This is a genomic window from Teichococcus wenyumeiae (assembly GCF_003696345.1).
Classification (GTDB): domain Bacteria; phylum Pseudomonadota; class Alphaproteobacteria; order Acetobacterales; family Acetobacteraceae; genus Pseudoroseomonas; species Pseudoroseomonas wenyumeiae.
Window position 1 is genome coordinate 109956 of record NZ_RFLX01000002.1, and the last position, 112714, is coordinate 222669.

Genomic DNA, 112714 nt, shown 5'->3' on the forward strand with positions numbered 1-112714 from the left:
GTGGCTGGTGCATGGCGGCGGGCATGCCTGGTCCGGCGGCAGCAGCGCCGGGTCCTATACCGATCCGCTCGGCCCCGATGCCTCGGCCGAGATGCTGCGCTTCTTTCTGGAACACCCCCGGGCCGGCAGCAGCGCGGCGTGACGCGCCGCCTGCCCTTGCCGGTGGGAGCAATGCGGCCCGCGCGCGGCACCGCACAGTCATGTGGCGATTGCCGCGCCCGCCCTGTTCAACCTAAGATGGCGCCGTATCCGACGCGTTCCGGTTTGCGCGATCAGGATGATGCGGCTGGACGCATTGCCGATGATCCACATGAATTTCGAAGGTTTGAAGCGCAGGGTGCGGGAAGGCATCTTGTGCAAGGGTGGCGGCGGGTGATCTTCGCCGCCCCAACCTTTACACGCCGCGAGAACCGCATTCAGCGCCCTTGAACCAAAGGGGCCGAAGGAAAAGAGCCAAGGTGTCCCTGACCACCAGTACCTATGAACTGCTGATCCGGAGCGTGGTCGACTACGCCATCTTCATGCTCGACCGGAGCGGGCATGTGATGAGCTGGAACTCCGGCGCGGAGCATATCAAGGGCTACACGGCCGATGAGATCATCGGTGAGCATTTCTCCCGCTTCTATGTGGAGGAAGACCGCGCCGCCGGCCTGCCCGCGAAGGCCCTGAAGACGGCCACCGAAACCGGGCGCTTTTCCGCCGAGGCCTGGCGGATGCGCAAGGATGGCACCCGCTTCTGGGCGATGGTGGTGATCGACGCCATCTACCAGGACGGCCAGCTCATCGGCTTCGCCAAGATCACGCGCGACATGACCGAGCAGCGCAAGGCGCAGCTGGTGGCCATGGAAAGCGAAAGGCGCTTCCGCCTTCTGGTGGAAGGCGTAACGGATTACGCGATCTACATGCTGGACACCAATGGGCGGGTCAGCAACTGGAACGCGGGCGCCGAACGCATCAAGGGCTATACGCTGGCGGATATCGTCGGCCAGCATTTCTCCCGCTTCTATACGCCCGAGGACATCGAGAGCGGCCTGCCCTGGAGGGCGCTGGAGACGGCACGCAGCCAGGGCCGCTACGAGGCCGAGGGCTGGCGCTGCCGCAAGGACGGCACGCGCTTCTGGGCCAGCGTGGTGATCGACGCGATCTATGACGAAGGCACGCTGGTGGGCTTCGCCAAGATCACCCGCGACCTGACCGAGCGGCGCGAGGCGCAGCAGCAGCTCGAGCAGTCGCGCGAGCTGTTGTTCCAGGCGCAGAAGATGGAGGCCGTCGGCCAGCTCACCGGCGGGCTGGCGCATGACTTCAACAACCTGCTGACCGGCATCAGCGGCAGCCTGGAACTGCTGAAGGCGCGTGTGTCCCAAGGGCGGCTCGACGATCTCGACCGCTACATCAATTCGGCCCAGGGCGCGGCCAACCGCGCGGCGGCCCTGACGCACCGGCTGCTGGCCTTCGCGCGGCGCCAGACGCTGGACCCCAAGCCCACCAGGCCCAACAAGCTGGCAGCCGACATGGTGGACATGGTCCAGCGCACTGTCGGCCCGGGCATCCAGTTGGAGACGGTGCTGGCGCCGGGCCTCTGGCTGACGCTCTGCGACCCCAATCAGCTGGAGAACGCCATCCTGAACCTGTGCATCAATGCACGGGACGCGATGCCGGATGGCGGGCGGCTGACCATCGAGACATCCAATATCCGGCTTGAAGGCGCCGCCGCGCGGCAGCATGACCTGGAGCCCGGCGAGTATGTGGCGGTTGCCGTCGCCGATACCGGCACCGGCATGCCGCCCGATGTGGCCGAGCGCGCCTTCGACCCCTTCTTCACCACCAAGCCCACCGGCCAGGGCACCGGGCTGGGCCTGTCCATGATCTATGGCTTCGCCAAGCAGTCCGGCGGGCAGGTACGCATCCGGTCCGAGGTCGGGCGCGGCACCGCCGTCACCATCTTCCTGCCCCGCCACCTGGGCGAGGCCGATGAGGCCACCCCGCCGCCCCGCAGGGTCAGCCTCCCGCGCGCCGAGGCGGAGCAGACGGTGCTGGTGGTGGATGACGAGCTCACCGTGCGGATGCTGGTGGCCGAGGTGCTGGAGGAACTCGGCTATGTCGCCATCGAGGCCGCCGATGGTGCATCGGGGCTGAAGGTGCTGCAGTCGGACGTGCCCGTCGACCTGCTGATCACCGATATTGGCCTGCCCGGCCATGTGAATGGCCGCCAGATGGCCGATGTGGCCCGGCAGACCCGCCCGGCCCTGAAAGTGCTCTTCATCACCGGCTATGCCGAGAGCGCGGTGCTGGGCAATGGCATGCTCGAGCCGAACACGCATGTGCTGACCAAGCCTTTTTCGATGGAAGCCCTGGCCAACCGCATCAAGGCCATCATCACCTCAGCCTGAGACCAGGGCGGGCAGCCGCCTTCCCTGGCCTGGGCCGATGTCCTCCGGCGCCTGTTGTGCCGCGTAGAGGAGGCATTAATCCCCGCGACCTAAGCTGCGGCTTTCCAGCTTCTTGGGTCCACCATGTTCCAATTCCTTTTGCACCTCAGCATCCGCAACAAGATCCTGGCAGCCTTCTCGCTGGTGATGCTCTGCGCCATCGGCCTCGGCAGCTTCGCCGTGCTCCGCCTGGGCGATGTGAATGCCGCCGCGGCGGATGTCGCCACCAATTGGCTGCCTTCCAGCACCGTGCTCGGCGACCTCGCGATGGAATTCGAGAAGCTGCGCGCGCGGGAGTCGCAGATGCTGCTGCGGCAGGGCGACAAGGTCGCCGACTCGGTCAGGCTGGTGGAGGAGAGCACCCGGCTGGTCGAGGCGGCGCTGGCCGAATACCGGCCGATGATCTTGCCTGGTCAGGAAAGCCGGCTCGCCGCCGCCGTGGATAGCGCCTGGCGCCAGTACCAGGATGTTTCTCGCCAGATGGTGGCGGCCGTGCGGGCTGGTGAGCAAGCGCGGGCGACCGAGATGCTCTTCGGCCCCGCCAGCGCGGCGCTGGGCGGATTGCGCGATGCCATCGAGGCGGCGCGGAACTTCCAGATGACGGGCGGCAAGGCCGCCGGCCTGCATGGGCAGGAGCTGGGCGCCTCCGCGCAACTCTGGATCGTGGCGGCGATGCTGCTGGCGGCGCTGCTCAGCATCGCCACGGGCATGGCGGTGGTGCGCGGCGTCGCGGCGCCGGTCCTGGCGATGACGGCGGCGATGCGCCGGCTGGCGGAGCGAGACCTGGCGGCGCCGGTCCCCGGCACCGACCGGAGCGACGAGATCGGCGGCATGGCGGCGGCGGTGCAGGTCTTCAAGGACAGCATGATCGCCGCCGACCGCCTGAGCGCCGAGCAGGAAGCCAGCCGCACCGGGCGCGAGCAGCGTGCCGCGCAGGTGGACAAGCTGGTACGCGACTTCGAAAGCCGCGTGGGCAATATGGTGGGCATCCTGTCCTCCGCCTCGACGGAGCTGGAAGCCACGGCCCGCAGCATGTCCGCCACCGCGCAGCAAACCAATGCCCAGGCCGGCGAGGTGACCAATGCCGCATCGCTCGCCGGCGGCGGCGTGCAGACCGTGGCGGCGGCGGCGGAGGAACTGAGCGCCTCCATCGGCGAGATCAACCGGCAGGTGACGCAGGCTTCCGGCGTGGCCGGCATGGCGGTGGAACGGGCGCGCCAGACGGATGTGACGGTGCGCGCCCTGGCCGAGGGCGCCAGCAAGATCGGCGAGGTGGTGGGCCTGATCACCTCCATCGCCGGCCAGACCAACCTGCTGGCGCTGAATGCCACCATCGAGGCGGCGCGGGCGGGCGAGGCCGGCAAGGGCTTCGCCGTGGTGGCCAGCGAGGTGAAGAGCCTGGCGCAGCAGACCAGCAAGGCGACGGAGGAGATCAGCGCCCAGATCGGCCAGATCCAGGCCGCGACGCAGGAGGCGGTGAACGCCATCCAGGGCATCACCGCCGCCATCGACGACATGAGCACCATCACCACCACCATCGCGGCGGCGGTGGAGGAGCAGAGCGCCGCAACGGGCGAGATCGCCCGCACGGTGCAGCGCACGGCGGAGGCGACGGATGCGGTGTCGCGCAACATCGGCGCGGTCAGCCGCAATGCCAATGACACCGGCGCCGCCGCTTCCCAGGTCCTGGCCGCCGCCGGGGAACTGTCGCGCCAGTCCGAACAGCTGACCGGCGAGGTGACCAGCTTCGTCGGCCAGGTGCGCGCCGCCTGAGGGGTGGCGGGCGGTGCGAAGGCCCAGGATAACGGCCCCCGCACCCGGTCATCCCCAGGTTCCCCCGTAATCCCCGCTTTTCCGCCCTGGCGGCGGGGCCCGGCGACGGACACAGTCGGCGCAGACATCATGGGGGGCTTGGAGATGGACAACCGCCAGACTGGCATCCGCGTGACGCTGCAGGGTGCCGACGACGTCGCCGTGGAAGCGGCGGCCGAGGAACTGAAGCAGCGCCTGGGCTCCCGCTTCGCGGTTCTCACCCGCCGGCGGCGGCGTGACGGATCGGAACTGGTCCTGACCGCCACCCTGATGGCGAGCACGACCGCCAGCGTCGATGCCGCCGCGACGGACCTGATCGACCTGATCTACGCGCATCAGGCCCGCGAAGGCCGTGAGCCGCCGCGCCGGGACGCGGCCTGACCACCAGCCCCGGCCACCAGGGTGGCGCGAAGGGCGCCCCGCTGGCGGCGTCAAGCCATGACCGGCACAGGCCACCAGGCATCCGCCTGATGGTGGAAGTCTGGCCGGCTGCTTGTCAGGAAAACCGGGTGGTTGGGGCGCCAGGATTCGAACCTGGGAATGGCGGTACCAAAAACCGCTGCCTTACCGCTTGGCTACGCCCCACCGGCCAGCGCTGAATAGGCGGGCCAAGGGGGATTCGTAAAGCCCCCTCCCCACCGCCACCATGCTTCCGGCAGCATCGCCGCCGCGCTTTTTGCACTTTCGGCATCCGGAAACAGCGCGAAGCAGGTGGCGCCGGAGCCGCTCATCCGTGCCAGCAGGCAGCCGGGCAAAGCCGCCAGCGCCGCCAGCACCTCCGCCACCGGGGGGCAGAGGCCGATGGCGGCAGCTTCCAGGTCGTTGCGGCAGGCGGCGAGGCTGCGGGCCATGGCACCGGCATCGGCCCACCCGTCCGGCAGCGCGGCGGGCGGCGTGAAATCGCCCTGGCGCGCGCGGAACACCGCCGGGGTGGGCAGCGGCAGGCGCGGATTGGCCAGCACGATGCCGCATTCCGGCATGGCCGGCGCGGCGGAAAGGATCTCGCCCACGCCCTGCATCCGCCTCGCGCGGTTCTCCAGGCAGACCGGCACATCCGCTCCCAGGCGGGCGGCCAGCTCCGCCAGGGTTTGCGGCGCGGTGTTCAGCCCCCAGGCGCGGTCCAGCAGCCGCAGCGCCGCCGCCGCATCGGCCGAGCCGCCGCCAATGCCGGAAGCTACCGGCAGGTTCTTCTCCAGCCGCAGCAGCCCGGTGGGGGCGATGCCGGCGGCCTCGGCCAGCAGGCGCGCGGCGCGCAGCACCAGGTTATCCGGCTCGGCGGCCAGGGCGGCGCCCTCCGTGCCTTCCAGCGTCAGGGTCAGCGCCCCGGCCGGCTCCAGCCGCAGCCGGTCGCCGGCGCCGGCGAAGGCCACCAGGGAATCGAGCAGATGGTAGCCGTCCGCCCGCCGCCCGGTGACATGCAGATAGAGGTTCACTTTCGCCGGGGCGGCTTCCCACCCGGCCAGGGAGAGGCTGTTCAAGGCTGGCGGGTCAAGGCTGGGCGGGGTTCGGCTGGCGCTCGCGCAGCTTGGCCTCGATGCGCGGCCCTTCATCCGGCTCGGGGTCGGAGATCAGGGCGCGACGCCACTGGTACACGGCCTCGCTCTGCCGGCCGGTGGCCCAGTAAACGTCGCCCAGGTGGTCGTTGATGGTGGAATTGCGCGACTCCAGCTCCACCGCCTTTTCCAGCCATTTGGTGGCCCCGGGCAGGTCGCCCAGCTTGAACAGCGCCCAGCCCAGGCTGTCGGCGATATTGCCGTCCTCCGGCCGCAGCGCCATGGCGCGCTCCAGCATCTGCCGCGCCTCGGTCAGGTTCTCGCCCCGCTCCACCCAGCTATAGCCGAGGTAGTTCAGGACATAGGGCTGCTCCGGCGCCAGCGTCAGCGCGCGCTTGAAATCGGCCTCGGCGCGCGGCCACTGGTTGGAACGCTCCAGGGAAATGCCGCGGGCATAGAGCAGCGGCCAGCCATTCGGCCCCATTTCCCCGGCGCGGGCGATGGCGGTGTCATAGGCTTCCACCGCCTCGGCATAGCGTTGCCGTGCGCGCAGCAGGTCACCCAGCCTCGCCATGGGTTGCGGCGATTCGGGCCGCGCCTGGGCCAGGCTGGCCAGGGTGGCCATGGCTTCCTCGGGCCGGTCCAGCTGGTCCAGCAGGGTGGCGCGGCGCAGCGTCACCAGGGGCAGCAGCGGGTCGTCCGGCGCCACTTCCCCCAGCACCGCCAGGGCGGCTGCGGCATGTTTCTCGCCGGCCAGGGACTCGGCGGCCACCAGCATGGCGGGGGCGAAATCCGGCCGCAGGCGCAGCGACAGGCGCGCCAGCAGCAGCGCCAGTTCCGGCCCGCCCTGCCCGCGCAGCGCGGCGGCCAGGGCCAGCTCGGCTTCCGCCATGCCTTCCACGGCGGAGGCCACAGCGCGCTCCTGCAGGATGCGGCGGCGGACGGAAGGGGTGCCCAGCATGGCGAGGTCGTCGGTGCCGGTGGAGATGCTTTCCACCAGCTTCATCGCCTCGGCCTCCTTGCCGGCGCGGCCCAGGATGCCAGCGGCGATCTGCACCAGCCGCAGGTTCACCTCCGGCGTATTGGCCAGCGCCACGCGGATCAGCCGGTCGGCTTCCTTCGGCTTGTTGCCGAGGTCGGCGATCATGGCCGCGTGCAGCGCCGCGATGCCGCTGAGGCGAGAGCCCTCGACCGTCGGCTTCAGCGTCGCCAGGGCGGCATCGGTATTGCCGCGCCCGGCCTGGGCCCAGGCCAGCAGCAGCGGCTGCAACACCTGCCCGGCCCCCTGGCGGGCCATGCCGCGCAGCCGCGTCTCGGCGCGTTCCCAGCGGCCGGCCATGGCGTCGGCGCCGGCCAGCAGCAGCGCCGCCACCTCGCTGTCCGGCATTCGCCGCGCCACCCGCACGGCCTCGGGCCGGCCATCCAGCACGGTGGCCAGGAAGGCGCGGTTGATCACCTCGGGCTCGTCCGGCGCCAGGCGCAGCGCCTCCAGCAGCCAGTTGGCGGCGGCGGCCGTGTCGGATTCGTTGCTGGCGAAGCGGCCGGCCAGATAGGCGCCGCTGGCGGTCGGGCGCAGCCCGGCCTCCCCGGTGGCCGGGGCTGAGGCGGGCGCGGGGGCGGCGGAGGCGCCCGGCCAGGGCAGCCCGCCGGCCGCGGTGCCGGACAGCAGGGCCAGAGCCAGCAGCGCGGCGCGGCGGGAAGGGATGAGAGCGAGCATGGCCCGCAGGTTAGAGCCAATTCCCGGCGGCTGGGAACGCCCCACGCACGCGCGCCCGCTGGAATGAAGCCGCGCCTCCCCGCTGGCGCTCATGCGCCGCGCGGGGCCGGAAACACTATGATACGGTGCCGCCGCGTTCATGCTTCAGGATGATGGCGGAGACTCCGCCATGCCGTGCAACGGAGGACCTCATGCGACCGCTTCTGCTGGCCCTGACGCTGCTGACCGGCCTGTCCGCCACCCCGGCCCTGGCGCAGAACCGCTTCTGGCTGGTCAACCAGGCCGGCCTGGCCATCGAGCATGCCTACGTTTCGCCCTCCCGCCTCTCGGACTGGGGCAACGACATCCTGGGCGGCACGCGGGTGGGGCCGGGGGAGCAGGTGCGCGTCTCACCCGCCGCCAAGGACTGCGTCCTCGACATCAAGGTGGAATACGAGGGCGGGCAGGCGGAGGAGAAGATGGAGGTGGATGCCTGCCGGCTGGACCAGGTCATCTTCACCAACCCCAGCGGCCGGGCGGAAGGCCCTGGCGGCACCGCCCGGGGCCTCCATGCCTCCCCTGCCCCTCTGCTGCATGGGCCGGGGATGGCACTGGCCGGTCAGGCCGGCTTCGCCACGAATACCAGCGAGGCCTTCGCAGACCGCCGGGCGCAGGAGCGACGCCATGTCGCCGCCCGCGGCCAGCCGGAGACCGCCTGGCCCTGAGGCGCTACATGCCGCCGATGTAGTTGGGGCCGCCCGCGCCTTCCGGCGTGCACCAGTCGATGTTCTGGTCCGGGTCCTTGATGTCGCAGGTCTTGCAGTGGACGCAGTTCTGCGCGTTGATCACCAGGCGCGGATCGCCTTCCTCCGCCCCCACGGCCTCATAGACCGCCGCCGGGCAGTAGCGGCTCTCGGGCGAGCGGAAGCGGTCCCAGTTCACCGGCTTCCAGAGCGAGGGGTCGCGCAGCTTCAGATGCGCCGGCTGGTCTTCCTCGTGGTTGGTGTTGGAGAGGAAGACGGAGGACAGCCGGTCGAAGGTCAGCACGCCATCCGGCTTGGGGTAGCTGATCTTCTGGCACTGGTCCGCCGGCTTGGTGGCCTTGTGGTCGGTGTGGTGCGCCAGGGTCCAGGGCGCCTTGCCGCGGAACACATAAGTCTCCACCGCCGCGTTCAGCATGCCGCCCCAGAAGCCCCACTTGGCGAAGCCGGGGCGGATGTTGCGCACCTCCTGCAGCTCCGGCCAGACCCAGCTCTCGCGCAGCGCGGCCGGATAGGCATCCAGCACCGCCGGCGCTTCCTCCGGGCCCTGGGCCAGGGCGGCGGCGGCGGCCTCGGCGGCCAGCATGCCGCTCTTCATGGCGGTATGGGTGCCCTTGATCTTGGGCACGTTCAGGAAGCCCGCCGAATCCCCGATCAGCGCACCGCCGGGGAAGACCAGCTTCGGGATGGACTGGAAGCCGCCCTCGTTCAGCGCGCGGGCGCCATAGGCCACGCGCTTGCCGCCCTCCAGGATAGCGCGGAAGGCCGGATGGGTCTTGAGGCGCTGGAACTCATCGAAGGGCGAGAGCCAGGTATTGGGATAATCCAGCCCCACCACGAAGCCGATCGAGACCAGGTTCTCCCCGAACATGTAGAGCCAGGAGCCGCCATAGGTGTCGGATTGCAGCGGCCAGCCGGTGGAATGCAGCACCTTGCCGGGGGTGTGCTTCTCCTTCGGGATTTCCCACAGCTCCTTGATGCCGAGGCCATAGGTCTGCGGCTGCGCGCCCTCGCGCAGGTTGTACTGCGCCATCAGCTTCTTGGTCAGCGAGCCGCGGCAGCCCTCGCCGAACAGCGTGTAGGTGGCGCGCAGCTCCATGCCGGGCTGGAAGTTCGGGCCTTCCTCGCCCTCCCGCGTGATGCCCATGACGCCGGCGACGACGCCGCGCACCCGGCCATCCTCGACGATGGTCTCGGAGGCCGCGAAGCCCGGATAGATCTCGACGCCCAGCGCCTCGGCCTTGGCGCCCAGCCAGCGGCAGACATTGCCGAGGGAGACGATGTAGTTGCCGTGGTTGTGCATATGCGGCGGCGTCGGCAGCTTATGCGCCTTGGTCGCCGTCAGGTACAGGAAGCTGTCCTCGCCCGCCGGGGTGGTAAGCGCCGGCGGGTCTTCCCGCCAGTCCGGCAGCAGCTCGTCCATCGCGCGCGGCTCCAGCACCGCGCCGGACAGCGTGTGGGCGCCCACTTCGGAGCCCTTCTCCACCACGCAGACCGCCATGTCGGGAGATATCTGCTTCAGGCGGATCGCCGCCGCCAGCCCGGCCGGGCCCGCGCCGACGATCAGCACGTCGAATTCCATACTCTCCCGCTCGGTCATTCTCTGTCCCTCTTGAATTGTATTCTCAGTATCCCGCCCGCCCCGGCTTAGCCGGATCAAGGGCCCTGCGGAACCCTTGCGCAAACCCCGCAGGCCGGCCGATATGCCACCCATGACCCCCGCCCCGCCCAGCCCAGCGGAAGCCGAGACCGCCGCCCTGCTGGCGGCGCTGCGCCTGCAACTGGACTGGGGCGCCGACGAGGCCCTGGCGGACCTGCCGCTGGACCGCCTGGCCGCGCCGCCGCCGCCAGCCGCCCTGCCCGCCGCGGCGCCACAGCCCTCCGCCCCCCAGGCGCCCGCCGTCCGCCCGCGCCGCGCCGCCGCCGTGCTGCCCCTGCCCGCCGCCGCCACCGCCGCCAGCCTCGCCGCCGGCGCCCACAGCCTGGAGGCGCTGCGGGAGGCCATGGCGCAGGTGGACACGCCGCTGCGCGAGACGGCGACCAACCTGGTCTTCGCCGATGGCCAGCCTGGCGCGCCCATCATGCTGCTGGGCGAGGCCCCCGGCGCCGACGAGGACCGCCAGGGCAGGCCCTTCGTCGGCGTGTCCGGCCAGTTGCTGGACCGCATGCTGGCAAGCATTGGCCTCGACCGCCATGCACCAGAAATGCAAAACAGCTTTTACATCAGCAATATCTTGCCGTGGCGCCCGCCCGGCAACCGCACCCCCACGGATGCCGAGATCACGCTCTTCCTGCCCTTCGTGCTGCGCCACATCGCCCTGGCGCGGCCGCAGCGGCTGGTGCTGCTGGGGGGTGTCTCCGCCAAGTCGCTGCTAAGGGTGAAGGACGGCATCACCCGCCTGCGCGGCCGCTGGCATGACCTGCCGACCGATGCCGGCACCCTGCCCGCCCTGCCCACCTGGCACCCGGCCTATCTGCTCCGGAATCCGGCGGCCAAGCGCGACTCCTGGGCCGACCTGCTGTTGTTGCGCCGCAGCATCGAATCGGGCTCTCATGGTGCGGCGCGACAAGACTAAACAAAAAGTGACGAAACTTCGGCCCCGAAACTGCTGTTAATCCTGCCCTCCGTCTCGATACATGGATTTATCCCGGTAATCGGAGTTGCCCCGCATGGTAGAAGGCCGGTATCGCCTTCACCGCCATGCAAGCGATCTACCCCATGGCCCTGCGCCGCGCCCGTCATGCCCTTCTGGGCCTCGGTGTCGCAGCGACGTCCACTTTCGGCGTTCAGGCGCCGGCTGTGGCGAAAGGGGCCGGAGAGACCGCCCCCGTCGAACGGGCGATGAGCCTGCCCAGACCTTCCCTCCGTAACGGAGTGGCGGGGCTGCCGCAGGTTCTGGCCCCCTCGGACGCCGCGCGCCTTGCGCGGGTGTTCGAGTCTCAGGCGCGGGGAGATTTTGCCACTGCCACTCGTGAGGCCGAGCGTCTGGATGACCGCCGGCTGATGGGCCATGTCCTGGCCGACCGTTGGCTGCGCCCGGGCGGGCCGGAACCCTCCCTGCCCGAGCTGTCGAGCTGGCTGGCCGAGTATTCCGACCATCCGGAAGCCGTCCAGGTCCATGCGCTGCTGCGCCGCCGCCTGCCGCAGGGCGCGCCGCAGCCGCCGGCCCCGCCGGACAATTCCCTGGCCGCCGACGCCGAGACAGTGCCGGAGGAAAGCGACCCCGGCAGCCGCACCGTGCAGCGCGATGCCCGGCTGGACCGCACCGTTCGCTCGCGCGCCTCGGATGGCGATGTCGATGGCGCCCTGGCGACCATCAGCCGCGGCGCCAGTGGCACCTATGCCGCGCTGCTGCAGGGCGAGGTGGCGCTGGCGCTCTTCCACCAGGCGCGGGACGAGGATGCCTTTCGCCTCGCCGCCGAGGTGGCCAAGCAGAACCCCAACATCGCCCATCCCGCCTTCGTGGCCGGGCTCTCCGCCTGGGGCCTGGGCCGCCCTGACCGTGCCCTGGCGCATTTCGAGGCCGCGGCGCGTGCCGAGATCGGTCCGCCCGCCCTGCGCGCCGCCGCCGCCTTCTGGACGGCGCGCGCGGCGGTCCGCACACGCCGGCCGCAGCTTTATGTCCCCTGGATGCTCCAGGCGGCGCAGGAGCCGCGCACCTTCTATGGCCTGATCGCCCGGCGCGTGCTGGGCCTCGCCCCCGGCTTCGCCTGGGACCGCGAGGTGACCGGCGAGGCCGAGGGCGTCGCCCTGGCCGAGACCGCCGCCGGCTGGCGTGCCCTGGCGCTGCTGCAGATCGGCCAGCGGGACAGGGCGGAAGCCGAGTTGCGCCGCCTCTGGCCCATCGCGCAGAACAATCCCAGCCTGTCCGGCGCCATGCTGGCCGTGGCGCGGGATGCCGGGCTGACCGACCTCACCGCCCAGGTGGCGGCGCTGGCCCAGACCACCGACGGCCGCCCGCGCGACTACGACCGCTTCCCCATGCCGCCGCTGAAGCCCTCCGGCGGCTTCAGCGTGGACCCGGCGCTGGTCTATGCGCTGGCCTTGCAGGAATCGCGCTTCGATGCCCGCGCCGTTTCCCCGGCCGGCGCGCGGGGCCTGATGCAGATCATGCCGGCGACGGCGGCCTATGTGGTCGGCGACTCCAGCCTGCGCGGCAACGGCATCGGCCGGCTGAACGATCCTTCGTTCTCGCTGGATGTGGCGCAGCGTTACCTTCACATGCTGGTGACGCATGATGTGGTGGATGGCGACCTGATCCGCGTGCTGGCCGCCTATAACAATGGCCCCGGCAATCTGGCGCGCTGGGCGCCGGCAGCGGCGCATCGCGACGACCCCTTCCTGTTCATCGAGGCCATCCCGGTGGGCGAGACACGGGCTTACGTGCAGCGCGTCCTGGCTTATTCCTGGATCTATGCCAGCCGGCTGGGCCTTCCCGCCCCCAGCCTCGATGCGCTGGCGCGTGGCGATTTTCCGCGCTTTCACCCGCAGGGCGAAGGCTTCGGCACGCGCATGATGACGGCCGGCAATGGCCGCGCCGATCCACCAGGGCTGCGCCGCACCGCTGCCCGCTGACCAGGCAGGAACCCGCCGGCCATGTCGGCGGGTTCCTGTTATGCCAGGAAGATTTCGTTGCGCGTTAAATTATAAACCCACAGTGCAACATTCTCCTTGGTTGCACCGTAAAATCGATCGTGCATAGTCCGGCGCTCGACCGAGACCCTCAGCGCATTTCCGCGCCCGGGGCCTTGCCACACGAGGTCCGTGAATCATGGCAAGACGCTATGCCAGAATACGCGCTGTCACCCTGGCAGGCGCTCTCACGCTGTTGCTGGGCCTGGTGGTGGGCGGCGCGACTTGCTGGTGGGTTCTCGCCGATGGCGTCACCCAGCGGAACATGGTCAGCCATACCCATGCGGTGATCGAGACGCTGCTGGAAGCCCGGGCCGGCGTGATGGAGTCGGTCGGCGAGCGGAACCAGGTGCTGACCACGGGCAGCGGGGAGAACCCTAATCTTGACGCGGCGCTGGAGCGTACCCGCAACCTGACCACCAACCTGCGCCAGATGGTCGCGGACAGCCCGGTGCAGAGCCGGCGCGCCGCCGCCTTCGAGGATGCGCTGGACCGCCTGGTGATGCAGTTGCAGCACTCGGTGGAGGAGCAGCGCCAGGGCGCGCAGCAGGACCTGACCGAACTGGTGCGTGAAGCCGGGCAGGCGAGGCGCAGGCTGCAACAGATGTGCGACGAGATGATCGCGCATGAGCGCGCCCTGCTCGCCTCCCGCACCCAGGAAGCCAGCACCACGGTGGGGCGGCTGACCTGGCTCTTCGGCGGGCTACTGGCCCTTGCCCTGACTTCCGGCGGGCTCGCGCTGCTGGCGCTCCATCGCTACCTGCGCGGCAGCGTGGAGCGTTACCAGGCGCTGGAACGCTCCCAGCACGCAATCGAGGCCGCCCACGCCGCCCTGACGGAAAGCCAGCGGCGGCTGCGCTCCATCCTGGACCATGCGCGCGACCCGATCCTGCTGGTGGATTCGCGCAACGAGATCGCGATGGCCAATGTCGCCGCCAGCCAGCAGTTCGACCTGCCCGCCGCGGAGATGGTCGGCCGCCCCATCCAGGATTTCGTGCCGGCTTATGGCGCACGCTCCGGCGAGGTGACGGCGCTGCGCCCGGATGGCAGCAGCTTCCCCGCCGAGATCTCGGTGGGCGGCTATGTGGACGCCGAGGGCAACGCCTCGGTCTGCGTGCTGCGCGACGTGACGGAGCGGCGGCGGCTGGAACAGCTGAAAAGCGAATTCGTCTCCACCGTCAGCCATGAACTGCGCACGCCGCTGACCTCCATCCGCGCCTCGCTGGGGCTGGTGGTGGGGGGCGTGGCCGGCGAGCTGTCGGAAGAGGTGCGCGAGCTGCTGGAGATCGCGCACAACAACAGCGAGCGGCTGGTGCTGCTGGTCAACGACATTCTCGACATGGAGAAGATCGAGAGCGGCCGCCTGGAATTCCGGCGGGAGCGGCAGGATGCCCGCCGCCTGCTGGAACAGGCGGTGGAGGCCAACCGGGCCTATGGCTCCCAGTTCGGCGTCGGCTTCGCGCTGCAGGTGGAGGAGGCGGGGGATGCCGCCGTCTACGCCGATGCCGCCCGCATCCAGCAGGTGCTGGCCAATCTGCTCTCCAATGCCGCCAAGTTCTCGCCCCAGGGCAGCACGGTGGAAGTCTCGCTGGCCTCGGATGCCGGCAGCGTCACCTTCTGCGTGCGCGACCACGGCAAGGGCATCCCGCCCGAGTTCCACGACCGCATCTTCCAGCGCTTCGCGCAGGCGGATTCCTCGGATGTGCGGCAGAAGGGCGGCACCGGCCTTGGCCTGTCCATCAGCAAGGCCATCGTGGAGCACCATGCCGGCGCCATCGGCTTCGAGGATGCCGCCGATGGCGGCACCACCTTCTGGTTCACCCTGCCCCGCCTGGCGGAGCGCCTGACGCGCCTGCCGGCGGCCGAGGCCTCTGCCTATGGCCAGGGCCGCCGCCGTGCGCTGGTGGTGGAGGATGATGCCGACGTGGCGCTGCTGCTCAGCCGCATCCTGGGCCAGCATGGCTGGGACAGCGAGGTGGCGCAGAATGCCGCCGAGGCTTTCGAGAGCCTGGACCGCGCCCATTTCGACGCCATGACGCTGGACCTGATGCTGCCGGACGAGGACGGGCTTTCACTCTTCCGCCGCCTGCGCCAGCGGCCGGATGGCCGGGCGCTGCCCGTGATCGTGATCTCCGCCACCGCCGAACGCGGCAAGGTGCAGCTCAATGGCGATGCCGTGGGCGTGGTGGACTGGCTGGACAAGCCGATCGACCAGTTCCGGCTGCGGGAGGCGCTGCGGCAGGCGCTGCACGCCTCCGACCGCCCCGCCCGCATCCTGCATGTGGAGGATGACCAGGACATCCTGCGCGTTGTCTCGGCCGTGATGGGCGACGAGGCGGAGATGATCGCCGCCCGCAGCCTGACGGATGCGCGGACCATCCTGTCGCGCGACCATAATTTCGCGCTGGTGATCGTCGATGTCGGCCTGCCGGATGGCAGCGGCCTGGACCTGCTGGCCGAGATGCGCAACCTGCCGAAGCCGCCGCCGGTGCTGATCTTCTCGGCCAGCGACTACGACCCCGCCACGGCGCGCCATGTCGCGGCCTCCCTGGTCAAGAGCCGCACGGCCAACCACGAGTTGCACGACACCATCCGCCACCTGATCGAGAGCCTGCCGCCCAAGCCGGTGCCGCAGGCGGCATCCCGGGAGAACCAGCCTTGAGCGATATGCCGCTGAGCCGCATCCTCTATGTCGAGGACGATGCCGATGTGCGGAAGGTGGCCACCTTCGCGTTGAAGATGGTGGGCAAGTTCACCGTGGAGCCCTGCGCCTCGGGCGAGGAAGCGCTGGCGAAGGCGGTGGCCTTCGCGCCGCAGCTGCTGCTGCTGGACGTGATGATGCCGGGCATGGACGGCCCCACCACCCTGGCCCGGCTGCGGGAGCTGCCGGAGATCGCCGATGTGCCGGCCGTCTTCATGACCGCCAAGGTGCAGCCGCAGGAGGTCAGCCGCTACCGCGAACTGGGCAGCCTGGACGTGATCTCCAAGCCCTTCGACCCGATGACCCTGGCGGCCTCGGTGCGCGGCATCTGGGAGCGCCGCAATGGCTGACGCCGCCCAGGACGAGATCCGCGACGCGCTGCGCCGCCTGCGCGCCGAGGGTGTGCAGAGGCTGGGCGAGCGGGTGGACGAGGTGGTGGCCGGCTGGGCCAGCCTGGCCGCCCGCCCCGCCTGGGACGAGGATGCGCGGCAGGGCGCCCGCAGCCTGGCCGCCGCCGCGCACCGGCTGGCCGGCGCCGGCGGCACCTTCGACTTTCCCGCCATCTCCGCCGCCGCCGCCCCGCTGGAAGTGATGCTGATGGGCCTGGGCGATGGCGGCGCCGACCGTGCCGAGCAGATCGGCCAGACCACGCAGCTGGTGCAGGCGGTGCACGAGGCCTGGATGGCCGGCCCCACCGCGCGCGGCGCGCCGCAGGCCGAGGCCACCGTGGCGCGGGAGCAGGAAGGGGCCGAGGCCATCTTCCTCTTCGCCCTGCCGCCGGAGATGGCGGCGCTTTCCGCCGTGGTGGGCAACCTGGGCTATCCGCTGGAGCAGGTGGCGGGGCTGGCGGGGCTGGCCGCCGAGCCGCAGCGCCGGCTGACCGCCGCCGTGGTGGATGACAGCCTGCCCGACGCGCTGGAGATCTGCGCCGCGCTGTCCGGCCGCTGCCCGGTGATCCTGCTGGCCGAGCAGGGCAGCTTCCCGGTCCGCCTGGCCGCCGCCCGTGCCGGCGTCGCCGCCGTGGTGGCCAAGCCGCTGGAGGTGAACGAGCTGGCGGACTGGCTGGACCATTTCGCCGGCCAGGGCGGGGATGCGCGCTATTCCATCCTGGTGGTGGACGACGACCCGCTGCTGGCCGAGGCCTATGCCCTGGCACTGCGCCGCGCCGGCATGGTGGTGACGCTGGTCAGCGACCCTTCCCGCGCCATCGATGCCCTTTCCGCCGCCCAGCCGGACCTGATCCTGATGGATGTGCAGATGCCGGGCGTGGATGGCATCGAGCTGGCGCGGGTGATCCGCCAGACCCGGCGGCATCTGTCGGTGCCCATCGTCTTCCTCTCGGCCGAGCAGGATACCGGGCGGCAGATCCTGGCCCGGCGGCTGGGCGGCGACGACTTCATCCCCAAGCCCGTGGACCTCGACCGGCTGGTGACGCTGGTGCGGCTGCGGGCGGAGCGCGCGCGCTCGCTGCGCGCCGTGATGGAAAGCGACAGCCTGACCGGCCTGCTGAACCACGCCCGCTTCAAGGAGCGGCTGGCGCTGGAGCTGGAGCGCGCCCGGCGCGACAAGACCGAGCTCTGCCTCGCCATCATCGACCTCGACCACTTCAAGTCGGTCAACGACAACCATGGCCACCTGGTGGGGGACCGGGTGATCCGCGGCCTGGCGCGCAGCCTGCAGAAGCACCTGCGCCGTACCGATGTGGTGGGCCGCTACGGCGGGGAGGAATTCGCCGCCCTACTGCTGGGCACCCCGCCCGCCGCCGCCGCCTCGCTGATGAGCCGCATCCGCGAGCGTTTCTCCGCCACGCCCTTCGATGGCGCCCAGGGCCCCTTCGGCGTCACCTTCAGCGCCGGCATCGCCAGCAGCACCCGGCACCCAGAGGCGGAGGCCTTGATTTCCGCCGCCGATGCCTGCCTCTATGCCGCCAAGCGCGCGGGACGGAACCGGGTGAACTGGGACGCCTGCCCCTAGGAGCGAGCCCCCCATGCCGATCGACGAGAGCCTGACCTTCCTGCCCGTCAACATCGCCATCCTGACGGTGTCCGACACCCGCGACCTGTCCACCGACAAGTCCGGCCAGCTGCTGGCGGACCGCGTGGCGGCGGCCGGGCACACGGTGCATTCCCGCCGCATCGTGCGGGACGAGGCCGATGCCATCGAGGCCGTGCTGCGCCGCTGGGTGGCGGACCCGGAGGTGGATGTCGGCATCACCACCGGCGGCACCGGCATCACCGGCCGCGACGTGACGCCCGAGGCCTTCTCCCGCGTGCTGGAAAAGGAGATCACCGGCTTCGGGGAGCTGTTCCGCATGCTCAGCTACCAGAAGATCGGCACCAGCACGATCCAGTCCCGCGCCATCGGCGGCGTGGCGGGCGGCACCTACCTGTTCGCCCTGCCCGGCTCCTCCGGCGCGGTGCGGGACGGGTGGGACGATATCCTGCGCTTCCAGCTCGACATCCGCCACAAGCCCTGCAACTTGGTGGAGCTGATGCCGCGCCTGCAGGAGCACCTGAAGGCCGGCGCCTGAGCCGGCCAGGCCGATGTTCCTGATGTGATCTGGAATCAGCGGACAGGCCATTAACCAATCGTTCTGTCGATGTTCTTGACTCCCGCCCCCCGCCGGCGCCAGGATCGGCCCGAACGAACGGGGAACGCGGCATGCCGGAAGGCAGCTTCCACGACGCCTCCGCCCTGTTGCCCGGTGCGCGCAAGGGGCGGGGCGCCATCACCAATCCCGCCATCCGCTTCGACCGCCACAACACCGTGGCCTTCGACGATGGCTGGGACACCCTGGAAGACGAGGCGGCCGACCTGCCGCCGCTCGCCACCACCCTGATCCGCGACAGCAGCCGCACGGCGCTGGCCTGGAACAAGTCGCCCGACATCGGCTTCGACCGCTCCATCAACCCTTACCGGGGCTGCGAGCATGGCTGCGTCTATTGCTTCGCGCGGCCGACGCATGCCTATCTCGGCTTCTCGCCCGGCCTGGATTTCGAAACCAAGCTGCTGTTCAAGCCGCAGATCGCGGAACTGCTGGAAGCGGCGCTGCGCAAGCCGGGCTACACCGCCGCGCCGGTGGCGCTGGGCTCCAATACCGACCCCTACCAGCCGGTGGAGCGGACGCTGAAGCTGACCCGCGCGGTGCTGGAAGTGCTGGAACAGTTCAGCCACCCCGTCACGGTGGTCACGAAATCCGCTGGTGTGCTGCGGGATATCGACATCCTCTCCCGCATGGCGGCGCGCGGGCTGGCGCGGGTCTGCCTCTCCGTCACCACGCTGGATGCCAAGCTGGCGCGGAGCCTGGAGCCGCGCGCCTCCACCCCCGAGCGGCGGCTCGATGCCATCGCGCGGCTGGCGGAGGCCGGCATCCCGGTGGCGGTGCTGGCGGCGCCGATGATCCCGGCGGTGAACGACATGGAGCTGGAGCGCATCCTGGAACGCGCCGCCAGCCAGGGCGCCGACCGTGCCGGCTATGTGCTGCTGCGCCTGCCGTTGGAGCTGGGCGAGATCTTCGAGGCCTGGCTGCACCAGCACATGCCCGAGCGCGCCGCCAAGGTGATCGCCCTGGTACGCCAGACCCGGGGCGGCGAGACCTATGACAGCCGCTTCGGCCAGCGCCAGACCGGCAGCGGCCCATATGCCGAGATGCTCAACCGCCGCTTCCAGGTGGCGGTGAAGCGGCTGGGGCTGGACCGCACCCAGCAAGGCCATACCGGCCCGGAAGGCTTGCGGTCCGACCTCTTCAACGTGCCGGACCGGCCGGGCGAGGCAAAGCAGCTCTCCCTGTTCTGACGGAGCACCAGGAAGCGCGCCGCCACGCCGAAAAGGTTGATATCAAACCATAAAGCGAGGAGGACCGTGCCCATGATCCCTCATGCCGTTGTTTCCCGCGAAGAATGGCACGCCGCCCAGGCGGCGCATCTGCGGCGCGAGAAGGAGCTGACCCGCCTGCGCGACCAGGTGCTGGCCGAGCGCCGCGCCCTGCCCTGGCTGCGGGTGGACAAGCCTTACCGCTTCGAGACGCCGCAGGGGCCCACGGACCTCGCCGGCCTGTTCGGCGGCCGCAGCCAGCTCATCGTCTACCATTTCATGCTGGCGCCGGGCTGGGAGGCCGGCTGCGTCGGCTGTTCCTTCCTGGCGGATCATTTCGACGGCACCGTGGCGCATCTGAACAGCCGGGATGTCAGCTTTGCCGCCGTCTCCCGCGCACCGCTGGCGGAGATCGAGGCCTATCGCGCCCGCATGGGCTGGCGCTTTCCCTGGGTGTCCTCCTTCGGCAGCGACTTCAACCATGACCACCAGGCCACCTTCACGCCGGAGGAGCTGGCCAGCGGCCAGGTCTTCTACAACTTCCGCATGACCCCCTCGGCCGAGGCGCATGACGAGTTGCACGGCCTCAGCGTCTTCGTGCGGGACGAGGCGGGCGCGGTCTTCCGCACCCATTCCTCCTATGCCCGTGGCAACGAGGACATGCTGACCACCTTCATGCTGATGGACCGCACCCCCAGGGGCCGCAACGAGGAAGGCACCATGAGCTGGGTCCGCCGCCACGATGAATACGCGGGCGCGGCTTCGGCCACGCCCTCCTGCTGCGGCTGAACGTCCATCCCGTTGCTCCACCCCCCGCCCCTTTTCGGGGCGGGAGACGAGGATCGGGCTAAAGCGCGCGCCAGCCGATGTCGCGGCGGCAGAAGCCTTCCGGCCAGCGGATGGCATCCACGGCGGCATAGGCGGCGTCGCGCGCCTGTTGCAGGGAGGCGCCGGTGCCGGCCACGCCCAGCACCCGCCCGCCGGTGGAAACCAGCGCGCCATCCTCCCGCCGTGCCGTGCCGGCATGGAAGACCTGGGCGCCAGGGATGCGGGCGGCATCCTCCAGCCCCTCGATCACGGTGTTCTTCACATAGCTGCCGGGATAGCCCCGGGCGGCCATCACCACCACCATCGCGGCCTCATTGGACCAGCGGAGGGAGAAGCGGTTCAGTTCCCCGTCGCAGGCGGCGACCAGGGCGGCCAGCAGGTCCGATTGCAGGCGCAGCATCAGCACCTGGCATTCCGGGTCGCCGAAGCGGACATTGAACTCGATCAGCTTCGGCCCGGCCTCGGTCAGCATCAGGCCGACAAAGAGCACGCCGCGGAAGGGCGTGCCGCGCTTCGCCATTTCCGCCAGCGAAGGACGCACGATACGATCCATCACCTCGGCTTCCAGCGCCGGGGTGAAGGCGGGCGGTGGGGAATAGGCGCCCATGCCGCCGGTATTGGGGCCGGTATCGCCGTCACCGACCCGCTTGTGGTCCTGGGCGGCGGCCATGGGCAGCGCCGTGGTGCCGTCGCAGAGCGCGAAGAAGGAGACCTCCTGCCCCAGCAGGCATTCTTCCAGCAGGATGCGCGCGCCGGCCTCGCCATGGACGCGGCTTTCCATGATATCGGCGATGGCGGCCTCGGCCTCCTCCACCGTCTGCGCCACCACCACGCCCTTACCGGCGGCGAGGCCATCGGCCTTCACCACGATGGGCGCGCCCTTCTGGCGCAGATAGGCGCGGGCGGCCTCGGCATCCTCGAACTGCGCCCATTCGGCGCCGGGCACGCCGGCGGCGGTGGTCACCTCCCGCGTGAAGGTCTTGCTGCCCTCCAGCTTCGCGGCGGCGGCGGAGGGGCCGAAGCAGCGCAGCCCGGCCTCCGCGCAGGCATCGGCCAGGCCCAGCGTCAGCGGCGCCTCCGGCCCCACCACCACCAGGTCCACCGCGTTCCGCTTCGCGAAATCCACCAGCGCCGGCACATCCTCCGCGCCGATGGCCACGCATTCGGCCAGCTCGGCGATGCCGGCATTGCCGGGGGCGCACCAGAGCTTGGTCAGCAGGGGCGAAGCCGAGAGCGCCCAGGCCAGGGCATGTTCGCGGCCGCCGCCGCCCACCAGAAGCACCTTCATCGCAGCAAAACCCCTCTCGGCATCCGGGGGCAGCCGCTAGCATGGCCGGGCGCCTCCGTCAGCCCTGATGACACCGGCTGGCCGGTCCTCGATCTGTGACTGCTGCCGGAACTCGCCAGCCGCCCGCCGTCGCATCATACTGGGAAACGATGGATACCGACGCCGAAGCGCCGCCGCGCAGCAATACCCCCGAGTTCACCGTCTCCGAGATCAGCGGTGCCATCAAGCGTACCCTGGAAGGGGAGTTCGGCCGCGTCCGGGTCAGGGGCGAGATCACCGAGCTGAAGGCCTATCCTTCCGGCCATATCTACATGGCGCTGAAGGACGAGGGCGCGAAGATCCGCGCCATCATTTGGCGCTTCGCCGTGCCGCGCCTCACCCTGAAGCCAGAGAACGGGGTGGAGGTCATCGCCACCGGCAAGGTCTCCGCCTATGGCGAGCGCTCGGACTACCAGCTCATCATCGACCGGCTGGACTATGCCGGAGAGGGCGCGCTGCTGGCCCGCGTCGAGGCCCTGCGCAAGAAGCTGGGCGCCGAGGGGCTGTTCGACGAGGCCCGCAAGCGCCCCCTGCCCCGGCTGCCGCGCGTCATCGGCGTGGTATCCTCCGAGAAGGGCGCGGTGATCCAGGATATCCGCACCACGGTGGCCCGGCGCTTCCCCAGCCATATCCTGCTCTGGCCGGTGCCGGTGCAGGGCCAGGGGGCGGCGGAGCAGATCGCCGCCGCCATCGAGGGCTTCTCCCGCCTGCCGCCGCACCTGCCGCGCCCCGATGTCATCATCGTCGCGCGCGGCGGCGGCAGCCTGGAGGACCTGATGGCCTTCAACGAGGAGATCGTGGTCCGCGCCGCCGCCAATTGCCCCATCCCGCTGATCTCGGCGGTGGGGCATGAGACGGATACCACGCTGATCGACTTCGCCGCCGACCGCCGCGCCCCCACCCCCACCGCCGCCGCCGAGCTGGCGGTGCCGGCGCGGGCGGAGCTGATGGCGATGCTGGACCAGACCTCCGCCCGCCTGCTCTCCTGCGGCCAGGCCACGCTGAACCATGCCCGGCTGCGCCTGTCCCGCGTGGAAGCCCGGATGCCGGACCTGCCTGGGTTGGTCGGCGCCGCCCGCCAGCGGCTGGACGACCGCGCGGAGCGGCTGGGCCTGGCCCCGGTGGCGCTGCTGCACCGCAAGCGTGCCGCGCTGGATGCCGTCGCCCCGCGCCTGCCGCATCCACGCGAAACCCTGGCCGGGCACCGCCACGCCCTGGCGCAACTGGAAACCCGGGCCACGGGCGCGCTGCACCGGCTGACGCAGCAGGGCCATACGACCCTGGCCCGCATCCCGGACGCCGCCGCCGCCTTGCGCCGCATGGTGGACCAGCGCCATGCCCGGCTGGCCCGGCTGCCGGACCCCGCCGCCGGCATGGCGGCCCGGTTACGGGAGGCGCGGCTGCATCTTTCCGGCCTCGGCGCCCGGCTGGAAGGCGCTTCCTATCAGGGGGTGCTGGCGCGCGGTTTTGCCCTGGTGCGGACGGAGGAAGGGCATCCCGTCACCGCCGCCGCAGCCGTGGCACCCGGCGCGAGGCTGGCCATCACGCTGCAGGATGGCACGCTGGGCGCCACCGCCGATGGCATGCCGCCACCGCCGCCGCCGAAGCGCGCCCGGCCTGCCCCCAACCCCGAACAAGGATCCTTGCTGTGACCGCCCGCCGACAGTTCCTGCTTCTGCCGGCCTTGCTGGCTGCCCTGCCCTCCTGCGCCCAGCCGGTGGCCGCGCCCCGCACCGCCGTCGCCGCCACCCCTGCGCTGGAGATCGGGCCAGATGGCCTCAACCAGGGCGGGCTGGCGCTGGGGCGCGTGGCGCCGGGCAGCCGCGTGACGTTGGACGGCAAGCCGGTGCAGGTGGCGCCGGATGGCCGCTTCGCCATCGGCTTCGGCCGCGATGCCGGGCCGCAGGCGCGGCTGGCCGCCACCGCCCTCGGCGGTGCCACCGAGACGCGCGAGCTGGCCATCGCGAAGCGGGACTGGGATGTGCAGCGGCTGACCGGCCTGCCGCAGGCCATGGTTTCCCCCAACGCGCAGCAGCTCGTCCGCATCAATGCCGAGCGCAAGCGGCTGGCGGCGGTGCGGGCGGTGAACAGCGACCTTCCCTTCTTCGCCGAGCCCTTCATCTGGCCCGCCCGCGCCCGCATCAGCGGCGTCTATGGCAGCCAGCGCATCCTGAACGGCGAGCCCCGCGCGCCGCATCTGGGCCTGGATATCGCCGCCCCCACCGGCACGCCGGTGGCGGCCATGGGCGGCGGCCGCGTGCTGCTGGCCATGCCGCTTTATTTCACGGGAAACACGGTGATCCTGGACCACGGCCACGGCGTTACGACCCTGTACGCCCATCTCTCCGCCATCGACGTGCGCGAAGGCGAGGCCGTGCAGCAGGGACAACGGATTGGGGCTGTCGGCGCCACCGGACGGGTAACCGGGCCGCACCTTCATCTTGGGCTGAGCTGGTTGTCCACCGCGCTGGACCCCGCGCCGGTGCTGCCAACCATGTAGGAGCAGGGCATGGAGCGGCTGACGGACCTGATCTACGACGCTGCGCTGGACCCGTCCGGATGGCAGCGGGTGTTCGAGGCGCTGAGCGCGCTGGCCGAGGCGCGCGGCACCGTCATGTACAATATCGGGCAAGGCCCGGCCCGCTTCCTGCACTCCCCCTCCATGACGGAGGTGGTGCAGGACTCCATCCGAACCGGCGCCATGGCGCACAACAACCGGATCACGCGCTGGGTGGCGCAGAACCACGCCGGCTTCCTGGGCGACCAGCATCTCTTCACGCCGGAGGAACTGGCGACCAGCCTGCACCACCATGAGTTCCTGCACCGGCACGGCCTGGGCTGGTGTGCCGCCGCGCTGATCATCCCGCCTGCCGGCGACCGGCTGATGGTCACCATCGAGCGTGACCGCGAGGCCGGGCCTGTCCCCAACGAGGTGATCGCCAAGCTGGACATCCTGCGGCCGCATCTGGCGCGCGCCGCGCTGCTGTCGACACGACTGCGGCTGGAGCGCACCACTGCCGCCGTCTCGGCGCTGGAACTGCTCGGGTCACCGGCTGCCGTGCTCTCCGCCTCCGGGCGCAGCCTGGCGATGAATACGTTGATGGCGGAACTGGTTCCTGGCGTGCTGCAGGACCGGCAGGAACGCCTGGTGATCAGCGACCGGCTGGCCGACCTGGCCCTTGCCAGCGCCTTGCTGGCCATGCGCAGCGAGGCCCCGGGCCTCCCCCGTTCCATCCCCCTGCCTGCTACGGAGGAACGGCCGCCCATGGTGGCGCATCTGGTGCCGATCCGGGGCAAGGCGCGGGATGTCTTCACCAGCGCCATGGCAATGCTGGTGCTGACGCCGGTTCAGCATGGCACCGTGGTGGCCGCCGAGGTCATCCAGCGGCTTTTCGACCTCACCCCGGCCGAGGCCCGGGTGGCGCATGGGATCGCCGCTGGCCGCACGGCGGAGGAACTGGCGCGCGGCCTGAACATCTCGGTCGAGACGGTGCGCAAGCATATCGCTGCCGTGCTGACCAAGACCGGCCTGCCGCGGCAGGCGGCGCTGGTGGGGCTGCTGGCCGGCAGCGCCCCACCAGGGCTGGGCTGAGCGGGCCTACACCCGCAGCAGATGCACCTCGACGCTGGGGCGCTTGCGCAGCCGGCGGCCCAGCGCCTTGCGCAACGCGGCCCGCGCCGCCTCGCGCAGCGTATCGTCCTCGGCCCGCAGATTGGCCGGTAGTTCCGTCACGCTGCGCGCCAGATCGGCCGCGATCTGCTCGGGTTCATGATCGGTGTGATCGAACAGGCCGGGGGCGGAAACCTTGGGGGTGCCCAGCACGCGGCCATTGCCGTCCACGGCCAGCGAGGCGACGACGATGCCGTTGAAGAGCATCTTGCGGCGCGCGCCCAGCACGGGGCCTTCCAGCGGCAGCAGGCGCTCGCCATCCACCACCAGGCGGCCGGTCGGCACGCCTTCCACCACATCCGGCATCTCATTGGCGCTGAGCGGGGCGAGGCGCAGCATGTCGCCATCCTCGACCAGCACCGGGGTGCTGCCCATCTCGCGCGCCAGGGCGGCGTGTTCCTGCAGGTGGCGCCATTCGCCATGCACCGGCACCGCGAAGCGCGGCTTCACCAGCGAGTAGAGCTTGCGGATCTCGTCGCGGCAGGCGTGGCCGGTGACATGGACCACATGGTCCTCCGCCGTCATCACGTGGCAGCCGCCGCGCGCCAGCTCGTCCTGCATGCGCAGCACGGCCTTCTCGTTGCCCGGGATCATGCGGGAGGAGAAGATGACCGTATCGCCCTCGCCCAGCGAGATGCGCGGATGCGTGTCTGCGGCGATCTTGGCCATGGCCGAGCGCTGCTCGCCCTGGCTGCCGGTGCAGATGATCAGCAGTTCGTTGTCCGGCAGGTCGTCCGCCTCATCCTCGGAGATGAAGGGCGGCACGTTCTGCAGATAGCCGCATTCGCGCGCCGAAGCCTCGGCATTGCGCAGGCTGCGGCCGAAGAGCGCCACGCGCCGCCCGACCTGCTTGGCCGCCAGCGCGATGGATTCCACGCGCGCCACATTGGTGGCGAAGCAGGTGATGGCCACGCGCCCCTTCAGCGGCCGCAGCAGCGGCACCAGGTTGCGGCGCACCTCGGCCTCGGAGCCGGAATGGCCTTCCACCATGGCATTGGTGCTGTCGCAGACCATGGCCAGCACGCCTTCCTGCCCCAGCTTGGCGAAGGCATCGAGGTCGGCCGGCTCGCCGATCAGCGGCTCGGGGTCCAACTTCCAGTCGCCGGTATGCAGCACGGTGCCATAGGGCGTGCGGATGGCGATGGACTGGGATTCCGGCACCGAATGGGTGACGCGGATGAAGCTCAGGTCAAAGGGCCCGAGCTGGAAGCGGCCGCCGAGCGGGATGGTGTGCAGCGGCACCTGGTGCAGCAGATTGGCTTCCGCCAGCTTCCGCCGCAGCACCGAGGCCGCGAAGGGTCCGGCATAGACGGGGCAGCGGAGCTGCGGCCAGAGATGCGCGACGGCGCCGATATGGTCCTCATGCGCATGGGTGATGACAAGACCCACCAGCTTGTCGCGCCGCTGCGCGAGCCAGGCGGGGTCGGGGGTCATCACCTCGGCTTCAGGATTGTCGTTGCCGCCGAAGCCGATGCCGCAGTCGATGGCCAGATACTGTCCGTCGCAGCGGTAGGCATTGAGATTCATGCCTATCTCCCCCGCCCCGCCAAGCGGGATGAAGGCTAGGTCACCAGTGATCAGGGTCATTGAGTCTCACAGTCAGAGTTAATCGATTCTTACGGTCTGGGCGGAGCGGCTGCGGGTGCGCCTCAGTACGGGCACGGCTTCCACGGCACATCTCAATCGGTTTCGGCCCGGATATCGGGCAAACTGGTACGATGGAAAATGGGGATGGGATTGCGATCCGCCAACAGGCGGAGCCCTTCAAGGGTGATATCGGGATCGGTAAAATCCATCACCGGTGTGCCCTCAGCCAGCAGGGGCGCCAGGCCGCCAGTGCCGATAGCCTTGAGGGGCGCGCCGTATTCCGCGCGGATCCGGTTCACGATACCTTCCACCAGACCCACATAGCCCCAGAAGATGCCCGATTGCATCGCCGGAACGGTGGAGCGGCCGATCACGGATTGGGGACGGCCGATGCCGATGCGCGGCAGCCGGGCGGCCGCGCGGTGCAGCGCCTCGATCGAGAGGCTGATGCCGGGGGCAATGATGCCGCCCAGGTAGCCGCCGTCCTTGTCCACCACGTCGAAGGTCGTGGCGGTGCCGAAATCGATCACCACCAGGGGGCCCTTGTAGTGGTAATGCGCGGCCAGGGCGTTCAGCAGGCGGTCGGCGCCCACTTCCTCGGGGTTGTCCACACGGATGGGGAAGCCCCAGTCCAGCGGCGCCCGCGCCACCAGCGGCTCGGCCGAGAACCATTCGCGGCACAGGCGGCGCAGGTTGTAGAGGGCGGCGGGCACCACGGTGCCGATGACGCAGCGCTCGATCTCGACGGGGCGGATACCGACATGGCCCAGCAGCGCCAGCAGCCAGACCGCGTATTCGTCGCTGGTGCGGTCGGCGCGGGTGGCGATGCGCCAGCGGCCACGCCATTCCGTGCCGTCGTGAATGGCGAAGACCACGTTGGTATTGCCTGCATCAATGGCGAGCAGCATGCATTCCCCTCCCTTGGGGGCTGTTGTTAACCCGTGGGCCGGGTGGCCCGTTGCAGCCACGGCAAATGCGCCGCGCATTCAGCCCAGGAGTTCCCCGGCCGCCACCGGCACCACGCCGGAAGGCGTGGCCAGCAGCAGGCGGCCATCCTGGTCCAGCCCGGCGAAGCGCCCCTCGCGCGCGGTGCCGCCCTGGCGCAGCAGCAGCGGCGTATCCAGCACCGGGCCGCGGGCCAGCCAGGCGGCGCGCACCGCCTCCAGCCCCCGGCCACGCCAGAGGTCCACCGCCGCCATCAGGCCCTGGGCGAAAGCTACCGGCTCCGGCGGCACGGCGCCGGGCCGGGCGAGGCTGGCGGTGGGGCGGTCCGGCAACGCCGGCGCCACGGCCAGGTTGACGCCGATGCCGAAGACGACCCAGCCGATACCGCCCGCCGCATCCACCCCGCCCTGGCAGAGGATGCCGGCGCATTTGGCGCCGCCCAGCAGCAGGTCGTTGGGCCATTTCAGGCGCAGGTCCGTGCCCGGCGGCAGCACGGCGGCCGCGGCATCGGCCAGGGCCACGCCTGCCAGCAGGCTCCACTGCGGCAGGGCGCGCGCCGGCCCCGCGGGGCGCAGCAGCAAGGACAGAAAGAGATTGCCCGAAGGCGAGGACCATGCCCGGCCCTGGGTGCCCCGCCCGGCACTCTGCCGGCGGGCCAGCACGGCGAGCCGCTCGGGCTCGCCGGCTTCGGCGGCGGCCAGCACGACATCCTGCGTGCTGGCCAGTTCCTCATGGATGGCGAGCCGCCATCCAGCAGCCGTCGTCACCCAACCAGCGCCGCGACCGCAGCCTGGGCGGCGGCCAGGAAGGGCGCCGGGAAGGCGAAGAAGAACACGGTGAAGAGGCCCGTGCCCGCCATAACGACAGACAGGCTGGCCGGCCGCGCGTCCAGCGCGCCCACGCCATTGTCGAACCACATCACCTTGATGACGCGCAGGTAGTAGTAGGCCGAGATGGCCGAGGTCAGCACGCCCACCACGGCCAGCGTCATGTAGCCACCCTGGATGGCAGCGCCGATGACGAAGTACTTGCCGAAGAAGCCCGCCATGGGCGGGATGCCGGCCATGGAGAACATGAAGATGGTCATCGCCAGGGCCATGGCCGGGTCGGTGCGGCCGACGCCGGCGAGGTCATCCACGCCTTCCAGCGACCGGCCCTGGCGGCGCATGGCCGCCAGCACGGCGAAGGCGCCGACATTGGTGAAGAGGTAGATGGCCATGTAGAGCAGCAGGGCGCGCACGCCCAGGCCGCTGCCCACCGCCAGGCCCATCAGCGCGTAGCCGACATGGCCGATGGAGGAATAGGCCATCAGGCGCTTGATGTTCTTCTGGCCGATGGCGGCCAGGGAGCCCAGGATCATCGAGCCCAGCGAGCAGAGGATGATCACCTGCTGCCACTGGTCCGCGAGGTCCCCGAAAGGCCCGGCGGCGACGCGGGTGAGCAGCCCGATGGCCGCCACCTTGGGCGCGGAGGCGAAGAAGGCCGTCACCGGGGTCGGCGCGCCTTCGTAGACATCCGGCGTCCACATGTGGAAGGGCACGGCGGAGACCTTGAAGGCCAGCGCCGCCAGCACGAAGACCAGGCCCACCACCAGGCCGAAGGGCACGCCCTCGGTCGCCGCCACCGCGTCCGCGATGCGGTCGAAATTGGTGGAGCCGGTGAAGCCGTAGATCAGGCTGGAACCATAGAGCAGCAGGCCCGAGGCCAGGGCGCCCAGCACGAAGTACTTGAGGCCCGCTTCCGTCGAGCGCGCATTGTCGCGGTCGAAGGCGGCGATGACGTAGAGCGAGAGCGAAAGCAGTTCCAGCCCGATGTAGAGCGCCATCAGGTCGTTGGCGGAGAGCATGATCATCATGCCCACCGTGCTCAGCAGCAGCAGCACCGGGTATTCGAACTTCGCCAGGTTCTGCTTGACGTTCCAGTCCAGCGCCAGCAGCAGGCCCAGCGCCGCGCCGGCGATCACCAGCAGCTTGGTGAACTTGGTGAAGCTGTCCGCGACATACTGGCCGGCATAGGCGGTGCCTTCCGGCTGCATCATCACCAGCACGGCCGCCAGCAGGAAGGCGCCCAGCACGGCCATGTTCACGGCGTAGCTGGTGTCCCGCTTCGGGATCACGCCGGCGACGAGCACCAGCAGGCCGGCCACGGCCAGCACCAGTTCGGGGAGGATGAGGGTCCAGCTATCCATGGTCACATCCCCGCCAGACGCGGCAGGGCCAGCGCGGCTTCATGCCGCGCCAGCAGCGCCGTGACGCTGGCATCGAAGAAAGAGGTAAAGGAGGACGGGTAAAGGCCCATCCACAGCGTCAGCACCACCAGCGGGGCGAAGGTCAGCCACTCACGCGGGGAGAGGTCCAGCAGGTGCTTGATCTCGTCCTTGGTGATGCGGCCGAACAGCACGCGGCGGTAGAGCCACAGCATGTAGCAGGCACCCAGGATCATGGAGAAGCCGGCGAAGAAGGCGACCCAGGGGTTCACCTGCCAGGCGCCGACCAGCACCAGGAACTCACCCGGGAAGCCCGCCGTGCCCGGCAGGGCAACGGAAGCCATGGTGAAGCCCATGAAGAGCACCGCATAGACCGGCATGACCTTGGCCACGCCGCCGTAGCGATTGATCTCGCGCGAATGGACGCGGTCATAGACCACGCCGACGCAAAGGAAGAGCGCGCCCGAGACGATGCCATGCGACAGCATCTGGAAGATGGCGCCGGACAGGCCCTGGTGGTTCATCACGAAGATGCCCAGCGTCACGATGCCCATATGGGCCACGGACGAATAGGCGATCAGCTTCTTCATGTCCTCCTGCGCCATCGCCACCAGCGAGGTGTAGATGACGGCGATGACGGAGAGCGCGAAGATCAGCGGCGCGAACCATTCCGTCGCTTCCGGCAGCAGCGGCACGGAGAAGCGCAGGAAGCCGTAGCCGCCCATCTTCAGCAGCACGCCGGCCAGGATGACCGAGCCCGCCGTCGGCGCCTCGACGTGCGCGTCCGGCAGCCAGGTGTGCACCGGCCACATCGGCACCTTCACGGCGAAGGAGGCGAAGAAGGCCAGGAACATCCAGATCTGCATGTTGCGCGGGATCTGCAGCTTCATCAGCTCGGGAATGGAGGTGGTGCCTGCCATGTACCAGAGCGTCAGGATCGCCAGAAGCATCAGCAGCGAGCCGAGCAGCGTGTAGAGGAAAAGCTTGTAGGCGGCATAGACGCGCCGCGCGCCGCCCCAGACACCGATGATGAGGAACATCGGCACCAGCACGCCCTCGAAGAAGATGTAGAACATCAGCATGTCGAGCGAGGCGAACATGCCGATCATCATCGTCTCGAGCACCAGGAACGCGATCATGTATTCGCGCACCCGGGTCTGTACCGACTCCCAGGAGGCCAGGATGCAGATCGGCGTCAGCAGGGTCGAGAGCAGCACGAACAGCACCGAGATGCCGTCCACGCCCAGGTGATAGCCCAGGCCGAATTCCGGCATCCAGGTCATCTGCTCGACGAACTGATAGTCCGCGGTGGTCTTGTCGAAGCTGAACCACAGGATCAGCGACAGCCCGAAGACGATCAGGCTGGTCCAGAGCGCGGTCCAGCGGGCGTTGGAGGCGACGACCGCCTCCTCCCCCCGGATGAAGAGGAGGATGCCCGCGCCCACCAACGGCAGGAAGGTGAGCAGCGAGAGCAGGGGAAAGCCTGCGGCGTTCATCGGCCGATCCCGAACAGGAAGATGCTGACGAAGAGGACGAGCCCGATGATCATGGTGAAGGCGTAGTTCGCCACGCGCCCGTTCTGGAAACGCGTCACCCGGCCCGCCGCACTCGCGGTCAGGGCGGCGGCGCCATTGGGCATGCCGTCGATCACCTTGGCATCGCCCACCTTCCACAGCCAGAAGGCGAGCTTGCGGGCGGGCTGCACGAAGATGGCGTCATACAGCTCGTCGAAATACCACTTGTTCAGCAGGAAGCGGTACAGGCCCGGGAAGCTGGCGGCCAGCCGGCCCGGGATGGCGGGGACGAACATATAGAAGATGTAGCCCACCGCGATGCCGACCACGCCGGCCACGGTCGGTGCCAGCGGCACCCAGCTCGGCACCTCATGCGCGTCATGCATGATGTGGTTGTTGGGCTGGTTGACGATGGAGCCGTTCCAGAAGGCCAGCCAGTCGTGGCCCACGAAGTAGTCGGCCAGCAGCGCACCGGAGAAGAGCGCGCCGATGGCGAGCACGATCAGCGGCAGGGTCATGACCGCCGGGCTCTCGTGCACATGCTCCATCACGTGATGGTCGGCGCGCGGCTTGCCGTGGAAGGTCATGATGATCAGGCGCCAGGAATAGAAGGCCGTCAGCAGCGCCGCGATCATGCCCATGACGAAGGCGTAGCTCGCGGTCCAGCCATGGCCGGCATAGGCCGCCTCCAGCACGAAGTCCTTGGAATAATAGCCGGCGAAGAAGGGGATGCCCGCCAGCGCCAGGCTGCCGATCCAGAACATGGCGTAGGTCAGCGGGATCTTGCGCCAGATGCCGCCCATCTTGCGGATGTCCTGCTCGTCCGACATCGCGTGGATCACGGAGCCGGCCGACAGGAAGAGCAGCGCCTTGAAGAAGGCGTGGGTGATGAGGTGGAAGATGGCGCCCTGATAGGCGCCGACGCCCACCGCGAAGAACATGTAGCCGAGCTGCGAGCAGGTCGAATAAGCGATGACGCGCTTGATGTCGTTCTGCACGCAGCCGATCGTCGCCGCGAAGAAGGCTGTCGTGGCGCCGATGAAGGTGATGAAGCCCAGCGCGTTCGGCGCGTATTCGATGACGGGCGACATGCGCGCCATCAGGAAGACGCCCGCCGTCACCAGCGTCGCCGCATGGATCAGCGCGGAAACCGGCGTCGGGCCCTCCATGGCGTCCGGCAGCCAGGTGTGCAGGCCGATCTGCGCCGACTTGCCCATGGCGCCGCCGAAGAGCAGGAAGGCGATCAGCTCGATGGCCGGGATGCCGCCGATGGTCTTGTCCTGCGCCGCCGCGACACCCTGGAAGATGCCGTCGAACTCGATGGTGCCGAAGGTCCAGAAGGTCAGCGCCATGCCCATCATGAAGAACAGGTCGCCCACGCGGTTCACGATGAAGGCCTTCATCGCCGCGCGGTTGGCGCTTTCCCGCTCGTACCAGTAGCCGATGAGCAGGTAGCTCGCGAGGCCGATGCCTTCCCAGCCGAAGAAGAGCTGCGCCAGGTTATCGGCCGTCACCAGCATGAGCATCATGAAGGTGAAGAGCGAGAGGTAGGAGAAGAAGCGCGTCGGCGTCGCGTCGTGGGACATGTAGCCCACGGAATAGATGTGGATCATGGTCGAGATCAGCGTGACCATGGCCACCATCGCCGCGGCGATCGTGTCGTAGCGCAGCGCCCAGGAGACCTGCAGCCCGCCGACATCGATCCAGGTGCCCAGATCGACCATCACCGGCGCATGGCCGAGCGCCACGTTGAAGAAGTTGACGGCGCCGCAGATGGCGGAGAGCGCCATGAAGAAGACGCCGATCCACTGCGCCGGCTTGTCGCCGATCAGCCGGCCGAAAAGGCCGGTGATCAGCGAGCCGATCAGCGGAAAGAAGATGGCACCGAGATACATGCGCCTAGCCCTTCAGCGTGGACACGTCGTCCACCGCGATGCTGCCGCGGTTGCGGAAGTAGATCACCAGGATGGCCAGGCCGATCGCCGCCTCGGCGGCCGCGACCGTCAGCACGAACATGGTGAAGATCTGCCCCGTCATGTCCTGCAGCGCGGCGGAGAAGGCCACGAAGTTCAGGTTCACCGCCAGCAGGAGCAGCTCGATCGACATCAGGATAACGATGACGTTCTTCCGGTTAAGGAAGATGCCCAGGATGCCGAGGACGAAAAGAATGGCACTGACCGTCAGGTAGTGCCCGAGACCGATGCTCATCTCAGTGGTGCCCCCCGCCATGGTGACCGTGGTCGTCATGCGCCACCGCCTTGGGCTTCTCCGCTTCCGGCAGCGGCCGGCGCTTGATGCCCAGGGTGCCCAGGCCCGTGCGGGCCGGGATGTTCTCCAGCGGCACGGCCTCGGCGCGCGCCACCTGCACGGCGATGTTCTGGCGGCGGCTGTTCGGCGCCTTCTCGCGCAGCGTCAGCACGATGGCGCCGATCATGGCCACCAGCAGGATCAGGCCCGAGCCCTGGAAGAGGAAGATGTAGTCCGTATACAGGATGCGGCCGATCGCCTCGGTATTGGTCACGCCATCCGTGGCGGCGGGCATGGCGTTCAGCCGCAGCGAGCCCGCATCCTCGGCGAACTGCCAGGAGCCGAAGACAAACAGCAGCTCCAGGAACAGGATGCCGCCGATGATGGCGCCGAAGGGCAGGTAGCGCTGGAAGCCGGCGCGCAGCTCCGCGAAGTCGATGTCCAGCATCATGACGACGAAGAGGAAGAGCACCGCGACCGCGCCGACATAGACGATGGCCAGGATCATCGCCAGGAACTCTGCGCCCGCGATCAGGAACAGCGCGGCGGCGTTCATGAAGGCCAGGATCAGGTACAGCACGCTGTGGACGGGGTTGCGGCTGGTCACCACCATGACCGCGCTGGCGATCAGGATGAACGCGAAGACATAGAAGGCAAGCGTTGCGATCATCGCACCCCACCCCCGCGCTGTTGCAGCGTCATGGCACCGTTCCAGAAAAACAGAGAGCCGCCCCGAGCAGGGGGGCGGGGCCGCGAGGGTTCTATCGGCAGGAAGGCGCGGCCACCCCTTCCCGCCCTGCGGTCAGCGGTAGGGGGCGTCCAGTTCCAGACGCTTCGCCAGCTCGGGCTCCCACCGGTCGCCGTTCGCGAGGAGCTTGTCCTTGTTGTAGAGCAGCTCTTCGCGCGTCTCGGTGGAGAATTCGAGGTTCGGCCCCTCGACGATCGCATCCACCGGGCAGGCTTCCTCGCACATGCCGCAATAGATGCACTTCGTCATGTCGATGTCGTAGCGCGTGGTGCGGCGGCTGCCGTCCTCGCGCGGCTCGGCCTCGATGGTGATGGCCAGCGCGGGGCAGACGGCCTCGCACAGCTTGCAGGCGATGCAGCGCTCTTCCCCGTTGGGGTAGCGGCGCAGCGCATGCTCACCCTTGAAGCGCGGGGAGAGCGGCAGCTTCTCGTTCGGGTACTTGATCGTGGCCTTGCGCGAGAAGAAGTACTTCAGCGTCAGCGCCATGCCGGAGACCAGTTCGGTCAGCAGCAGGCTGTAGGCCGCGCGGTCCAGCGTCGCCATCTCTCACCTCGCCGCGCGGGGGCAGCCCGCGCGTCCTGTGTTCAGAATTTCCACGATCATGCCGGCAGCCACCCGGCGAGCTTCAGCACGAAGGCCGTCAGCACCAGCCACACCAGGCTGATCGGCAGGAAGACCTTCCAGCCCAGGCGCATCAACTGGTCATAGCGGTAGCGCGGGAAGGTCGCGCGCACCCAGACGAAGGTGAACATGCAGAGGCACACCTTCAGGATGAACCAGAGCGGCCCCGGCACCCAGTTGAAGGGCGCCATGTCCACCGGCGGCAGCCAGCCACCCAGGAACAGGGTGGTCGTCATCGCCGACATCAGGAACATGTTGGCGTATTCGCCCAGGAAGAACAGGGCGTAGGTCATGGAGGAATATTCCACCATGAAGCCGGCCACCAGCTCGGACTCGCCTTCCGCCAGGTCGAAGGGCGGGCGGTTGGTCTCGGCCAGGGTCGAGATGAAGAAGATGATGAACATCGGGAAGAGCGGGATGAAGAACCACACCGTCTTCTGCGCCAGCACGATCTGCGTCAGGTTCAGCGAACCGACGCAGAGCAGCACCGTCACGATCACGAAGCCCATCGAGACTTCGTAGGACACCATCTGCGCCGCCGAGCGCAGCGCGCCCAGGAAGGCATACTTCGAGTTCGACGCCCAGCCCGCGATGATGATGCCGTAGACACCCAGCGAGCTGATGGCGAAGAGGTAGAGAATGCCGACATTGATGTCGGCGATGGCCCAGCCCTCGTTCACCGGGATCACCGCCCAGGCGATCATCGCCAGGATGAAGGTGAGCATCGGCGCGAAGATGAACAGCGCCCGGTTGGCGCCGGAAGGAATGATCGTTTCCTTCATCAGCATCTTCGCGGCATCCGCGAAGGGCTGCAGCAGGCCGAAGGGCCCCACCACGTTGGGGCCGATGCGCATCTGCATTGCCGCCATGATCTTGCGCTCGGCATAGGTCATGTAGGCGACGGCGATCAGCAGCGGCACCAGCACCGCCAGGGTCTGGGCGACCGTGATGGCCAGGATGCCGATGGAGGAATTGAGGAAGGCTTCCATCGGTCCTTACTCCGCCGCCTGCGCCAACGGGGGCGCGTTGTAGATGCGGCTGCACTCGGCCATCACCTCGGAGGCGCGGCTGATGCTGTCCGCCAGCCAGTAGTCGGTGATCGCCGGCTTGAAGGCCACATCGCTCAGGGTGCCGCCAGCCTGCGGGCCACGGGTATTCGTGACGCCACCGGCGATGCGGCCATCCACCAGCCCGAAGACCGGGTTGGCCGCGACCATGCCGGCCCGGACGTCTTCCAGCGTGTTGAAGGGCAGGTCCACGCCCAGCGCCGCACCCGCCGCGCGGATGATGCGCCAGTCTTCCTTCGCCTCACCGGGCGGGAAGATGGCCAGGCGGCCGCGCTGCACGCGCCCCTCGGTGTTGACGTAGGTGCCTTCCTTCTCGGTGTAAGCCGCACCGGGCAGGATGACATCGGCGCGGGAGGCCGCGCGGTCGCCGTGATGGCCCTGGTAGACCACGAAGGTGCCGGGGGCGATAAAGCCGGGCTCGAACCCGTCCGCGCCCAGCAGCCACAGCGCATCCACGCCGCCGCTCAGCATGCCGGCCAGGTCCTGGCCGCCCTCGCCCGGCAGGAAGCCGGCATCGAGCGCGCCAACCTGCCCACCGAAGAGGTGCAGCATGTTGAAGCCGTTCCATTCCGGCGTCAGCGCGCCGACCTGATTGGCCAGCGCCCAGGCCGCCGCCAGCACCGCCGCGCCATCCTCGCGCGCCACCGCGCCACGGCCGAGGATGATCATCGGCCGCTTGGCCTCGGACAGCAGCTTGGCGAAGGCGTGGCTGCCGTCCAGCAGGGCGTTGAGGGCGGAAGCCCCCTCGCCCAGATGCTCGGCGTTATAGGTCAGCTCGATGTCGCGCGGGCCGATATGCGCCACCGCCAGCGTGCCGGAGGCCCACTTCTTGCGGATGCGGGCGTTCAGCACCGGCGCTTCCTTGCGCGGGTTGCTGCCGATGATCAGCAGCGCATCCGCCTCGTCGATCCCGGCGATGCCGGAATTGAACAGGTAGTGCTCGCGCCGCGTGCCGTCGATCCTGGCGCCGTCCTGGCGGCAGTCCAGGTTCCGCGAACCCAGGGCCGCCATCAGGGACTTCAGCGCGAAGGCGCTTTCGGCATCCACCAGGTCGCCGGCCACGGCGCCGATGCGGTCGCCCGGCAGGCCCTTCAGCTTGGCGGCGATGTGCTCCAGCGCTTCCTGCCAGCTGGCCGGGCGCAGCTTGCCGTCCTGGCGGATCCAGGGGCGGTCCAGCCGCTTGCGCTTCAGGCCGTCGAAGGAGAAGCGGCCACGGTCGGCCATCCACTCCTCGTTCACGTCCTCATTGGTGCGCGGCAGGATGCGCAGCACTTCCGGGCCACGGGTATCGACGCGGATATTCACGCCCTGCGCGTCCAGCACGTCGATGCTGTCGGCCGACCGCAGCTCCCAGGGCCGGGCCACAAAGGCATAGGGCCGGCTGGTCAGCGCGCCCACCGGGCAGACGTCGATCAGGTTGCCCGAAAGCTCCGTGGTCAGCGCCTTCTCGACATAGGTGCCGATCTGCATGTCCTCGCCGCGGCCCGTCGCGCCCAGCTCCGGCACGCCGGCGACCTCGGTCGCGAAGCGCACGCAGCGGGTGCACTGGATGCAGCGGGTCATGATCGTCTTGACCAGCGGGCCCAGGTACTTGTCCTTCACCGCCCGCTTGCCCTCGCGGTAGCGGCTGGCATCGCGGCCATAGGCCACAGCCTGGTCCTGCAGGTCGCACTCGCCGCCCTGGTCGCAGATCGGGCAATCCAGCGGGTGGTTGATCAGCAGGAATTCCATGACGTTGCGGCGGGCATTCCGGACCATCGGGCTGTCCGTGAAGACCTTCATGCCGTCCGCCACCGGATAGGCGCAGGAAGCCACCGGCTTCGGCGCCTTCTCCACCTCGACGAGGCACATGCGGCAGTTGCCGGCCACCGACAGCCGCTCATGATAGCAGAAGCGCGGAATTTCCTTGCCGGCGGCCTCGCAGGCCTGCAGCACGGAGGCGCCGTTGGGCACCTCCACCTCGATCCCGTCAATCGTTACCTTGGCCATGGCGTTACTCCGCCGCCAGCGGCATGGCGCCGCCGGTCTTCTTCGCGTGGTAGGCCGCGATACGCTCTTCCATCATCGGCCGGAAGTGCCGGATCAGACCCTGCACCGGCCAGACGCCGCCATCGGCGAGGGCGCAGATGGTGTGGCCCTCGATCTGCCGCGTGACGCTTTCCAGCACGTCGATCTCGGCCACGTCCGCGCGCCCCTCGACCATGCGGTCCATCAGGCGCTTCTGCCAGCCCATGCCCTCGCGGCACGGGGTGCACTGGCCGCAGCTCTCATGCTTGTAGAACTGCGCCAGCCGCGCGATCGCCTTGATCAGGTCCGTGGACTTGTCCATGACGATGACGGCGGCGGTGCCGAGGCCCGACTTGTGCTCGCGCAGCGCATCGAAGTCCATCAGCACGTCGTCGCAGATGGATTTCGGCAGCAGCGGGGTCGAGGAACCACCGGGGATCACGGCCAGCAGGTTGTCCCAGCCGCCGCGCACGCCACCGGCATAGCGCTCGATCAGCTCCCGCATCGGGATGCTCATCTCGGCTTCCACGTTGCAGGGCTTGTTCACATGGCCCTGGATGCAGAAGACCTTGGTGCCGCTGTTCTTCGGGCGGCCGAAGGAGGCGAACCAGGAGGCACCGCGGCGCAGGATCTCCGGCACCACGGCGATGGTCTCGACATTGTTCACGGTCGTCGGGCAGCCGTAGAGGCCCACCGCCGCCGGGAAAGGCGGCTTCAGGCGGGGCATGCCCTTCTTGCCTTCGAGGCTCTCGATCAGCGCCGTTTCTTCGCCGCAGATATAGGCGCCCGCGCCGCGATGGACGTAGAGATCGAAATCCCAGCCCGTGCCGGCGGCGTTCTTGCCCAGCAGGCCGGCCTCATAGGCCTCGTCGATCGCGGCCTGCAGCACCACGTGCTCGTTGAAATACTCGCCGCGCACATAGATGTAGCCGGCATGGGCCCCCATGCCGACGCCCGCGATCAGGCAGCCCTCGATCAGCGTGTGCGGATCGTGGCGGATGATGTCGCGGTCCTTGCAGGTGCCGGGCTCCGACTCATCGCAGTTCACGACGAGGTAGGAAGGACGCCCGTCCGGCGAGGACTTGGGCATGAAGCTCCACTTCATGCCGGTCGGGAAGCCGGCGCCGCCACGGCCACGCAGGCCGGACTGCTTCAGCTCCTCGATGATCCAGTCCCGGCCCTTGGCGATGATCGCCGCCGTGCCGTCCCAGTTCCCGCGGCGCATCGCCTCCCTCAGGTTCCAGGGATGCAACCCGTAGAGGTTGGTGAAGATGCGGTCCTTGTCGCTCAGCGCCATGGTTACGCCTCCCCCTTCCGGCCAACCACGATGGCCGGTTCCTTCAACGGGATGTCCAGCAGCACGGTCGGGCCACCCTCCGGCGCGCTGGTCTGGCGCCCGATGGTGCTGCCCGGCTTCGGCCGCTCGCCACGCTTCAGGGACTCGATCAGCTCGACGGTGCGGGCGTAATCGAGGTCCTCGTAGTAGTCGTCATCCACCTGCAGGATCGGCGCATTCACGCAGGCACCGAGGCATTCCACCTCGGAGAGCGTGAAGAGCCCGTCCTCGCTGGTGTCGCCATAGCCCTTGAGGTGGCCGGCATCCTTGCAGGCGCGCAGCACCTCGTCCGAGCCGCGCAGCCAGCAGGGCGTCGTGCCGCAGACCTGCAGATGGAAGCGGCCCATCGGCTTGGTGTTGAACATGAAATAGAAGGTGGCGACCTCGTAGACGCGGATCGGCGCCATGCCGAGCTTGACCGCCACCGCATCCATCGCCACGCGCGGCACCCAGGCGCTGCCGGTCAGGCGGCCCATCTGCTTCTGCGCGACATACAGCAGCGGGATCACCGCGCTGGCCTGCTTCCCTTCCGGATAGCGGGCGATGATCTTGGCGATCTGCGCCTCACTCTCCGCATCGAAGGCGAAGTGGGTGACTTCCTGATGATGCGGATCGCTCACCGGTCGATCTCTCCGAACACGATATCGAGGCTGCCGATGACGGACACGGCGTCGGCCAGCATGTGGCCCTTGGTCAGCACGTCCATGGCCTGCAGATGCGCGAAGCCGGGCGCGCGGATCTTGCAGCGGTAAGGCTTGTTGGTGCCGTCGGCTACCAGGTAGCAGCCGAACTCGCCCTTGGGCGCTTCCACCACCGTGTAGGTGCTGCCTTCCGGCACGTGGTAGCCCTCGGTGTAGAGCTTGAAGTGATGAATCAGCGCTTCCATGGACCGCTTCATCTCGCCGCGCTTCGGCGGCGTGATCTTGTTGTCCTGGATTTTGACGGGCCCGCCCGGCATCTGCTGGATGCACTGGCGGATCATCTTGTGGCTCTCACGCATTTCCGCCACGCGGACAAGGTAGCGCTCGTAGCAGTCGCCATGGCTGCCGACCGGAATCTCGAAGTCGAGCTGGTCGTAGATGTCGTAGGGCTGGCTGCGGCGCAGGTCCCAGGCGGCGCCGGAGGCGCGCAGGCAGGGGCCGGAGAAGCCCCATTCCATCGCCTGTTCCGTCGTCATGATGCCGATATCGACCGTGCGCTGCTTGAAGATGCGGTTGCCCGTCAGCAGGCGCTCGATGTCATCGACAAACTTCGGAAACTGGTCCGCCCAGCGGGAGATCTTCTCCAGCAGGCCGGCCGGGATGTCCTTGGCCACGCCGCCCGGGCGCACGTAGTTGGCGTGGTAGTGCGAGCCGCTCGCCGCCTCGTAGATCTCGAGCAGGATTTCGCGCTGCTCGAAGCCCCAGAGCGACGGCGTGGTCGCGCCCACGTCCAGCGCATAGGTCGTGATGTTCAGGATGTGGTTCAGGATGCGGCTAATTTCCGCGAACATCACGCGGATGAACTGGGCGCGGATCGGCGCCTCGATACCCAGCAGCCGCTCCGTAGCCAGCGCGAAGGCATGCTCCTGCGCCATCGGGGCCACGTAGTCGAGGCGGTCGAAATACGGCAGCGCCTGCAGGTAGGTCTTGTACTCGATCAGCTTCTCGGTGCCACGGTGCAGCAGGCCGATATGCGGATCGGCACGCTCCACCACCTCACCCTTCAGTTCCAGGATCAGGCGCAGCACGCCATGCGCCGCCGGATGCTGCGGGCCGAAGTTGATCGTGTGGTTGTCGATCTCGACCGTACGCGTCTCGGTCGAGGCCGGCATCTCGTTGGTGCTCGCGCTCATTCGCTGGCGATCCGGTTCAGATGCACCTTCTCGTCGCCGGGCAGCGTGGTCATGCCTTCCCAGGGCGAGAGGAAATCGAAGTTGCGGAAATCCTGCTGCAGCTTGACGGGCTCATAGACCACCGCTTGCCGCTCGGGGTCGTAGCGGACCTCGACAAAGCCGGTCAGCGGGAAGTCCTTGCGCAGCGGATGCCCCTCGAAGCCGTAATCCGTCAGGATGCGGCGCAGGTCGCTCTGGCCCTCGAAGATGATGCCGTACATGTCCCAGGCCTCGCGCTCGTACCAGGTGGCGCAGGGCCAGATGGCGGAGACGCTGGGCACAGGCGTTTCGGCGTCGGTGGTGACGATCACCCGCACCCGGTGGTTCAGCGAGAGCGAGAGCAGGTTGTAGACCACCTCGAACCGCTCAGCCTGCGCCGGACGATCGACACCGCAAAGATCCACGCATTGCTCGAAGGCAAAGCGCGGATCGTCCCGCAGCATGGTCATCAGGGCCGGCAGCGCCTCGCGCGCGGCGAAGATCTCGGCTTCCGCCCCACGCTGCACGCGGCCGCGCGAGATGACGCCCTGCGGCACCGAGGCCTGGATATCGGCGACAAGCTGTTCCAGCGGCGAAAGCGGCGCGGGCTGGGCCACTTCAGTGGAAATGTCTTCAGCCACGGAGGATGCTCCCCGTCCGGCGGATCTTCTTCTGCAGCTGCATGATGCCGTAGACCAGCGCCTCGGCCGTGGGCGGGCAGCCTGGGACATAAACGTCCACCGGCACGATGCGGTCGCAACCGCGCACCACGCTGTAGCTGTAGTGATAATAGCCGCCGCCATTGGCGCAGCTGCCCATGGAGATGACGTAGCGCGGCTCGGCCATCTGGTCGTAGACCTTGCGCAGCGCGGGGGCCATCTTGTTGGTCAGCGTGCCAGCCACGATCATCACGTCCGACTGCCGCGGCGAGCCGCGCGGGATGACGCCGAAGCGGTCGAGGTCATAGCGCGCCATATAGGCGTGGATCATCGGCACCGCGCAGCAGGCCAGGCCGAAGGTCATCGGCCACAGGCTGCCCGTGCGCGCCCAGTTCACGATCTTGTCGATGTTGGCGACGACGAAGCCCTTGTCCTCGATCTCGCCGGTCACGCTGTTGATCACGGCGTCCTGCGCGGGGCCGGGCGGCAGGGCCTGCTGGTTCCACGCGACCTGATCATTGATGCTGTTCATCGTGGCTTACTCCCAGTCCAGGGCGCCCTTGCGCCACTCATAGATGAAGCCCACCGTCAGCACGCCGAGGAAACCCATCATGGACAGGAAGCCCGTCCAGCCGATCTGCCCCAGCGTCACCGCCCAGGGGAACAGGAAGGCCACTTCCAGGTCGAAGATGATGAACAGGATCGCGACCAGGTAGAACCGCACGTCAAAGCGGTGACGCGTGTCCTCGAAAGGCTCGAAGCCGCATTCGTAGGTCGAGAGTTTCTCCGCATAGGGCTTCTGCCGCGCGGCCAGAATGCTGCCGCCCACCATCGCGATGGAAATGCCAGCCGCGATCGCCAGGAAGACCAGGATCGGGAAATAGTTCGCCAGCAGGGGCTGGGTCATGATGCATCCGTCCCTCGGGCCAGGGGGCCCATCAGGCCATGTGCAGGGGAGCGCATGGCCAAAATGCGCTGTCGGGTATCCCCGCAGCGCAACGTCGGGGCGGACATTACTCCCGCCCCGCTTCCTTCGCCATAGGCTGCGACGCATTGCGAAACATTGAAAAGCAGACAGGTGAAAGGCGAAAAGCGCCGCCCTGGAAACCCAGGGCAGCGCTTTCGAATTGCACCGCAGTGGCGCGAGTGACGGGGCTCGAACCCGCGACCTCCGGCGTGACAGGCCGGCGCTCTAACCAACTGAGCTACACCCGCTTGCGGCGTGGAGGGGGAAATACGGCCCCTGCCCCACTCTGTCAACGGACCTAAATCGCTTTTTTGCGAACGTTCCGCAGACGTATTCGGTATGGGCGCTGAGGGATTCGAACCCCCGGCATCCTCGGTGTAAACGAGGCGCTCTACCGCTGAGCTAAGCGCCCAAAACCCTTGGTCAGGCCACCTCGTCCTTCAGGCCCTTGCCAGGCTTGAAGCGCACCGTGGTGGTCGCTGCAATCTCGATTTCCTCGCCAGTGCGCGGATTGCGGCCCTTGCCTGCCTTGCGGCGCGAAATGGCAAAGGTACCGAAACCCACCAGGCGAACCTCTTCCTTGTTCTTCAAGGCCCCGGTGATGGCGTCGAAAACGGCGTCCAGCACCTCGCTCGCGCGGGCCTTGGAGAGTTCACCGGTTTCGGCGACCACCGCCACCAGATCCTGCTTGTTCACTGGGCTATCCCTTACCGTGTCGCGGCGAACCGTCAGGCTCGCGTTGGGCCGACACTAGGCAGCGGGATTTTGCCGCGTCAACGCCAGGCTATGGCGGGCCTGGAATTCTGCGAGGCTTTGGCGCGGAAGCCACACCGGGGCGGGATGAACCCGCCCCGGCGCAGAGGATCAGTGCGGCAGCGCGGCCGGGCTGGCGGCCGGCTGGGTCGCGGCCGCGGGCACTTCCTCCGGCTCCACCCAGTCGATCGGCTCCGGCTTCCGCACCAGGGCCTGACCGATCACCTCGTCCACATGGGCGACGGGAATGATCTTGATGGCCTTCTTCACGTTGTCCGGGATCTCGGCCAGATCCTTCTCGTTGTCCTTCGGGATGAAGGCGGTGGTGATGCCGGCGCGCAGGGCGGCCAGCAGCTTCTCCTTCAACCCGCCGATCGGCAGCACGCGCCCGCGCAGGGTGATCTCACCCGTCATGGCCACATCCTTGCGGACCGGAATGCCCGTCAGCACCGATACGATGGAGGTCGCCATCGCGATGCCGGCGGAAGGACCATCCTTGGGCGTCGCACCTTCCGGCACGTGCACGTGGATGTCGCGCCGGTCGAAGGTCGTCGGCTTGATGCCGAAGGAGATGGCGCGGCTCCGCACATAGCTGAGTGCGGCCGAGACGCTTTCCTGCATCACGTCGCCCAGCTTGCCGGTGGTCTGCACCTTGCCCTTGCCCGGCACCATGACCGCCTCGATGGTCAGGATCTCGCCACCCACCTCGGTCCAGGCCAGACCGGTGACGACACCCACCATGTCTTCGGCCTCGGTCTCGCCGAAGGAGAACTTCCGCACCCCGGCATACTTGTCGAGGTTCTTGCGGGTGATCGCGACCTTCTTGGCCTTCTTGGAGACGATCTCCTTGACGGCCTTGCGAGCCAGACCGCCGACCTCACGCTCCAGGTTCCGGACGCCGGCCTCACGCGTGTAGTAGCGCACCAGGTCCAGCAGCGCATCGTCGGAGACGCTCCACTCGCCTTCCTTCAGCCCATTGGCCTCAGTGACCTTGGGCAGCAGGTGGCGACGGGCGATCTGCACCTTCTCATCCTCGGTGTAGCCGGGGATGCGGATGATCTCCATGCGGTCCAGCAGCGGCTGCGGCATGCGCAGGCTGTTGGCGGTCGTCACGAACATCACGTCCGAGAGGTCGTAATCCACCTCCAGGTAGTGGTCGGCGAAGGTCGAGTTCTGCTCGGGGTCCAGCACCTCCAGCAGCGCGGAGGACGGGTCGCCGCGCCAGTCGGCGCCGAGCTTGTCGATCTCGTCCAGCAGGAACAGCGGGTTGCTGGTCTTGGCCTTCTTCATGCCCTGGATGACCTTGCCCGGCATGGAGCCGATATAGGTCCGCCGGTGGCCACGCACCTCGGCCTCGTCCCGCACGCCGCCCAGACTCATCCGCACGAAGTTGCGGTTGGTCGCCTTGGCGATGCTCTTGCCCAGCGAGGTCTTGCCGACGCCCGGAGGGCCGACCAGGCACAGGATCGGACCCCGGATCTTCGGCGAGCGCGACTGCACCGCCAGATATTCCAGGATACGCTCCTTGATCTTGTCCAGACCGTAGTGGTCGGCGTCCAGGACCTCCTCGGCCTTGATCAGGTCGTTCTTGACCTTGGACTTCTTCTTCCAAGGGATCGACAGGATCCAGTCGAGGTAGTTGCGCACCACCGTCGCCTCGGCGCTCATCGGCGACATGGTCCGCAGCTTCTTCAGCTCGGCCATGGCCTTGTCGCGCGCCTCGGGGGAGAGCTTGGTGGCCTTGATGCGCTCCTCCAGCTCGGCGGCCTCGTCCTTGCCGTCCTCGCCTTCGCCCAGCTCCTTCTGAATGGCCTTCATCTGCTCATTCAGATAGTATTCGCGCTGGGTCTTCTCCATCTGCCGCTTCACGCGGTTCCGGATGCGCTTCTCCACCTGGAGAACGCCGATCTCGCTTTCCATATGCGCGAAGACACGCTCAAGCCGGGCCGAGACACTGGCGGTGTCCAGCAGCTCCTGCTTCTCGCTGATCTTAAGGTTCAGGTGGCTCGCCACCGTATCCGCCAGCTTGGCCGGGTCGTCGATCTGGTTGATCGAGACCAGCACCTCCGGCGCGATCTTCTTGTTGAGCTTGATATACTGCTCGAACTGGCTGACCACGGTGCGGGAGAGCGCCTCCAGCTCCGGCGCCTCGCCCACCGTCTCGTCGATCGGGGTGGCGAAGGCCTCGAAATACTGGTCGGTCTCCTTGAAGCCGGTCACGCGGGCACGGCGCCCGCCCTCGACCAGCACCTTGACCGTGCCATCGGGCAGCTTCAGCAGCTGCAGCACCGTGGAGACGGTGCCGACTTCATACAGGTCACTCGCCCCAGGATCGTCCTGGGCAGCATTCTTCTGGGCAACCAGCAGGATCTGCTTGTCGTCGCGCATCACCGCTTCCAGGGCCCGCACGCTCTTCTCGCGCCCGACAAAGAGGGGCACGATCATGTGGGGGAAGACAACGATGTCGCGCAGCGGCAGCACAGGCAGCAGCTCGCCGCTCAGCAGTTCCGGATTCTTATCCGCCATTGGGGACCTCACTCAGGACAGTCGGCACGGGGTCGCCCGGTTTCGGCACGGCCCCGTCGCCACGGGTTCTTCCGGGAGATGGGGCCGGTGACCGCGCAGGGCAAGCCATCGCTGGCCAGCCCTGCGCCGGACGCCGGAACCCCGGCTCAAGCGGAAGACTGCTCCGCCGCCCGTTCACCATAGATGAACAACGGGGCGGCACGGCCTTCAGCCACCTCCTTGTTCACCACAACCTCGTTCACATCCTCCAGGCCCGGCAGATCGTACATCGTGCCGAGAAGGATGCTTTCCATGATCGAGCGCAGGCCGCGCGCGCCCGTCTTGCGCTGGATCGCGCGGTTCGCCACCGACTTCAGCGCGTCATCCGTGAAGGAGAGCTTGGTGGCCTCCATCTCGAACAGCCGCTGGTACTGCTTCAGCAGGGCATTCTTCGGCTTGGTCAGGATCTCGATCAGCGCCTTCTCGTCGAGATCCTCGAGCGTGGCGATGACCGGCAGACGGCCGATGAATTCCGGGATCAGGCCGAACTTCAGCAGATCCTCGGGCTCCACCTCGCGCAGGATGGCACCGGCGCGGCGCTCATCCGGCCCGCGGACCTCGGCGCCGTAGCCGATACCGGAGCCCTTGCCCTTGGCGGCGATGATCTTCTCAAGGCCCGCAAAGGCCCCGCCCACGATGAACAGGATGTTCGAGGTATCGACCTGCAGGAATTCCTGCTGCGGATGCTTGCGCCCGCCCTGCGGCGGCACGGAGGCAACGGTGCCTTCCATGATCTTCAGCAGCGCCTGCTGCACGCCCTCGCCGCTCACATCACGGGTGATGGAGGGGTTGTCGGACTTGCGGCTGATCTTGTCGACCTCGTCGATATAGACGATGCCGCGCTGCGCCCGCTCCACGTTGTAATCGGCGGCCTGCAGCAGCTTGAGGATGATGTTCTCGACATCCTCGCCGACATAGCCCGCCTCGGTCAGCGTGGTGGCGTCGGCCATGGTGAAGGGCACGTCGAGAATCCGCGCCAGCGTCTGCGCCAGCAGCGTCTTGCCCGAGCCGGTGGGGCCGACCAGCATGATGTTGGACTTGGCGATCTCAACCTCGCCAGCCTTGGCACCATGCGCCAGGCGCTTGTAATGATTATGAACCGCGACAGCGAGCACCTTCTTGGCGTGCTCCTGCCCGATCACATAGTCATCCAGCACCTTGGAAATCTCACGCGGCGTCGGCACCCCGTCACGCGACTTCACCAGATGCGTCTTGTGCTCCTCACGGATGATATCCATGCAGAGCTCGACGCACTCGTCGCAGATGAAGACCGTTGGGCCGGCGATGAGCTTGCGCACCTCGTGCTGCGACTTGCCGCAGAACGAGCAGTACAGGGTGTTCTTCGAGTCGCCGGACTTGCTCATGAACGCTCCTGACCCGCCGGGGAAGGATCGGCGGACCTACACGGGACTGTAGCCCCCCTGTCATCCAGGGGGAAGTGGAGCGGCCACCGGCCGGCCCGTGCCGGGCCGGTGGCCGCTGGTCAGGCCTTGGGGGCCTCGGCCGCCGGGGCCACGGCGGCCGGACGCTGCTCCACCACCTGGTCGATGAGGCCGAAAGCCCGGGCCTCCTCGGCGGAGAGGTAGGTATCGCGCTCCATGTTCCGCTCGATCTCCTCCAGCGGCTGGCCGGTGTGGTGCACGTAGATCTTGTTCAGGCGCTCGCGCGTCTTGAGGATCTCGCGCGCCTGGATGGCGATGTCGGTCGCCTGACCCTGGGCACCGCCGGAAGGCTGGTGGATCATCACCTGGCTGTTCGGAAGGGCGAAGCGCTTGCCCTTCTCGCCCGCCGTCAGCAGCAGGGAGCCGGCGGAGGCCGCCATGCCGAGGCAGACGGTGGAAACCGGGGCCCGGATGTACTGCATGGTGTCGTACATCGCGAGGCCGGCCGTCACCACGCCGCCGGGGCTGTTGATATAGAAGGCGATGTCCTTGCTGGGATTCTCGCTTTCCAGGAACAGCAGCTGGGCGCAGACCAGCGCCGAGACCTGATCGAAGATCGGCCCCGTCAGAAAGATGATCCGCTCCTTCAGCAGGCGCGAATAGATGTCGAAGGAACGCTCGCCCCGGGCCGTCTGCTCGATGACCATGGGAACCAGCGTGTTGTTGTAGACCTCGACCGGATCGCGGTCACGCATGCGTCTATCCTCTCCCGGCGGCACCGGCACCGGGCCGCCCAGGTGCCCCTTGCCCCTGGCAGCCGCGCCGGTCCCCGCCGCCGTTACTCTAACCGTCAAGGGTTAACATGGGACAGCCAGCCCGGCGGGGAAAGAGGGGGGAGCCCCAGAAGTGACGACGGGCCGGGAACGGTTTCCCGCCCCCGGCCCGATCGCCATGTCCTTCCCCGGCTGGGCCGGGGCCGCTCAGCTCAGGCCGCCGCCGTTTCCGGCTCGGCCGAAAGCTCGCCCGCGGGCACTTCCTTCTCGGTGACCTTGGCCAGCTCCAGCATGAAGTCCACCACCTTCTCCTCGAAGAGCGGGGCGCGCAGGTTCTCGATGGCCTGCGGGTTCTTCTGGAAGAACTCGATCACCTGCCGCTCCTGGCCCGGATAGCGCTGGGCCTCCTGGCGCATGGCGTTGGACAGTTCTTCGTTGCTCACCTGGATGTTGTTGCTGCGGCCGATCTCGGACAGCAGCAGGCCCAGGCGGATGCGGCGCTCGGCAATGGCGCGGTACTCGGACTTCAGCGTGTCCTCGTCCTTGCCCTTGTCCTCGTCATCCAGGCGGCCGGCCTTCTGGTCGGCCTCGACGCGCTGCCAGATCTGGGCGAACTCGGCGTCCACCATGCCCTGCGGCACTTCGAAGGAAGCCTGGGCGGAGAGCGCGTCCAGCAGCTTCCGCTTCACGTTGAGGCGGGAGATCTGGTCGTATTCCTGCTGCAGCGACTCGCTGATGCGGGTCTTCAGCTCGGCCAGGTCGGCCAGGCCCAGCTTCTTGGCGAAGTCGTCGTCCACCTGGGCGGCGGCCGGCTTCTGCAGCTTCTTGGCGGTCAGCTTGAACACGGCTTCCTTGCCGGCCAGCTCGGCGGCGCCGTAATCGGCCGGGAAGGTCACGCGCACGTCGCGGGTCTCGCCGACATTGATGCCTTCCAGACCCTCGGCGAAGCCGGGGATGAAGCCGGCGCCGCCGATCTCGACCGGCATGTCGGTGCCCGTGCCGCCCTGGAAGGGCTCGGCCAGGCCACCCTCGGCGCTCTCATCGACCAGGCGACCCTCGAAATCGGTCACCACCACGTCGCCCTGGGCGGCGGGGCGGGTTTCCGTCACGTCTTCCATCTGGCGGTTGCGGGAGGCGATGCCCTCGATGGCCTTGGTGACTTCCTCGTCACCCACCTTGGTCACCGGCTTCTCCAGCTCGATGCCGGAGAAATCGGGCAGCGGGATCTCGGGCAGCTGCTCCAGCTCGATGGTGAACTCCAGGTCGGAGCCTTCCTCGAACTTCAGGTTGTCGATCTTGGGCTGCATCGCGGGGCGCAGGCCGCGCTCCTCGATCACGGAACGGGCGGCGGACTGCACCTGCTCGTCCAGCACCTCACCCATCACCGCCGCGCCGAAGCGCTGCTTCACCACGGAAGACGGCACCTTACCCGGGCGGAAGCCCGGAAGGCGGAGGTCCTTGGACAGCGCGGCCAAGCGCTTGTCGCGCGCCACGGCGATATCCGCCGCCGGAACCACCACGGAAAAGCCCCGCTTCAGCCCCTCGGCTGCCTGTTCGGTCACCTGCATCGTCGCCACACCTGCTCCTGAAACCAGTCTAATGAAAGCCGCCGGCGGCGTTGATGGTGCGGGCGGAGGGACTTGAACCCCCACGGCTTGCGCCACTGGAACCTAAATCCAGCGTGTCTGCCAATTCCACCACGCCCGCGCGCTCGACGCCGGCAAGTCGTATGAGCCGGCGCGTTTAGCGCAGCGGGGCCGGCATTGAAAGGGCTTCACCCCTTGCGGCGGCGCGGCGGCCCCGTCATGCATCGACCTGTCCTGCCCGAGGTCCGCATGAGCGACACCGCCGAAACCCCCGCCCTCACCTCGCCATACGAGGCCCTGCCGCCGCGCATGCGCGGCATGTCGGTGAACCAGATCGCCGAGATCGCCGACATGGCGCGGGAAGATCCCGAGGTCATCAAGCTCTGGATCGGCGAGGGCGACCTGCCGACGCCGCCCTTCGTGGTGGAGGCCGCCGAGGCCGCCATGCGGGCCGGCCAGACCCGCTACACCTATTCCCAGGGCCTGCCCCGGCTGCGCCAGGCGCTGGCCGACTACCACCAGCGCCACTGGGGCGTGGAGGTGGCGCCGGACCGCTTCGCCATCACCGCCGGCGGCATGAATGCCATCATGCAGGCCATGCAGGCGACGCTGAGCCCGGGCGACGAGGTCATCATCCCCGGCCCGCACTGGCCCAACCTGGCCGCCACCGTGAATGTCTGCGGCGCCGTGCCGGTCACGGTGCCGCTGCGCCGCGGCGCCGATGGCGGCTTCAGCCTGGAGCTGGCGGATATCGAGGCCGCCATCACCCCCCGCACCCGGATGGTGGCGATCTGCTCGCCCTCCAACCCCACCGGCTGGGTGATGCCCAAGGGTGAGATGATCGCGCTGCGCGACCTGGTGCGCGCCCGCGACCTCTGGCTGCTGTCGGACGAGGTCTACAACCACTTCACCTACGGCAACGCCATCGCGCCCTCTTTCCTGGAGCTCTGCGAGCCGGACGAGAAGCTGCTGGTCACCAACACCTTCTCCAAGAACTGGGCGATGACGGGCTGGCGCGCCGGCTGGATCGTGGTGCCGGAAGGGCTGAGCGGCACCTTCGCCAGCCTCTGCCAATACAACACCACCTCCATCCCGACCTTTATCCAGTATGCCTGCATCGCGGCGCTGGACCAGGGCGACGACTTCATCCGCACCATGGTGGCCCGCTGCCGGGAAAGCCGGCGGATCTTCTGCGAGGGGCTGGGCGCCATCCCGGGCATCCGCCTCCAGCCGCCGGAAGGCTCCTTCTACCTGATGTTCTCGGTGGACGGGGAAACCGACAGCCGCGCCCTGGCCATCCGCATCCTGCGGGAGGCCAAGGTCGGCCTCGCCCCCGGCACCGCCTTTGGCGACGACCCCGACGGCAAGCTGCGGCTCTGCTTCGCCATCTCCCCGGGGCTGGCCGAGCAGGCGATGGAGCGGCTTTCGGCCTTCTTCCGCCGGGGCTGAACGTCCACGCAAGCTTCTGGCACGGACGGCGGCAGGCACCGCCGCCCGTGCCGCCCGCGTGAACGCGGGTTTGAATTCCCTTTGGCCGATCCCGCGCGCAAACATTAACAATAGTCAATCGAAGCGGGAGCCGTGCCATGAATGTCTCCACGCCTTCCTCGCCACCCGACTTCACCGCCCTCAAGCAACGGCAGCAGGCCAACTGGGCCTCGGGCGACTACGCGGTCATTGGCGTCACCCTGCAGATCGTCGGCGAGCAGCTCTGCGAGGCGGTTGACCTGCGCAGCGGAGAGCGGGTGCTCGATGTCGCGGGCGGCAATGGCAATGCCAGCCTCGCCGCCGCGCGCCGCTTCGCCGAGGTGACCTGCACCGACTACGTGCCAGCCCTGCTGGAGCGTGCCCGCCTCCGCGCCGAGGCGGACCACCTGCCCATGCAGGTGCAGACCGCCGATGCCGAGGCCCTGCCCTTCCCCGATGCCAGCTTCGACGTGGTGCTCTCCACCTTCGGCGTCATGTTCACCCCGGACCAGGAGAAGGCGGCGGCGGAAATGGCCCGCGTCTGCCGCCCGGGCGGGCGGATCGGCCTGGCCAACTGGACGCCAGGCAGCTTCGTGGGCCGGTTGTTCCAGTTGCTGGGCCGCTTCCTGCCGCCGCCGGCCGGTGTCCGCTCCCCGGCCCTCTGGGGCACGGAGGGAAGGCTGAACGAGCTCTTCCCCCGCGCCACCATCACCAGCGCCACGCGGCGCTTCAACTTCCGCTACCGCTCGGCGGAGCATTGGATCGAGGTCTTCCGCACCTATTACGGCCCGGTCCACAAGGCCTTCCTGGCCCTGGATGCCGAGAAGCAGGCGGCGCTGGAGGAAGGCATCGGCGAGCTGATCGCCCGCTGCCAGCTCGATGACGGCCCGGGCCTGGTGCTGCCTTCGGAATACCTGGAAGTGGTGGTGCGGCCAGCCCGGATGAGCTGACCGCCGCCGTTCAGCCGCCCAGCAGGGCCTGGGCGCAGGCGTCGAGGATGGCGCTCTCGTCCAGGGCGTATTCCCGGTACAGGTCGGGGATGTCGCCCGACTGGCCGAAGCGGTCCACGCCCAGCGGCACCACCCGCTGGCCCCGCACCGCACCCAGCCAGCCATGCGCCGCCGGATGGCCATCCAGCACCGAGACAATGGCCGCCCCCGGCGCCAGCGGCGCCAGCAGTTGCTCGATATGCGAGGGCGCCGCGCCGGGTCCCTGCCGCGCCTGCCGCCGCGAGGCCAGCCAGCCGGCATGCAGCCGGTCCGGGCTGGTGACGGCCAGCAGGCCCGCGCCCGGTTCCTCGGCCCGCAGTTCCTCGAAGGCCGCCATGGCTTCCGGCGCCACCGGCCCCTGGTAGGCGATGGCGATGCGTGCGCCCGGCGCCGGCGGCACGGCCCAATAGCCGCCGGCGATCACCGCCGCCGGGTCCAGCTTCCGCTCCGGCTGCGCCAGACCACGGGTGGAGAGCCGCAGCCAGACCGCCGAGCCATCCGGCTTCTGCATATGCTCGAAGGCCCAGCGCAGCAGGATGGCCAGTTCATCCGCATGGGCGGGCTCGTAGCTGGCCAGCCGGTCCTGCGCCATGCCGATCAGGGGCGTGTTGAAGCTCTGGTGCTGCCCGCCCTCGGGCGCCAGCGTCAGGCCGGAGGGGGTGGAGACCAGCAGGAAGCGCGCATCCTGGTAGCAGGCATAGATCAGCGCATCGAGGCCGCGGTTGACGAAGGGATCATAGACCGTACCCACCGGCAGCAGCCGCCCGCCATGCATCCGGTCCGCGAGTCCGAGCGCGCCCAGCAGCAGAAACAGGTTCTGCTCGGCGATGCCCAGCTCGATATGCTGCCCCTCCGGCGACATGCCCCAGCGCTGGGCGCTGGCCAGCTTGGCATCGCGGAAGACATCGTTCTTCAGGTGGCGGTCGAAGACACCGCGCCGGTTCACCCAGGGGCCGAGATTGGTGGAAACCGTCACGTCCGGGCTGGTGGTGACGATGCGCTCGGCCAGCGCTTCCGCCTCCCCGCCCCGGCCGATCCCGGCCAGCAATTCCCCGAAGGCAGATTGGGTGGAGAGGGTGCGGCCTTCCGGCACGCGCGGCACCGGCAGGCTGGCCGGCACCGGCACGACGGGGGCGGAAAGGCTGCGGCCTTCCGGCGTCAGCGGGCTGGCGAAGGGCACCGCGTGCAGGAAGGCCTCCAGTTCCGCTTCCGGCAGGTCCAAGCCCTCGAAGCGGTCCCATTCATGGCCAGGGCGGATGCGCATGCCTTGCCGGAAGGCCTCCATCTGCTCCCTGGTCATCAGCCCGGCATGGTTGTCCTTGTGCCCGGCGAAGGGCAGGCCCATGCCCTTCACGGTATAAGCGATGAAGCAGGTGGGCTGGTCCCCGGCGGCATCCTGGTCGCGGAAGGCTTCCTCCAGCGTCTCCACGTCATGCCCGGCAAGGTTGGTCATCAGGGCGCCGAGTTCCTCGTCGTCCAGCGGGTCGATGATGGCGCGGAAGCCCTCGTCCCGCCCCAGCTCCGCCAGCAGCGCCCGCCGCCAGGCGGCACCGCCCTGGAAGGTCAGCGCGGAGTAGAGGCTGTTGGGGCAGTCGTCGATCCAGCGGCGCAGCGCCTCCCCGCCCGGCCGGGCGAAGGCGGCCTGCAGCTTGCGGCCGTATTTCAGGGTGACGACATTCCAGCCCATGTCGCGGAACAGCCCCTCGATGCGGCCGAAGAGGCGGTCGGGCACCACGCTGTCCAGGCTCTGGCGGTTGTAGTCCACCACCCACCAGACATCGCGCACATCGTGCTTCCAGCCCTCCAGCAGGGCCTCGTAGATATTGCCCTCGTCCAGCTCGGCATCGCCCACGATGGCGACGTGGCGGCCGCGCGGCATGCCTTCCCGCCCCAGCTTGTGCAGGTGGACATAGTCCTGCACCAGGCTGGCGAAGCTGGTCATGGCCACGCCGAGGCCGACGGAGCCGGTGGAGAAATCCACCTCCGCTCCGTCCTTCACCCGGCTCGGATAGGGCTGGATGCCGCCGAACTGCCGCAGCGTCGCCAGCTTCTCCCGCTGTTGCCGCCCCAGCAGGTAATTCACGGCATGGAAGACCGGCCCCGCATGCGGCTTCACCGCCACCCGGTCCTGCGGCCGCAGGATGCCGAAATACAGCGCCGCCATGATGGACACACAGGAAGCGGAGGAAGCCTGGTGCCCGCCCACCTTCAGCCCATCGCGGTTGGGGCGGATATGGTTGGCATGGTGGATGGTCCAGGCCGAGAGCCAGAGCAGCTTCCGCTCCAGCGCCTTGAGCAGGGCGAGGCGCCGCGCCGGGCTTTCGGTCTGAAGGAGGGCCTGCGGCTCCGGCGTGATATCCATGGTGAACATTTCCCTCGCGCGGCCTTGCTGGACCGTCGTTTCTGCGAAGGAAGCCTAGAGGAAGCGAAAACACGGGGGAAAGCCGTTCTCCGCTGCGGCGGTCCGCCTCACTCCCTTTTTTTGTTCCGGCGCCCGGCTAATGCCCCTGCAAGAGCCCTTCCCGCCTGAAGGACAGGTGGCGCCCGTTGCCGATGATCAGGTGGTCATGCACCACCACGGACAGCACGGCGCCGGCCGCCATGATCTCGCCCGTCATGTCGATATCGGCGCGGGAGGGCGTCGGGTCGCCGCTGGGGTGGTTGTGGACCAGGATCAGCGCCGTGGCATGCAGCTCCAGCGCGCGCTTGACCACCTCACGCGGGTAGACGGGCGTGTGGTTGACGGTGCCGCGCGCCTGCGCCTCGTCCGCAATCAGCCGATTCTTGGAATCCAGGAAGAGGATGCGGAACTGCTCGATCTTCTCGCGCGCGAGCGCCGCGTTCAGGTAGTCCATCAGCCGGTCCCAGTTGTTCAGGACGGGCTTCTCCATCACCTCCGCCCGCGCCAGCCGCAGCGCGGCATCCTGCACCAGCTTGATGGCCGTCACGCTGTGCTCGCCCAGGCCCGGCGTTTCCAGCAGGTCCTTCTGCGGCGCCGTCAGCACATTGGCGAAGGAGCCGTAGCGGTTGATCAGCGCCTTCGCGAGCGGCTTGGTGTCGCCCTTCTTGAAGGCAAAGAAGAGCAGCATCTCCAGCAGCTCGTAATCCGCCAGCGCGCCGGGGCCGCGTTCCAGCAGCTTCTCACGCATCCGGCTGCGGTGGCCATGCGGGCCGGTGCTGGCGAAGGGCAGGTCCTCCCCTTCCTCCAGGCGGCGGGAGGAACCGCCGGTCCAGATCGCCCGGCCCCGCCGGCGCGGGCTGGACTGCATCAATTCCGGGTCGTGAAGCTCGATCTGCGCGCGGTCCTCGGCGAAGCCCCGGCGCGGGGTGCCATCGGGGACAGGCCGGTAGAGCGGCCGCTTCGGCTTCGGCCGCAGGCCAAGGCTGGCCAGCCCCTGACTCAATCGCGTCAGCCACATGCCCGGCGTCTTCCCTTCTGGCGACGTTGCGCCGCGCCTTGGGCACGGCGACAACATCATTCCCGGGCGTTAACCATTCAGCAAGGCTGAAATCACGTAACCGTGAGGATTGCCGCCAGCGCCCTCAGGCGCCGGCCAGCGTCATGCCGTCCACGCGCAGCGTCGGCGCATCGACACCGCGGCGGAACCGCAGGTCATCCGCCGCCGCCATGTGGAGGAACATCTCCTTCAGGTTGCCGGCGATGGTGACGCCGGCCGCCGCTTCCGCCAGTTCCCCCCGGCGGATCATGAAGCCCGAGGCGCCACGGCTGTAGTCGCCGGTGACGGCATTGACGCTGCTGCCCATCATCTCGGTGACATAGAAGCCTTCCTCCACATCGCTCATCAGCGCGGCGGGGGACACGGTGCCGGGTTCCAGCCACAGGTTGGTGGTGGCGGGCGAAGGCGGGCCGGAAATGCCCCGGCTGGCATGGCCGGTGGAGCGCAGCCCGAGCTGCCGGGCGGAGCGCCAGTCCAGCACCCAGCTCCGCAGCACGCCATCCTCCACCAGCGCCAAGCCCTCGCCGGGCATCCCCTCGCCATCGAAGGGGCGGGAGCGGAGGCCACGGCGGCGCAGCGGGTCGTCCCGCACCGTCAGGCCGGCGGCCAGCACGCGCTCCCCCATGCGGTCGCGCAGGAAGGAGGTGCCGCGCGCCACGGCCGCACCATTCAGCGCCGCCGTCAGATGCCCGAGCAGCGAGCCCGCCACGCGCGGGTCATAGATCACCGTCAGGCGGCGGGAGGCCGGGCGGGTCGGGTTCAGCCGCCGCACCGCGCGTTCCCCGGCGCTGCGGCCGAGGCTGGCGGCATCCTCCAGGTCGGCCAGATGCACGGCGACGCTGTGGTCGTAGTCGCGCTCCATCGCCGTGCCCTCCCCTGCCACGGCGGAGACGGACACGGAATGGCTGGAGCGGGCATATTCGCCCGCGAAGCCGTTGGACCCCAGGATGGCGATGCGGGAGCGGTGGAAGCCCGCCTCGGCGCCATTGCTGTTGGTGACGCCGAGGGTGGCCAGCGCCGCTTCCTCGGCGGCGGCGGCGCGGGCCAGCAGGTCCTCGGCACCGGGCTCGGCGGGGTCGTCGAGGTCGAGGTCACGTGCCGGCACCGGCATCGCCTCCGGCAGGCCGGAGAAACGGTCCTCCGGCACCGCGCGGGCCATGGCCACGGCGCGTTCCGCCAGGCCCGTGAAGCCGGCGCGGTCCGGATCGGTGGAGGAAACGATCGCCTGCCGCTTCCCCACGAAGACCCGCAGGCCGAGGTCGAAGCCCTCGGCCCTTTCGAGATGCTCGACCGCCCCCAGCCGGCGGCTGACCGAGAGCGAGGTTCCCTGCACCAGCAGCGCATCCGCCGCATCCGCCCCCGCCGCGCGCGCGGCGGCGACCAGGGCGTCGAGCATCTCCAGACGGTTCATGCCGCCAGCTTCTCCACCACGCTGGACAGGCCCGGCACCTTGCCGGCGGGGCCCAGCGCCGCCAGCGTCGGGCGGGAGCGGAAGATCATCGCCGCCGCCGCCTGCACGTCCTCGATGGTCACGGCTGCGATCTTCGCCTTGGTCTCGTCCGGCGTGATGATGCGGCCATGCACCTGAAGCTGGCGCGCGAGCTGCTCGCAGCGGCTGCCGGTGGATTCCAGCGACATCAGCACGGAAGCGCGGAGCTGCGCCTTGGCACGGTCCAGCTCGTCCAGCGTGACGTCGTGCTGCACGCGGCGCAGTTCCTCCAGCGTCACCGGCACCAGCTCGGCCGCCTGGTCCTCGCCCGTGCCGGCATAGATCGAGAAGACGCCGCCGTCGCGGAAGGGCTGAGCGAAGGAATAGATCGAATACACCAGCCCGCGCTTCTCCCGGATCTCCTGGAACAGGCGGGAGGACATGCCGCCGCCCAGCAGGGTGGAGAGCAGCATGGTGGGGTAGTGCCACTTGGTGGCCACCGCCGGACCCTCGAAGCCCAGCACCACATGCACCTGGTCGAGGTCCCGCTCCTCGCGGAACTCGCCGCCGGTATAGCGGGCGGGCTCGCCCAGGGCGGGGTCCACGGTTGGCAGGTCCGCGAAGTGCTGCTTCACCTGGGCGACAAGGTCGTCATGCTCCAGCGCGCCGGCGGCGGCGACCACCATGCGGCTGGGGCCGTAGTGGTGGCGCATATAGCCCATCAGGGCCTCGCGCGGCATCTTGGCGATCACCTCCTCGGTGCCCAGCGTCGGGCGGCCCATCGGCTGGTCCGGGAAAGCGGTGGCCTGGAAATGGTCGAAGACGATGTCGTCGGGCGTGTCGTTGGCCTGCCCGATCTCCTGCAGGATGACGCCGCGCTCGCGCTCCAGCTCCTCCGGGATGAAGGTGGAATGCGTCAGGATGTCGCCGAGGATATCGGCGGCCAGCGGCATGTCCTCCTTCAGCACCTTGGCGTAGTAGGCGGTGTTCTCCCGCGCCGTATAGGCGTTGAGATGCCCGCCGACATTCTCGATCTCCCGCGCGATGGCGGCGGCGTCGCGCTTGGCGGTGCCCTTGAAGGCCATGTGCTCGAGGAAGTGGGAGACGCCGTTCTCCGCCGCCGTCTCGTCCCGCGTGCCGGCATGGACATAGGCGCCGATGGAGACGGTCTCGACCCGCGGCATCGTCTCGGAGACGACGGTCAGGCCATTCGGAAGGCGCGTCAGGCGCACCGCTTCAGACATTCGGAAATTCCCGTGTGGCCCGCCGAATGGTGGCACGGCGGGCGGATTCTGTGTTGCTGTAACCCAATGTAGGGCCACGAGGCGAAGTCTGCGACCCCAAGCCGGGCAGCCCTGCCAGAAGGCCATGGCGCGCCACCGTGCGCCGGCGTCGGCAAACTTAACAACCAAGACTTCGTTTCGGTTGCGAAATTCCATAATTACCTGGAATGCAAGTAAAAAACTTGCATGGCATGTTTTCTGCTTTCCGTCCTTTCCGCGGCAATCCAGCCGCAGGTGAGGATTGAACGGAATGAAGATGCTCCGCGCGGGCGGCCTTCTGGCCGGTATCGTTCTGGCACTGGCGAGCACGCCGGCCTCGGCCGATGTGGTCCTGAACTTCCAACAGACCGGCGGCAGCCCGGCGGGCGGCGTGACGCTGGGCGGCACGCTGACCGTGACGGACCAGGCCTATGCCGATGGCCTGAACCTGTCCCACAGCCTCAGCGCCGGCGGCGCCGTCTCCACCGTGAACACCGGGCTGGTGGATGCCAGCTTCTTCTTCTCCACCCCCGGCCTCGGCACCGTCTCCCTGACCCTGGCGGACCTGCTGGCGGGCAGCGGCCTGCCGGCCGGCACCAGCGTGCTGGGCTCCCTGACCAGCAGCGCCGGCGGCACGCCCGGCGGCTTCCTGAATGCCAGCGGCCTCGGCTTCGGCTTCCGGTCCAGCACCGATGGCAATCTCTTCTCGGGCAATTTCACGGCGGCCCTGGGCGCCTGCACCGGCAATGGCTGCGACTTCAACGGCACGGTGGTCACCACGGTGCCGGAACCCTCGGCACTGTCGCTGATGGGCTTCGGCGCCGTGGCGCTGCTCGCGGCGGGCTACCGGAAGCGGACCCCGGCGCAGCCGACGGCGGCCTGAGGCGCCATGAAAAAAGGCCGGCCCGGATCGCTCCGGCCGGCCTTCTTCACGCCAGGGCGCAAGCCTCAAGCGGCGTTGCGGCGCGCGTGGCCGCGCACCACGGTCTCGATGGCCTCCAGATCCGCCGGCAGCACCTCGAAGCGCTCCTCCCGCTCATGCAGGTCCGCCATGCGGGGCGGCAGCGCGGGGCGGAAGCCGGTGGCCTTCTCCACCGCATCCGGGAACTTGGCCGGATGCGCCGTGGCCGCCACCACCACCGGGATGCCGGCATCGGCGGGGCGCATCGCCCGGGCGGCGGCGGTGCCGATGGCGGTATGCGGGTCCGCCAGATAGGCGCTCTCGGCGTAAAGCCGGCGGATTTCCTCCAGCGTCCCCTCGTCCGAGAGGGTGAAGCCGTGGAACAGCTCTGTCGCCTGCTTCCAGGCGGCATCGGGCACCGGCATGCGGCCCTCGGCACGGAAGCGGGTCATGGTCTCGGCGGTGGCCTTGGCGTCGCGGCCCAGCAGCTCGAACAGCAGGCGCTCGAAATTCGAGGAGACCTGGATATCCATGCTGGGGGACAGGCTGGGCTCCACCGGCCGGGCCGACATGTCATTGGAGGTGATGAAGCGCGCCAGGATGTCGTTGCGGTTGGCGCCGACGATCAGCCGTTCGATCGGCAGGCCCATGCGGCGGGCGACCCAGGCAGCCAGCACATTGCCGAAATTGCCGGTGGGGACGGAGAAGGCCACCGGCCGGTCCGGCGCGCCCAGCGCCAGGGCGGCATAGGCGTAATAGGGGATCTGCGCCGCGATGCGCGCCCAGTTGATGGAATTCACCGCCGAGAGCTTCATCTCGTTGCGGAAAGGCGCGTCGTTGAACATCGCCTTCACCAGGTCCTGGCAATCGTCGAAGGAGCCCTGGACGGCGATGTTGCGGATATTGGGGGAGAGCACGGTGGTCATCTGCCGCCGCTGCACCGCGCTGGTGCGGCCCTCGGGGTGCAGAATGACCATATCCACCGCCGCGCGGTCGCGGCAGGCCTCGATGGCGGCGCTGCCGGTGTCGCCGGAGGTGGCGCCGACAATGGTCACGCGCTGCCCGCGCTTGGCCAGCACATGGTCGAAGAGCCGCCCCAGCAGCTGCATCGCCATGTCCTTGAAGGCCAGCGTCGGCCCATGGAACAGTTCCAGCGAGAAGATGCCGGGCTCGATCTGCACCAGCGGCGCCGTGGCGGCATGGCCGAAGCCGGCATAGGCGGCGCGGGTCATGGTCAGCAGCTCGGCCTCGGAAATCGCCGGCGCGGTGAACAGCGCCATCAGCCTGGCCGAGAGCTCCGCATAAGGCAGGCCGCGCAGGGCGCGCCATTCCTCGGCGGAAAGCTCCGGCCAGGTCTCGGGCAGGAACAGCCCGCCATCCTCGGCGAGCCCCGCCAGCAGGACATCTTCGAATTCGCGAACCGGGGCCTCGCCCCGCGTGGAGAGATAGCGCATGGTGGCGGCACACTAGGGCCGGCGCCGCCGCCGCGCCATACGCATCAGCGCCCGGTCAGGGCACGGGCCAGCGCGTCCCACATCGGCTTGCGCTTCCATTCGGCATCCAGCGGCAGGCCACGGTGCGGCCGCTTGTCCGGCATGGCGACATCCGGATCGGTCGCCAGCCAGGAATACTTGTCGGACAGGCCCCAGGTCAGCACCGTCCGCACCCCCGCCCCCACCGCCGTGGAGACGAAGGCATAGGCCCGTTCGGCCACCAGCGCGTCGCGCGCGGCGATGTCCTGCGGCACCTCCCCGCCCTCGCGGATATCCATCTCGGTGATCAGCACGGCGAGGCCGAGCGCCTGCAATTCCTTGATGAAGCCGCTCAGCACCGCCGGGTTGAAGGGCTTGACGAGCTGCAGATGCGCCTGCAGGCCGACCGCATCCAGCGGCACCTTGCGGCCCACCAGGTCCCGCACCAGCGCCAGCAGGCGGCGGCGCTTCTCGGCGGCGGCGGGGGTGTCTTCCTCGATGCCGTATTCGTTCAGCGTCAGCCGCAGCGTCGGGTCGGCCTCCCGCGCCAGCTTCAGCGCGGTCTCGATGTAGGATGGGCCGAGTGCCCGCAGCCAGGGCGTATCCCGCAACTCGCCGCTCGCCTGCGGCGTATCGCTGCCCGGCGGGTCGGCCACCACCTCGTTCACCACATCCCAGTCACGGATCTGCGGCTGGGTATGCTCAAGGATGGTGCCGATATGGGCGGCCATGACGGCCCCCGCGCGGTCCGGGCCCTCGGCAAGCGCCTGCCTGGTCCAGTCCGGCATGTCCTGGTGCCAGATCAGCGCATGGCCCCGCACCGGGCGGCCCGCCCGCCGGCCCCAGGCCAGGATGGTATCCAGCGCCGCGCTGTTGAAGCGGCCTTCCTGCGGCTGCAGGGTGCCCCACTTTCCTTCGTATTCCGGCACCACGATGGCCGCTTCCCGCGCGAAGGCCACCGCGTAATCGGCATCCTGCCGCAGCAGGCCGCCCTGCACGGCGGCCCCGAAGGTGACGCCACTGGCCCGTGCCAGCTCGCCCAGGCCGGGCTGCGCCTGCTGCGCCAGGGCGCCAGCCGGCAGGGCCAGGGCGCCAGGGGCCAGCATCAGCCCCCGGCGTGTCAGGTGGCGCCTCAGGCGGCTGCCTGCTGCGGGCGCCGGGCGTTCTCGTTGGCCACGCCCGTCTCCCGCTGGAACTTGTCCCGCCGCCAGCAGAGCAGCCGCCAGGCGCCCTTGGCGGCGATGCCGGAAAGCCGCCCCCGGGGTTGCAGGCCGATCGTCTTGAACATCATGCCCATGCCGCGCTCGATGTGGTGGTACCGGTAATAACCCATAGCGCGAGACATATAGCCTGCAATGCAACGATTGTGATCGTAAGGCACGCCCACGGCATCGTTGCCGCAGTGGAAGGCGAAGGCCAGCTCGTCATCCTCGGACTCGCCGATGCGGCCGGCGGCCACGCGCAGGCGCTGCAGGAAAGACAGCTTCTCCCGCGCCAGGTAGCGCTTCATGTGGTCGTAGAAGAGCTTGAAGTGCCGGTACTCGTCCGCCGCGATCAGCTTGCAGACCTCCTTCAGCACCGGCTCCTCAGTCTGTTCGCCCAGCGCGGTGTAGTAGGAGGAAGTGCCGATCTCCACCATGCAGCGGGCGATCAGCTCGCCCGTGCGGCTGCCGCGGATCGAGGCATCGGCATTGATGTCGATCTTGTAGCCATTGCGGTAGCGCTCGAAGGATTCGTCGAAGTTCCAGGTGGGGTCGGCCAGCATGGCCCACTTCCCCAGCGCGTCGCCGTGCTGCACCTCCTCCACCGCCCAGTTGTCGGCGGCCTGGCGGAAGTCGGGGTCATCGACGAAGACGCCATTGAGGTACTTCGCGTAGTCCACGCCATTCTTCTCGACCATGGCAGCCGCCTTCACCAGCGGGATGATGCCGGGGTCGATCTTGGACGGATCGAAGCGGTCCCAGGCCACCTGCTCGATGTGCCAGTGCTTCATGGTCCTCGATAACCTTCTGAATCAGGAACGGAAAACGACGAACGCCGCATGCAGTCATGTTCTGCATGCGGCGTCCGGTTTGCAAGAGAGGCGGGGTAACAACCCCGCCGGTCAGTCTCAGGCCGCGCCGGCGACATCCACCATCTTACGGGTGGCCAGGTAGCGGTCCATCGCCGCCTCGCGCGCTTCGGGGGTGCCGCTGGCGGCGGCAGCCTCATAGGCGGCCTGCGCCTCCCGCATCCGGGTCTCGGCCTGGGCGCGGGAGAGTTCGGCCACCGGCGTCGCCTCATCGGCCAGCACGGTCATGCGGGTCGGCGTGATCTCGGCGAAGCCGCCGGCCACGAAGAGCCGCTCCGGCTGCTTCCCGGCCTCGCGCACCTCGATGACGCCGCCCTTCAGGGCGACGATCATCGGGGAATGGCCGGGCAGCACGCCCATGTCGCCCTCGGCCGCCGGGATGATCGCCATCTCGACGGGGCGGGAGAGCAGCAGCTTCTCCGGGCTCACCAGCTCAAGGTCGAAGGTCGCCATGGGTCAGTCTCTCCCCTCAGATCCTCAGGCCGCGGCCTTGAGGGTCTCGGCCTTCTTCACCGCGTCCTCAATGGTGCCGACCATGTAGAAGGCGGCTTCCGGCAGGTGGTCGTAGTCACCACGGCAGATGCCGGCGAAGGAGCGCACGGTGTCCTCGATCTTCACGAAGACGCCCGGGGTGCCCGTGAAGACCTCGGCCACATGGAAGGGCTGGGACAGGAAGCGCTGGATCTTGCGCGCGCGCGCCACGATCAGCTTGTCCTCTTCCGACAGCTCATCCATGCCCAGGATGGCGATGATGTCCTGCAGCGACTTGTAGGTCTGCAGGATGCGCTGCACGTCGCGCGCCGTGTTGTAGTGCTCCTCGCCGATGATGCGCGGGTCGAGCGCACGCGAGGTGGAGTCCAGCGGGTCCACGGCCGGGAAGATGCCCAGCTCGGCGATCGAGCGGTTGAGCACGGTCGTGGCGTCCAAGTGGGCGAAGGACGTGGCCGGCGCCGGGTCGGTCAGATCGTCGGCGGGCACGTAGATGGCCTGCACGGACGTGATCGAGCCCTTCTTGGTCGACGTGATCCGCTCCTGCAGCGCGCCCATGTCGGTGGCCAGCGTCGGCTGGTAACCCACGGCGGAGGGGATGCGGCCCAGCAGAGCCGAGACCTCGGCGCCCGCCTGCGTGAAGCGGAAGATGTTGTCGATGAAGAAGAGCACGTCCTGGCCCTGCTCATCGCGGAAGTATTCCGCCATGGACAGGCCGGAGAGCGCGACGCGGGCACGGGCACCCGGCGGCTCGTTCATCTGGCCATAGACGAGCGCCACCTTGGAACCGGCGGTGTCGTTCTCGTTCAGCTTGATGACGCCGGCATCGACCATTTCGTGGTACAGGTCGTTGCCCTCGCGGGTACGCTCACCCACGCCGGCGAAGACCGACACGCCGCCATGGCCCTTGGCGATGTTGTTGATCAGTTCCTGAATGGTCACGGTCTTGCCGACGCCGGCGCCGCCGAAGAGGCCGATCTTGCCGCCCTTCAGGTAGGGGGCCAGCAGGTCGACGACCTTGATGCCGGTGACCAGGATCTCGGCCGAGGTCGCCTGGTCCTCGAAGGGAGGGGCGGCGCGGTGGATCGTGTAGGACTTCTCGTGCGGCACCGGGCCACGCTCGTCGATCGGCTCGCCGATGACGTTCAGGATGCGGCCCAGCGTGCCCTCACCGACCGGCACGGAGATGCCCTTGCCGGTGTCGACAACCTCGGAACCGCGGACCAGGCCGTCCGTGGTGTCCATGGCGATGGTGCGGACGGTCCGCTCGCCCAGGTGCTGCGCGACTTCCAGCACCAGGGTGCGGTCGCCGATCTTCACCTGCAGCGCGTTCTGCATGCCGGGCAGCTCTTCGGGGAACTGCACGTCCACGACGGCGCCGAGAACCTGCGTAACCTTGCCAACGTTGTTCTTCATGGCGGTGTTTCCCTCAGAGAGCCTCGGCACCGGAGATGATCTCAATCAGCTCGCTGGTGATGTTGGCCTGACGCGTGCGGTTGTAAGTCAGGGTCAGCTTGTTGATCATCTCGCCCGCGTTGCGGGTCGCGTTGTCCATCGCGTTCATCTGGCTGCCGAAGAAGCCGGCAGAGTTTTCCAGCAGGGCGCGATAGATCTGGATGGCGAGATTCTTGGGCAGGATCTGGGCCAGGATGGTGGCCTCGTCCGGCTCATATTCATACCAGGCCTGGGCCTGCGCCTCGCCGCCCGCCGGCGCCGCCTCGGGCAGCACGGTCGGGATCAGCTGCTGCGCCGACGGCACCTGGGCGATGACGCTGCGGAAGCGGTTGTAGATGAGCGTGCAGACATCGAACTCGCCGGCTTCCAGCATCGCGGTGATGCGGGTGGCCAGGGTATCGGCCTCCTCGAATCCCACGCGCTTCTTGCCGACATAGTTGATCTCTTCGATCACCCGGCTCGCCAGCTCGCGCTTCAGGTAGGTGGCGCCCTTGCGGCCGACGGTGATGACCTTCACCGTCTTGCCCTGGGCTTCCAGCTCCCGGATGTGGTTGCGCGCGAAGCGGGCCACATTGGTGTTGAACGCGCCCGCGAGGCCGCGATCGGCGGTGACGACGACCAGCAGGTGCACGGCATCGCGGCCGGTGCCGACCAGCAGCTTCGGCGCGTCCGGGTTGCCGACGACGGCGCCGCCGAGCGAGCCCAGCATCCGCTCCATGCGCTCGGCATAGGGGCGCGCGGCCTCGGCCTGCTGCTGGGCGCGGCGGAGCTTCGCCGCCGCGACCATCTTCATCGCCTGGGTGATCTTGCGGGTGGACTTCACGCTGTTGATGCGTGCCCGCAGGTCCTTCAGGTTGGCCATGGGTTCGCTCCCCTAGCCTCCCGTCAGGAGAAGGACTTGGCGAAGCTGTCCAGGAAGGACACCAGCGCGGCTTCGTTGTCCTTGGTCAGCTCCTTCTTGTCCCGGATGCCCGCCAGGATCTCCGGCTTGGAAGCACGGAGCTGGGAGAGCATCTGGCGCTCGAAGGGGCCCACCTTGTTCACGGGCAGCTTGTCCAGATAGCCGCGCGTGCCGGCGAACAGGGACACGACCTGCTCCTCGACGGGCACGGGCTGGAACTGCGGCTGCTTCAGCAGCTCCGTCAGGCGCGCGCCACGGGCCAGCAGGGCCTGGGTGGAGGCGTCGAGGTCGGAAGCGAACTGGGCGAAGGCCGCCATCTCGCGGTACTGGGCCAGCTCCAGCTTGATCTTGCCGGCGACCTGCTTCATCGCCTTGATCTGGGCGGCGGAGCCGACGCGGGACACCGAGAGACCGACGTTCACGGCGGGGCGGATGCCCTTATAGAACAGCTCGGTTTCCAGGAAGATCTGGCCGTCCGTGATGGAGATCACGTTGGTCGGGATATAGGCGGAGACGTCGCCCGCCTGGGTCTCGATCACCGGCAGCGCGGTCAGCGAGCCAAGGCCGGCGGCCTCGCCCATCTTGGCCGCGCGCTCCAGCAGGCGGGAGTGCAGGTAGAAGACGTCGCCCGGGTAAGCCTCGCGGCCCGGCGGACGGCGCAGCAGCAGCGACATCTGGCGGTAGGCCACAGCCTGCTTCGACAGATCGTCGTAGAAGATGACGGCGTGCATGCCGTTGTCGCGGAAATACTCGCCCATGGCGCAGCCGGTGTAGGGCGCCAGGAACTGCATCGGCGCCGGGTCGGAAGCGGTGGCCGCGACGATGATGGAGTATTCCAGCGCGCCGTTCTCTTCCAGCGTGCGCACAAGCTGCGCGACGGTGGAGCGCTTCTGACCAATGGCGACGTAGATCGTGTAGAGCTTCTTGCTCTCGTCCGTGCCCTGGTTGATCGGCTTCTGGTTGATGATCGTGTCGATGATCACCGCCGTCTTGCCGGTCTGGCGGTCACCGATGATCAGCTCGCGCTGGCCACGGCCGATCGGGATCAGGGCGTCGATCGCCTTGATGCCGGTCTGCATCGGCTCATGCACGGACTTGCGCGGGATGATGCCCGGCGCCTTCACCTCGACCAGCTGCTGGGTCACGTCGACCAGCGGGCCCTTGCCGTCGATCGGGTTGCCCAGGCCATCGACCACGCGGCCGAGCAGGCCACGGCCGGTCGGCACGGAGACGATGTCGCCCGTCCGCTGGACGGTGTCGCCTTCCTTGATGTTCTTGTCATCGCCGAAGATCACGACACCGACATTGTCGGTCTCGAGGTTCAGCGCCATGCCCTTGAGGCCGGCGGAGGGGAACTCCACCAGCTCACCGGCCATCACGTTCTGCAGGCCGTAGACGCGGGCAATGCCGTCGCCCACGGTCAAGACGGTGCCGACTTCGGCAACATTCGCATCGGCGTCGAAGCCGGCGATCTGTTGCTTCAGGATCTCCGAGATCTCGGCGGGACGGATATCCATCAGGCGGCCCCCTTCATGGCATACTGCATGCGCTGCAGCTTGGACTTGATCGAGCTGTCAAACAGCCGGGAACCGATACGCACCACCAGGCCACCCAGCAGGGAGGGGTCGGTGCGCTCGACCAGCTTGACATTGGAATAGCCGGCCTCGGTCAGGCGCGCAGTCAGCTGCGTGCGCTGGACGTCGGTCAGCGGATGAGCGGTGGCGACCTCGGCGGTCTGCTGACCGCGCTGCTCTGCCAGCAGCGCCCCGAAGGCGGTGGCGACCTCGGCCAGATGGCCCAGGCGGCGGTTGGCGATCAGAACACCCACCAGGTTGCGGACCTCACCGGCGATGCCGGCCCTCTCCAGGATGGCGAAGGCGCCACGGCGCTGGGCGACGGCATCCAGCCGCGGGTCCTCGACAAAGGAGCGGAAGGTGGCATCGTCGCGCCAGAGCACGAAGAGCCGGTCGAGATCGGCCGCGACGCGGTCGATCTCCTTCTTTTCCTTGGCGAGTTCCAGCAGCGCGAGCGCGTAGCGCTGGGCGAGGCCGCTGGCATGGCCAACGGTGGGTGACGTGTTCGGCGAGGCGGTCGGCGCTTCGGAGGCCACGGACAATCCCGTTTCTTGCTTTCGGGCCACCTTTGAGGGCTTTCACCCCGTCGGGCAGCAATCATGACGCGCCCGGAGGATCTTCCGTCGCGGCGGGCGGGGATTAACACAGCCCGTCACAAGGCGGCAACCGGCTGGGACGGGATTCGTTACCGCAGGTTCAAAATAGGGTCACTTTCGGGGCATCCGGGTATGCGGAGCCGGCTAGAGGAAGCTCACCGGGTCCACATCCACCTGCACCTTCACGGAAGCCGGTACACGGACCCGTGATAACCACTCCCGCAGGATAGGCTGCACCGGCACGTCCCGCCGCACCTTGATCAACAGCCGGCGCCGGTGGCGGCCGCGCAGCATGGAAAGCGGCGCGGGCGCCGGGCCCAGCACCTCCACCCCATCGCCGCCCGGCGCCTCGATTCCCAGGTCGCGGGCAATGGTGTCGGCCTCCCGCTCATCCTCGGCGGAGACGATCAGCGCGGCGAGGCGGCCGAAGGGCGGCCAGTGGCCAGGGCGGCGCTGGTCGGCCTCGGCGGCCATGAAGCCGGCGAGATCGCCGGAGATCAGCGCCTGCATCACCGGGTGGTCCGGGTTCCAGGATTGCAGCAGCACCTGCCCCGGCGCCTCGGCGCGCCCGGCACGGCCGGCCACCTGATGCAGCAACTGCACCGTGCGCTCGGCGGCGCGCAGGTCCCCGCCTGCCAGGCCCAGATCGGCATCCACCACCCCCACCAGTGTCAGATGGGGAAAATGCCATCCCTTGGCGACGATCTGGGTGCCGATGATCAGGTCCACCTCCCGCGCCTGGATGGCACGCGCGGCCTCGGCCGCCGCCGCCGGGCCCGGCAGGGTGTCGCTGGCCATGACCAGCCGGCGGGCATCGGGGAACAGCTCCGCCGCCTCCTCCTGCACCCGCTCCACCCCGGGGCCGAGGGGCGTCAGGCTGCCCTCGGCGCCGCATTCGGGGCAGGCGGGCGGGATGGGCTCGGCATGGCCGCAATGGTGGCATTGCAGCCGCTTCTGGATGCGGTGCTCCACCAGCCAGGCGGTGCAATTGGGGCAGCGCATGCGGTGGCCACAGGTGCGGCAGAGCGTCAGCGGCGCATAGCCGCGGCGGTTCAGGAAGAGCATGGCCTGCTCCCCCCGCCCGATCGCGTCCCGGATCGCCTGCACCAGCGGCGGGGACAGGAAGCGCCCACGCTCCGGCGGCGTCACCCGCTGGTCGATGGCCACCACGCTGGGCAGCGTCGCGCCGCCATGGCGCACCGGCAGGTCCAGCGCCGCGTAGCGGCCGGTCTCGGCATTGGTCAGCGTCTCCAGGCTCGGCGTGGCGGAGACCAGCACGCAGGCGGCCTCGTTCAGCCGGGCACGGACCACCGCCATGTCGCGGGCGTGGTAGACCACGCCCTCCTCCTGCTTGAAGGCGGTCTCGTGTTCCTCATCCACCACGATCAGGCCGAGGTCGGGGAACGGCAGGAACAGCGCCGAACGTGCCCCCACCAGCGCCTGCACCCGCCCCTCCGCCAGCGCCCGCCAGGTGTCGCGGCGGCGCTTGGAGCCGAGTTCGGAATGCCACAGCGCCGGCTGGCAGCCGAAGCGGGCCTCGAATCGCTCCAGCCACTGGGCGGAGAGCGCGATCTCCGGCAGCAGCACCAGCGCTTGCCGCCCCTGGGCCAGGCACTCTGCCACGGCCTCCAGATAGACCTCCGTCTTGCCGGAGCCAGTGACGCCGGAGAGCAGCGTGACGCCGAACTGCTTCTTTGCCACGGCCTCCCGCAGCGCCTGCCCGGCCACCCGCTGTTCCTCGCCCAGCTCAGGGCCGCCGCGCTTCAGGTCCGGGCGGGGGAATTCCACAGCGCGCTCGATCAGCGCCGGCTCCAGCAGCCCCGCATCCGCCATGCCGCGCAGCACGCCGGAGGAAACCCCCGCCCGCTGCGCGATGGTGGCGGCCAGATGCGCCTCTCCGTCCAACTCACCTTCCAGCGTCTCCAGCACCCGCTGCCGGGCGCCGGTGAGGCCGGTGCCGCGCGCCAGCGCCGCCCGCCCCGCCGCCGAGGCACGCCAGCCCGCCTTGGCCATCGGCGGCTCCAGTGCGGAAGGGCTGCTCATGGCCATGCGCAGCACCGCGCCGGGCGGGCTGACGGTATAGGCGGCCACCCAATCCACGAATTTCCGCAAGCTGGCCGTCATCGGCGGCACGTCCAGCAGATGGGTGATGTCGCGCAGCTTGCGCTCGGGCAGGTCCGGGTCGGCCTCGCCGTCCCAGACCACGCCGATCATTTCGCGCCCGCTCAGCGGCACCTGCACGAAGCTGCCGGGCGGCGGCGGCACCATGCCGGCCGGCACGCCGTAGTCATAGGCGCCGGCCAGGGGTAGCGGCAGCAGCACCCGCAGGCGCGCCCGCGCCGGGGCCAGCGGCAGGGCCGGGGATGCCGTGCCCCTTCGTCTTCCGCCACTCATCGGTTATTCTGCAATTCCGGAAACACAGTCACACATAAGTGGTGCCCCGGCACCGCTTTCGCCAGGAACAAGCTTCATGAAGTTCTTTGTGGATACCGCCGAGGTATCCGAAATCCGCGCGCTTGCTGAACTTGGCATGGTCGATGGTGTCACCACCAATCCCTCGCTGATTGCCAAGTCCGGCCGCAAGATGGCCGAGGTCATCGCCGAGATCTGCACCGTGACCCCCGGCCATGTCTCCGCCGAGGTCACGGCCACGGACTATGAGGGCATGCTGGCCGAAGGCCGCTTCCTGCGCAACATCGCCAGCAACGTCGCGGTCAAGGTGCCGCTGACGGAAGCCGGCCTGCGCACCTGCCGCACGCTCTCCGATGAAGGCACCCCGGTCAACGTGACCCTCTGCTTCACCGCCACCCAGGCGCTGCTGGCGGCCAAGGCGGGTGCCACCTACATCTCGCCCTTCGTTGGCCGGCTGGACGACCTGGCGCAGGACGGCATGCAGCTGATCGAGGACATCGTCACGATCTACGACAACTACCCGGCCATCAAGACCGAGGTGCTGGTGGCTTCCATCCGCCACCCGCTGCACTTGGCCCAGGCGGCCAAGATCGGCGCCGGCGTCGCCACCCTGCCGCCCGCCGTGATCCGCCAGCTGATCAAGCACCCGCTGACCGACCGGGGCCTGGAAGCCTTCCTGGCGGACTGGAAGAAGACGGGCCAGAGCATCCTGTGAGCAAGGACGGCGCCGACCGGGTTGCCGCCTGGTTGCGCGCCAACCCTTCCTTCCTGGCGGAGCGGCCGGACCTCTACCGGCTGCTCACGCCGCCCCGCCGCATCCATGGCGAAGGGTTGGCCGACCACATGGCCGCCATGCTGGATGCCGAGCGCGCGGCCAACCGCGACCTCGCCGCCAGCGCCCGCGCCGAGGAAAGCTTCGTGCACCGCGCCCAGCGCGCCGTGGTGGCGCTGATCGCCGCCCCTGATGCCGCCGAGGCCGTGTCCCAGGAATGGCCCGCGCTGCTCGGCATGGACCATTGCGCCCTGGCCGATGAGGGCGCGCCCGCGCCGCACCGCCGCAGCCTGCCGCCCGGCACGGTGCAGGCGCTGCTGCCCACCGGCCGCGACACCCTGTTGCGCGACGACCCTTCCGATGCCGCGCTGCTGCATGGGGAGGCCGCCGCGCTGATCACCCGGGACGCCCTGGCCCGCCTGCCGCTGCCCGGCGCGCCCGCCATGCTGGTGCTGGGCGCCCGGCAGGCGGCTGCCCTGCCCCGTGGCAGCGCCGCGCCGCCCCTGCGCTTCCTGGCCGCCGCCCTGGCCGCCGCGCTGTCGCGCCAGCCATGACCGGGCTGGAAGCACGCGCCGCCTTCCTGGACTGGCTGGAAAAGGAACGCCGCGCCAGCCCGCACACCCTGGAAGCCTATGGCGCCGACCTGGCCGACCTGCTGGGCTTCCTCAGCCGCCACCTGGGCGCCGAGCCGGACCTGAAATCCCTTGGTGCCCTGCGCCCGGCCGACCTACGCTCCTTCCTGGCCTTCCGTGCCGAGAAGGGCGACAGCGCCAGCACCCGCGCCCGCAAGCTGGCGGCGGTGCGCAGCTTCATGCGTTTCCTGGCGAAGCGGCATGGCGTCTCGCCCGATGCCATCGCCGGGCTGCGTGGTCCGCGCCTGAAGCCCCCCGCCCCCCGCGCCCTGCGCGAAGCCGAGGCCCGCGACGTCATCGCGGAAGTCGGCAGCGTCGAGAATTCCAACCTGCTGTCGTTGCGGGACCAGGCGCTCTTCACCCTGCTCTATGGCTGCGGCCTGCGCATCTCGGAGGCGCTGGCGCTGGATGTGCGGGATGCTCCCCGCGCCGGCACCGGCCTGCGGGTGCGCGGCAAGGGCGGCAAGGAACGGCTGGTGCCGGTGCTGCCGGCCGTGGAGGCGGCCATCTCCGCCTATCTCACGGCACGTGGCGGCCCCCTGCCCGAGGCGCCGCTGTTTCTCGGCGCGCGCGGCGGGCGGCTGGACCCGGCCATCGCCCAGAAGGCGCTGCGGGATTACCGCCGCCTCGCCGGCCTGCCGGAACACACCACCCCGCATGCACTGCGGCATTCCTTCGCCACCCATCTGCTGGGCGCGGGGGCTGACCTGCGTGCCATCCAGGAGCTGCTGGGGCATGCCAGCCTCTCCACCACCCAGCGCTATACCAGCGTGGATGCGGTGCGGCTGCTGGAGACCTGGCAGAAGGCGCATCCGCGCAGCGAATGAAGCGGCCGGGGCCAAAGAGGGCCCTGCCCTCTCTGGACACTCCCGCCGGGGTGGAAAGTCCACCCCGGACCCCGCTTCGAATTTTTTAGCTGACGCAGCAGCGCCGCCATCAATGAAAAAGGCCGCCTGGACGGCGGCCTCCGTCGCTGGAGGTCCATGACCTCCAGCGGAACCACCTGCCGAAAACAGATGGCGGGGTCTGGGGTGACACTGTCACCCCAGCGGGGTCCAGGGGCAGCGCCCCTGGCCTGTCCGGTCAGATATGCAGCGCGCGCCCGTCCACGGCGAGCGCCGCTTCCTTCACCGCCTCGTTCAGCGTCGGGTGGGCATGGCAGGTGCGAGCCACGTCCTCGGCGCTGGCGCCGAATTCCATGGCAATCGCCACTTCCGCGATCAGCGTGCCGGCATCCGGGCCCAGGATATGGCAGCCCAGCACGCGGTCGGTCTTCTTGTCCGCCAGGATCTTCACGAAGCCATCGGTGTCGCCCATCGCGCGGGCACGGCCATTGGCCATGAAGGGGAACTTGCCGGACTTGTATTCCTGGCCGCGGGCCTTCAGCTCCTCCTCCGTCTCGCCCACCGAGGCCACTTCCGGCCAGGTGTAGACGATGCTCGGGATGACGCCGTAGTTCACGTGGCCGGCCTGGCCCACCAGCTGCTCGGCCAGGGCCACGCCCTCGTCCTCGGCCTTGTGGGCCAGCATGGGGCCGACGATCACGTCGCCGATGGCATAGATGCCGGGAACATTGGTGCGGAAGTGGTGGTCGGTCTTCACCCGGCCGCGCTCGTCACGCTCCACGCCCACGGTGTCCAGGCCGAGGCCATCCGTGTAGGCGCGGCGGCCGATGGCCAGCAGCACCACATCGGCCTTCAGCTCCTCGGCGGCGCCGCCGGCGGCGGGCTCCACCGTCAGGGTCACGCCCTCGGCGGTCTTGGCGGCGGCGGTGACCTTGGACTTCAGCTTGAACTTGAAGCCCTGCTTGGTCAGCACGCGCTCGAACTGCTTGGACACCTCGTTGTCCATGGTCGGCGTGATGCGGTCGAGGAATTCCACCACCGTCACCTCGGCGCCCAGGCGGCGCCAGACGGAGCCCAGCTCCAGGCCGATGACGCCGCCGCCGATGACCACGAGGTGGCCCGGCACCTTCTCCAGCTCCAGCGCGCCGGTGGAGGTGACGATCTGCTTCTCATCCACCTCGACGCCCTTCAGCGGCATGCTGTCGGAGCCGGTGGCGATGACGATGTTCTTGGTGCTGTAGGACTGGCCGGCGACCTCGACGGTGCCGGGGGCGGTGATCTTGCCCTCGCCCTTCAGCCAGGTGACCTTGTTCTTCTTGAAGAGGAACTCGACGCCCTTCACGTTCGCACCAACGACCTCGCCCTTGCGGGCCAGCATGCGGGACAGGTCCAGCTTCACCCCATCCACCAGGATGCCGTGGTCGGCGAACTTGTGCTGCGTCTCCTCGAAAGCCTCGGAGGACTGCAGCAGCGCCTTGGAGGGGATGCAGCCCACGTTCAGGCAGGTGCCGCCGAGCGTGTCGCGCTTCTCGACGCAGGCGACCTTCAGCCCGAGCTGGGCGGCGCGGATGGCGCAGACATAGCCACCGGGGCCGGCACCGATGACAATGACGTCGAAGCTCTCGGACATGAGTCAGGGTTCCTGCTTGACTAACGGTTGCCGGAAACTGGCCCGGTCGCGTCGCAGGAGCAAGGGGGCCAAGGGCTTTGTGCGGTGCGAAAAGCCATGCGCGGGCCGCTGCGCAAGCATGATCAAACGCAACATGCCCAAGGCCGCGCCAGCAAGGCGGGCCTCCGGCTCCTGTCAGGCCGAAGCCCGGGACCGGCGGCGCGGCCAGTAGGACGCGGCCCGCAGGTAAGGGTCCAGGGCCACGCCACGCCAGCCATGTCCGGCCGGTGCCGCGATGACCTCCCCGTAGAGTGCCTCGAACTCGCCCACCATCCGCTCAACGGAGAAGCTCTGCGATACCGCCTGCTGCCCGGCCCTTCCCATGGTGGCCCGCATCGTCGCATCCTCCGCCAGTTGGTCCAGGTTTCGGGCCAGGGAGGCTATGATACCCTCCTCCTCCGTCTCATGCACCAGCAGGCCGGTCCGGCCATCCTGCACCACCTCGGGGATGCCGCCGGTGGCCACCGCCACGCAGGGGAGGCCACAAACTGCGGCTTCGGCCAGCACCAGCCCGAAGGCTTCCACCCGCGAAGCCAGCGCGAAGCAGTCGGCATCCTGGTAGGTTGCCGCCAGCGCGGGCCTGCCCCCCAGGAAGTGGACCCTGCCTTGCAGGCCGAGATGGCGGGCAGTCTCTTCCAGCGCCCCACGATCCTCCCCTTCCCCGACGATCACCAGACGCGCCGGGCTGCTGGTCCGCATGCGGGTCAGGGCGGCGATCAGCCGGTCATGGCCCTTGCGCCGGATCAGGGAGCCCACCGAAAGGATCACGAAGTCGTCCGGAGAGATGCCGAGGGCCTGCCGGAAGCCCCGGTCGGGCCCGGCAAGGCGGGCCTCGTCGATGCCGTTCATCACGACCCGCAGCCGGCTCGCCGCCAGCCCGTCCTCCCCCAGCCCCTGCAGCACGTGCCGCGACGCGCCGACAACGCGGCTCGCCATGTGCAGCAGCGTCACGTAGCGCGAACGCTTGTGGTAGGGAGCGTGCAGATGCGCCAGCAGCGGCACCCCGGCCATGCGGGCCGCCGGCGCCATCCACTGGCACGGCGCCGCGCCATTGGCATGGACCATCGCCACATTCTCTTGCCGGATGAGGCGAATGCCTTCGCGCACCAGGCGCAGGAAGGCCATGGGGCTGGGGCGCGGCGAGGAATAGTCCAGGAAATAGGCCATGGGTGAGATGACGGACTGCACGCCGATGCGGCGGGCTTCCGCAGCGATGGCCTCCGCATTGCACCACAAGAGGGCGCGGAAGCGGCGCTGGTCGAGACCGGCCATGAGGTCGAGGAGGACACGTTCGCTGCCCCGGATCCAGTTTTCGCCGAAATGCACGAAAAGGATCGTCTTCCGGTGAGCCATCCAGCTTCAACTCCCCCAGCGCCAGATACGAGGCGTTCCGCCTTAAATTCCAGCTTTTTCGTATTTTTGAGATATCCTGAGCGTAGCACTCCGTATCGTTTTTGCAATGGAATTCTTGGTGCCGGGGCAGCTTGGCGACCGGACAAAAAAAAGCGGCGAGGACCGCGTTTCCGCGATCCTCGCCGCCCCGTTCGGGCCGTTGCTGAGGCTTAGAGGTCCAGCAGCAGCCGGCGCGGGTCTTCCAGGCTCTCCTTCACGCGCACCAGGAAGGAGACCGCTTCCTTCCCGTCGACGATGCGGTGGTCGTAGGACAGCGCCAGATACATCATCGGGCGGACCTCGATCTTGCCGTTCACCACCATCGCGCGCTCCTTGATGGAGTGCATGCCCAGGATGCCCGACTGCGGCGGGTTCAGGATCGGCGTGGAAAGCAGCGAGCCGTAGATGCCGCCATTGGTGATGGTGAAGCTGCCGCCGGAGAGTTCCTCCAGCTTCAGCTGGCCGTCACGCGCCTTGCGGCCGAAGCCGGCGATCGACTTCTCGATATCCGCGAAGGACATCTGGTCCGCGTTGCGCAGCACCGGCACGACCAGGCCGTTCGGGCCGCCGACGGCGATGCCCATGTGCACGAAGTTCTTGTAGACGATGTCGTCGCCGTCGATCTCGGCATTGACCGCCGGGTATTCCTTCAGCGCGGCCACGCAGGCCTTCACGAAGAAGGACATGAAGCCGAGCTTGGTGCCGAGCTTCTTCTCGAAGGCGTCCTTGTACTCGCTGCGCAGCGACATCACGGCCGACATGTCCACCTCGTTGAAGGTGGTCAGCATGGCGGCGGTGTTCTGCGCCTCCTTCAGCCGGTTGGCGATGGTCTTGCGCAGGCGGGTCATCTTCACCCGCTCCTCGCCGCCTTCCAGGGCGCGCGGCGCCTTGGCGGCCGGCTTGGCAGCGGGGGCCGCGGCCGGGCGGGCCAGGAAGTCCTGCACGTCGCCCTTGCTGATGCGGCCGTCCTTGGCCGTGCCCGCGCCGATCTGATCGGCGGAGACGTTGTTCTCGGCCATCATCTTGGCGGCCGCCGGCAGCGGCGCATGGCCACCACCCGGGACGGAGACGGGGCCGGAAACCGTGCGCGGCTCCTCGACCTTGGGCGCATTGGCCGGGTTGCCGGCGGTGGCGCCGGAAGCCTTCGGCGCCGGCGCCTTCTCGGTGCCCGGCACCTCGGTGGCCTTGGGGGACACCTTGCCCTCGCCGGCGGAGATGGTGCCGAGCAGCGCGCCCGGCTCCACCTCGGCGCCCTCATCGGCGGCGATCGCCTCCAGCACGCCAGCGGCGGGGGCGTTCACCTCCACCGTCACCTTGTCGGTCTCCAGCTCCACCAGCGGCTCGTCGGCAGCCACGGATTCGCCGGCCTTCTTCATCCAGCGCGCCACGGTGGCCGTGGAAACGCTCTCGCCCAGAGTGGGGACCAGGATCTCAGTCATTCTAAACGCCTCTCTACCGGTGCGTGCTCGAAGTTAACTTTAGGACAGACCGAGCGCTTCGCGCACCAGGGCTTCCTGCTGCTGCTGATGGACCTTGGCCGAGCCGGTGGCGGGGCTGGCCGCTTCCTCACGCCCCACATAGACCGGGCGCTTGGACTTCACGCCCAGATCCTTCAGCACCTTCTCGATCCGCCGGTCCACGAAGGTCCAGGCACCCATGTTCTCGGGCTCTTCCTGGCACCAGATGATCTCGGCGTTCTTGTACTCGCCCAGGACCCGCGCCAGCGTGTTCTTGGGGAAGGGGTACATCTGCTCCAGGCGGATGATCGCCACCTCGTTCAGCTTCTTGTCGCGGCGCTCCTGCAGCAGGTCGTAATAGACCTTGCCGGTGCAGATCACGACGCGCTTCACCTGGTCCGGCGCCGCGATGGCATCCACTTCCGGGATCACGGTCTGGAAGGTGCTGCCGGGGGCGAAGTCGGCCAGGCTGCTGACGGCCAGCTTGTGGCGCAGCAGCGACTTCGGCGTCATCACGATCAGCGGCTTGCGGTAGTTCCGCTTCAGCTGCCGGCGCAGGGCGTGGAAGTAGTTGGCCGGGGTCGTGAAGTTGCAGACCGCCATGTTGTTCTCGGCGCAGAGCTGCAGGTAGCGCTCCAGGCGGGCGGAGGAATGCTCCGGCCCCTGCCCTTCATAGCCATGCGGCAGCAGCATCACGAGGCCGGACATGCGCAGCCACTTCGTCTCGGCGGAGGCGATGAACTGGTCGATCACCACCTGCGCGCCATTGGCGAAGTCGCCGAACTGGCCTTCCCACAGGGTCAGCGTGTTCGGGTCAGCCAGCGTGTAGCCGTAGTCGAAGCCCAGCACGCCCATTTCGCTCAGCAGCGAATTGAAGGCTTCCATCCGCGCCTGGCCGTCGCGGATGTTGTTCAGCGGCATGTATTCCGCCTGGCTCTGCTGGTCGACCAGCACGGCATGGCGGTGGCTGAAGGTGCCGCGCTGCACATCCTCGCCGGAGAGGCGGATGCGGTGGCCTTCCACCAGCAGGGAGCCGAAGGCCAGCGCCTCGCCGGTTGCCCAGTCGATGCCCTCGCCGCTCTCGATGGCGTTCTTCTTCGCCTCGAGCTGGCGGACGATCTTGCTATTGGCGTTGAAGCCCTCGGGCACGCGGCTCAGGGCGGCGCCCACCTCGCGCAGGGTGTCCAGCGCCACGGCGGTGCCGTCTTCCTTCTCCTCCTCGGAGGAGCCGGCGGCCTTCAGCCCGGACCAGTGGCCTTCCAGCCAGTCGGCCTTGTTGGGCTTGAAGGTCTGGGCGGCCTGGTAGGCATCCTCCAGCTGGGCATTGAAGGCTTCCAGCATGGACTTGCTGTCGGCGGCCGGCACGGCGCCGCTCTGGGCCAGACGCTCCGCGTAGAGGGTGCGGGTCGTCTTGGTTTCCTTGATGCGGGCATACATGATCGGCTGCGTGAAGGCCGGCTCGTCCGTCTCGTTATGACCGTGGCGGCGGTAGCAGACCACGTCCAGCACGATGTCGGCGCCGAACTTCATGCGGTATTCGGCCGCCATGCGGGCGCAGAAGACCACGGCCTCCGGGTCGTCGCCGTTCACGTGCAGGATCGGCGCCTGCACCGACTTGGCCACGTCCGTGCAATAGAGGCCGGAATAGGCATGGGCCGGGACGGTGGTGAAGCCGATCTGGTTGTTGGTCACCACATGCACCGTGCCGCCGGTGCGGTAGCCGATGAGCTGGCTCATCGCGAGCGTCTCATAGACCACGCCCTGGCCGGCGAAGGCGGCATCGCCATGCAGCAGGATGCCCATGACGGAGCGGCGGCCCTTGGTGTCGCCCGCCATATCCTGGCGCGCGCGCACCTTGCCCACCACCACCGGGTCCACGACCTCGAGGTGCGAGGGGTTGGGCTGCAGCGACAGGTGGACCTGGCGGCCGTTGATCTCCAGGTCGGTGGAGGTACCCAGGTGGTACTTCACGTCGCCCGAGCCCTGCACGTCGTCCGGGTTGGCGGAGACGCCCTTGAACTCGGCGAAGACGCGGGTGAAGGGCTTCTTCACCACGTTCACCAGCGTGTTCAGGCGGCCACGATGGGCCATGCCGATCACGATCTCGTTCACGCCGGCATCGGCCGCGGTCTCGATCACGGTCTGCACGGCCGGGATGGTGACCTCGCCGCCCTCAAGGCCGAAGCGCTTGGTGCCGACATACTTGCGGGCGCAGAAGGCTTCGAAGCCCTCGGCCTCGGTCAGCTGCTGCAGGATCTTGCGCTTGCCCGCGGCGTCGAAAGCCTGCGCCCAGGGCGCGCCTTCGATCTTCTGCTGGATCCAGGACTTCTGCTCCGGGTCCTGGATATGCATGAACTCGACGCCGATGGAGCCGCAGTAGCTGGCGCGGCAGATCGTGATGATCTCGCGCAGCGTCGCCTGCTCCTTGCCCAACACGCGGTCGATGAAGATCGGCCGGTCCAGGTCGGCATCGGTGAAGCCGTAGGTCTTCGGGTCCAGCTCCGGATGCGCCTTGGGCTGGGTCAGGTGCAGCGGGTCGAGCTGCGCCTCCAGGTGCCCGCGCACGCGATAGGCGCGGATCAGCATCAGGGCGCGGATCGAATCCAGCACCTGCTGACGCGCGGCGGCCGGGTCGGCGGCCGGCGCGGCGGCGGGCTTGCCGCCCTTCTTGGGATCGGCCTTCGGCGCCTCGGGCTCGGGCGCGAAGCCGCCACGCGGACGCGGGGCCCAGGAAGCGCCGGTGGCGTTTTGCACCACAGCGCGCGCATCGTCGTTCAGGGCCGCGAACAGCTCCTGAAAGGACGGGTCCACGCTGTCCGGCTGATCCACCCAGCGGGCGTAGAGATCGGCGAGGAAGGCGGCATTCGCCCCCGTCATCGCACTCGCCAGGATGTCGATACCGGCCATCAGTTCCTCCTCACCCCGCCCCGTTCCGGTGCGGCGTGGCTTTCCTTAACTACGGACGTCACAAAATGCAGCGCCGCCCCTGATATAGGGACGGCGTGCATGAACATAGAATGTATGGCGGCGAAATGGCAGCCACCCGGATCGCGCGACCCAGATCATGGGTCGGCGTTGGGGCTGGTCACCTTGTCGCGCCGCCGGGCGCATCAGCCCGCGATAGCCTTCAGCATGGTCGAGCCCAGGGCAGCCGGGCTGTCGGCCACGTAGATGCCGGCCTCGCGCATCGCGGACATCTTGGCCTCGGCCGTGTCCTTGCCGCCCGAGATCACGGCGCCCGCATGGCCCATGCGGCGGCCCGGAGGGGCGGTCGCACCAGCGATGAAGCCAACCACAGGCTTATAGTTCTTGGAGCCCTTCTTGTTCTCGCGCGCCAGGAACTCGGCCGCCTGGATCTCGCTCTGGCCGCCGATCTCGCCGATCATCACGATCTGCTTGGTCTCGGGGTCGGCCAGGAACATCTCCAGCACTTCCGTGAAGTCCATGCCCTTCACCGGGTCACCGCCGATGCCGACGCAGGTGGACTGGCCGAGGCCGGCCGCCGTGGTCTGGGCCACGGCCTCATAGGTCAGCGTGCCCGAGCGGGACACGATGCCGACGGAGCCCGGCTTGTGGATATGGCCCGGCATGATGCCGATCTTGCAGGCGCCCGGCGTGATCACGCCCGGGCAGTTCGGCCCGACCAGGCGGGACTTGCTGCCGGAGAGCGCGCGCTTGACCTTGACCATGTCCAGCACCGGGATGCCCTCGGTGATGCAGATGATCAGCGGCACCTCGGCGTCGATCGCCTCCAGGATGCTGTCGGCGGCGAACGGCGGCGGCACGTAGATGACGGAGGCATTGGCGCCCGTCGCTTCCACGCACTCGGCGACGGTGTTGAACACCGGCAGGTTCAGGTGGGTCTGGCCACCCTTGCCCGGCGTCACGCCGCCCACATACTTGGAGCCGTAGGCGATGCCCTGCTCGGCGTGGAAGGTGCCCTGAGAGCCGGTGAAGCCCTGGGTCATCACCTTCGTATTGGCGTCGACGAGGATGGCCATCTTACTTGGCTCCCTTCACGGCAGCGACCACCTTCTCGGCGGCGTCGGCCAGGTTGTCGGCCGGGATGATCTTCAGGCCGCTCTCGGCCAGGATCTTCTTGCCCAGTTCAACGTTGGTGCCTTCCAGGCGCACAACCAGCGGCACGGACAGCGTCAGGTTCTTGGCCGCGGCCACGACACCATTGGCGATCATGTCGCACTTGGCGATGCCGCCGAAGATGTTGACCAGGATCGCCTTGACGTTGCTGTCGGAGGTGATGATGCGGAAGGCCTCGGTCACGCGCTCGGCCGTGGCCGTGCCGCCGACATCGAGGAAGTTCGCGGGCGAGGAGCCATAGAGCTTGATGATGTCCATGGTGGCCATCGCGAGGCCCGCGCCGTTCACCATGCAGCCGATCTCGCCATCGAGCGCGACGTAGTTCAGGTCGTTCTTGGCGGCGTCCAGCTCCTTCGGGTCCATCTCGCTGTCATCGCGCAGGGCCTCGAGGTCCTTGTGGCGGAACAGCGCGTTGTCGTCGAAGGACACCTTGGCATCCAGCGCCACGATCTCGCCCGCGCCGGTCACGACCAGCGGGTTGATCTCGACGATGGCGCAGTCCAGCTCGACGAAGGCCTTGTACATGGCCGTCACGAACTTGGTGAAGGACGCGACCTGCTTGCCTTCCAGGCCCAGCCCGAAGGCCAGCTTGCGGCAATGGAAGCCCGAGACGCCCGAGGCCGGATCGACGATGGCCTTGAGGATCTTCTCCGGGTTGTGCTCGGCGACTTCCTCGATCTCCATGCCGCCCTCGGTGGACGCCATGATCACGATGCGGGAGGAGTCACGGTCCACCAACAGGGACAGGTACAGCTCGCGCTTGATGTCGCAGCCGTCTTCCACGTAGACGCGGGAGACCTGCTTGCCGGCCTCGCCGGTCTGCTTGGTCACCAGCGTCTTGCCGATCATCGCCTCGGCGGCCGCCTTCACGTCCGCGACGGACTTGACGACGCGCACGCCGCCCTTGCCGTTCGGATCTTCCTTGAAGCGGCCGGCGCCGCGGCCGCCGGCATGGATCTGCGACTTCACCACATAGACGGGGCCGGGCAGCTTCTTGGCCGCCTCTTCCGCCTCGGCGGCATTCCAGGCGACATAGCCGTCGAGCACCGCAACGCCGTAGCGCTTCAGCAGCTCCTTGCCCTGGTATTCGTGAATATTCATCCGCTCACCCTTTTACTGGAGCTGGACGGCCGGAGCCGGTCGAAGGAAATGGCCGGGACCGCAGCCCCGGCCAGAGGCGTGTCAGACGCCGAGCTTCTTGAAGTCTTCGACCAGCTTCTTCACCGCGTCGCAGGACTTGTCGAAGGCGGCCTTCTCCTCGGCGGTGAACTCCACCTCGACGATCCGCTCCACGCCCTTCTCGCCGATCACGACAGGCACGCCGACATAGAAGTTATCCATGCCATACTCGCCGTTCAGCATCACGGCGCAGGGCAGGACGCGCTTCTTGTCCTTCAGGTAGCTCTCCGCCATCGCCACGGCCGAGGCTGCGGGGGCGTAGAAGGCGGAACCCTTCTCCAGCAGCTTCACGATCTCGCCGCCGCCATTGGCGGTGCGCGCCACGATCGCGTCGATCTTCTCCTGCGTCGTCCAGCCCATCTTGATCAGGTCCGGCACCGGGATGCCGGCGACGGTGGAGTAACGCGTCAGCGGCACCATGGTATCGCCATGGCCGCCCAGCACGAAGGCCGTCACGTCCTCGACCGAGACATTGAATTCCTCGGCCAGGAAGGTGCGGAAGCGCGCGCTGTCCAGCACGCCGGCCATGCCGACGACCTTGTTGGCCGGCAGGCCGGACTTCTGCTGCAGCGCCCAGACCATAACGTCCAGCGGGTTGGTGATGCAGATCACGAAGGCGTCGGGCGCGTACTGCTTGATGCCCTCGGCCACCTGGCCCATCACGCCGGCGTTCTTGGTCAGCAGGTCGTCGCGGCTCATGCCCGGCATGCGGGGGAAGCCGGCGGTGACGATGATGACGTCCGCGCCCGCGATGGCGGCATAGTCGCTGCCGCCGCTCAGCTTGCAATCGAAGCCATCGACCGGGCTGGACTGCATGATGTCCAGTGCCTTGCCGGCGGCGACGCCGCCGAAGACGTCGAACATCACGACGTCGCCAAGCTCCTTGAGGCCGATCAGGTGGGCCAGCGTGCCACCAATGTTGCCAGCGCCGATCAGCGCAATTTTCTTGCGGGCCATGAGCAGTTCCTTCCCGGGGGGTTGGATACAGAAATCCGGTATCTCGCGCCCGTGTCCTACTCCCGCCCGTCCGCTCCGACAAGGCGGGGGGCGGGGCGATTCGGTGCGGTGCAGCGAGAACTGCCGGGTCAAACCCTGGAAAAGGCGGCGCTTATGGCCCGCAAAGCTGTGGCCCGGCCGGAAGCCGGGCCAGCCATGTTACAGCGGCATGCAGCGGATAACGTCGTCGTGTCCGCGTGCCAGGGTGGACATGGTGCCGACGGGGCAGTCGCGCTGCTCGCCGCTGGCGGCCGGCAGGCCGGCGGTCCAGGACGTCAGGCGGGCGCCCCGCGCCGTCATGTTGGAGCGCTGGGCCACCACAGGACCCTGGCTGCGCTGGACGGCCCCGACGCGACCGCCGGCCTTGGCGGTCTGGCGGCTGGTGGTGGCGCGGGCGGTCTGCCGGGCCGGCGCGGCGCGGGTCACGGCGACCTGGCGACGCGTGGCGGTGGCGGCAGTGCGGGCCGGCGCGGCGGCGCGGGCGGTGGGCTTCACCACCTTGGCGCCGGCGCGCGGGCCGGAGCGCGTGCTGGAGGCCTCGGCCGAGACAGGCGCGGACAGTGCCAGGGCGAAAAGCCCCAGCAGGCACAGCGTGATGGTACGCATCGTCAAAACTCCCCCAATTGTCGATCCCCAAGACGACTGCGGGCTTTCCCCCTCCCGCAGCCGCCCTCCTCATGCATCAGTCCAGGTGCGGCAAGCGCAGATAATCCTGGCTCTGCATCTCCACGAGACGGGAGGCGGTGCGCTGAAACATCGCCGCATTCTCCCCCCGCTCATAAAGCTGGTCCGGCACCGCGGCGGCCGAGGCCACCAGCTTGCAGCGCCGTTCGTAAAGCGTGTCCACCAGCGTGATGAAGCGGCGCGCCCGGTCGAAATTGTCCGGGCCCAGCCGCGGCACGCCATCCAGGATCAGCGTATGGAAGGCGGTGGACAGCGCGAGGTAATCGGCCGGGCCCAGCGGCTTGCCGCAGAGCGCGTCGAAATCCGCCCGCGCGACCTCCCCCACCGCCTGCGGCACCTCCACCTGCCGGCCCAGCACGTCCAGCTTGCGCGGCTGGCCGTGGCGCTGGCCGGTCAACTCGTGGAAGGCCTCGTCCAGCGCCCGCTCGGCCCGCGCATCGGCCGGCACATGCCAGGTCGGCAGCGCCTGGATGCGGTCGCGGCGGTAATCCTGGGCGGATTGCAGGTGCAGCACCGCCACCTTGGTCTTGATCAGCGCGATGAAGGGCAGGAAGGCGTCCCGCCCCGGCCGGCCCTTGAAGAGGTCGTCCGGCGCCGTGTTGGAGGTGGCGACCACCACCACGCCCCGGGCGAAGAGCGCCTCGAACAGCCGGCCCAGGATCATGGCATCGGTGATGTCATGCACCTGGAATTCGTCGAAGCAGAGCAGCGCCGCGTCTTCCGCGATGATCTGCGCCAGCGGCGGGATCGGGTCCGCCGCGTTGCCATGCTGCTTCCGGTAGGCGTGGATGCGCCGGTGGCAGTCCTGCATGAACTGGTGGAAGTGGATGCGCAGCTTGCGCGGCACGTCGGCGCAATCGAAGAAGAGGTCCATCAGCATGGACTTCCCGCGCCCGACCTCGCCGACCATGTAGAGACCGACCGGTGCCTGGGCGGATGGCGCCTCGGCCGCCTTGCGGCCGAAAAGGCGGCCCATGAAGCCGCCGGAACTCTCCTTGGCCGCAACAGGCCGCGGCTTCGGGTCGTAGCCGCGCAGCCGGCCCCACAGTTCCTGCAGGGTTTCGGCCGCCTTCAGCTGCGCAGGATCGGCCCGCAAGACGCCAGAGGCGACGCGGGCACGGTAAAGCGGCAGCGGTCCGGTGGAGGTGGGCGCGTCACCCACGGGCGTTGTCAAGCCGTCCATCGCAGTGCGGCATACCCGCTTGAAGCGCCCAGGACAACCATGAAGGTTAAGGAACGCTCGGTAAATGGTTGCAAGGCAAGGTTATATTGCCAAGCCTCGCAGGGCCGTGATGCCACCTTCACGACCAAACACCGTTCCACCGACAGAAGAATCGAGGAGCGGAGAATCTCATGACCGACAAGTCCATGATCAAGGAGCATGCCGAGATCGTCGGCTCCTGCGGCACCCATGTTGGCACCGTGGACGGGCTGGAAGGCGATTTCATCAAGCTGACACGCGGCGATTCGCAGGACGGCAAGCACCACTACCTGCCAGTGGCCGCCGTTGCCGATATCCAGGACGGCAAGATCACCACCTTGGTGAACCGCGAGGCCACGCTTTCGATGCTGCAGGAGACGCCGGAGCCGGGCGAACTCGGTGGCAACTTCGTCAGCAGTTCCTGACCCGCGGGCGGGCGAAACGGAAAACGGCCCGCCGGGTATCCCCGGCGGGCCGTTTCCATGTCGGGCGGAGGGCGGCTCAGCCCTGCCGCTCGACCATCATCTGCTTGATGTTGCCGATGGCCTGCGCCGGGTTCAGGCCCTTCGGGCAGGTCGCCGTGCAGTTCATGATGGTGTGGCAGCGGTACAGCCGGAAGGGGTCCTCCAGGTTGTCCAGGCGCTCCCCGGTCCGCTCGTCGCGGCTGTCGGCGATCCAGCGGTAGGCCTGCAGCAGCACGGCCGGGCCGAGGTAGCGGTCGCCGTTCCACCAGTAGGAGGGGCAGGAGGTGGAGCAGCAGAAGCACAGGATGCACTCCCACAGCCCGTCCAGCTTGGCGCGCTCTTCCTTGGACTGCAGCCGCTCGCTGTCCGGCGGCGGGGCCGTGTCGGACTTCAGCCAGGGCTCGATGGAGCGGAGCTGCGCGTAGATCTGCGACAGGTCCGGCACCAGGTCCTTCACCACCGGCATATGCGGCAGCGGGGTGATGCGCACGTCGGCCTTCTTCACGTCCTCGATGGGCTTGAGGCAGGCCAGCGTGTTCATCCCGTCGATGTTCATCGCACAGGAGCCGCAGATGCCCTCGCGGCAGGAGCGCCGGAAGGTCAGCGTGGTGTCGGTCTCGTTCTTGATCTTGATCAGCGCGTCGAGAACCATCGGGCCGCACTTGTCGAGGTCGAGCTCGTAAGTGTCGTAGCGCGGGTTCTCACCCGTATCCGGGTCCCAGCGGTAGATCTTGAACGACTTGACGTTCTTCGCGCCCGGCTCGGCCTTGTAGGTCTTGCCGGTCTGGATGGTGCTGTTCTTCGGCAGCGTGAAAGTCGCCATGGTCCCGCTCCTTCCTCAGTACACGCGCGGCTTGGGCGGGAAGACCTGCACCTCGTTGGTGAGGGTGCGCATCTTCACGTCACGATAGTCAAGGCTGACCTTGTACTTGTCATCCACACGGGCCAGCGTGTGCTTCATCCAGTTCGCGTCGTCGCGCTCCGGATAATCCTCATGGGCATGGGCGCCGCGGCTCTCGTGCCGCGCCTCGCCGCCCACCACCGTGGTCAGCGCATTGCCGATCAGGTTGTCCAGCTCCATCGCTTCCATCAGGTCGCTGTTCCAGATCAGCGAGCGGTCGGCGATGCGGATGTCGCTGTAGCCATCGGCCACCTTCGCCATCTTCTCGCAGCCTTCCTTCAGCAGGTCGGAGGTGCGGAACACGGCGGCGTGGGTCTGCATGGTGCGCTGCATGTTCAGGCGCAGCTCGGCCACCGAGGTGTTGCCCTTGGCGTGCCGCACGCGGTCCAGGCGCTCCAGCGCCATCTCGCCCGCCTTGGGCGGCAGCGGCGCCTGGGTGGCACCGGGCTTCAGGGTCTCGGCGGCGCGGATCGCGGCGGCGCGGCCGAAGACCACGAGGTCGAGCAGCGAGTTGGTGCCCAGGCGATTGGCGCCGTGGACGGAGACGGAAGCCGCCTCGCCCACCGCCATCAGGCCAGGAACCACGCGGTCCTGGTCGGTGCCGGTGGCGTTCAGCACCTCGCAATGGATGTTCGTCGGGATGCCGCCCATGTTGTAGTGGACGGTCGGCAGCATCGGGATCGGCTCCTTGGTCACGTCCACGCCGGCGAAGATCTTCGCCGTCTCGGAAATGCCCGGCAGGCGCTCGTGCAGCAGCTCGGCGCCCAGGTGCTCCAGATGCAGGTGGATGTGGTCCTTGTGCGGGCCGACGCCACGGCCCTCACGGATCTCCATCGACATGGCGCGGGACACGACGTCGCGCGAGGCCAAGTCCTTGGCCGTGGGCGCATAGCGCTCCATGAAGCGCTCGCCCTCGGAATTCGTCAGGTAGCCGCCCTCGCCGCGCGCGCCCTCGGTCACGAGGCAGCCGGAGCCGTAGATGCCGGTCGGGTGGAACTGCACGAACTCGTTGTCCTGCAGCGGCAGGCCGGCGCGCAGCACCATGCCGCCGCCATCGCCCGTGCAGGTATGGGCGGAGGTGCAGGAGAAATAGGCGCGGCCATAGCCGCCGGTCGCCATCACCACCGTCTGGGCGCGGAAGCGGTGGATGGTGCCATCCTCCAGGTTCCAGGCCATGACGCCGCGGCAGGCGCCTTCCTCGTCCATGATCAGGTCGAGCGCGAAGTATTCCACGAAAAATTCGCAGTTATGCTTCAGGCTCTGCTGGTACAGGGTGTGCAGGATGGCATGGCCCGTGCGGTCGGCCGCGGCGCAGGCGCGCATGGCCGGGGTCTTGCCGTAGTTCTGCATGTGGCCGCCGAAGGGCCGCTGGTAGATCTTGCCATCCTCGGTGCGCGAGAAGGGCACGCCGAAGTGCTCCAGCTCGATGATCGCCGGCACGGCCTCGCGGCACATGTATTCAATGGCGTCCTGGTCGCCCAGCCAGTCCGACCCCTTGACGGTGTCGTACATGTGCCAGCGCCAGTTGTCCTCGCCCATGTTGCCGAGGGAGGCGCCGACGCCGCCCTGCGCCGCCACGGTGTGGCTGCGGGTGGGGAAGACCTTGGTGATGCAGGCCGTCTTCAGCCCGGCGGCGCCCATGCCGAAGGTGGCGCGCAGGCCCGCACCGCCGGCACCGACGACGACGACGTCATAGGTGTGGTCCACAATGCGGTAGGCGCCCGAGGAGGGCATGGTGATCGCGTTCATCGTCCCGATCCGTTCGTTACTTCATGGCGACGGTGCGTGCCGGAGTGGCGCCGCCGTCTTCCTCAGATACAACAAGACTGGCCGGCAGGGGCCGGCCAGGCAGCGTCAGATCGCGATCCGCAGCACCGCCAGCGCAGAGACCAGCGCCAGTATCCAGCAAGCGGCCTTCACCGCCAGGATCAGGAACATGCGCATCTCGCCGCGCACATAGTCCTCGATGATCACCTGCATGCCGGCGGCGGCATGGTGGAAGGAGATCAGGACAAAGGACAGGAGGAGCACCGCGTTCAGCGGGCGCGCCATCCAGGTCACCATCTCGGCATGGGTGGAGCCGGTATGGCCGGCCACCGCGAAGACGAACCAGATGGTCAGCGGCAGCAGCGCGATGGAAGTGACGCGCTGCATCCACCAGTGATGCGTGCCGCCCTTGGCGGAGCCCATGCCGCGCACCCGCGCCAGCGAGGATTGCAGCCGCACGGTGCCGTGCTGTTCGGTCATGTCGGGAGCTCCGCGCTTACCAGGAGATCAGGGCAACAAGCCAGGTCAGCACCGTCATCACGCCGGAGGCGATGATGGCGGCCCAGCCGGTCTTCATGACCTCAGGCAGATGATAGCCGTGGCCGAAGTCCCAGTAGAGGTGACGCAGGCCGGCGAAGGTGTGGAACCAGGCAACAGCCGTCAGGCCAGCCAGGACCAGGATGCCCAGGAAAGAACTGAAGAACCACTGCACACGGGCAAAGGCCTCAGGGCCAGCCGCCGCGGCCACCAGCCACCAGACCAGGAAGACCAGGCCCAGGGTCCAGGCGATGCCGGTGTTCCGGCTCAGCACGGACATGCCAGAGGTCATCTGCATCAGGTCATAGACCTGCAGATGCGGCGACAGAGGGCGGTTCACGCGCGTGCCGTCGGTGCGGCGGCCGACCATCAGGGTCTCGCGCGCGTCTTTGATAATGGGCATGGACCGGTCCCGCTCCGCGAATGTCAATGCAACGTCCGGCGCACCGCCGGGGCAGCGGCGGCGGCGTCGGAACGGCTTGCACCCGTTTTATGGTGCGGCGCCATGCAGCGTCAACGCGCCCCCGGGCAGATTGGGGGTGGATTTACCCCAGCAATTCTCAGTGCAGGCATGAAAAAGGCCGGCAGGGCACCGCCCTGCCGGCCTTCTCACGTTCCAGGCGCGTGCTTAGTAGCGGCGATAGCCGCCACGGTGCCCGTAGCCGCCGTTATGGCCATAACCGCCCCGGTCCGGGGTGGTGACGGCGCCACCGACGGCACCCAGGGCGCCACCGATCAGTGCACCGGTGCCCACATTGCCGCCCGTCAGCCCGGCCACGCCGGCGCCGGCGCCCGCACCCAGCAGACCACCGCCCACGGCACGCTGGCCGGGGCTATAAGGATCACTGCAGGCCGCCGTACCAAGAGCCAGGGTCAGAGCCGCCGCAGCGCCAAGCTTGCCGATGTTGAACCGCATGAGACTTGGTCCTTCCTTACCGTGTGGTCATCTCAACGCTGCAAACCTCGCCGGGATGCCGGACCAAAATGGGGCGCTACCGTGGCCATAGCGCCCCATTTGTACACAGTTTCGTGAGGACTAAACCCTTGGTTTAAGCCGATTCCGAAACCAACAGCCCCTGACGGACCAGTTCCTCGGCGATCTGCACGGCATTCAGCGCGGCGCCTTTTCGCAGGTTGTCGCCGACGCACCAGAAGGCCAGGCCATGCGGCACGGTGGGGTCCACCCGCAGGCGGGAGACAAAGACCGGGTCCTCGCCCGCCACGTCCACCTGGGTGGCGTAGCCGCCGTCCTCGCGCCGGTCGAGCACGGTCAGGCCCGGCGCGCCGCGCAGGGCGTCAAAGGCCTGCTCCAGCGTGATCCCGCTCTCGAACTCCACGTTCACCGCCTCGCCATGGCCGATAAAGGCCGGCACGCGCACGGCGGTGGCCGAGACCTGGATATCGGGGTCGAGGATCTTGCGGGTCTCGACGGCCATCTTCCACTCTTCCTTGGTGAAGCCGTCGTCCATGAACTTGTCGATATGCGGGATGCAGTTGAAGGCGATGGGCTTGGTGAAGACCTCGGGCGTGGCCGCGTCATTCACATAGATGCCGCGCGTCTGGGTGAAGAGCTCGTCCATCGCCTCCTTCCCCGCGCCGGAGACCGACTGGTAGGTGGCGACCACCACGCGCTTGATGCGCGCGACATCGTGCAGCGGCTTCAGCGCCAACACCATCTGGATGGTGGAGCAGTTCGGATTGGCGATGATGCGGCGCTTGCGGAAGCCCTTCAGCGCATGCGGGTTCACTTCCGGCACCACCAGCGGCACATCCGCGTCCATGCGGAACTGGGAGGTATTGTCGATCACCACGCAGCCCGCCGCCGCCGCGCGCGGCGCATGCACGGCCGAGATCGCGGCGCCGGGCGAGAAGAGGGCGATATCGACACCCTTGAAGTCGAACTTCTCCAGGTTCTGCACCTTCAGAACCTTCTTCTCGCCGAAGGAGATCTCCTGGCCGGCCGAGCGGCCGGAAGCGAGCGCGATGACCTCGCTGACCGGGAAGGCCCGCTCCGCGAGGGTCTTGAGCATCTCGCGCCCCACATTACCGGTGGCGCCGACGACCGCGACCCGATAGCCCATGATCCGCTTTCCTTTTCCCGTTCCGGGCAAAAACCGGCTTGCACTAGCGCCGATGCCGGCGCGCCCGCAAGCGCGGCCTCAGGCGCGGATGGCGTCGAGGAAACGGCCGGAGCGGTCCCGCAACACGCCAGCCTGCCCCGCCAGCGACTCCACGGCACCCAGCATGCCGCCCGCCGCCTGCCCCGTCTCCGACGCCACCTGCCGCACCACGCCGATGCGCTGCGTCACCACGCCCGTCGCCTCGGCCACCTGCGCCGCGCTGCGGGCGATCTCTTGCGTGGCGTGGCCCTGCTGCTCGACGGCGGCGGCAATGGCGGTCGCGATCTCCGCCGTCTGTTCCACCGTGCTGCCGATGCCCTGGATCGCCTCCACCACCCGCTCGGTGGAAGCCTGCATGCCGGCGATCTGGCCGGCGATCTCCTCGGTGGCCCTGGCGGTCTGGCTGGCCAGCGTCTTCACCTCGCTGGCCACCACGGCGAAGCCCTTGCCCGCCTCCCCCGCCCGCGCCGCCTCGATCGTGGCATTCAGCGCCAGCAGATTGGTCTGACCCGCGATGTCGCCGATCAGCCGCACCACATCGCCGATTCGCGCCGCGCTGTCGGACAGGCCGCGCATGGTGCCATTGGCCGCCTGCGCCTCCTGCACCGCCCGGCTGGCGACGGAAGCCGACTCGCCCACCCGCCGGGTGATCTCGGCCACCGAGGCCGCCATCTCCTCCGCCGCGGCAGCCACGGCCTGCACATCGGCATCGGCGCGCCCGGCGGCCTCAGCCACCAGCGAGGCCTCGCGCCCGGAGGTTTCCGCCGCCTCCGCCAGCCGGCGGGCAGCCGCCTGCAATTCCCCGGTGCGGTCGGACACGCTGTCTACGGCGCTGCCCATCTCGGCCTCGAAGGTATCCGCCAGCCGGGCCTGCTCGGTGGCCATCTTCCACACCAGCATGGGGCCGATATATGCACCGTCGCCGCCACGGATGGCGGAGACGGTGAGGTCCATCACCTCCCCCGCCACGCGGATGCGGGCATGGTGCGGCAGCCGGCTGGGGTCGGAGAGCAAGGCGCGCTGGTGCGCCGGGTCGCGGTGGAAGATGTCCAGGCTCTGCCCCAGCACCTCCGCCGGCGGGCAGGGCAGCACATGCGGCACGCTGTCCAAGATGCGGTGCATCTCGGCATTCATGTAGTCGATGCGGAAGCCCCGGGCCGGGTCGGCGCGCATCACGCCCACCGGCATCTGCTCGATCATCTGCTTCTGCGCGAAGGCGGCGCCCACCGTGGCGCGCAGCGCCTCCACCGCCTCGGCGATGCGGCCGATCTCGTCATGCCGGGCACGGTCCGGCACCGGCACGGCGGCATCGCCGCCGGCGATACGCTGCAGCACCGCCGCCAGCCGCCCCAGCGGCGCCCCCACCACACGCGCCGTGGCCCAGGCCGCCAGCAGCAGCATCAGCACCGTCGCCGCCGCGGCCAACAGCGCCTCGTTCCGCACATCCTCGATGGCGACCCGGGTGGCCGCCATGCCCAGCGCCACGTTGCCGGCCATCCGTTCCGAAGCCCGCGCCATGGCCGATTCCAGCGCCGCCCGCGCGGGCACCACGCGCTCCGCCCGCAGCGCCGCCGCCGCCTCCATGGCCGTGATCAGCTCCTGCGCGGTGGCGGCGATGACCTCGCCCTGCGCCAGCAGCCGCTCCAGGTCCTGGCCGAACTGCTCCGACATCTGGCCGGCCCGCAGCCCGCGCCCATGCACGCGGGCCTGGGCCACGGCGCGCTTGGCGCGGCGGTTCTGCGCCACCTCCTCCGTCGCCAGGAAGCGCTGGAGGGCGGTGCGGGTCTCGTTCACCGCGCCCTGGTAGGCCATCAGCCGCTCCCGCATCTGCGCCTGCGCCTCGGCCGAGGGCACCTCGAAGGCCAGATTGTTCAGCACGGCGTCGAAGCGCTGATCGAATTCCCCCTGGGCAGGGAAGAAGCGGCCATCGCGCAGCGCCAGCAGGCGCTGGCGGGCGGCCATGGCCTCGTCCAGCTCGGCGGCATAGCGCTGGGCCAGCGGCGCCGCCGCCGCGATCATCTCCCGCACCTCGGGGGCGCGCGCCAGGGCGGCGGCGCGGTCCACCTGCTCCCGCACCTCCCGCAGCCGCGCGGTGGTCGCGGCGGCGGCGGCGGCGGCGGCTTCCGGCGTCTGGGCGGTGGCGGCGCCCAGGCCCAGCAGCTCGGCCTGCAAGGCACCGGTCAGGGCGGCATGCAGCGCCCCGCTGGCTTCCGAGGCGGCGCGCTGCTCGGCATCCCGCGCCATCACCTCCCCCATGCGCGCCTGGGTGCGCAGCGCCTGGCCACCCAGCAGCAGCATCGCCAGCAAAGCCGAAAGCGCCAGCTTCATGCCAACCGACAGGTTCAGGAAAAAGCGCATGGATATCCCCCGCAAATCGCGGGCATCCTCACCGGGCGCCATGAAGATCCGGTAAACGCCACCCCTTGCGGCGGGGGCGCGGCGGCGACAGATGCGCGCTGTGCTGCACCTCATCAAACTTTCCGTCGGGCCCAAGGACGTGGCGACGCTGCGCGCCCTTCAGTCCCGCCGCATCGAATCCGACCCGCCGCTGCGCCACCTGACCCGCATGATGCCCAAGCGAGTGGAGGAACTGCTGGACGGCGGCTCCATCTACTGGGTGGTGGCCGGGCTGCTCTGCGTCCGCCAGCGGCTGCTGGATATCCAGACCATGCCGGGCAACGACGGCACCCCGCATGCCGCGCTGATCCTGGACCCGGAACTGGTGCCGGTGGAGGCGCGGCGCATGAAGCCCTTCCAGGGCTGGCGCTACCTGCAGGGCGAGGCCGTGCCGCCCGACATCACCGCCGGCGCCGCCGCCAGCGGCATCGAGGCCCTGCCGGAAGCCCTGCGGCGGGAGCTGCAGCTGCTCTGCCTGATCTGATTCCGCAACAGATTACCTTTATTTCAGCGCAGGCCCATGCCGGCGTGATGCGCTACCCCGCATGGTGGCGGCGAGGCTGGCGGCTTGAAGCCGCTGCCCACAGGAAAACCGTCCATGATCCGTTTTCTGCTTGCCGCCCTTGTTGTTTCGGCTCCGCTGGCCTGGTCCGCCGCTCCCGCCGCGGCCGCCACGTCCCCGGCCCGGGCCACCACGCAGCAGAGCGCCAGGCCGCACCATGCCACCGCGCGGCAGCATGCCGCCCGGACCCAGCACCGCCGCCACGTGACACAGGCGCACCGCGCCCGCCGCGCGGCGCAGCCCGGCTGACGGCACGAGATTCGGCGGCCGCCTCTTCCCGGCAGGTGAGTCGCCGATCGGTCGCCTCCTCTGGAGGCTGACCCCTGGGGCCGGCTGGAGCAATCCGGCCGGCCCTTTTTTACGCGCGGCCGCCATGCGCAACCGGCGTCTCGTCCAGGGCGTTTTTCCTATGGATAAGCCAGCCGTTGCGGCAGGGAGTACGAGTCATGCGGCTGGATGGGCCAGAGAGCAACAATGTCGAGGACCGGCGCGGGCAGCGCGGCGGCCTCCCGGGCGGCTTTGGCGGCCGGCGCGGCGGCGGCATCGCGGTGGGCGGTATCGGCGGCGTGGCGATCCTGCTGCTCTGCCTTTTCCTGGGCGTCGATCCCTCCATGATCCTGGGGGACGGGTCCGGCACCGCGCCCACCACGCAGCAGCAACAGACGCAGCAGCGGCAGGCGCCCTATAGCACCGACGAGGGCCGCCGCTTCGCCGCCCAGGTGCTGGGCGAGACGGAGCAGGTCTGGAACGGGCAGTTCCGCCAGCTTGGCCGGCAGTATGAGCCGCCGGTGCTGGTGCTGTATTCCGATGCCACCCAGTCCGGCTGCGGCGGCGCGCAAGCGCAGGTGGGGCCCTTCTACTGCCCCAACGACCGCAGGGTTTACATCGACCTGGACTTCATGGCGGCGCTGCAGAACCGCCTGGGGGCGCGGGGCGACTTCGCGGCCGCCTATATCATCGCCCATGAGGTCGGCCACCACGTGCAGAACCAGCTTGGTATCCTGCGCCTGGCCGAACGCATCGAGGACCGCCCCGGCGGCACCGATGCCAATGCCATGCAGGTGCGGATCGAGCTGCAGGCGGATTGCTTCGCCGGCGTCTGGGCCAAGCAGGCCAATGACGCCCGCCGCATCCTGGAGCAGGGCGACATCGAGGAAGGCATCAATGCCGCCGCCGCTGTGGGTGACGACCGGCTGCAGCAGCAGGCCGGGCAGCGGGTGCGGCCGGAAAGCTTCACCCATGGCTCCTCGGCCGACCGCGTGAAGTGGTTCCGCACCGGGCTGGAGCGGGGCGAGCTGGCGGCCTGCAACACCTTCGCGGGCCTGCCTTCCTCCGGCAACTGACGGCATCCCCATCCGGCCAGGCACCGCCGCCTGGCCGGCATCGGCTTCAGTCCGCCTGGGCTTCCAGGAGCGCCAGCAGTCCTTCCAGGATCAGCGCCGGCGAGGGCGGGCAGCCCGGCACCATCAGGTCCAGCGGCAGCACGGCACCGACGCCGCCTTCCTCCACGGCATAGCAGCCGGCGAAGGGGCCGGCGCCGCCGGCGCAATCGCCCACCGCCACCACCCATTTCGGCTCCGGCGTCGCGGTCCAGGCGCGGGCCAGGGCCTCGCTCATGTTGCGGGCGGCGGCGCCGGTCACCAGCAGCACATCCGCCTGCCGCGGCGAATCCACGAAGCGCAGGCCGAATCGCTCCAGGTCATAGGCAGGCGCCGCCAGGGCGCGTGCCTCCAGCATGCAGCCGCCGGAGCCGCCGCTGTCCAGCAGCAGGACGGCCAGGCTGCGGCCGAGCCGGGCCTGGGCGGCGGCTTCCACACGCGCCGCCAGGGCGGCGACGGTCTCGGGATGCGGCGGCGGCACGGCATCGGCGGCGGGCGGGCGCAGCATGATGCGCGCGAGGCGGGGCCAGAGCATCGGGTTCAGCCTCCTGATCGCGGGGTCACAGGTCCATCCCGCTGGTGGAGGGGTTGAGCGAGGCGCGCACCAGCGGCAGGTCGCCCAGCGTGGTGCCGGGCACCGCGGCTTCCAGCAGCGGCACATGCATCCAGCCGGGATCGCGGGCGAAGGCGGCGCGGATCAACCCGGCCTCGTCCAGCGCCAGCCAGTGCAGCACCTCGCCACGCGGCCCTTCCACAACGCCCACGCCTTCCCCCGCGCCCACCGGCAGCGGCACCAGCACCGGGCCGGGCTCCAGCCGCGCCAGGGCGGCGCGGATCAGGCCCAGACTTTCCGGCAATTCGCGCAGCCGCAGCCGCAGGCGGGCCTCGGCATCGCCGCTGCTGGCGGTGGGGATGGCGAGGCTGAAGCCGGGATAGGGCTGGTAGGGCATGTCCCGCCGCGCATCGAAATTGCGCCCGCCTGCACGGCCGGCCACGCCGCCCGCCGCCAGCGCCGCCACCCGGGCGGGGGACACGCCGCCGATGCCGCGCAGCCGGTCCTGCGCCCCGGCATGTTCGTCCTGCACCGCCTGCAAGGTGGGCAGGTCTTCTTCCAGGGCCGCCAGGGCGGCCAGCAGGGCTTCCGCCCCTTCCGGCGTCAGGTCGGAGGCCAGGCCGCCGGGCAGCACCAGATCCAGCGGCAGGCGCTGGCCGAAGGCGGCTTCATGGGCGCGCAGCAGCTTCTCCCGCAACATGGCGCAACGGACCTGGGCCCATTCGAGCCCGATGGCGCCCATGGTACCGCCCCAGTCGGAGAGGTGGCAGGCCAGCCGCTCCCATTCCGCCAGCACCAGCCGCAGCAGCACAGCGCGCGGCGGTGCCTCAATGCCGGCGGCAGCTTCGGCGGCCTGGGCGAAGGCCCAGCCATGCGCCACGGTGGCCTCAGCGGAGAGCCGCGCCACCAGCCGGGCCGCCGCGCGGGGCGACTTGCCGCGCATCAGCCCCAGCAGGCCACGGTGGCCATAGCCCAGCCGGGCCTCCAGCCGGTGCACCGCCTCGCCCCGCACATGGGCGCGCCAATGGCCGGGGCCGGCGCCGGGCAGGATGGGGCCCAGCGGATACTGGTGCAGCCCCTGCCCTTCCAGCGGCAGGAAGACAGGCTGCGGCGGTTCGCCCGTCTGGTGGCCGGGGTGGTCGGAGAGCGGCGCGGTGGCGGGCCAGCGGCCATGGTCCAGCCAGGGGCGCGAATCGGTGCCGCCTTCCGCCGCCAGGCCCCAGAGATCGGCCACCATACGCTCGAACCAGGCGGCGGCGGGGCGGGCGGGAGAAAGCGCTGGGTAGCGCCCTTCCGGCACCTCCAGGCTGGCCAGCAGGAGTGAGATGCCGTCGCGGAAGGCGGCATGCACCCGGCCTGGCTCGGCCCAGAGACCCCAGAATTCCAGCGCCGGATCGGCGGCCAGGGCGGCGGGCAGCGCAGCCCAGCCGGCGGCATCCAGCCAGTGGTGGCCCGGCGCGGCCTCGGGCGCGGTGCGGATCAGGCGGCTGGCGGCGCTCATCCCGCCACCTGCGCGGCTTCGGCCAGCAGGGCGGCCAGCGGGGCTGGCAGGAACAGGCCCAGGGCCAGCAGGCCCAGCAGGTGCAGCAGCATCAGCAGGAACACCGTTTGTCCAGTGCCGGGGCCGGCCGGCACGCCACGCGCCGGTGGCGGCCCGAAGCACAGCCATCGCAGCCGCGCCAGGGTCGCGAGGGCCAGCAGCACCAGCCCGGCGCCCAGCGGCAGCGCGAGCCAGGGCAGGCGCGCCACCGTCTGCTGCACCAGCAGGAAGCCGGCCATGAACTGCGCCAGCGGTGGCAGCCCGGCCAGCGCGCCCAGCGCCGCCGCCAGCGCCCAGCCCAGCCGCGCATCGCTGGCCGCGAGGCCGGACAGCGCCGCCATGGCGCCCGCCCCGCGCAGCCGCGAGGCCCGGCCCAACCCATAGGCGGCGGCGGCCAGGGCCAGCAGCGCGCCGGCCATCTGCATCAGCCCTGCCATCACCGCCGGCCCGCCCAGCCCGAAGGCAAAGGCCGCCAGCCCGGTCTGGCCCAGCGCCAGGGCGGCCAGGAAGCGCCCGGCATCCCGCGCGCGCCACAGCGCCAGGGCCGCCAGCGCCATGCCCGCCAGCCCGGCCAGCAGCAGCGGCGCGCCGGGCGGCATCCAGGCCGGGTTCAGCGCCACCACGGCCTTGGCGCGCAGCAGCGCATGCAGCGCCGCCTGCCCCAGCAGCGCGATGGGAATGACGATCAGCGGCGTCGGCGCCTCGGCCTGGGCATCGGTGCGCCAGAGATGCAGCGGCACCAGCCCCGCCTGGATGCCATAGCCCACCAGCATCAGCACGAAGCCCAGCAGCAGCGGGCCGGATTCGACCTCCCGCCCCACCCGCAGCAGGGTTTCGAAGGAGAGCGCGGCCTCCCCGCCCAGGACCTGGGCGGCCATGGCGAAGGCCAGGGTGCCGAGCAGCGCCAGCGCGGCCCCGGAACTCAGCAGCAGCACCGCCTTCCAGGCGGCGGAGAGCGCGGCGGCGCCGTGGCGGAGGCCCACCAGCAGCGCCAGCACTGGCCCCGCCAGGGCCAGCGCCATCCACATCAGCAGCGCGTCATCCGCCAGCAGCGCCAGATGCGTCAGCCCCAGCACCGCCTGATAGCCGGCGTTCCAGGCGCGGCCAGCGCCTTCCGGCAGCGGCAGGGCCGTGGTGGCGATGGCGCCGCTGAGCCCCACCACCGCTGCTGGCAGCAGCAGGCAGAGGTTCAGCGCATCGGGCCGCAGCAGCCCGGCGCCCTCGGCCGGCACGGCCAGCAGCAGCGCGGCCAGCGGCAGGGTCAGCGCCGCCACCGCGACACTGACCCGCGCGCCGATGCGGGCATCGGATATGGCGGCCAGGGCCAGCGCCCCGAGCAGCGGCACCAGCACCGGCAGCCAGGGCAGCAGCGCGGGCGCGAGGACCGGCAGAAGCCAGCCAGGCGGCGCATCGGGCAGCCAGGGAATCATGTGGGGTCCCTGTTCACCTGCGGCCGCAGGGTCAGGAAGCCCGCCACCACGCCAAAGGGCACCGCCATGGCCACCACGGCCAAAGCCGGCAGCAAGGGCAGCTCCGGAACCGCCAGGGCCGCCAGCAGGGCGCCGTTCATGGCACAGGCCAGGCCGATGGCCTGCCCCAGCGGGCCGCGCCGCGCCGCCATGACCAGCAGCCCCACCAGCAGCACCGAAAGGGAGAGCACCAGGTCCTGCCGCAGCACTGAGGCGGTGCCCTCGGTCACCGGGCGCAGCGCCAGCACGGCCAGCAGCACCAGCGCCACGGCGGCGGAAAGCCCGCCCAGCGGCCGGTGCACCGGGGCGGCCGCGGGTTCCCACCGCAGGCCCTGGCGCCGCACCCATTCCCGCAGGGCGAGGGGCAGCAGCACCCCCTGCCCGGCCATCAGCAGCACGGCGACCAGCGTGAGGGAGGGCGCCTGCCGTGCCCAGGCATGGCAGAGCGCCACCAGGGCCAGCAGCACGCCCTGCATCGCCAGCGCGTCGATGGCGGCCACCACGCGCCGCCGCAGCACCAGCGCGAAGGAGAGCAGCAGCACCCCACCCCCCAGCAGCGGCACCAGGTTGGCTGGCAGCTCCGTCAGGTTCATGCCACCCCCGCCGAAAGAAACAGCCAGGCGACGCCCAGCAGCGCCACCAGGGCGGCGGCGCCCATCAGTTCCGCCATGCGGCGCTCCCGCAGCCGGGCCAGATTGGCCTCGGCCAGGGCCAGAACCACCGTCAACAGCAGCAGCTTGGCGCACCAGAACAGCAGCGCCATCAGCCAGCCGCCCGGCCCGGCATCCGGGAAGGCGGTGCCAAAGGGCACGAAGAGCCCCGCCAGCAGCGCCACCCAGAGCACCAGCCGCAGCGCCCGCTGCATTTCCCACAGCGCGAGGTGCCTGCCGGACGCCTCCGGCACCGGAGAGCCGCTGGAGAGCTGCCCGGTGCCAGCCAGCGCCACGGCCAGCAGCGCCGGCAGCAGCAGCGCCAGGGCGAGGCGCGGGCCCAGGGCGGCTTCCTGCAGGGTGGCGCCGATGGCATCGGGGGCGGTGGTGCCGGTCAGCACCGCGAAGCCCATGGTGGCCAGCAGCAGCGCCGGCAGGGCGAAGCCGTCCTGCCCCATGGCGCGGGCGGCGGCGCGGCCACCGGCGGCGGTGCCGGCATCCAGCGAGGCCAGGGCCTCGGCGGCGCGGGCCAGCAGCAGCAGCCCGGCCAGCACCACGAGGTCCGACATCGGCGCCAGGGCCATGCCATGCATGAAGCCCGGCACCAGAGCCGCCGCCGCCAGCACCGCCGCGAAGCCCAGGTAAGGCGCCGCGGAGGAGACCGGCGAGGCATGGTCCGCCAGCACCGGCTGCTTGCGCAGCAGCCGCAGCCAGTCCCGCGCCGGCTGCCAGAGGCTGGGCCCGTGCCGACCCTGGAGGCGGGCGCGCAGCAGGCGCAGCAGGCCGGGCAGCAGCACCGCCGCCAGCAGCATCAGCGCCAGATGCAGCACCTGGGCAAGAATTCCGGCGAAGGTCATGCGCCGCCCCCCAGCCAGGCCAGCAGCAGCAGCACCATCACCACGGCGCCCAGGCTGAAGCGCAGCGCCCGGCGGGCGGTGCCGCGCCGCGCCGGCCGCAGGCGCCAGCGCGGGCGCCCGGGCAGCCGGACGGCGCCAGGCAGCCCGGGCCAGCGTGGCAGCAGCGGGCGCATCGGCGTGGCGAGGCCAGCGGCATCGGGCTGGGTGGCTGGGTCGCCGAAAGGCAGGTGGGGCGGCGGGGCCATGAAGCCGTCGTCCCAGGGCGGCGCCGATACCGACGGGTGCGGCGAGGCATGGCGCATCGCCCCGGCGGCCAGGGCCAGCAGCAGCGCCAGCAGCAGGCCCAGGCCCAGCGGCGCGTAATCCGCCGCCAGGGGCCCGGCGCTGGTGCTGATGAGGCCGCCGAGTTCCGGCCCGCCGCCATGGCCGGTGAGCAGAAGCAGGGCCGGCTCGGCCAGGCGCAGCAGCGGGCCCGGCAGCAGCCCCAGCAGCGTGGACAGCAGCAGCAGCGCCAGCAGCAGCGCGCGCGGCAGGGGCGCGACCTCGGCCGCACCCAGGGTGCGGGGGGCACGCGGGCGGCCCAGGAAGCAGAGACCCCAGAAGCGCAGCAGCGCCGCGGCGAGGCTGGCCATGGCCAGCCCCAGCAGCGCCACCGCCCCGGCCGTCAGCAACTGGAAGCCCAGCGGCCCGGCGCGCCAGGCGGAAAACAGCGCCTGCAGCAGCAGCCAGCCCCCCGCGAAGCCCGCGAAGGGCGGCAGCAGGGCGGCGGCGGCGGCCCCGGCGAGGCTGACCCAGGCCAGGATCGGCATGACATGGATCAGGCCACCCAAGCGGTCGAGGTGTCGCGCACCGGCGCCCAGGGCGACCTCGCCCGCCGACAGCCAGAGCAGCGCCAGGAACAGCGCCTGGGCCGGCAGGTGCAGCAGCGCTGCGCCGGCCGCCATGGCCGCCAGGGGCGCCAGATCGGCGGCCCGCAGCGCGGCGGCGAGGCCGAGCCCGGCCCCCACCAGCCCAAGATGCGCCAGCGCCACGCCGCCCAGCAGCGGCGACAACTCGGCTTGCCGCAGCGCGCGCAGAGCCCCGGCCAGGGCCAGCAGGGCACCGCCCGCCAGCAGGGGCGTGCCCCACCACAGCGGCTGCGCCGGCCCGCCGAGGTCCAGCAGCAACCGGGCCAGCAGGTAGATGGCCATCGGCGGCATGGCACCACCCACCAGCAGCAGCGCCGGCCCCGGCGGCAGCGGCGCCAGCAGCGGCAGCGCGGCACGGGCGGCAGCAGCGGGCAGCACCAGCAGCAGAATGGCGGCGGCCTGCCCAGCTTCCGGCGGGGCGGCGCGCAGGCCGGCAAAGGACAGGTCGCCCGAGAGGCCGGTCAGCAGCCCCACCGCCACCGCCAGCGCGGTGACGGACAACAGCGTGGCCAGCAGGTCCAGCCGCCCCAGGCGGGGGTTGGTGACCCAGGCGCCCTCGGCCGAGAGCAGGGCATGCGCCGTCAACGCCGCCAGGGCGAAGCCGAGCAGCAGGCCGAAGGCATCGGCGGCGCTCAGCGCCAGGGCCAGCCCGGCCAGCAGCAGTGGCCAGAGCATCAGCCGGCGCGGCGCCTGGTCGGCGGCGGCCCAGCCGGCCAGGGCGGCCGGCAGCCCGGCCAGGCCCAGCAGCATCAGGAACCAGGCGGAAAGCCCGTCCGGCCCCCGGCTGAGCGGCGCCCAGGGTGGGCCGAAGGGCAGCAGCACCGGCACGGTGCCGCCCTGCCACAGCGCCGCCAGCCCCAGCAGCACGAAGCCGGCGGAGGCCAGGGCGACACCGCCCTGCACCGCCCTCGCCCGCCCGGCGGCACCCAGGGCCGCCAGCAGCGCGAGAAAGGCCAGCAGGCCGGACAGCATCCAGGGGATCATGCCGAAAAACCCGGCAGCGGGTTCATGCGCCGCAAGCCGCCTGTCCCACCGGCCGCACTAGAAGCGGAACCCGGTGGCCCAGAGGACCAGCGCCAGCAGGGCCAGAAGCGGCAGGTGGTCCAGCAGCGATGCCGATGGCGCGTACCGCCGGCGCGCCGGGGCATGCGCCAGCAGATCCGCCGGCCAATGAACAAGGCCGGTGCGATCATTGGCGGGCGGCGGCGGCGGGAAGCTCGCGGAAGCTGGAAGGCGCATGACAGCCTGTTGATGGAATCGTCCTGACTGGCATTGGCGGCGCATTCTGGCTGCTTCCGGTTGGCGCGGCTAGGCGGCGGACCTCAACAGGATGTGTCCGCCCGCGCCGGCAGCCTGGGTACCTGCTAGGGAGCTCCGGCGGCGGGAGCGTCAGGAGCCGGCACAGGCTCGCGCAGCGCCTCCGCCTCCCGCTTCAGGCGGATATAGGAGACCACCGAGAAGGGCAGCATGCCGATATAGATCAGCCCCGCCGCCGCCAGGGCGGCCCAGGGCTCGCCCACCAGCAGCGCGGCATAGGCGCCCACCGAGATCAGCAGCGGCAGCACCACCTCCCGCCGCACCTTGAAGTTCTTGAAGGACCAGGTGGGCAGGGTGGAGACCAGCATCAGCGCCACCACGACCAGCAGCAGGCCGACAAAGGCGGGGTGCCGCACGCCATGCGCCATGCCGTGCCAGCCCCAGCCCTCGAAGGCCAGGGACAGGAACATCGGGAACAGCGCCAGGCCCGCGCCCGCCGGGGCCGGGACGCCGGTGAAGAAGCTCTGCGCATAGGCGGGCTTCGGCGCCAGTCCGACATCCAGCGCCGCGTTGAAGCGTGCCAGGCGCAGCGACATGCAGACGGCAAACAGCACGCAGGGCACGAAACCGATGCCGCGCCAGGAATCCATGGTCCACATGTAGAGCACCATGGCCGGCGCCACGCCGAAGGACAGGAAGTCGGCCAGGCTGTCGAATTCGGCGCCGAAGCGGCTGGTGGCCTTCAGCAGCCGCGCCAGGCGGCCGTCCAGCCCGTCGATCACGGCGGCGCCGATGATCAGGGCCGCCGCCGGGGCCCAGCGCTCATCGAGCGCGAAGCGCATGGCCATGAGCCCGGCGCAAAGGCCGAGCATGGTCATGATATTCGGGATCAGCTTGTTGAAGGACTGCCCCTGGAAGCGGGGGCGCCGCCGTGGCGCGAAGCGGAAGCGGCGGCGAGGTTCTGCGGTATGTTCCCCAGGGGCAGCGTTCGGCATCAGAATCCCGTATCGGTGTGCAGCACCGGCTGGTGCGAGTCTTCACGGCCCATCTCGGCGATCACCGTCTCGCCGCCGATCATGAGCTGGTGCTCGGCGACCAGCGGGCGGACGCCCTCCGGCAGGTAGAGGTCGGTGCGGCTGCCGAAGCGGATGATGCCGAAGCGCTCGCCGCGCTCCAGGCGGTCGCCCTCCTTCACCTGGCAGACGATGCGGCGGGCGATCAGGCCGGCGATCTGCACCACGCCCAGGTCCTTTCCGTCCGGCAGGCGCAGGGCGATGCCGTTGCGCTCGTTGTCCACACTCGCCTTGTCCAGGCTGGCATTGAGAAATTTCCCCGGGCGATAGGCCACGCGGGTCACAACGCCCTCATAGGGGCTGCGGTTGACGTGAACATCGGCGACCGAGAGGAAGATCGCCACCCGCCAGCGCGGATTGGGGCCGAGGCCCAGGTCCTCCGGCGGCACCGCCGGGCTGACCATGGTCACGCGGCCATCGGCCGGCGCGACGATGACGCCGGGGCGCATCGGCACGACGCGTTCGGGGTCGCGGAAGAAGTAGAAGCAGAAGGCGGTGAAGGCCACGGCCAGCCAGAACAGCCAGGTGCCCACGGCAATGCCGCCCGCCACCGCCACCACGATGCCGCCGATAATGAAAGGCTTGCCAACCGGATGCGGCTTGGCAACGACCAGCTTGATGCTCTCGATAAGCGCCATGATACCGTTGGTTATGGTCCGGGGCAGGCCCCCGGACAACCGGCAGACCCCGGATCAGGGGGCGGGAAGCGTAAAAATCTGACCTGGGTAGATCAGGGCCGGGTCGCGGATCTGATCGGAATTGGCACGCTGGATGACCGTGTAGCGAATGCCCCGGCCATAGGTTGCGCGGGCGATGCGCCACAGATTGTTGCCCGGCTGCACCACGATGCGGTCCGCCGCCAGGGAGGGCGTGGTGCCGGCATCGCGCTGGAAGGGCAGTTCCAGCCGCGCCGCCACCCTGCCGCGCGGCCCGACCTGGTCGAGCCGCAGCACATGCCGCCCCGGCGCCGGCACCGGCTCGGGCCGCAGCACCCAGCGGCCGGTCTGGTCGGCGGTGGCATCGCCGGCATGGCGCTGGTCCACATAGACACGCACGGTGCCGCCCGCCGGCGCGGTGCCGGAGAAGCGCATGGCGCCGCCTTCATCGTAATCGACGATATCAAGCCCCAGGCGCCCGTCGCCCGCCGGCGTGCCGCCCTGCAGCAGGCGCGGCGCAGCGGTCTGCGGCAGCAGCACGGCGACCGGCGCGGCGGTGGCCGCGGCCTCCGGCACCATCACCACGACCGATTCCTCGCCGATGCGCTCGCGCCCCTGCGCATCGCGTGACCGGAGCGACAGCTCATGCGCGCCGGGGGCCAGCGGCTCGGACGGCAGGATGACGAATTCGCCACGGGAATCGGCGCGGGCGCGGCCCAGTTCCTGCTCCCGGTCATGCAGCACCACCTCGGCACCGGGGGCGGCGCGGCCGGCCACCACGGCGGCGCCCTTGGCGCCAATACGCGCGACATCGAAGCGGGGCCCGGCTTCCGTGGCACCCGGCGCTTCCGGCACAATGGGGGGCGGCAGCACGGCCAGGGCGGGCTGCAACTGCGCAGCGGGGGGCGCGGCAGGCTGCACAGCCCGTCGTTCCTGCCACCATAGGCCGCCGGCGACGGCGGCCACGCTGGCCAGCCCACCCAGCGCAAGGCCCATCCGCATGCGATCGGTCATAGCTACGCAATATTGCCTTTAAGGTTCGTTAAGAATGGGCGCTTGGAGCAGCCGGAGCAAGCCTGATGGCACGATCCGTGCTTCCATGCGCGAATCCGCTCCCTCCTGTGGCAAGGATGTCGCCATGCCTGACCGCTCCCTTCAGCGCGTGAAGATCTGGGATCCCTGGATCCGCCTGGTGCACTGGGGGCTCGTGGCGCTGCTGGCACTCTCCTGGTGGTCGGTGGAGACAGGGCGGATGGACCTGCATGTGCTCAGCGGGGAGCTGACGCTGGGGCTGCTGCTGTTCCGCATCGGCTGGGGACTCTGGGGCTCGGACACCGCACGCTTCACCCGCTTCCTGCGCTCGCCGGTCGCGGCGCTGGCGCATCTGCGCCACATGACACGGCGGGAGGCCGATACCGAGATGGGCCACAATGCCGCCGGTGGCTGGATGGTGCTGGTGATGCTGGCGCTGCTGCTGCTGCAGGCCGGCACCGGGTTGATGGCCGATGACCAGATCCTGACCCACGGCCCCCTCGCCCCGCATGTCTCGGGCGAGACCAGCGACCGCGCCACCGCCATCCATGCTTTCAACTTCAACCTGATCCTGGTGGCCGTCGGCCTGCATGTCCTGGCGGTGCTGCTCTACGCCCTGCTGAAGCGCCAGGACCTGGTGCGGCCGATGGTGACAGGGGTGAAGCGGCTGCCCGCCGATATCGCCCGCCACGCGCCGCGCCTTGCCCCGCCTACCCGGGCACTGGGCTGGGGGGCGGTGGTGGCGGTGGCGGTCTGGGGCCTCGCCCGCCTGGGGTGAGGCCCGCCCGAGCCGCCTCAGCGCGCGCGGTAGTTGCGGTGGCAGGCGCCGCAGGAGGCGCCGACTTCCCGGAAGGCCGCCGCCGTCGCGTCCCTGTCGCCGCTGCCGGCCGCGGCCGCGAGCTTGGCGGTGGCCTCGCTGGCATTGGAGGCCGCCTTCTCGAAGCCCGCGCGGTCCGACCAGACTTCCGGCCGCGCCTTGCTGTTCTCGGTGCTGCCCGCCGGGAAGAGCGTGGGCAGGGTGGCGAAATAGCCGTGCATCTCCTGCGCGCGCGGCGCGACGGGGCCCACGGCCTCCCCCGCATCCATGATTTTCTTGATGGCCTCCAGATGCGCGCCGGAGCGCTTCATCTCCTCCTTCCGCTGGCCCACCACATCCGCCTGCGCCCAGGCGCCACCGGAACCGGCGGCACCCAGGGCCAGGGCCAGAAGGCCCACCGGCAGCAACAGTCGCTTCATGCAGCGCGTCTCCGTCCTTCACGGCCGCCAGGGGAAGCGGCGGCCGCTGTGAGCCTGCCACGAAGCGCCAGGCTCGCGCATTGCAGGAATTCGTCGCACCCCCACTTGCCGAGCACGCGCAGGGGCGATATACGCCGCGCCTACCCAGACGGAACGGCGGAGCGTAGCTCAGCCTGGTAGAGCACTGTGTTCGGGACGCAGGGGCCGGAGGTTCGAATCCTCTCGCTCCGACCAAATCGGTCCGGATGGGTAAGCCCCGTCTCCTCCCCTCGAAAGAGGGAGCAGGAGGCGGGGTTTTTTCATGGCCTGTGGGCGGGCGGCGGGGCAGCCGCGGAACATTCAGCCCGCCCCGGAGCGGGAACAGGGCCCTGGCCCGGATCGTTGCATGGTTGTTGCTTAGGTTCCGGCACCCGCAGGGGCACAAGGCCCCGGGGGAAGGAAATCCGCCCATGAAGCCATCCCTGGCCGCCGCCGTGCCTGCCTGCCTGGGCCTCCTTTGTGCCGCCATGGCCATGCCCGCCGCCGCGCAGATGCCGCTGGGCGACAGCGGCCTGACGCTGACCGTCACGCCGGTGCTGAGCAGCGACTACCTGTTCCGTGGCATTTCCCAGACCCGCAACCGCCCGGCCATCCAGGGCACGGTGGACCTGCAACATTCCAGCGGGTTCTATCTCGGCGCCTTCGCCACCAACGTGGCCTTCCCTGGCACCGATGCGCGGCAGGAGCTGGACCTGTCAGCCGGCTACCGCTTCGAGGCGGGCGCTGCCACCTTCGATCTCGGCGGCATCTACTACACCTACCCCGGCTACCACGCCGCGCCGGGCAGCTACGACTTCAACTATGTCGAGGCCATCGCCAAGGCGAGCTACACGGTGGCGCCGCTGAAGCTGGTGGGCACCGCCGCCTGGTCCCCCAACTTCTATTTCGAGAGCGGCCACGCCTTCTACCTGGAAGGCGGCGCGGATGTCTCGCTGCCGGCGGGCTTCACCCTTTCCGGCCGCCTTGGCTATCAGTGGATCGAGCGCAACCGCCGCTATGGCGCGCCGGATTACGCCAACTGGCAGATCGTGGCCTCGCGCGAGATTGTGGCCGGCATCACCCTGGCGGTGGGTTATTACGATACCAGCCTGTCCAAGCGGGAATGCTTCGGCGGCGCCAAGTTCTGCGAGGCCCGCGCCATGGTGACGCTGAGCAAGATCTTCTGACCCCGGTGCCCGGCGCCGCTTCAGCGGCGGATGCCGGCCGCCCAATAGATCAGCGAACGGATGGGAAAGACCCAGATGAAGCCGGTCACCACGAAATAAGGCACCTGCAGGGCCCAGTGCAGGCCCTGCACCCAGTCTCCGATCCAGAGCACGAGGACGAGATAGAGCAGCAGTCCGATGGAACCGATCAGCAGGGCGATGGAGGTGCGCGACATGGCAGCCTCTTGGCAGGCGGCAGGCTTGGCGCCAAGGGCCTATAACGGCGCAGGGCGACCATGCGTTGCGGCGGCGGGCCCGCCGCCTTAGTCTCCGCCCCCCGCCCGAAAGGGCTGCCTGCCCCGCTTAAGCCTAGAGGATCGTGGATGCCCGACACCGGACCGACCCCTGCCCGAGGGTCTCTCGCTGATGGGTCCTTCGACCTGAAGGCGCATATCCGTGCCGTACCGGATTTTCCGAAGCCCGGCATCCTGTTCTACGACATCTGCACGCTGCTGCGGGATGGCCCGGCCTTCCACGCCGCCATCAAGATGCTCGCCGACCTGGTGCGCCCCTATAAGCCGACGGCGCTGGCCGGCATCGAGAGCCGTGGCTTCGTGCTGGCGGCGCCGCTGGCGCTGGAGCTGGGCCTGGGCTTCATCCTGCTGCGCAAGCCGCGCAAGCTGCCCGGCGCCACCATCGGCTACAACTATGCCCTGGAATACGGCACCGACCGGCTGGAGATTCAGGCCGATGCCGTGAAGAAGGGCGACCGCGTGGTGCTGCTGGACGACCTTCTGGCCACCGGCGGCACCATGGCCGCCGGCATCCGCCTGCTGCAGGAAGCCGGGGCCGAGGTGCCGCTGGCCGCCGCCATGATCGAGCTGACCTTCCTGAACGGCCGCGCCCGGCTCGAGGCGCCCTTCGAGGCCCTGGCGGCCTACGATTCCTGAAGATGCGCGGGCGGTTCCGGATTCCGCAACTCCGGCAGGCAGAAGCTGCCTATGACCTAGGCAGCGCCGCACCTGGCGCGCCGCCCCGCCACGGCCTTCTTTCCGCCGCGAGGGCTGGGCATGTCCCGCCCATGCCCCGCCGCGCCCTGCCCGCCCTGGCCGCCGCGTTGCTGGGCGCCCCCGCCGCCCGTGCACAGAGGCTGACGGCCGATACCGCTACCCTGCTGCTACCGGGCCCCGAGGGCGGGCCCGCCGCCATCTGGGCCGCCAAGGTGGCGGCCGGGCTGGTGCGCGGCCTGCCGCATGCGGTGGCGTTGCACAGCACCACCATCGGCGGCCCCGATGGCGTCACTGCCGCCAACCGCTTCGCCACGCTGGAAGGCGCCGACGGGCGCATCCTACTGGTGCTGCCGGGCTCGGCTGCCCATGCGCGGCTGATCGGGGAAAGCCGGGCCCGCTACCCGGTGGAGGGCTGGCTGCCGCTCTGCGCCTCCTGGCAGGGAGCGATCCTGGCCGGGCGCGGACCCATGCCGGCCCCCAACGCCGCCCGCCCGTTGCGCCTGGCGCTGCCCGGGCCGGATGCGCCGGAAGCCGCGGCCCTGCTGGGCCTGGACCTGATCGGCTATCCCGCCACTCCGGTCTTCGGCATGAGCGCCCTGGCGGCGGAGCAGGCGCTGGCGCGGGGGGAAGTGGATGCGCTGGTCATCGCCACCCCCTCCCCCATGCTGCGCGTCGCCCGCATCGGCCTCACTCCCTGGCGGGAGTTGGAAACGCCGGGCCGCCGCGACATTCCCGGCCTGCCGCCGCTGGCCGAGGCGGCGACCCAGGCCCGCCCGGCTCAGGTCGCCGCCGCCCAGGCCGGCTTCGCGGCGCTGCGGCTGCGCGCGGCGCTGGTGCTGCCGGCCCTGACCTCGGCCGACCTCGTGGCAGTGTGGCGCCGCGCTGCGCTGCGCTGGCAGGAGGACGAGGCCAAGGAATCGCCGGAGAACACCGCGCCCGCCCTGGTGGGGGCGGAGGCGCGCACCGCCATGTCGGCGCTGTTTCCCTCGCCGGACGGGGTGCTGGCCTATCGGGAATGGCTGCTGCGGCGGCTGTCCTGGCAGGCGGGCTGAAGCCTGCCAGGACCGGCCTCCGCCACGGGAGGCAGCCATTCCTCCCGGGCCGGCGAGCCAGGGTCAGAGATGATGCCCATCCGCCATCCGGCCCGCCTTGCTCAACCGCTGCTGCAACAGCCACAGGTTCGAGACAAGGTCGGAGCCAAAGTAGCGCAGGATCTTCCAGTCCAGCCTGTCCAATGCCCAATGCGTCGCGACCTTCCGGGGCACGGCCCGCAGATGCGCCACGGACACATCCCTGATGTTGAGCGCGGGACCGTCGCGGTTGCTGTTCTCGAAGCCCAGCGCGACGAAGTTCAGCCCCGCGAGCTGCGCGAGATGCATGTTGTACCAGAAGCGTGGATTGCACTCGAGAAAGTAGAAGGAACCATCAGGGCAGACGCGGATGTCGAAGCCCAGCACGCCGTCGTAGCTGAAATGCCTGTTGATCTTCCTGCAGGCCTCCAGGACCGGCGGCATGTCGAGGAACTCGGTCTTCTCGTTGTCCTTGCGGTAGATGACCCAGGGGAGGTCCGTGCCGCCCTGGCAGAGGAAGAAGGCGCTGACATCGGTGCCGCAGATGTAGTCCTGGACAAGAATGGGGCGGTATTCGACCTGCCTTGAAAGCTCGGCAGCCGAGTTCCACACCAGCTTCGTCACGCCGGAGCTGCCATCTCTGTTGAGGGGCTTCGCCACCGCTGGCGGCTTGATCTGCCCCGCTTCCGCCAGCGCGGTGAGCGCCGCCGCGTCCGCGGCAAGATGGCTGCGGGGATAAGGAAGCTCCAGTTCCCTGCACAGTTCCGAGAACAGAAACTTGTTGTCCAGAATGTCGAAGACCGCCGTGGATGGCACCGGGAAGCAACGTGGTTCGAGATGGTCCCTGGTTGTTGTCAGGTAGCGTGTCGTGATGCTGTCGCTGGGCAGGATGTAGTCGATCCGCAGGTCTGCGCAGATCGTGTTAATGAGATCGGGCGCCAGATCCTGAAAGTTGTCCTTGCGGACCGGCGCTTCGAAGAAGGCCTTGCAGGCGCGTGAACTGCTGAGCGGGCGCGCCTCATTGGATCCTAGAACGTAAACTGAGCCAAAATATTCCGCCGCACATCGGAGCGTCCGGTACTGCAATCTTGAGCCACTTGCCAGTATCAGGCACTTTTTTTCCACTGCGACTTCGCGGCCAGATTTGTCTGGCATTGTTTTTCCCTCCCGAAGCCGTGTGCAACAGAGCGCCACAGCCTCCCGATTACTATAGATGCAATCGTGCGTTGCGCGCCGGCTTGTTGCTGGCAGGAGAACGCAATTCGGGATTAGCCCGATCGGGTCAGGCGATCGCCAGGATTGTATTGCGGCACCAGGCCCAGGGGCGCCGGCTCAGGACCCCGCTGCATGCGGACAAGGCTGAACAAGCCATGGCTTCCGACGGCTCGCGCGGTGGCGGCGCCATCGGAGGCAGCCGGGAACAGGGTGGATCGTCCACCCCGTTCCCCATATCGCTCAGGCCCCGTTGGCCACCGCTTCCGCCAGGGCGCGGCCCACATCCGCGGTGCCAGCCTGGCCGCCCAGGTCGCGGGTGCGCGGGCCGCCTTCGGCCAGCAGCTTCTCAATGGCGCGCAGGATGGCGTCGGCGGCTTCCTTCTCGCCCAGATGCTCCAGCATCATGGCGCCAGACCAGATCTGGCCGATCGGGTTGCAGATATGCTTGCCGGCGATATCGGGCGCGGAGCCATGCACCGGCTCGAACATGCTCGGGTGCTTCTTCTCAGGGTTGATGTTGGCGGAAGGCGCGATGCCGATGGAGCCCGCCACCGCCGGCCCGAGGTCGGAGAGGATGTCGCCGAACAGGTTGGAGCCGACCACCACGTCGAACCAGTCCGGGTGCTGCACGAAATGGGCGCAGAGGATGTCGATATGGAACTGGTCGGTGGCGATGCCGGGATAGTTCTTCGCCATCTCGGCGAAGCGCTCGTCCCAGTAGGGCATGGTGAAGGTGATGCCGTTGGACTTGGTGGCGCTGGTCACCTTCTTGCGCGGGCGGGTCTGCGCCAGCTCGAAGGCGTATTTCAGCACGCGGTCCACACCGTGGCGGGTGAAGACGCTGTCCTGGGTGACGAATTCGCGTTCCGTGCCCGGGAACATGCGGCCGCCCGAGGAGGAATATTCACCCTCGGTGTTCTCGCGCACCACGTAGAAGTCGATATCGGCGGGGCCACGGTTGGCCAGGGGCGACTTGGTGCCCGGCATCAGCTTGCAGGGGCGCAAGCTGATATACTGGTCGAAGCTGCGGCGGATCGGGATCAGCAGGCCCCAGAGGGAGATGTGGTCCGGCACCCCCGGCCAGCCCACGGCGCCAAGGAAGATGCTGTCGTTCTGCGCCAGTTGCTCCAGGCCGTCTTCCGGCATCATGCGGCCGGTCTTCTGGTAGGTCTCGCAGGACCAGTCGTAGTGATCCAGCTTCAGGTCGAAGCCGAAGCGGCGGGCGGCGGCATCCAGGACGCGCAGGCCCTCCGGCACCGTTTCCTTGCCGATGCCGTCGCCAGGGACGACGGCGATGCGATGCGTGCGGGACATGGGACGTGACCTCTTCGCTGCTTATGCGAAGGTTCTAGACCCTGTTTTCCCGGGCAGGAAGGTGGCCAGGCTTCAGCCGCCCGCCGCTTCCCGCGCCAGCAGCGCCCGCTTGCGCGCCACACCCCAGCGGTAGCCCGACAGCGCGCCATCCCCCCGCACCACCCGGTGGCAGGGAATCGCCACC

At 69.2% G+C, this 112714-nt stretch carries 100 protein-coding genes and 5 tRNA genes (2 of these 105 only partly in view); 31 read left to right on the plus strand and 74 right to left on the minus strand.

Features of this window, described 5'->3' with window-relative positions; genetic code table 11:
• From EBE87_RS03510 to EBE87_RS03525, 4 genes are all read left to right on the plus strand, one after another.
• A protein-coding gene (locus EBE87_RS03510) for an extracellular catalytic domain type 1 short-chain-length polyhydroxyalkanoate depolymerase (RefSeq protein ID WP_120638543.1) crosses the window boundary here: on the plus strand, positions 1–142 show its final stretch. It extends 989 nt beyond the left edge of the window; 142 of the gene's 1131 nt are visible here — the last part of the coding sequence; its start codon lies off the left edge, out of view; it ends in the stop codon at positions 140–142.
• A gap of 316 nt (positions 143–458) precedes the next feature.
• Positions 459–2390, plus strand: a complete 1932-nt coding sequence (locus EBE87_RS03515; protein WP_233553228.1) for a hybrid sensor histidine kinase/response regulator — start codon at positions 459–461, stop codon at positions 2388–2390.
• 123 nt (positions 2391–2513) lie between these two features.
• Positions 2514–4202 (plus strand): methyl-accepting chemotaxis protein, encoded by a 1689-nt coding sequence (locus EBE87_RS03520; protein WP_120638544.1) that lies wholly within the window; start codon positions 2514–2516, stop codon positions 4200–4202.
• A 144-nt stretch (positions 4203–4346) separates the two neighbouring features.
• On the plus strand, positions 4347–4622 hold the full coding sequence (locus EBE87_RS03525) for a hypothetical protein (protein ID WP_147426063.1): 276 nt from the start codon (positions 4347–4349) through the stop codon (positions 4620–4622).
• 129 nt (positions 4623–4751) lie between these two features.
• On the opposite strand, the gene EBE87_RS03530 is transcribed toward EBE87_RS03525, so the two are convergent.
• From EBE87_RS03530 to EBE87_RS03540, 3 genes are all read right to left on the minus strand, one after another.
• Positions 4752–4826: transfer RNA gene (locus EBE87_RS03530), tRNA-Gln, on the minus strand.
• Positions 4817–5719 carry a 4-(cytidine 5'-diphospho)-2-C-methyl-D-erythritol kinase gene (locus EBE87_RS03535; protein ID WP_233553229.1) on the minus strand — a complete coding sequence of 301 codons (903 nt, stop codon included), beginning with the start codon at positions 5717–5719 and terminating at the stop codon, positions 4817–4819. The genes EBE87_RS03530 and EBE87_RS03535 overlap by 10 nt, the downstream gene beginning before the upstream one ends.
• Before the next feature lie 10 nt (positions 5720–5729).
• Complete coding sequence (locus tag EBE87_RS03540; protein WP_122139881.1) at positions 5730–7451, minus strand: tetratricopeptide repeat protein; 1722 nt, start codon at positions 7449–7451, stop codon at positions 5730–5732.
• Positions 7452–7642: 191 nt separating this feature from the next.
• On the opposite strand from EBE87_RS03540, the gene EBE87_RS03545 reads away from it, so the two are divergent.
• Positions 7643–8155 carry a Tat pathway signal protein gene (locus tag EBE87_RS03545; RefSeq protein ID WP_120641178.1) on the plus strand — a complete coding sequence of 171 codons (513 nt, stop codon included), beginning with the start codon at positions 7643–7645 and terminating at the stop codon, positions 8153–8155.
• Positions 8156–8159: 4 nt separating this feature from the next.
• On the opposite strand, the gene EBE87_RS03550 is transcribed toward EBE87_RS03545, so the two are convergent.
• Positions 8160–9791, minus strand: a complete 1632-nt coding sequence (locus EBE87_RS03550) for an electron transfer flavoprotein-ubiquinone oxidoreductase (protein WP_120641177.1) — start codon at positions 9789–9791, stop codon at positions 8160–8162.
• 112 nt (positions 9792–9903) lie between these two features.
• On the opposite strand from EBE87_RS03550, the gene EBE87_RS03555 reads away from it, so the two are divergent.
• The 8 genes from EBE87_RS03555 (at position 9904) to EBE87_RS03590 (ending at position 20127) form a co-directional block, all read left to right on the plus strand.
• The gene (locus EBE87_RS03555; protein WP_122139918.1) at positions 9904–10767 is read left to right on the plus strand and encodes a uracil-DNA glycosylase; all 864 of its coding nucleotides are present in this window, start codon (positions 9904–9906) and stop codon (positions 10765–10767) included.
• A gap of 428 nt (positions 10768–11195) precedes the next feature.
• Complete coding sequence (locus tag EBE87_RS03560) at positions 11196–12767, plus strand: lytic transglycosylase domain-containing protein (protein ID WP_233553463.1); 1572 nt, start codon at positions 11196–11198, stop codon at positions 12765–12767.
• Positions 12768–12963: 196 nt separating this feature from the next.
• Positions 12964–15486 carry a response regulator gene (locus tag EBE87_RS03565; RefSeq protein ID WP_120640847.1) on the plus strand — a complete coding sequence of 841 codons (2523 nt, stop codon included), beginning with the start codon at positions 12964–12966 and terminating at the stop codon, positions 15484–15486.
• 5 nt (positions 15487–15491) lie between these two features.
• Entirely contained in the window at positions 15492–15875 is a 384-nt protein-coding gene (locus tag EBE87_RS03570; RefSeq protein ID WP_233553464.1) for a response regulator, read from the plus strand.
• Positions 15868–17499, plus strand: a complete 1632-nt coding sequence (locus EBE87_RS03575; RefSeq protein ID WP_122139882.1) for a GGDEF domain-containing protein — start codon at positions 15868–15870, stop codon at positions 17497–17499. The genes EBE87_RS03570 and EBE87_RS03575 overlap by 8 nt, the downstream gene beginning before the upstream one ends.
• Before the next feature lie 13 nt (positions 17500–17512).
• Positions 17513–18055 carry a molybdenum cofactor biosynthesis protein B gene (moaB, locus tag EBE87_RS03580; protein ID WP_120637068.1) on the plus strand — a complete coding sequence of 181 codons (543 nt, stop codon included), beginning with the start codon at positions 17513–17515 and terminating at the stop codon, positions 18053–18055.
• A 131-nt stretch (positions 18056–18186) separates the two neighbouring features.
• Positions 18187–19320: a PA0069 family radical SAM protein gene (locus EBE87_RS03585; protein WP_120637067.1), complete on the plus strand. Its 1134-nt coding sequence runs from the start codon at positions 18187–18189 to the stop codon at positions 19318–19320.
• A gap of 72 nt (positions 19321–19392) precedes the next feature.
• Complete coding sequence (locus EBE87_RS03590) at positions 19393–20127, plus strand: DUF899 domain-containing protein (RefSeq protein WP_120637066.1); 735 nt, start codon at positions 19393–19395, stop codon at positions 20125–20127.
• Between the two features lie 58 nt (positions 20128–20185).
• On the opposite strand, the gene purD is transcribed toward EBE87_RS03590, so the two are convergent.
• Positions 20186–21454: a phosphoribosylamine--glycine ligase gene (purD, locus tag EBE87_RS03595; RefSeq protein ID WP_120637065.1), complete on the minus strand. Its 1269-nt coding sequence runs from the start codon at positions 21452–21454 to the stop codon at positions 20186–20188.
• A gap of 149 nt (positions 21455–21603) precedes the next feature.
• Here purD and xseA point away from each other — a divergent pair, with 149 nt between their 5' ends.
• The 3 genes from xseA to EBE87_RS03610 are packed head-to-tail and all read left to right on the plus strand — an operon-like array spanning position 21604 to position 25085.
• On the plus strand, positions 21604–23145 hold the full coding sequence (xseA, locus tag EBE87_RS03600; RefSeq protein ID WP_120637064.1) for an exodeoxyribonuclease VII large subunit: 1542 nt from the start codon (positions 21604–21606) through the stop codon (positions 23143–23145).
• Positions 23142–23993, plus strand: coding sequence for a M23 family metallopeptidase (locus tag EBE87_RS03605; protein ID WP_120637063.1), 852 nt, complete (start codon positions 23142–23144; stop codon positions 23991–23993). Before xseA ends, EBE87_RS03605 begins: the two co-directional genes overlap by 4 nt.
• 9 nt (positions 23994–24002) lie before the next feature.
• On the plus strand, positions 24003–25085 hold the full coding sequence (locus tag EBE87_RS03610; RefSeq protein WP_120637062.1) for a helix-turn-helix transcriptional regulator: 1083 nt from the start codon (positions 24003–24005) through the stop codon (positions 25083–25085).
• A 6-nt stretch (positions 25086–25091) separates the two neighbouring features.
• Here the strand turns inward: EBE87_RS03610 and EBE87_RS03615 are convergent, their stop codons facing one another.
• From EBE87_RS03615 to EBE87_RS03735, 25 genes are all read right to left on the minus strand, one after another.
• On the minus strand, positions 25092–26750 hold the full coding sequence (locus EBE87_RS03615; RefSeq protein ID WP_120637061.1) for a ribonuclease J: 1659 nt from the start codon (positions 26748–26750) through the stop codon (positions 25092–25094).
• A 92-nt stretch (positions 26751–26842) separates the two neighbouring features.
• A complete protein-coding gene (locus EBE87_RS03620; protein WP_120637060.1) occupies positions 26843–27658 on the minus strand; it encodes a type III pantothenate kinase in 816 nt (271 codons plus the stop codon).
• Positions 27659–27736: 78 nt separating this feature from the next.
• Positions 27737–28462 (minus strand): biotin--[acetyl-CoA-carboxylase] ligase, encoded by a 726-nt coding sequence (locus EBE87_RS03625; protein ID WP_120637059.1) that lies wholly within the window; start codon positions 28460–28462, stop codon positions 27737–27739.
• Complete coding sequence (gene nuoN, locus EBE87_RS03630; RefSeq protein ID WP_120637074.1) at positions 28459–29883, minus strand: NADH-quinone oxidoreductase subunit NuoN; 1425 nt, start codon at positions 29881–29883, stop codon at positions 28459–28461. Before nuoN ends, EBE87_RS03625 begins: the two co-directional genes overlap by 4 nt.
• A gap of 2 nt (positions 29884–29885) precedes the next feature.
• Complete coding sequence (locus EBE87_RS03635) at positions 29886–31397, minus strand: NADH-quinone oxidoreductase subunit M (protein WP_120637058.1); 1512 nt, start codon at positions 31395–31397, stop codon at positions 29886–29888.
• On the minus strand, positions 31394–33310 hold the full coding sequence (gene nuoL, locus EBE87_RS03640; RefSeq protein ID WP_120637057.1) for an NADH-quinone oxidoreductase subunit L: 1917 nt from the start codon (positions 33308–33310) through the stop codon (positions 31394–31396). The genes EBE87_RS03635 and nuoL overlap by 4 nt, the downstream gene beginning before the upstream one ends.
• A gap of 4 nt (positions 33311–33314) precedes the next feature.
• Positions 33315–33662, minus strand: coding sequence for an NADH-quinone oxidoreductase subunit NuoK (gene nuoK, locus EBE87_RS03645; protein WP_456316263.1), 348 nt, complete (start codon positions 33660–33662; stop codon positions 33315–33317).
• On the minus strand, positions 33625–34332 hold the full coding sequence (locus EBE87_RS03650; protein WP_120637056.1) for an NADH-quinone oxidoreductase subunit J: 708 nt from the start codon (positions 34330–34332) through the stop codon (positions 33625–33627). The genes nuoK and EBE87_RS03650 overlap by 38 nt, the downstream gene beginning before the upstream one ends.
• A gap of 132 nt (positions 34333–34464) precedes the next feature.
• Positions 34465–34953 carry an NADH-quinone oxidoreductase subunit NuoI gene (gene nuoI / locus EBE87_RS03655; protein WP_120637055.1) on the minus strand — a complete coding sequence of 163 codons (489 nt, stop codon included), beginning with the start codon at positions 34951–34953 and terminating at the stop codon, positions 34465–34467.
• 56 nt (positions 34954–35009) lie between these two features.
• Positions 35010–36020 (minus strand): NADH-quinone oxidoreductase subunit NuoH, encoded by a 1011-nt coding sequence (gene nuoH / locus EBE87_RS03660; RefSeq protein WP_120637054.1) that lies wholly within the window; start codon positions 36018–36020, stop codon positions 35010–35012.
• A 6-nt stretch (positions 36021–36026) separates the two neighbouring features.
• A complete protein-coding gene (gene nuoG, locus EBE87_RS03665) occupies positions 36027–38087 on the minus strand; it encodes an NADH-quinone oxidoreductase subunit NuoG (protein ID WP_120637053.1) in 2061 nt (686 codons plus the stop codon).
• Between the two features lie 4 nt (positions 38088–38091).
• Positions 38092–39402, minus strand: coding sequence for an NADH-quinone oxidoreductase subunit NuoF (gene nuoF / locus EBE87_RS03670; protein WP_120637052.1), 1311 nt, complete (start codon positions 39400–39402; stop codon positions 38092–38094).
• A gap of 2 nt (positions 39403–39404) precedes the next feature.
• Positions 39405–40061, minus strand: coding sequence for a complex I 24 kDa subunit family protein (locus tag EBE87_RS03675; protein ID WP_120637051.1), 657 nt, complete (start codon positions 40059–40061; stop codon positions 39405–39407).
• Positions 40058–41275, minus strand: a complete 1218-nt coding sequence (locus EBE87_RS03680) for an NADH-quinone oxidoreductase subunit D (protein WP_120637050.1) — start codon at positions 41273–41275, stop codon at positions 40058–40060. Before EBE87_RS03680 ends, EBE87_RS03675 begins: the two co-directional genes overlap by 4 nt.
• Positions 41272–41934: an NADH-quinone oxidoreductase subunit C gene (locus tag EBE87_RS03685; protein WP_199707158.1), complete on the minus strand. Its 663-nt coding sequence runs from the start codon at positions 41932–41934 to the stop codon at positions 41272–41274. Before EBE87_RS03685 ends, EBE87_RS03680 begins: the two co-directional genes overlap by 4 nt.
• Positions 41927–42484, minus strand: a complete 558-nt coding sequence (locus tag EBE87_RS03690; RefSeq protein WP_120637049.1) for a NuoB/complex I 20 kDa subunit family protein — start codon at positions 42482–42484, stop codon at positions 41927–41929. The genes EBE87_RS03685 and EBE87_RS03690 overlap by 8 nt, the downstream gene beginning before the upstream one ends.
• A gap of 6 nt (positions 42485–42490) precedes the next feature.
• Entirely contained in the window at positions 42491–42859 is a 369-nt protein-coding gene (locus EBE87_RS03695; RefSeq protein WP_120637048.1) for an NADH-quinone oxidoreductase subunit A, read from the minus strand.
• Positions 42860–43090: 231 nt separating this feature from the next.
• A tRNA-Asp gene (locus EBE87_RS03700) sits at positions 43091–43167 on the minus strand.
• A 92-nt stretch (positions 43168–43259) separates the two neighbouring features.
• Positions 43260–43331, minus strand: a tRNA-Val gene (locus EBE87_RS03705).
• An 11-nt stretch (positions 43332–43342) separates the two neighbouring features.
• Complete coding sequence (locus EBE87_RS03710) at positions 43343–43651, minus strand: HU family DNA-binding protein (protein WP_120637047.1); 309 nt, start codon at positions 43649–43651, stop codon at positions 43343–43345.
• A gap of 132 nt (positions 43652–43783) precedes the next feature.
• On the minus strand, positions 43784–46198 hold the full coding sequence (lon, locus tag EBE87_RS03715; protein ID WP_120637046.1) for an endopeptidase La: 2415 nt from the start codon (positions 46196–46198) through the stop codon (positions 43784–43786).
• A 146-nt stretch (positions 46199–46344) separates the two neighbouring features.
• Positions 46345–47601 (minus strand): ATP-dependent Clp protease ATP-binding subunit ClpX, encoded by a 1257-nt coding sequence (clpX, locus tag EBE87_RS03720; RefSeq protein ID WP_120637045.1) that lies wholly within the window; start codon positions 47599–47601, stop codon positions 46345–46347.
• Positions 47602–47720: 119 nt separating this feature from the next.
• The gene (gene clpP / locus EBE87_RS03725) at positions 47721–48374 is read right to left on the minus strand and encodes an ATP-dependent Clp endopeptidase proteolytic subunit ClpP (protein ID WP_120637044.1); all 654 of its coding nucleotides are present in this window, start codon (positions 48372–48374) and stop codon (positions 47721–47723) included.
• A 230-nt stretch (positions 48375–48604) separates the two neighbouring features.
• The gene (tig, locus tag EBE87_RS03730; protein WP_120637043.1) at positions 48605–49960 is read right to left on the minus strand and encodes a trigger factor; all 1356 of its coding nucleotides are present in this window, start codon (positions 49958–49960) and stop codon (positions 48605–48607) included.
• 54 nt (positions 49961–50014) lie between these two features.
• Positions 50015–50099: transfer RNA gene (locus EBE87_RS03735), tRNA-Leu, on the minus strand.
• A 98-nt stretch (positions 50100–50197) separates the two neighbouring features.
• Here EBE87_RS03735 and EBE87_RS03740 point away from each other — a divergent pair.
• Positions 50198–51427: a pyridoxal phosphate-dependent aminotransferase gene (locus tag EBE87_RS03740; RefSeq protein ID WP_233553077.1), complete on the plus strand. Its 1230-nt coding sequence runs from the start codon at positions 50198–50200 to the stop codon at positions 51425–51427.
• Between the two features lie 137 nt (positions 51428–51564).
• On the plus strand, positions 51565–52395 hold the full coding sequence (locus tag EBE87_RS03745; RefSeq protein ID WP_120637041.1) for a class I SAM-dependent methyltransferase: 831 nt from the start codon (positions 51565–51567) through the stop codon (positions 52393–52395).
• 10 nt (positions 52396–52405) lie between these two features.
• Here EBE87_RS03745 and EBE87_RS03750 read toward each other — a convergent pair whose 3' ends face one another.
• From EBE87_RS03750 to EBE87_RS03765, 4 genes are all read right to left on the minus strand, one after another.
• The gene (locus EBE87_RS03750; RefSeq protein ID WP_233553076.1) at positions 52406–54796 is read right to left on the minus strand and encodes a 1-deoxy-D-xylulose-5-phosphate synthase N-terminal domain-containing protein; all 2391 of its coding nucleotides are present in this window, start codon (positions 54794–54796) and stop codon (positions 52406–52408) included.
• Between the two features lie 136 nt (positions 54797–54932).
• Positions 54933–55853 carry a RadC family protein gene (gene radC, locus EBE87_RS03755; RefSeq protein ID WP_367604510.1) on the minus strand — a complete coding sequence of 307 codons (921 nt, stop codon included), beginning with the start codon at positions 55851–55853 and terminating at the stop codon, positions 54933–54935.
• 124 nt (positions 55854–55977) lie between these two features.
• Positions 55978–57303, minus strand: a complete 1326-nt coding sequence (locus tag EBE87_RS03760) for a TldD/PmbA family protein (protein ID WP_120637040.1) — start codon at positions 57301–57303, stop codon at positions 55978–55980.
• The gene (locus EBE87_RS03765) at positions 57300–58565 is read right to left on the minus strand and encodes a M16 family metallopeptidase (protein WP_120637039.1); all 1266 of its coding nucleotides are present in this window, start codon (positions 58563–58565) and stop codon (positions 57300–57302) included. Before EBE87_RS03765 ends, EBE87_RS03760 begins: the two co-directional genes overlap by 4 nt.
• Positions 58566–58854: 289 nt before the next feature.
• On the opposite strand from EBE87_RS03765, the gene EBE87_RS03770 reads away from it, so the two are divergent.
• Positions 58855–59466 carry a PEP-CTERM sorting domain-containing protein gene (locus EBE87_RS03770; RefSeq protein WP_120637038.1) on the plus strand — a complete coding sequence of 204 codons (612 nt, stop codon included), beginning with the start codon at positions 58855–58857 and terminating at the stop codon, positions 59464–59466.
• Positions 59467–59531: 65 nt separating this feature from the next.
• Here EBE87_RS03770 and thrC read toward each other — a convergent pair whose 3' ends face one another.
• The 9 genes from thrC to EBE87_RS03815 all read right to left on the minus strand — a co-directional run bounded on the left by thrC (position 59532) and on the right by EBE87_RS03815 (position 70436).
• Positions 59532–60938 (minus strand): threonine synthase, encoded by a 1407-nt coding sequence (gene thrC / locus EBE87_RS03775; protein ID WP_120637037.1) that lies wholly within the window; start codon positions 60936–60938, stop codon positions 59532–59534.
• Between the two features lie 44 nt (positions 60939–60982).
• Positions 60983–62062 (minus strand): endo-1,4-beta-xylanase, encoded by a 1080-nt coding sequence (locus EBE87_RS03780; RefSeq protein ID WP_120637036.1) that lies wholly within the window; start codon positions 62060–62062, stop codon positions 60983–60985.
• Between the two features lie 26 nt (positions 62063–62088).
• Positions 62089–62949, minus strand: a complete 861-nt coding sequence (locus EBE87_RS03785) for an acyl-ACP desaturase (protein WP_120637035.1) — start codon at positions 62947–62949, stop codon at positions 62089–62091.
• 117 nt (positions 62950–63066) lie between these two features.
• A complete protein-coding gene (gene atpC, locus EBE87_RS03790; RefSeq protein WP_120637034.1) occupies positions 63067–63480 on the minus strand; it encodes an ATP synthase F1 subunit epsilon in 414 nt (137 codons plus the stop codon).
• A gap of 24 nt (positions 63481–63504) precedes the next feature.
• Positions 63505–64932, minus strand: a complete 1428-nt coding sequence (gene atpD / locus EBE87_RS03795; protein ID WP_120637033.1) for a F0F1 ATP synthase subunit beta — start codon at positions 64930–64932, stop codon at positions 63505–63507.
• 13 nt (positions 64933–64945) lie between these two features.
• Positions 64946–65833: a F0F1 ATP synthase subunit gamma gene (locus EBE87_RS03800; protein WP_120637032.1), complete on the minus strand. Its 888-nt coding sequence runs from the start codon at positions 65831–65833 to the stop codon at positions 64946–64948.
• Between the two features lie 23 nt (positions 65834–65856).
• A complete protein-coding gene (atpA, locus tag EBE87_RS03805) occupies positions 65857–67389 on the minus strand; it encodes a F0F1 ATP synthase subunit alpha (RefSeq protein ID WP_120637031.1) in 1533 nt (510 codons plus the stop codon).
• Complete coding sequence (locus EBE87_RS03810; RefSeq protein ID WP_233553078.1) at positions 67389–67982, minus strand: F0F1 ATP synthase subunit delta; 594 nt, start codon at positions 67980–67982, stop codon at positions 67389–67391. The genes atpA and EBE87_RS03810 overlap by 1 nt, the downstream gene beginning before the upstream one ends.
• Positions 67983–68186: 204 nt before the next feature.
• Complete coding sequence (locus EBE87_RS03815; protein WP_120637029.1) at positions 68187–70436, minus strand: primosomal protein N'; 2250 nt, start codon at positions 70434–70436, stop codon at positions 68187–68189.
• 76 nt (positions 70437–70512) lie between these two features.
• Between EBE87_RS03815 and fsa the strand changes: the two genes are divergently transcribed.
• From fsa to EBE87_RS03830, 3 genes are read left to right on the plus strand one after another with little or no spacing between them, the layout of a single operon-like run.
• The gene (gene fsa / locus EBE87_RS03820; RefSeq protein WP_120637028.1) at positions 70513–71169 is read left to right on the plus strand and encodes a fructose-6-phosphate aldolase; all 657 of its coding nucleotides are present in this window, start codon (positions 70513–70515) and stop codon (positions 71167–71169) included.
• Positions 71166–71780 carry a hypothetical protein gene (locus EBE87_RS03825; RefSeq protein ID WP_122139883.1) on the plus strand — a complete coding sequence of 205 codons (615 nt, stop codon included), beginning with the start codon at positions 71166–71168 and terminating at the stop codon, positions 71778–71780. The genes fsa and EBE87_RS03825 overlap by 4 nt, the downstream gene beginning before the upstream one ends.
• Positions 71777–72685, plus strand: a complete 909-nt coding sequence (locus EBE87_RS03830; RefSeq protein ID WP_120640013.1) for a tyrosine recombinase XerC — start codon at positions 71777–71779, stop codon at positions 72683–72685. Before EBE87_RS03825 ends, EBE87_RS03830 begins: the two co-directional genes overlap by 4 nt.
• A 256-nt stretch (positions 72686–72941) precedes the next feature.
• Here the strand turns inward: EBE87_RS03830 and lpdA are convergent, their stop codons facing one another.
• The 9 genes from lpdA to zapE all read right to left on the minus strand — a co-directional run bounded on the left by lpdA (position 72942) and on the right by zapE (position 85361).
• A complete protein-coding gene (gene lpdA, locus EBE87_RS03835; protein ID WP_120640014.1) occupies positions 72942–74333 on the minus strand; it encodes a dihydrolipoyl dehydrogenase in 1392 nt (463 codons plus the stop codon).
• A 174-nt stretch (positions 74334–74507) separates the two neighbouring features.
• Positions 74508–75725 (minus strand): glycosyltransferase, encoded by a 1218-nt coding sequence (locus EBE87_RS03840; protein WP_120640015.1) that lies wholly within the window; start codon positions 75723–75725, stop codon positions 74508–74510.
• 209 nt (positions 75726–75934) lie between these two features.
• Positions 75935–77203, minus strand: coding sequence for a 2-oxoglutarate dehydrogenase complex dihydrolipoyllysine-residue succinyltransferase (odhB, locus tag EBE87_RS03845; protein ID WP_120640016.1), 1269 nt, complete (start codon positions 77201–77203; stop codon positions 75935–75937).
• A gap of 39 nt (positions 77204–77242) precedes the next feature.
• Positions 77243–80128: a 2-oxoglutarate dehydrogenase E1 component gene (locus EBE87_RS03850; RefSeq protein ID WP_120640017.1), complete on the minus strand. Its 2886-nt coding sequence runs from the start codon at positions 80126–80128 to the stop codon at positions 77243–77245.
• Between the two features lie 203 nt (positions 80129–80331).
• Entirely contained in the window at positions 80332–81222 is an 891-nt protein-coding gene (gene sucD, locus EBE87_RS03855) for a succinate--CoA ligase subunit alpha (RefSeq protein WP_120640018.1), read from the minus strand.
• A 1-nt stretch (position 81223) separates the two neighbouring features.
• On the minus strand, positions 81224–82420 hold the full coding sequence (gene sucC, locus EBE87_RS03860; RefSeq protein WP_120640019.1) for an ADP-forming succinate--CoA ligase subunit beta: 1197 nt from the start codon (positions 82418–82420) through the stop codon (positions 81224–81226).
• Between the two features lie 81 nt (positions 82421–82501).
• Entirely contained in the window at positions 82502–83455 is a 954-nt protein-coding gene (gene mdh, locus EBE87_RS03865; protein ID WP_120640020.1) for a malate dehydrogenase, read from the minus strand.
• Between the two features lie 198 nt (positions 83456–83653).
• Complete coding sequence (locus EBE87_RS03870; protein WP_122139884.1) at positions 83654–84100, minus strand: hypothetical protein; 447 nt, start codon at positions 84098–84100, stop codon at positions 83654–83656.
• 76 nt (positions 84101–84176) lie between these two features.
• Positions 84177–85361 carry a cell division protein ZapE gene (gene zapE, locus EBE87_RS03875; protein ID WP_120640394.1) on the minus strand — a complete coding sequence of 395 codons (1185 nt, stop codon included), beginning with the start codon at positions 85359–85361 and terminating at the stop codon, positions 84177–84179.
• Between the two features lie 170 nt (positions 85362–85531).
• Between zapE and EBE87_RS03880 the strand changes: the two genes are divergently transcribed.
• Positions 85532–85804 (plus strand): DUF2171 domain-containing protein, encoded by a 273-nt coding sequence (locus EBE87_RS03880; protein ID WP_120640395.1) that lies wholly within the window; start codon positions 85532–85534, stop codon positions 85802–85804.
• 76 nt (positions 85805–85880) lie between these two features.
• Here EBE87_RS03880 and EBE87_RS03885 read toward each other — a convergent pair whose 3' ends face one another.
• From EBE87_RS03885 to EBE87_RS03915, 7 genes are all read right to left on the minus strand, one after another.
• On the minus strand, positions 85881–86666 hold the full coding sequence (locus tag EBE87_RS03885; RefSeq protein WP_120640396.1) for a succinate dehydrogenase iron-sulfur subunit: 786 nt from the start codon (positions 86664–86666) through the stop codon (positions 85881–85883).
• Positions 86667–86681: 15 nt separating this feature from the next.
• The gene (sdhA, locus tag EBE87_RS03890) at positions 86682–88493 is read right to left on the minus strand and encodes a succinate dehydrogenase flavoprotein subunit (RefSeq protein WP_120640397.1); all 1812 of its coding nucleotides are present in this window, start codon (positions 88491–88493) and stop codon (positions 86682–86684) included.
• A 105-nt stretch (positions 88494–88598) separates the two neighbouring features.
• The gene (gene sdhD / locus EBE87_RS03895) at positions 88599–88991 is read right to left on the minus strand and encodes a succinate dehydrogenase, hydrophobic membrane anchor protein (RefSeq protein WP_120640398.1); all 393 of its coding nucleotides are present in this window, start codon (positions 88989–88991) and stop codon (positions 88599–88601) included.
• 16 nt (positions 88992–89007) lie between these two features.
• Complete coding sequence (gene sdhC, locus EBE87_RS03900) at positions 89008–89451, minus strand: succinate dehydrogenase, cytochrome b556 subunit (protein WP_120640399.1); 444 nt, start codon at positions 89449–89451, stop codon at positions 89008–89010.
• Positions 89452–89676: 225 nt separating this feature from the next.
• Complete coding sequence (locus EBE87_RS03905; RefSeq protein WP_120640400.1) at positions 89677–89964, minus strand: hypothetical protein; 288 nt, start codon at positions 89962–89964, stop codon at positions 89677–89679.
• Positions 89965–90097: 133 nt separating this feature from the next.
• Complete coding sequence (locus tag EBE87_RS03910; protein WP_120640401.1) at positions 90098–91129, minus strand: aspartate-semialdehyde dehydrogenase; 1032 nt, start codon at positions 91127–91129, stop codon at positions 90098–90100.
• Positions 91130–91207: 78 nt separating this feature from the next.
• Complete coding sequence (locus EBE87_RS03915; protein WP_122139885.1) at positions 91208–93526, minus strand: HAMP domain-containing methyl-accepting chemotaxis protein; 2319 nt, start codon at positions 93524–93526, stop codon at positions 91208–91210.
• 91 nt (positions 93527–93617) lie between these two features.
• Between EBE87_RS03915 and EBE87_RS03920 the strand changes: the two genes are divergently transcribed.
• The 3 genes from EBE87_RS03920 (at position 93618) to ypfJ (ending at position 95470) form a co-directional block, all read left to right on the plus strand.
• The gene (locus EBE87_RS03920) at positions 93618–94049 is read left to right on the plus strand and encodes a DUF1489 family protein (RefSeq protein ID WP_199708051.1); all 432 of its coding nucleotides are present in this window, start codon (positions 93618–93620) and stop codon (positions 94047–94049) included.
• Positions 94050–94163: 114 nt separating this feature from the next.
• The gene (locus EBE87_RS28930) at positions 94164–94376 is read left to right on the plus strand and encodes a hypothetical protein (RefSeq protein WP_158601065.1); all 213 of its coding nucleotides are present in this window, start codon (positions 94164–94166) and stop codon (positions 94374–94376) included.
• A 197-nt stretch (positions 94377–94573) separates the two neighbouring features.
• Positions 94574–95470, plus strand: coding sequence for a KPN_02809 family neutral zinc metallopeptidase (gene ypfJ, locus EBE87_RS03930; protein ID WP_120641007.1), 897 nt, complete (start codon positions 94574–94576; stop codon positions 95468–95470).
• A 46-nt stretch (positions 95471–95516) separates the two neighbouring features.
• Here ypfJ and EBE87_RS03935 read toward each other — a convergent pair whose 3' ends face one another.
• The 10 genes from EBE87_RS03935 to EBE87_RS03980 all read right to left on the minus strand — a co-directional run bounded on the left by EBE87_RS03935 (position 95517) and on the right by EBE87_RS03980 (position 105483).
• Entirely contained in the window at positions 95517–96041 is a 525-nt protein-coding gene (locus tag EBE87_RS03935) for an NADH-quinone oxidoreductase subunit B family protein (protein WP_120641008.1), read from the minus strand.
• 25 nt (positions 96042–96066) lie between these two features.
• A complete protein-coding gene (locus EBE87_RS03940; protein WP_158601066.1) occupies positions 96067–97560 on the minus strand; it encodes an NADH-quinone oxidoreductase subunit D-related protein in 1494 nt (497 codons plus the stop codon).
• The gene (locus EBE87_RS03945) at positions 97557–99029 is read right to left on the minus strand and encodes a proton-conducting transporter transmembrane domain-containing protein (RefSeq protein WP_122139886.1); all 1473 of its coding nucleotides are present in this window, start codon (positions 99027–99029) and stop codon (positions 97557–97559) included. Before EBE87_RS03945 ends, EBE87_RS03940 begins: the two co-directional genes overlap by 4 nt.
• The gene (locus EBE87_RS03950; RefSeq protein ID WP_120641224.1) at positions 99026–99661 is read right to left on the minus strand and encodes a hypothetical protein; all 636 of its coding nucleotides are present in this window, start codon (positions 99659–99661) and stop codon (positions 99026–99028) included. The genes EBE87_RS03945 and EBE87_RS03950 overlap by 4 nt, the downstream gene beginning before the upstream one ends.
• The gene (locus tag EBE87_RS03955; protein ID WP_122139887.1) at positions 99658–100575 is read right to left on the minus strand and encodes an NADH-quinone oxidoreductase subunit H; all 918 of its coding nucleotides are present in this window, start codon (positions 100573–100575) and stop codon (positions 99658–99660) included. Before EBE87_RS03955 ends, EBE87_RS03950 begins: the two co-directional genes overlap by 4 nt.
• Positions 100572–102467, minus strand: a complete 1896-nt coding sequence (locus tag EBE87_RS03960; RefSeq protein ID WP_122139888.1) for a proton-conducting transporter transmembrane domain-containing protein — start codon at positions 102465–102467, stop codon at positions 100572–100574. Before EBE87_RS03960 ends, EBE87_RS03955 begins: the two co-directional genes overlap by 4 nt.
• A gap of 57 nt (positions 102468–102524) precedes the next feature.
• Positions 102525–102722 carry a hypothetical protein gene (locus tag EBE87_RS03965; protein ID WP_120641166.1) on the minus strand — a complete coding sequence of 66 codons (198 nt, stop codon included), beginning with the start codon at positions 102720–102722 and terminating at the stop codon, positions 102525–102527.
• Positions 102723–102847: 125 nt separating this feature from the next.
• On the minus strand, positions 102848–103735 hold the full coding sequence (locus EBE87_RS03970; RefSeq protein ID WP_120641165.1) for a CDP-alcohol phosphatidyltransferase family protein: 888 nt from the start codon (positions 103733–103735) through the stop codon (positions 102848–102850).
• Positions 103735–104451 carry a phosphatidylserine decarboxylase gene (locus EBE87_RS03975; RefSeq protein ID WP_120641164.1) on the minus strand — a complete coding sequence of 239 codons (717 nt, stop codon included), beginning with the start codon at positions 104449–104451 and terminating at the stop codon, positions 103735–103737. The genes EBE87_RS03970 and EBE87_RS03975 overlap by 1 nt, the downstream gene beginning before the upstream one ends.
• Positions 104452–104505: 54 nt before the next feature.
• Positions 104506–105483 carry a LysM peptidoglycan-binding domain-containing protein gene (locus tag EBE87_RS03980; RefSeq protein ID WP_122139889.1) on the minus strand — a complete coding sequence of 326 codons (978 nt, stop codon included), beginning with the start codon at positions 105481–105483 and terminating at the stop codon, positions 104506–104508.
• 124 nt (positions 105484–105607) lie between these two features.
• Here EBE87_RS03980 and EBE87_RS03985 point away from each other — a divergent pair, with 124 nt between their 5' ends.
• Positions 105608–106279 carry a cytochrome b/b6 domain-containing protein gene (locus EBE87_RS03985; RefSeq protein ID WP_120640964.1) on the plus strand — a complete coding sequence of 224 codons (672 nt, stop codon included), beginning with the start codon at positions 105608–105610 and terminating at the stop codon, positions 106277–106279.
• 17 nt (positions 106280–106296) lie between these two features.
• Here the strand turns inward: EBE87_RS03985 and EBE87_RS03990 are convergent, their stop codons facing one another.
• A complete protein-coding gene (locus tag EBE87_RS03990; RefSeq protein ID WP_120640960.1) occupies positions 106297–106737 on the minus strand; it encodes a c-type cytochrome in 441 nt (146 codons plus the stop codon).
• Between the two features lie 157 nt (positions 106738–106894).
• Here EBE87_RS03990 and EBE87_RS03995 point away from each other — a divergent pair.
• Together EBE87_RS03995 and EBE87_RS04000 are read left to right on the plus strand one after the other, a co-directional pair.
• Positions 106895–106971: transfer RNA gene (locus tag EBE87_RS03995), tRNA-Pro, on the plus strand.
• A gap of 215 nt (positions 106972–107186) precedes the next feature.
• Positions 107187–107942: a TorF family putative porin gene (locus EBE87_RS04000; RefSeq protein ID WP_120640961.1), complete on the plus strand. Its 756-nt coding sequence runs from the start codon at positions 107187–107189 to the stop codon at positions 107940–107942.
• 20 nt (positions 107943–107962) lie between these two features.
• On the opposite strand, the gene EBE87_RS04005 is transcribed toward EBE87_RS04000, so the two are convergent.
• Positions 107963–108157 carry a DUF2842 domain-containing protein gene (locus EBE87_RS04005; protein WP_120640962.1) on the minus strand — a complete coding sequence of 65 codons (195 nt, stop codon included), beginning with the start codon at positions 108155–108157 and terminating at the stop codon, positions 107963–107965.
• Positions 108158–108304: 147 nt separating this feature from the next.
• On the opposite strand from EBE87_RS04005, the gene EBE87_RS04010 reads away from it, so the two are divergent.
• Positions 108305–108871, plus strand: a complete 567-nt coding sequence (locus EBE87_RS04010; protein WP_120640963.1) for an adenine phosphoribosyltransferase — start codon at positions 108305–108307, stop codon at positions 108869–108871.
• Between the two features lie 131 nt (positions 108872–109002).
• On the plus strand, positions 109003–109983 hold the full coding sequence (locus EBE87_RS04015; RefSeq protein ID WP_122139890.1) for a hypothetical protein: 981 nt from the start codon (positions 109003–109005) through the stop codon (positions 109981–109983).
• A gap of 63 nt (positions 109984–110046) precedes the next feature.
• Here the strand turns inward: EBE87_RS04015 and EBE87_RS04020 are convergent, their stop codons facing one another.
• From EBE87_RS04020 to ada, 3 genes are all read right to left on the minus strand, one after another.
• Positions 110047–111156, minus strand: coding sequence for an ATP-grasp domain-containing protein (locus tag EBE87_RS04020; protein ID WP_120641074.1), 1110 nt, complete (start codon positions 111154–111156; stop codon positions 110047–110049).
• A gap of 300 nt (positions 111157–111456) precedes the next feature.
• Positions 111457–112530, minus strand: a complete 1074-nt coding sequence (locus EBE87_RS04025; RefSeq protein ID WP_120641075.1) for a tartrate dehydrogenase — start codon at positions 112528–112530, stop codon at positions 111457–111459.
• A 72-nt stretch (positions 112531–112602) separates the two neighbouring features.
• On the minus strand, positions 112603–112714 hold the end of the coding sequence (ada, locus tag EBE87_RS04030) for a bifunctional DNA-binding transcriptional regulator/O6-methylguanine-DNA methyltransferase Ada (protein ID WP_122139919.1). 965 nt of this gene lie beyond the right edge of the window; 112 of the gene's 1077 nt are visible here — the last part of the coding sequence; the start codon falls outside the window, past its right edge; the stop codon is at positions 112603–112605.

Excerpts from the sequence above, each read along its gene's own strand:
- EBE87_RS03915 (WP_122139885.1), bottom strand. The coding sequence starts at position 93,526 with ATGCGCTTTTTCCTGAACCTGTCGGTTGGCATGAAGCTGGCGCTTTCG.
- EBE87_RS03830 (WP_120640013.1), top strand. The coding sequence starts at position 71,777 with ATGACCGGGCTGGAAGCACGCGCCGCCTTCCTGGACTGGCTGGAAAAG.
- tig (WP_120637043.1), bottom strand. The coding sequence starts at position 49,960 with ATGCAGGTGACCGAACAGGCAGCCGAGGGGCTGAAGCGGGGCTTTTCC.
- nuoG (WP_120637053.1), bottom strand. The coding sequence starts at position 38,087 with ATGGCCAAGGTAACGATTGACGGGATCGAGGTGGAGGTGCCCAACGGC.
- EBE87_RS03985 (WP_120640964.1), top strand. The coding sequence starts at position 105,608 with ATGCCTGACCGCTCCCTTCAGCGCGTGAAGATCTGGGATCCCTGGATC.
- EBE87_RS03975 (WP_120641164.1), bottom strand. The coding sequence starts at position 104,451 with ATGGCGCTTATCGAGAGCATCAAGCTGGTCGTTGCCAAGCCGCATCCG.
- radC (WP_367604510.1), bottom strand. The coding sequence starts at position 55,853 with ATGTGGCTGACGCGATTGAGTCAGGGGCTGGCCAGCCTTGGCCTGCGG.
- sucC (WP_120640019.1), bottom strand. The coding sequence starts at position 82,420 with ATGAATATTCACGAATACCAGGGCAAGGAGCTGCTGAAGCGCTACGGC.
- EBE87_RS03565 (WP_120640847.1), top strand. The coding sequence starts at position 12,964 with ATGGCAAGACGCTATGCCAGAATACGCGCTGTCACCCTGGCAGGCGCT.
- sdhC (WP_120640399.1), bottom strand. The coding sequence starts at position 89,451 with ATGCCCATTATCAAAGACGCGCGCGAGACCCTGATGGTCGGCCGCCGC.
- EBE87_RS03950 (WP_120641224.1), bottom strand. The coding sequence starts at position 99,661 with ATGAACCTGACGGAGCTGCCAGCCAACCTGGTGCCGCTGCTGGGGGGT.
- moaB (WP_120637068.1), top strand. The coding sequence starts at position 17,513 with ATGCCGATCGACGAGAGCCTGACCTTCCTGCCCGTCAACATCGCCATC.
- nuoK (WP_456316263.1), bottom strand. The coding sequence starts at position 33,662 with ATGACGACCACGGTCACCATGGCGGGGGGCACCACTGAGATGAGCATC.
- EBE87_RS03525 (WP_147426063.1), top strand. The coding sequence starts at position 4,347 with ATGGACAACCGCCAGACTGGCATCCGCGTGACGCTGCAGGGTGCCGAC.
- EBE87_RS03585 (WP_120637067.1), top strand. The coding sequence starts at position 18,187 with ATGCCGGAAGGCAGCTTCCACGACGCCTCCGCCCTGTTGCCCGGTGCG.
- sucD (WP_120640018.1), bottom strand. The coding sequence starts at position 81,222 with ATGGCCATCCTCGTCGACGCCAATACGAAGGTGATGACCCAGGGCTTC.
- EBE87_RS03920 (WP_199708051.1), top strand. The coding sequence starts at position 93,618 with ATGCGCGCTGTGCTGCACCTCATCAAACTTTCCGTCGGGCCCAAGGAC.
- EBE87_RS03935 (WP_120641008.1), bottom strand. The coding sequence starts at position 96,041 with ATGCTCTGGCCCCGCCTCGCGCGCATCATGCTGCGCCCGCCCGCCGCC.
- EBE87_RS03540 (WP_122139881.1), bottom strand. The coding sequence starts at position 7,451 with ATGCTCGCTCTCATCCCTTCCCGCCGCGCCGCGCTGCTGGCTCTGGCC.
- xseA (WP_120637064.1), top strand. The coding sequence starts at position 21,604 with ATGGATACCGACGCCGAAGCGCCGCCGCGCAGCAATACCCCCGAGTTC.
- purD (WP_120637065.1), bottom strand. The coding sequence starts at position 21,454 with ATGAAGGTGCTTCTGGTGGGCGGCGGCGGCCGCGAACATGCCCTGGCC.
- EBE87_RS03750 (WP_233553076.1), bottom strand. The coding sequence starts at position 54,796 with ATGGATATCACGCCGGAGCCGCAGGCCCTCCTTCAGACCGAAAGCCCG.
- EBE87_RS03960 (WP_122139888.1), bottom strand. The coding sequence starts at position 102,467 with ATGATCCCCTGGATGCTGTCCGGCCTGCTGGCCTTTCTCGCGCTGCTG.
- EBE87_RS03990 (WP_120640960.1), bottom strand. The coding sequence starts at position 106,737 with ATGAAGCGACTGTTGCTGCCGGTGGGCCTTCTGGCCCTGGCCCTGGGT.
- EBE87_RS03885 (WP_120640396.1), bottom strand. The coding sequence starts at position 86,666 with ATGGCGACTTTCACGCTGCCGAAGAACAGCACCATCCAGACCGGCAAG.
- EBE87_RS03745 (WP_120637041.1), top strand. The coding sequence starts at position 51,565 with ATGAATGTCTCCACGCCTTCCTCGCCACCCGACTTCACCGCCCTCAAG.
- EBE87_RS04005 (WP_120640962.1), bottom strand. The coding sequence starts at position 108,157 with ATGTCGCGCACCTCCATCGCCCTGCTGATCGGTTCCATCGGACTGCTG.
- nuoN (WP_120637074.1), bottom strand. The coding sequence starts at position 29,883 with ATGGATAGCTGGACCCTCATCCTCCCCGAACTGGTGCTGGCCGTGGCC.
- EBE87_RS28930 (WP_158601065.1), top strand. The coding sequence starts at position 94,164 with ATGATCCGTTTTCTGCTTGCCGCCCTTGTTGTTTCGGCTCCGCTGGCC.
- nuoF (WP_120637052.1), bottom strand. The coding sequence starts at position 39,402 with ATGGCGCTGAGCGACAAGGACCGCATCTTCACCAACCTCTACGGGTTG.
- nuoL (WP_120637057.1), bottom strand. The coding sequence starts at position 33,310 with ATGTATCTCGGTGCCATCTTCTTTCCGCTGATCGGCTCGCTGATCACC.
- EBE87_RS04025 (WP_120641075.1), bottom strand. The coding sequence starts at position 112,530 with ATGTCCCGCACGCATCGCATCGCCGTCGTCCCTGGCGACGGCATCGGC.
- EBE87_RS03850 (WP_120640017.1), bottom strand. The coding sequence starts at position 80,128 with ATGGCCGGTATCGACATCCTGGCGAGTGCGATGACGGGGGCGAATGCC.
- EBE87_RS04020 (WP_120641074.1), bottom strand. The coding sequence starts at position 111,156 with ATGCCAGACAAATCTGGCCGCGAAGTCGCAGTGGAAAAAAAGTGCCTG.
- EBE87_RS03965 (WP_120641166.1), bottom strand. The coding sequence starts at position 102,722 with ATGCGCCTTCCAGCTTCCGCGAGCTTCCCGCCGCCGCCGCCCGCCAAT.
- EBE87_RS04010 (WP_120640963.1), top strand. The coding sequence starts at position 108,305 with ATGCCCGACACCGGACCGACCCCTGCCCGAGGGTCTCTCGCTGATGGG.
- EBE87_RS03880 (WP_120640395.1), top strand. The coding sequence starts at position 85,532 with ATGACCGACAAGTCCATGATCAAGGAGCATGCCGAGATCGTCGGCTCC.
- EBE87_RS04000 (WP_120640961.1), top strand. The coding sequence starts at position 107,187 with ATGAAGCCATCCCTGGCCGCCGCCGTGCCTGCCTGCCTGGGCCTCCTT.
- EBE87_RS03695 (WP_120637048.1), bottom strand. The coding sequence starts at position 42,859 with ATGACCCAGCCCCTGCTGGCGAACTATTTCCCGATCCTGGTCTTCCTG.
- EBE87_RS03970 (WP_120641165.1), bottom strand. The coding sequence starts at position 103,735 with ATGCCGAACGCTGCCCCTGGGGAACATACCGCAGAACCTCGCCGCCGC.
- lpdA (WP_120640014.1), bottom strand. The coding sequence starts at position 74,333 with ATGTCCGAGAGCTTCGACGTCATTGTCATCGGTGCCGGCCCCGGTGGC.
- EBE87_RS03650 (WP_120637056.1), bottom strand. The coding sequence starts at position 34,332 with ATGATCGCAACGCTTGCCTTCTATGTCTTCGCGTTCATCCTGATCGCC.
- sdhA (WP_120640397.1), bottom strand. The coding sequence starts at position 88,493 with ATGAACGCGATCACCATGCCCTCCTCGGGCGCCTACCGCATTGTGGAC.
- EBE87_RS03780 (WP_120637036.1), bottom strand. The coding sequence starts at position 62,062 with ATGCTGGCCCCTGGCGCCCTGGCCCTGCCGGCTGGCGCCCTGGCGCAG.
- EBE87_RS03870 (WP_122139884.1), bottom strand. The coding sequence starts at position 84,100 with ATGCGTACCATCACGCTGTGCCTGCTGGGGCTTTTCGCCCTGGCACTG.
- EBE87_RS03905 (WP_120640400.1), bottom strand. The coding sequence starts at position 89,964 with ATGCGGTTCAACATCGGCAAGCTTGGCGCTGCGGCGGCTCTGACCCTG.
- EBE87_RS03555 (WP_122139918.1), top strand. The coding sequence starts at position 9,904 with ATGACCCCCGCCCCGCCCAGCCCAGCGGAAGCCGAGACCGCCGCCCTG.
- EBE87_RS03690 (WP_120637049.1), bottom strand. The coding sequence starts at position 42,484 with ATGAACAGCATCAATGATCAGGTCGCGTGGAACCAGCAGGCCCTGCCG.
- EBE87_RS03615 (WP_120637061.1), bottom strand. The coding sequence starts at position 26,750 with ATGACCCTGATCACTGGTGACCTAGCCTTCATCCCGCTTGGCGGGGCG.
- clpX (WP_120637045.1), bottom strand. The coding sequence starts at position 47,601 with ATGAGCAAGTCCGGCGACTCGAAGAACACCCTGTACTGCTCGTTCTGC.
- EBE87_RS03980 (WP_122139889.1), bottom strand. The coding sequence starts at position 105,483 with ATGACCGATCGCATGCGGATGGGCCTTGCGCTGGGTGGGCTGGCCAGC.
- EBE87_RS03840 (WP_120640015.1), bottom strand. The coding sequence starts at position 75,725 with ATGGCTCACCGGAAGACGATCCTTTTCGTGCATTTCGGCGAAAACTGG.
- EBE87_RS03620 (WP_120637060.1), bottom strand. The coding sequence starts at position 27,658 with ATGCTGCTCGCCATTGATGCAGGCAATACCAACGTGGTCTTCGCCATT.
- sdhD (WP_120640398.1), bottom strand. The coding sequence starts at position 88,991 with ATGACCGAACAGCACGGCACCGTGCGGCTGCAATCCTCGCTGGCGCGG.
- atpD (WP_120637033.1), bottom strand. The coding sequence starts at position 64,932 with ATGAAGAACAACGTTGGCAAGGTTACGCAGGTTCTCGGCGCCGTCGTG.
- EBE87_RS04015 (WP_122139890.1), top strand. The coding sequence starts at position 109,003 with ATGCCCCGCCGCGCCCTGCCCGCCCTGGCCGCCGCGTTGCTGGGCGCC.
- odhB (WP_120640016.1), bottom strand. The coding sequence starts at position 77,203 with ATGACTGAGATCCTGGTCCCCACTCTGGGCGAGAGCGTTTCCACGGCC.
- EBE87_RS03955 (WP_122139887.1), bottom strand. The coding sequence starts at position 100,575 with ATGACCTTCGCCGGAATTCTTGCCCAGGTGCTGCATCTGGCGCTGATG.
- EBE87_RS03610 (WP_120637062.1), top strand. The coding sequence starts at position 24,003 with ATGGAGCGGCTGACGGACCTGATCTACGACGCTGCGCTGGACCCGTCC.
- EBE87_RS03740 (WP_233553077.1), top strand. The coding sequence starts at position 50,198 with ATGCATCGACCTGTCCTGCCCGAGGTCCGCATGAGCGACACCGCCGAA.
- EBE87_RS03940 (WP_158601066.1), bottom strand. The coding sequence starts at position 97,560 with ATGAGCGCCGCCAGCCGCCTGATCCGCACCGCGCCCGAGGCCGCGCCG.
- atpC (WP_120637034.1), bottom strand. The coding sequence starts at position 63,480 with ATGGCGACCTTCGACCTTGAGCTGGTGAGCCCGGAGAAGCTGCTGCTC.
- EBE87_RS03550 (WP_120641177.1), bottom strand. The coding sequence starts at position 9,791 with ATGACCGAGCGGGAGAGTATGGAATTCGACGTGCTGATCGTCGGCGCG.
- EBE87_RS03760 (WP_120637040.1), bottom strand. The coding sequence starts at position 57,303 with ATGAACCGTCTGGAGATGCTCGACGCCCTGGTCGCCGCCGCGCGCGCG.
- EBE87_RS03680 (WP_120637050.1), bottom strand. The coding sequence starts at position 41,275 with ATGAGCGCGAGCACCAACGAGATGCCGGCCTCGACCGAGACGCGTACG.
- EBE87_RS03575 (WP_122139882.1), top strand. The coding sequence starts at position 15,868 with ATGGCTGACGCCGCCCAGGACGAGATCCGCGACGCGCTGCGCCGCCTG.
- EBE87_RS03545 (WP_120641178.1), top strand. The coding sequence starts at position 7,643 with ATGCGACCGCTTCTGCTGGCCCTGACGCTGCTGACCGGCCTGTCCGCC.
- nuoH (WP_120637054.1), bottom strand. The coding sequence starts at position 36,020 with ATGGAAGCCTTCCTCAATTCCTCCATCGGCATCCTGGCCATCACGGTC.
- EBE87_RS03770 (WP_120637038.1), top strand. The coding sequence starts at position 58,855 with ATGAAGATGCTCCGCGCGGGCGGCCTTCTGGCCGGTATCGTTCTGGCA.
- thrC (WP_120637037.1), bottom strand. The coding sequence starts at position 60,938 with ATGCGCTATCTCTCCACGCGGGGCGAGGCCCCGGTTCGCGAATTCGAA.
- EBE87_RS03800 (WP_120637032.1), bottom strand. The coding sequence starts at position 65,833 with ATGGCCAACCTGAAGGACCTGCGGGCACGCATCAACAGCGTGAAGTCC.
- EBE87_RS03815 (WP_120637029.1), bottom strand. The coding sequence starts at position 70,436 with ATGAGTGGCGGAAGACGAAGGGGCACGGCATCCCCGGCCCTGCCGCTG.
- ypfJ (WP_120641007.1), top strand. The coding sequence starts at position 94,574 with ATGCGGCTGGATGGGCCAGAGAGCAACAATGTCGAGGACCGGCGCGGG.
- EBE87_RS03520 (WP_120638544.1), top strand. The coding sequence starts at position 2,514 with ATGTTCCAATTCCTTTTGCACCTCAGCATCCGCAACAAGATCCTGGCA.
- mdh (WP_120640020.1), bottom strand. The coding sequence starts at position 83,455 with ATGGCCCGCAAGAAAATTGCGCTGATCGGCGCTGGCAACATTGGTGGC.
- zapE (WP_120640394.1), bottom strand. The coding sequence starts at position 85,361 with ATGGACGGCTTGACAACGCCCGTGGGTGACGCGCCCACCTCCACCGGA.
- atpA (WP_120637031.1), bottom strand. The coding sequence starts at position 67,389 with ATGGATATCCGTCCCGCCGAGATCTCGGAGATCCTGAAGCAACAGATC.
- EBE87_RS03570 (WP_233553464.1), top strand. The coding sequence starts at position 15,492 with ATGCCGCTGAGCCGCATCCTCTATGTCGAGGACGATGCCGATGTGCGG.
- EBE87_RS03945 (WP_122139886.1), bottom strand. The coding sequence starts at position 99,029 with ATGATTCCCTGGCTGCCCGATGCGCCGCCTGGCTGGCTTCTGCCGGTC.
- lon (WP_120637046.1), bottom strand. The coding sequence starts at position 46,198 with ATGGCGGATAAGAATCCGGAACTGCTGAGCGGCGAGCTGCTGCCTGTG.
- EBE87_RS03635 (WP_120637058.1), bottom strand. The coding sequence starts at position 31,397 with ATGAACGCCGCAGGCTTTCCCCTGCTCTCGCTGCTCACCTTCCTGCCG.
- nuoI (WP_120637055.1), bottom strand. The coding sequence starts at position 34,953 with ATGGCGACGCTGGACCGCGCGGCCTACAGCCTGCTGCTGACCGAACTG.
- EBE87_RS03910 (WP_120640401.1), bottom strand. The coding sequence starts at position 91,129 with ATGGGCTATCGGGTCGCGGTCGTCGGCGCCACCGGTAATGTGGGGCGC.
- EBE87_RS03590 (WP_120637066.1), top strand. The coding sequence starts at position 19,393 with ATGATCCCTCATGCCGTTGTTTCCCGCGAAGAATGGCACGCCGCCCAG.
- EBE87_RS03560 (WP_233553463.1), top strand. The coding sequence starts at position 11,196 with ATGGGCCATGTCCTGGCCGACCGTTGGCTGCGCCCGGGCGGGCCGGAA.
- fsa (WP_120637028.1), top strand. The coding sequence starts at position 70,513 with ATGAAGTTCTTTGTGGATACCGCCGAGGTATCCGAAATCCGCGCGCTT.
- EBE87_RS03785 (WP_120637035.1), bottom strand. The coding sequence starts at position 62,949 with ATGAAGCACTGGCACATCGAGCAGGTGGCCTGGGACCGCTTCGATCCG.
- EBE87_RS03765 (WP_120637039.1), bottom strand. The coding sequence starts at position 58,565 with ATGTCTGAAGCGGTGCGCCTGACGCGCCTTCCGAATGGCCTGACCGTC.
- clpP (WP_120637044.1), bottom strand. The coding sequence starts at position 48,374 with ATGCGTGACCGCGATCCGGTCGAGGTCTACAACAACACGCTGGTTCCC.